General features: G+C 71.4%; 74 protein-coding genes, 1 pseudogene and 1 riboswitch. Of the genes and pseudogenes, 20 read left to right on the forward strand and 55 right to left on the reverse strand.

The features are described from left to right. Positions 1–295 precede the first annotated feature (295 nt). Genes ACWEFL_RS07635 through ACWEFL_RS07650 form a run of 4 tightly spaced genes read right to left on the reverse strand, consistent with a single transcriptional unit; the run spans position 296 to position 3306 of the window. The gene (locus ACWEFL_RS07635; RefSeq protein WP_451708883.1) at positions 296–736 is read right to left on the reverse strand and encodes a MaoC/PaaZ C-terminal domain-containing protein; all 441 of its coding nucleotides are present in this window, start codon (positions 734–736) and stop codon (positions 296–298) included. Beyond that, positions 733–1167, reverse strand: a complete 435-nt coding sequence (locus ACWEFL_RS07640; RefSeq protein ID WP_451708885.1) for an FAS1-like dehydratase domain-containing protein — start codon at positions 1165–1167, stop codon at positions 733–735. Before ACWEFL_RS07640 ends, ACWEFL_RS07635 begins: the two co-directional genes overlap by 4 nt. Beyond that, positions 1164–2066: an SDR family NAD(P)-dependent oxidoreductase gene (locus tag ACWEFL_RS07645; RefSeq protein ID WP_451708887.1), complete on the reverse strand. Its 903-nt coding sequence runs from the start codon at positions 2064–2066 to the stop codon at positions 1164–1166. The genes ACWEFL_RS07640 and ACWEFL_RS07645 overlap by 4 nt, the downstream gene beginning before the upstream one ends. 49 nt (positions 2067–2115) lie before the next feature. Continuing rightward, positions 2116–3306, reverse strand: a complete 1191-nt coding sequence (locus ACWEFL_RS07650) for a lipid-transfer protein (RefSeq protein ID WP_451708890.1) — start codon at positions 3304–3306, stop codon at positions 2116–2118. A 627-nt stretch (positions 3307–3933) separates the two neighbouring features. Here ACWEFL_RS07650 and ACWEFL_RS07655 point away from each other — a divergent pair. Together ACWEFL_RS07655 and ACWEFL_RS07660 are read left to right on the forward strand one after the other, a co-directional pair. Further along, complete coding sequence (locus tag ACWEFL_RS07655) at positions 3934–5394, forward strand: aldehyde dehydrogenase (protein WP_451709484.1); 1461 nt, start codon at positions 3934–3936, stop codon at positions 5392–5394. A gap of 28 nt (positions 5395–5422) precedes the next feature. Further along, positions 5423–6499: a zinc-binding dehydrogenase gene (locus tag ACWEFL_RS07660; RefSeq protein WP_451708893.1), complete on the forward strand. Its 1077-nt coding sequence runs from the start codon at positions 5423–5425 to the stop codon at positions 6497–6499. 188 nt (positions 6500–6687) lie between these two features. Here the strand turns inward: ACWEFL_RS07660 and ACWEFL_RS07665 are convergent, their stop codons facing one another. The 5 genes from ACWEFL_RS07665 to ACWEFL_RS07685 are packed head-to-tail and all read right to left on the reverse strand — an operon-like array spanning position 6688 to position 11282. Then, a complete protein-coding gene (locus ACWEFL_RS07665; protein WP_451708895.1) occupies positions 6688–7458 on the reverse strand; it encodes an SDR family NAD(P)-dependent oxidoreductase in 771 nt (256 codons plus the stop codon). Beyond that, positions 7455–7985, reverse strand: a complete 531-nt coding sequence (locus ACWEFL_RS07670) for an acyl-CoA thioesterase (protein WP_451708897.1) — start codon at positions 7983–7985, stop codon at positions 7455–7457. Before ACWEFL_RS07670 ends, ACWEFL_RS07665 begins: the two co-directional genes overlap by 4 nt. A 17-nt stretch (positions 7986–8002) precedes the next feature. Then, a complete protein-coding gene (locus ACWEFL_RS07675; protein ID WP_451708899.1) occupies positions 8003–9613 on the reverse strand; it encodes a thiamine pyrophosphate-binding protein in 1611 nt (536 codons plus the stop codon). Beyond that, positions 9610–10725, reverse strand: coding sequence for a zinc-binding dehydrogenase (locus ACWEFL_RS07680; RefSeq protein ID WP_451708904.1), 1116 nt, complete (start codon positions 10723–10725; stop codon positions 9610–9612). Before ACWEFL_RS07680 ends, ACWEFL_RS07675 begins: the two co-directional genes overlap by 4 nt. Positions 10726–10727: 2 nt before the next feature. Beyond that, positions 10728–11282 (reverse strand): 2,4'-dihydroxyacetophenone dioxygenase family protein, encoded by a 555-nt coding sequence (locus tag ACWEFL_RS07685; protein WP_451708906.1) that lies wholly within the window; start codon positions 11280–11282, stop codon positions 10728–10730. 112 nt (positions 11283–11394) lie between these two features. Between ACWEFL_RS07685 and ACWEFL_RS07690 the strand changes: the two genes are divergently transcribed. Continuing rightward, the gene (locus tag ACWEFL_RS07690; protein WP_451708909.1) at positions 11395–12399 is read left to right on the forward strand and encodes an AraC family transcriptional regulator; all 1005 of its coding nucleotides are present in this window, start codon (positions 11395–11397) and stop codon (positions 12397–12399) included. A 297-nt stretch (positions 12400–12696) separates the two neighbouring features. Beyond that, a complete protein-coding gene (locus ACWEFL_RS07695) occupies positions 12697–14637 on the forward strand; it encodes an alkyl/aryl-sulfatase (protein WP_451708912.1) in 1941 nt (646 codons plus the stop codon). Between the two features lie 126 nt (positions 14638–14763). Here ACWEFL_RS07695 and ACWEFL_RS07700 read toward each other — a convergent pair whose 3' ends face one another. The 9 genes from ACWEFL_RS07700 to ACWEFL_RS07740 all read right to left on the reverse strand — a co-directional run bounded on the left by ACWEFL_RS07700 (position 14764) and on the right by ACWEFL_RS07740 (position 23800). Next, positions 14764–15438, reverse strand: a complete 675-nt coding sequence (locus tag ACWEFL_RS07700) for an esterase/lipase family protein (RefSeq protein WP_451708915.1) — start codon at positions 15436–15438, stop codon at positions 14764–14766. 355 nt (positions 15439–15793) lie between these two features. Further along, positions 15794–17056: an ABC transporter substrate-binding protein gene (locus ACWEFL_RS07705; protein ID WP_451708917.1), complete on the reverse strand. Its 1263-nt coding sequence runs from the start codon at positions 17054–17056 to the stop codon at positions 15794–15796. Next, positions 17056–18291, reverse strand: a complete 1236-nt coding sequence (locus tag ACWEFL_RS07710; protein ID WP_451708920.1) for a branched-chain amino acid ABC transporter permease — start codon at positions 18289–18291, stop codon at positions 17056–17058. Before ACWEFL_RS07710 ends, ACWEFL_RS07705 begins: the two co-directional genes overlap by 1 nt. After that, positions 18284–19171 carry a branched-chain amino acid ABC transporter permease gene (locus ACWEFL_RS07715; RefSeq protein ID WP_451708922.1) on the reverse strand — a complete coding sequence of 296 codons (888 nt, stop codon included), beginning with the start codon at positions 19169–19171 and terminating at the stop codon, positions 18284–18286. The genes ACWEFL_RS07710 and ACWEFL_RS07715 overlap by 8 nt, the downstream gene beginning before the upstream one ends. Beyond that, positions 19168–20082, reverse strand: a complete 915-nt coding sequence (locus tag ACWEFL_RS07720; protein WP_451708925.1) for an ABC transporter ATP-binding protein — start codon at positions 20080–20082, stop codon at positions 19168–19170. The genes ACWEFL_RS07715 and ACWEFL_RS07720 overlap by 4 nt, the downstream gene beginning before the upstream one ends. Beyond that, positions 20079–20927, reverse strand: a complete 849-nt coding sequence (locus tag ACWEFL_RS07725; protein WP_451708928.1) for an ABC transporter ATP-binding protein — start codon at positions 20925–20927, stop codon at positions 20079–20081. The genes ACWEFL_RS07720 and ACWEFL_RS07725 overlap by 4 nt, the downstream gene beginning before the upstream one ends. Positions 20928–21594: 667 nt before the next feature. Then, complete coding sequence (locus ACWEFL_RS07730; protein ID WP_451708931.1) at positions 21595–22551, reverse strand: acyl-CoA thioesterase; 957 nt, start codon at positions 22549–22551, stop codon at positions 21595–21597. A 660-nt stretch (positions 22552–23211) separates the two neighbouring features. Next, entirely contained in the window at positions 23212–23469 is a 258-nt protein-coding gene (locus ACWEFL_RS07735; RefSeq protein ID WP_451708934.1) for a hypothetical protein, read from the reverse strand. A gap of 49 nt (positions 23470–23518) precedes the next feature. Further along, complete coding sequence (locus ACWEFL_RS07740; RefSeq protein ID WP_451708937.1) at positions 23519–23800, reverse strand: hypothetical protein; 282 nt, start codon at positions 23798–23800, stop codon at positions 23519–23521. Positions 23801–24127: 327 nt separating this feature from the next. On the opposite strand from ACWEFL_RS07740, the gene ACWEFL_RS07745 reads away from it, so the two are divergent. The 3 genes from ACWEFL_RS07745 to ACWEFL_RS07755 all read left to right on the forward strand — a co-directional run bounded on the left by ACWEFL_RS07745 (position 24128) and on the right by ACWEFL_RS07755 (position 30134). Then, entirely contained in the window at positions 24128–26971 is a 2844-nt protein-coding gene (locus ACWEFL_RS07745) for an AfsR/SARP family transcriptional regulator (protein ID WP_451708939.1), read from the forward strand. A gap of 257 nt (positions 26972–27228) precedes the next feature. After that, the gene (locus tag ACWEFL_RS07750; protein WP_451708942.1) at positions 27229–29031 is read left to right on the forward strand and encodes a BTAD domain-containing putative transcriptional regulator; all 1803 of its coding nucleotides are present in this window, start codon (positions 27229–27231) and stop codon (positions 29029–29031) included. A 167-nt stretch (positions 29032–29198) separates the two neighbouring features. Next, entirely contained in the window at positions 29199–30134 is a 936-nt protein-coding gene (locus tag ACWEFL_RS07755) for a helix-turn-helix domain-containing protein (protein WP_451708944.1), read from the forward strand. Positions 30135–30214: 80 nt separating this feature from the next. Here the strand turns inward: ACWEFL_RS07755 and ACWEFL_RS07760 are convergent, their stop codons facing one another. The 4 genes from ACWEFL_RS07760 to ACWEFL_RS07775 form a co-directional block, all read right to left on the reverse strand. Further along, entirely contained in the window at positions 30215–30952 is a 738-nt protein-coding gene (locus ACWEFL_RS07760; protein ID WP_451708946.1) for a YoaK family protein, read from the reverse strand. Beyond that, positions 30933–31457 (reverse strand): DoxX family protein, encoded by a 525-nt coding sequence (locus ACWEFL_RS07765; protein WP_451708949.1) that lies wholly within the window; start codon positions 31455–31457, stop codon positions 30933–30935. Before ACWEFL_RS07765 ends, ACWEFL_RS07760 begins: the two co-directional genes overlap by 20 nt. Before the next feature lie 44 nt (positions 31458–31501). Next, positions 31502–32164 carry a hydrolase gene (locus ACWEFL_RS07770; RefSeq protein ID WP_451708952.1) on the reverse strand — a complete coding sequence of 221 codons (663 nt, stop codon included), beginning with the start codon at positions 32162–32164 and terminating at the stop codon, positions 31502–31504. A gap of 126 nt (positions 32165–32290) precedes the next feature. Next, entirely contained in the window at positions 32291–34165 is a 1875-nt protein-coding gene (locus ACWEFL_RS07775; RefSeq protein ID WP_451708954.1) for an amidohydrolase, read from the reverse strand. Positions 34166–34529: 364 nt separating this feature from the next. On the opposite strand from ACWEFL_RS07775, the gene ACWEFL_RS07780 reads away from it, so the two are divergent. Beyond that, positions 34530–35246: an alpha/beta fold hydrolase gene (locus tag ACWEFL_RS07780; RefSeq protein ID WP_451708957.1), complete on the forward strand. Its 717-nt coding sequence runs from the start codon at positions 34530–34532 to the stop codon at positions 35244–35246. Between the two features lie 89 nt (positions 35247–35335). On the opposite strand, the gene ACWEFL_RS07785 is transcribed toward ACWEFL_RS07780, so the two are convergent. Next, the gene (locus tag ACWEFL_RS07785; protein WP_451708959.1) at positions 35336–36526 is read right to left on the reverse strand and encodes a low temperature requirement protein A; all 1191 of its coding nucleotides are present in this window, start codon (positions 36524–36526) and stop codon (positions 35336–35338) included. A gap of 98 nt (positions 36527–36624) precedes the next feature. Between ACWEFL_RS07785 and ACWEFL_RS07790 the strand changes: the two genes are divergently transcribed. The 3 genes from ACWEFL_RS07790 to ACWEFL_RS07800 all read left to right on the forward strand — a co-directional run bounded on the left by ACWEFL_RS07790 (position 36625) and on the right by ACWEFL_RS07800 (position 37730). Continuing rightward, the gene (locus ACWEFL_RS07790) at positions 36625–36849 is read left to right on the forward strand and encodes a hypothetical protein (RefSeq protein WP_451708962.1); all 225 of its coding nucleotides are present in this window, start codon (positions 36625–36627) and stop codon (positions 36847–36849) included. 117 nt (positions 36850–36966) lie between these two features. Further along, positions 36967–37031, forward strand: a riboswitch (guanidine-III (ykkC-III) riboswitch). 19 nt (positions 37032–37050) lie between these two features. After that, positions 37051–37365 carry a DMT family transporter gene (locus ACWEFL_RS07795; protein ID WP_451708965.1) on the forward strand — a complete coding sequence of 105 codons (315 nt, stop codon included), beginning with the start codon at positions 37051–37053 and terminating at the stop codon, positions 37363–37365. Next, complete coding sequence (locus tag ACWEFL_RS07800; RefSeq protein ID WP_451708967.1) at positions 37365–37730, forward strand: DMT family transporter; 366 nt, start codon at positions 37365–37367, stop codon at positions 37728–37730. Before ACWEFL_RS07795 ends, ACWEFL_RS07800 begins: the two co-directional genes overlap by 1 nt. A 170-nt stretch (positions 37731–37900) precedes the next feature. Here the strand turns inward: ACWEFL_RS07800 and ACWEFL_RS07805 are convergent, their stop codons facing one another. The 5 genes from ACWEFL_RS07805 to ACWEFL_RS07825 form a co-directional block, all read right to left on the reverse strand. Then, positions 37901–39331 (reverse strand): glutamate decarboxylase, encoded by a 1431-nt coding sequence (locus tag ACWEFL_RS07805; protein ID WP_451708970.1) that lies wholly within the window; start codon positions 39329–39331, stop codon positions 37901–37903. Between the two features lie 529 nt (positions 39332–39860). Beyond that, complete coding sequence (locus ACWEFL_RS07810) at positions 39861–40577, reverse strand: SDR family oxidoreductase (protein ID WP_451708972.1); 717 nt, start codon at positions 40575–40577, stop codon at positions 39861–39863. A gap of 40 nt (positions 40578–40617) precedes the next feature. Next, complete coding sequence (locus tag ACWEFL_RS07815; RefSeq protein WP_451708974.1) at positions 40618–41121, reverse strand: DoxX family protein; 504 nt, start codon at positions 41119–41121, stop codon at positions 40618–40620. Positions 41122–41133: 12 nt separating this feature from the next. After that, positions 41134–42063, reverse strand: coding sequence for a VOC family protein (locus ACWEFL_RS07820; RefSeq protein WP_451708977.1), 930 nt, complete (start codon positions 42061–42063; stop codon positions 41134–41136). Positions 42064–42105: 42 nt separating this feature from the next. Further along, positions 42106–42966 carry a fumarylacetoacetate hydrolase family protein gene (locus ACWEFL_RS07825; protein ID WP_451708979.1) on the reverse strand — a complete coding sequence of 287 codons (861 nt, stop codon included), beginning with the start codon at positions 42964–42966 and terminating at the stop codon, positions 42106–42108. Positions 42967–43109: 143 nt separating this feature from the next. Here ACWEFL_RS07825 and ACWEFL_RS07830 point away from each other — a divergent pair, with 143 nt between their 5' ends. From ACWEFL_RS07830 to ACWEFL_RS07840, 3 genes are all read left to right on the forward strand, one after another. Next, the gene (locus tag ACWEFL_RS07830) at positions 43110–43817 is read left to right on the forward strand and encodes a GntR family transcriptional regulator (protein WP_451708982.1); all 708 of its coding nucleotides are present in this window, start codon (positions 43110–43112) and stop codon (positions 43815–43817) included. Positions 43818–43828: 11 nt separating this feature from the next. Further along, positions 43829–44599: a CoA transferase subunit A gene (locus tag ACWEFL_RS07835; protein WP_451709487.1), complete on the forward strand. Its 771-nt coding sequence runs from the start codon at positions 43829–43831 to the stop codon at positions 44597–44599. 189 nt (positions 44600–44788) lie between these two features. Next, entirely contained in the window at positions 44789–45418 is a 630-nt protein-coding gene (locus ACWEFL_RS07840) for a 3-oxoacid CoA-transferase subunit B (RefSeq protein WP_451708984.1), read from the forward strand. A 244-nt stretch (positions 45419–45662) separates the two neighbouring features. Here ACWEFL_RS07840 and ACWEFL_RS07845 read toward each other — a convergent pair whose 3' ends face one another. From ACWEFL_RS07845 to ACWEFL_RS07890, 10 genes are all read right to left on the reverse strand, one after another. Further along, complete coding sequence (locus ACWEFL_RS07845) at positions 45663–46997, reverse strand: amidohydrolase family protein (RefSeq protein ID WP_451708987.1); 1335 nt, start codon at positions 46995–46997, stop codon at positions 45663–45665. Between the two features lie 86 nt (positions 46998–47083). Then, positions 47084–48640 (reverse strand): ABC transporter substrate-binding protein, encoded by a 1557-nt coding sequence (locus ACWEFL_RS07850; protein ID WP_451708990.1) that lies wholly within the window; start codon positions 48638–48640, stop codon positions 47084–47086. 176 nt (positions 48641–48816) lie between these two features. Next, complete coding sequence (locus ACWEFL_RS07855; protein WP_451708992.1) at positions 48817–49887, reverse strand: ABC transporter ATP-binding protein; 1071 nt, start codon at positions 49885–49887, stop codon at positions 48817–48819. Beyond that, positions 49884–51944, reverse strand: coding sequence for a dipeptide/oligopeptide/nickel ABC transporter permease/ATP-binding protein (locus tag ACWEFL_RS07860; protein WP_451708995.1), 2061 nt, complete (start codon positions 51942–51944; stop codon positions 49884–49886). The genes ACWEFL_RS07855 and ACWEFL_RS07860 overlap by 4 nt, the downstream gene beginning before the upstream one ends. After that, positions 51941–52885, reverse strand: coding sequence for an ABC transporter permease (locus ACWEFL_RS07865; protein WP_451708998.1), 945 nt, complete (start codon positions 52883–52885; stop codon positions 51941–51943). The genes ACWEFL_RS07860 and ACWEFL_RS07865 overlap by 4 nt, the downstream gene beginning before the upstream one ends. 699 nt (positions 52886–53584) lie before the next feature. After that, positions 53585–54622 (reverse strand): LuxR C-terminal-related transcriptional regulator, encoded by a 1038-nt coding sequence (locus ACWEFL_RS07870; RefSeq protein ID WP_451709001.1) that lies wholly within the window; start codon positions 54620–54622, stop codon positions 53585–53587. A gap of 369 nt (positions 54623–54991) precedes the next feature. Beyond that, on the reverse strand, positions 54992–55498 hold the full coding sequence (locus ACWEFL_RS07875) for a flavin reductase family protein (RefSeq protein WP_451709004.1): 507 nt from the start codon (positions 55496–55498) through the stop codon (positions 54992–54994). Then, positions 55495–56712: an acyl-CoA dehydrogenase family protein gene (locus ACWEFL_RS07880; protein ID WP_451709007.1), complete on the reverse strand. Its 1218-nt coding sequence runs from the start codon at positions 56710–56712 to the stop codon at positions 55495–55497. The genes ACWEFL_RS07875 and ACWEFL_RS07880 overlap by 4 nt, the downstream gene beginning before the upstream one ends. 124 nt (positions 56713–56836) lie before the next feature. Next, positions 56837–58336: an aldehyde dehydrogenase family protein gene (locus ACWEFL_RS07885; protein WP_451709010.1), complete on the reverse strand. Its 1500-nt coding sequence runs from the start codon at positions 58334–58336 to the stop codon at positions 56837–56839. 1 nt (position 58337) lies between these two features. Then, complete coding sequence (locus ACWEFL_RS07890; protein WP_451709012.1) at positions 58338–58730, reverse strand: YybH family protein; 393 nt, start codon at positions 58728–58730, stop codon at positions 58338–58340. Between the two features lie 236 nt (positions 58731–58966). On the opposite strand from ACWEFL_RS07890, the gene ACWEFL_RS07895 reads away from it, so the two are divergent. From ACWEFL_RS07895 to ACWEFL_RS07905, 3 genes are all read left to right on the forward strand, one after another. Further along, positions 58967–60553 (forward strand): N,N-dimethylformamidase beta subunit family domain-containing protein, encoded by a 1587-nt coding sequence (locus tag ACWEFL_RS07895; protein WP_451709014.1) that lies wholly within the window; start codon positions 58967–58969, stop codon positions 60551–60553. Between the two features lie 136 nt (positions 60554–60689). Continuing rightward, entirely contained in the window at positions 60690–62267 is a 1578-nt protein-coding gene (locus ACWEFL_RS07900; protein WP_451709016.1) for a DUF6056 family protein, read from the forward strand. Between the two features lie 109 nt (positions 62268–62376). Further along, the gene (locus ACWEFL_RS07905; protein ID WP_451709018.1) at positions 62377–63828 is read left to right on the forward strand and encodes a ricin-type beta-trefoil lectin domain protein; all 1452 of its coding nucleotides are present in this window, start codon (positions 62377–62379) and stop codon (positions 63826–63828) included. Between the two features lie 34 nt (positions 63829–63862). On the opposite strand, the gene ACWEFL_RS07910 is transcribed toward ACWEFL_RS07905, so the two are convergent. The 3 genes from ACWEFL_RS07910 to ACWEFL_RS07920 all read right to left on the reverse strand — a co-directional run bounded on the left by ACWEFL_RS07910 (position 63863) and on the right by ACWEFL_RS07920 (position 67321). Further along, on the reverse strand, positions 63863–65440 hold the full coding sequence (locus ACWEFL_RS07910) for a DUF6056 family protein (protein WP_451709021.1): 1578 nt from the start codon (positions 65438–65440) through the stop codon (positions 63863–63865). A gap of 373 nt (positions 65441–65813) precedes the next feature. Further along, positions 65814–66212 carry a RidA family protein gene (locus ACWEFL_RS07915; RefSeq protein ID WP_451709024.1) on the reverse strand — a complete coding sequence of 133 codons (399 nt, stop codon included), beginning with the start codon at positions 66210–66212 and terminating at the stop codon, positions 65814–65816. After that, positions 66209–67321 (reverse strand): acyl-CoA dehydrogenase family protein, encoded by a 1113-nt coding sequence (locus ACWEFL_RS07920; RefSeq protein ID WP_451709027.1) that lies wholly within the window; start codon positions 67319–67321, stop codon positions 66209–66211. The genes ACWEFL_RS07915 and ACWEFL_RS07920 overlap by 4 nt, the downstream gene beginning before the upstream one ends. Positions 67322–67443: 122 nt before the next feature. On the opposite strand from ACWEFL_RS07920, the gene ACWEFL_RS07925 reads away from it, so the two are divergent. Continuing rightward, positions 67444–69078, forward strand: coding sequence for an AMP-binding protein (locus ACWEFL_RS07925; protein ID WP_451709030.1), 1635 nt, complete (start codon positions 67444–67446; stop codon positions 69076–69078). A gap of 39 nt (positions 69079–69117) precedes the next feature. Continuing rightward, on the forward strand, positions 69118–69924 hold the full coding sequence (locus ACWEFL_RS07930) for a PaaX family transcriptional regulator (RefSeq protein ID WP_451709032.1): 807 nt from the start codon (positions 69118–69120) through the stop codon (positions 69922–69924). Between the two features lie 150 nt (positions 69925–70074). Here the strand turns inward: ACWEFL_RS07930 and ACWEFL_RS07935 are convergent, their stop codons facing one another. Together ACWEFL_RS07935 and ACWEFL_RS07940 are read right to left on the reverse strand one after the other, a co-directional pair. Further along, positions 70075–72465 (reverse strand): bifunctional salicylyl-CoA 5-hydroxylase/oxidoreductase, encoded by a 2391-nt coding sequence (locus tag ACWEFL_RS07935; protein WP_451709035.1) that lies wholly within the window; start codon positions 72463–72465, stop codon positions 70075–70077. Between the two features lie 377 nt (positions 72466–72842). Continuing rightward, positions 72843–73670 (reverse strand): enoyl-CoA hydratase family protein, encoded by an 828-nt coding sequence (locus ACWEFL_RS07940; RefSeq protein ID WP_451709038.1) that lies wholly within the window; start codon positions 73668–73670, stop codon positions 72843–72845. A 403-nt stretch (positions 73671–74073) separates the two neighbouring features. Here ACWEFL_RS07940 and ACWEFL_RS07945 point away from each other — a divergent pair, with 403 nt between their 5' ends. Next, positions 74074–74496, forward strand: a complete 423-nt coding sequence (locus ACWEFL_RS07945; RefSeq protein WP_451709040.1) for an ATP-binding protein — start codon at positions 74074–74076, stop codon at positions 74494–74496. A gap of 143 nt (positions 74497–74639) precedes the next feature. On the opposite strand, the gene argF is transcribed toward ACWEFL_RS07945, so the two are convergent. From argF to ACWEFL_RS08005, 12 genes and pseudogenes are all read right to left on the reverse strand, one after another. Continuing rightward, positions 74640–75656 carry an ornithine carbamoyltransferase gene (argF, locus tag ACWEFL_RS07950; protein WP_451709043.1) on the reverse strand — a complete coding sequence of 339 codons (1017 nt, stop codon included), beginning with the start codon at positions 75654–75656 and terminating at the stop codon, positions 74640–74642. A gap of 267 nt (positions 75657–75923) precedes the next feature. Continuing rightward, a complete protein-coding gene (locus ACWEFL_RS07955; RefSeq protein WP_451709046.1) occupies positions 75924–77156 on the reverse strand; it encodes an arginine deiminase in 1233 nt (410 codons plus the stop codon). 256 nt (positions 77157–77412) lie between these two features. Next, positions 77413–80019, reverse strand: a complete 2607-nt coding sequence (locus ACWEFL_RS07960; protein ID WP_451709049.1) for a polynucleotide kinase-phosphatase — start codon at positions 80017–80019, stop codon at positions 77413–77415. Next, positions 80016–81569 (reverse strand): 3' terminal RNA ribose 2'-O-methyltransferase Hen1, encoded by a 1554-nt coding sequence (locus ACWEFL_RS07965; protein WP_451709052.1) that lies wholly within the window; start codon positions 81567–81569, stop codon positions 80016–80018. The genes ACWEFL_RS07960 and ACWEFL_RS07965 overlap by 4 nt, the downstream gene beginning before the upstream one ends. A gap of 253 nt (positions 81570–81822) precedes the next feature. Beyond that, positions 81823–82527 carry a hypothetical protein gene (locus ACWEFL_RS07970; protein WP_451709054.1) on the reverse strand — a complete coding sequence of 235 codons (705 nt, stop codon included), beginning with the start codon at positions 82525–82527 and terminating at the stop codon, positions 81823–81825. A gap of 445 nt (positions 82528–82972) precedes the next feature. Further along, complete coding sequence (mmuM, locus tag ACWEFL_RS07975; RefSeq protein ID WP_451709056.1) at positions 82973–83962, reverse strand: homocysteine S-methyltransferase; 990 nt, start codon at positions 83960–83962, stop codon at positions 82973–82975. A gap of 5 nt (positions 83963–83967) precedes the next feature. Beyond that, positions 83968–84891 carry an LLM class F420-dependent oxidoreductase gene (locus tag ACWEFL_RS07980; RefSeq protein WP_451709059.1) on the reverse strand — a complete coding sequence of 308 codons (924 nt, stop codon included), beginning with the start codon at positions 84889–84891 and terminating at the stop codon, positions 83968–83970. 610 nt (positions 84892–85501) lie between these two features. After that, a pseudogene (locus tag ACWEFL_RS07985) lies at positions 85502–86011 on the reverse strand (DUF6099 family protein); the annotation flags it as partial. A gap of 396 nt (positions 86012–86407) precedes the next feature. Continuing rightward, complete coding sequence (locus ACWEFL_RS07990) at positions 86408–86740, reverse strand: nucleotide pyrophosphohydrolase (protein WP_451709061.1); 333 nt, start codon at positions 86738–86740, stop codon at positions 86408–86410. Continuing rightward, positions 86737–87885, reverse strand: a complete 1149-nt coding sequence (locus ACWEFL_RS07995; protein WP_451709064.1) for an AAA family ATPase — start codon at positions 87883–87885, stop codon at positions 86737–86739. Before ACWEFL_RS07995 ends, ACWEFL_RS07990 begins: the two co-directional genes overlap by 4 nt. A gap of 362 nt (positions 87886–88247) precedes the next feature. Continuing rightward, positions 88248–88667, reverse strand: coding sequence for a cell division protein SepF (locus ACWEFL_RS08000; protein WP_451709067.1), 420 nt, complete (start codon positions 88665–88667; stop codon positions 88248–88250). A 133-nt stretch (positions 88668–88800) separates the two neighbouring features. Beyond that, the gene (locus ACWEFL_RS08005) at positions 88801–91557 is read right to left on the reverse strand and encodes an ATP-binding protein (protein ID WP_451709070.1); all 2757 of its coding nucleotides are present in this window, start codon (positions 91555–91557) and stop codon (positions 88801–88803) included. Positions 91558–91827 lie beyond the last annotated feature (270 nt).

Below are 91827 nucleotides of genomic sequence, written 5' to 3' on the forward strand. Positions count from 1 at the left end.
ATCCCCACCCGGTCCCCCACCCCAAGACCCAGACCCCCGAAGCCACCCGCCAGACGCGCGACCCGGTCAGCCACCTCCCGCGTCGTACGAACCCGATCACCGCACACCGTCAACGGCCGGTCGGGAAACTGCTGAAGCGCCCGATGCAGGGCCTGAGTCAAATACACAACATCCTCCGAGTGCTGCCCGGCGGCATCGGCGGGCCAACGGGCGAGCCCGCCTCGTACAGCGGGTTGGGCTTCCCGGCCGGCAGGGGGTGGACCCGGCCGGCCGGGGAACGGGGGGCGGGGCGCCGTCAGCCCGCGAGGACACCTTCGTCCAGCACGAACTCGGCGGTGCCGAGCAGGGCCGGGCCGCCGGTCTGGCGCAGCGCCTTCAGCTCCAGCTTCACGCGCCTGCCGCCGCCGGGCTCGTCGGTGATCCCGGCGACCGTGGCGGAGCAGGTGAGCTCGTCGCCGGGCCACATCTGGTCGACGAAGCGGACCTTGAACCGGCGGATCCGCTCGACGCCGATCCAGTCGGTGACGTAGGTGGCGAGCATGCCGGCCTGCAGCATGCCGACCGAGAAGACGCTCGGGAAGCCGACCGACCGCGCGTACACCTCGTCGTGGTGCAGCGGGTGGAAGTCACCCGAGGCGCCCTGGTACTTGACGTAGTCGGTGCGGGACATCGGCGGATAAGTCCGCGGCTCGGCCTCCTGGCCGACGGCCAGGGTCAGCGGGGTGACGGTGCTCATGCCTGCTCCTCCTCGGCCTTCGGCGGTCGAGCGGTCTCGACGATGGTGCTGTTCTGCTCGGCGACCAGCGTGCCGTCGTTCCCGTCCCGGAACTCGGTGACCAGCTTGGCGAACTTCATCACGCCGCCGCGCTTGCCCGGCTTCTCGAACCGGTCAGTGATCCGGGTCACGCAGGTGAGCGTCTGCCCGGCGCTCGGCAGCGGGCCGTAGAAGACGTACTCCTCCTCACCGTGCAGGATGCGGCTGCGGTCGAAGCCGGTCAGTTTGGTGATCGTCCGCTCCGGGTCCTCCCAGATGAGCCGCGCGCTGGTGAGCATGGTCGGCGGGATGACCGGCTCGGGGCCGAAGTGCGCTTCGTTCTCGGACTTCACCGCGCGGGCGAACTCGCGGATCTTGCTGTAGTCGAGCGGGAACTCGTACGCGTCGCTCACTGGTCGCCGCCCTGCGGGACGATGCGCTGGCGGGTGATCTCGACCGACTTCGGGAAGTCGTCGGCGCCCATGATCCCGGCGAGTTCGGCGACGCTCCACTGGTGGTCCGCGGAGTTGATCGCGTGGCCGAGCGAGTAGCCGCCGTAGAGGCCGACGTGGCCGCCGTGGACCGAGAACGCCTGGCCGGTGAAGGGGCAGTCCGCGGTGGACAGGTAGGCCACGAGCGGGGAAATGTGCTTGGGGTGGTAGCGGTCGAAGGCGCTCTCGTCCTGCGGGGCGGCGACCGCGGCGCCGATGCCCGGGGTGGCCTTGACCGGCTCGGTGCGGCCGACGGGGGCGATGGAGTTGGCGCGTACTCCGTAACGGCCGAGTTCGCGCGAGGCGTTGACGGCCTGGATGGCGAGTCCCGCCTTGACGGCCGAGTAGTTCCACTGGCCGATGTTGCCGTGCAGGCCCGAGCCGGAGGAGGTCTGGATGAGGGCGCGGTCGGTGGTGGCGCCGTTCTTGGACTGTTCTCGCCAGTAGCGGGCCGCCGCCCGGGTCACCGAGAAGGCGCCCTTGAGGTGGACGGCGACGACGAGGTCGAACTGTTCCTCGGTCATGTTGACCAGCATCGCGTCGCGGATCACGCCGGCGTTGTTCACGACCACGTGCAGGTCGCCGAAGGACTCCACCGCGGCGGTGGTCAGTTGCTCGCCGACGGCCAGGTCCGCGACGCTGCCCTCGACGGCGACGGCCTCGCCGCCGGCCGCGACGATCTCCTCGACGACGTCCTTGGCTCCCGCCACGTCGTTGACGACGACCTTGGCGCCCTCGGCGGCGAAGAGCAGCGCGTGTTCGCGGCCCAGACCTCCGCCCGCGCCCGTGATCACCGCGACGCGGCCATCCAGCTGTCCCATCAGCTACTCACTTTCAGAATGAAGAGGGGTGGTGCTTTCCGACGCCGGGTCAGGAGAGCTTTTCGTAGAGGGTGACGACGCCGACGCCGCCGAGTCCGAGGTTGTGCTGCAAGGCGAGGTTCACGCCGTCGACCTGCCGGGCGTCGGACTTGCCGCGCAACTGCCACACCAGCTCGGTGCACTGGGCGAGACCGGTGGCGCCCAGCGGGTGGCCTTTGGACATCAGGCCGCCGGAGGGGCCGACGACCACCTGGCCGCCGTAGGTGTTCTGCCCGTCCTCGACGAACTTCTGCGCACCGCCCTCTTCGCACAGGCCGAGGGCCTCGTAGGTGAGAGCCTCGTTGACGGTGAAGCAGTCGTGCAGTTCGACGACCCCGATGTCCTTCGGGTCGACGCCCGCGGCCTCGTAGACCTGTCGGGAGGCGCGGCGGGTCATGCCTGCGCCGACCACCTCGATCATGCTCTTGGGCTCGAACGACTCCTCGGTGTCCGAGACGAACGCCTGTGCCTTGATGGCCACTTCGGCGTTCAGGCCGTGCCGCCGGGCGAACTCCTCGGAGCACAGGATCGCCGCGCCGGCGCCGCAGGTGGGCGGGCATGCCTGGAGGCGGGTGACCGGGCCGAAGATGTGCGGTGAATCCAGCACCTCCTGCTCGGTGATGGGGGTGCGGAACACCGAGTACGGGTTGTTCGCCGCGTGGGTACGGGACTTGACGGCGATCTTGGCGAAGAACTTGGGATCGGCGTCGTACTTCTCGACGTACTCGATGCCCGCGCCGCCGAAGAGCTGGGCGGCGCGCGGCAGCGACTCGTCGATGCCGTGCAGTTCGTCCAGGACGGCGTCGAAGCGGGCGGTGGGGCTCGGACGGTCGCCGACCCAGTGCTTGACCAGGGCGCCCGGCCGCATCTGCTCGAAGCCGACGGCGATGGCGCACTCGACGATGCCCGCCTCGACGGCCTGCTTGGCCAGCCAGAGGGCGGTGGAGCCGGTGGCGCAGTTGTTGTTGACGTTGACGACCGGAATGCCGGTGATGCCGACGCTGTAGAGCGCGGCCTGGCCACTGGTCGAGTCGCCGTATACATAGCCGGCGTATGCCTGCTGGACGAGGTCGTAGGAGACCCCGGCGTCCTCGAGCGCGGCACGGATCGCGCGCTCACCCATGACGTTGTACGTGTCGCTCTTGCCCGGCTTGGCGAACGGGATCATCCCGACGCCGGCGACAAGGACTCGACGGCCCATCGCTGTCCTCCAAGGGGAGATTCATGTGAATGGATTTTTAGTTTGTGGACGTTTCTTCCTGCTGTCAAGGTATTGCTTGCTTACAACTACGAGATGCAAGATTGGGCCTCGGCGATCTGGCGCCGCGCATACGAGAGGACGGCAGGACCGTGGGCCGATATGTGCACACCGCTGCTCGGCGATCCACGGGGCCTGGACGTCCGCCATGCCGAGGTCCCGCTGGAGCGGGCGAGCACAACGTCGGCGCCGCCCAGGAGGACGTCATGCGCGCCGAACGGTTACCCGAAGCCTGACCCCGCCCCGGCCGACGCCCGCCCGGACCCTTCCCGGCACGAGCGACCATGACCGCTTCGGCGGCGCGCACGGGCCCACCAGCCGCGCGGGGACGCGCCCGGCGGCGAGAAGCCCCAGCTCACCCTCGGTCTGGAACGCTCCGTGCTCGACCGGATCCCGGTCGGACACCCGCCTTTCGCCGACACGGTCACCGCTACGACGGTCGACCTGGACGGTGACGCCGGCGCGCCGTCCATCTTCCGGGCCCTGCCGGAGCAGCCGAGCTCCGCCTTCCCGATCTCCCTTGCCCGAACCCCGCCCCCGCCCCCGCTACCCGAGGAGTGCAGACCGCACATGGCGCAGATCATCGAGCACGACAGGCTTTTCATCGGTGGCCGGTGGGTCGAGCCCGCCGGCGGTGAGACCATCGAGGTGGTCTCACCGGTGACCGAGCAGATCGTCGGCCGGGTCCCGCACGCCGCCCCGGCGGACGTGGACAAGGCGGTGGCCGCCGCCCGCGAGGCGTTCGACCACGGCCCCTGGCCGCGGCTGACCGTCGCCGAGCGCGCCGAGGTGGTCACCCGGATCAAGGACGCCCTGCTCGCACGCCATCAGGAGATGGCCGAGCTGATCACCCTGCAGAACGGCTCGCCGATCAGCTTCTCCGTGCGCGGGCAGGCCCTCTCCGCCGTCGCCATCTTCGGCGCGGCCCTGGCCGCCGCCGCGCAGCTGACCCTGGAGGAGGAACGCCAGGGACTCACGGGCCCGGTGCTGGTACGGCGTCAGCCCGTCGGCGTGGTCGCCGCCATCACCCCGTGGAACGTCCCCCAGTTCACCATCGCCGGCAAGCTCGCCCCCGCCCTGCTCGCCGGCTGCACCGTCGTACTGAAGCCCTCCCCGGAGACCCCGCTCGACTCCTACCTCCTGGCGGAGATCTGCGAGCAGGCCGGACTGCCCGAAGGCGTGCTCTCCGTACTGCCCGCCGACCGGGAGACCAGCGCCCACCTCGCCGCCCACCCCGGCATCGACAAGATCGCCTTCACCGGCTCGGTCGGCGCGGGCAAGGCCGTCATGGCCGCCGCCGCCCAGAACCTCACCCGCGTCTCCCTGGAACTCGGCGGCAAATCCGCCGCCATCATCCTCGAGGACGCCGACCTCGACGCGGCACTGCCCGGCATCGTCGGCGGCACCTGCGCCGCCAACAGCGGCCAGGCATGCATCGCCCTCACCCGCGTCCTCGCACCCGCTTCCCGGTACGACGAGGTGGCCGCGAAGCTCTCCGCCTCCTTCAGTGCGCTGACCGTGGGCGACCCGTCCGACCCCGCCACCGTCGTCGGACCGATGGTCACCAGGAAGCAGCAGGAGCGGATCCTGGACTACATCCGCGTCGGCCAGGCGGAGGGCGCCAAACTCCTGACCGGCGGCGGAACACCGGCCGACCGGCCGACCGGCTGGTACGTCGAACCGACCCTCTTCGGCGACGTCACCAACGACATGCGCATCGCCCGCGAGGAGATCTTCGGCCCCGTCGTCTGCCTCATCCGGTACGAGAGCGAGGAGGACGCGGTCCGCATCGCCAACGACTCCGACTACGGCCTCTCCGGAGCCGTCTTCACCGCCGACAGCGAGCACGGCAAGCGCCTCGCCCGCCGGATCCGCACCGGCACCTTCACGATCAACGGCTTCCGCCTCGACCCCGCCGCACCCTTCGGCGGCTTCAAGAACTCCGGCATCGGCCGCGAGTTCGGCCCCGAGGGCCTGGTCGGCTACTTCGAGTACCAGACCATCAACCTCCCCGTCCCCGCCGGAGCCTGACCCGTCTCTTCAGACCAAGGAGAAGACTGTGCGAGCAGCAGTACTCAACACCGTCGGCGACACCACCCTCGAAGTGAAGGAGCTGACCCTGGCACCCCTGGGCGCCAGACGCGTCCGCGTCAAGCTGCACAAGGCCGGCCTGTGCCACTCGGACCTGTCCGCCATGGGCGGCGTGCTCGTCCACCCGGCCCCGTTCGTCCCGGGTCACGAGGGTGCCGGCGAGATCGTCGAGGTGGGCGAAGGCGTCACCCACGTCAAGGCGGGCGACCGCGTCATCGTGTGCTGGATGCCGCCGTGCGACGCATGCCCGTCCTGCAAGGCAGGCGACGGCCACCTGTGCCGCAGCGGGTTCGCGGCCTTCGGCAAGCCGGGCTTCACGGACGGCGAGAGCCCGCTGCCCGGCATGATGGGCACCGGAACCTTCGCCGAGGAGGCCGTGATCGAGGCGACCGCCGCGATCCCGATCCCGGACGACCTGCCCTACGACATCGCCGCCCTGATCGGCTGCGGCATCGCCACCGGTGTCGGTGCCGCACTGAACACGGCGAAGGTGAAGCCCGGCTCCTCGGTGGTCGTCATCGGCCTCGGCGGAGTCGGCATGAGCATCGTCCAAGGCGCCAAGGTGGCCGGCGCGGCCCAGATCATCGCGGTCGACCCCACCGCCAACCGCCGCGACTGGGCACTGAAGTTCGGTGCCACCCTCGCCGTCGCCCCGGAGGAACTGGAAGACACCAAGAAGCGCCTTACCGGCGGCTTCGGCTTCGACTACGCCTTCGAGGCGGTGGGCAAGCCCGGCACTCTGCGCGCCGCCTACGACGCGGCCCGCCTCGGCGGCTCCGTCGTCCTGGTCGGCGCAGGCTCCCGCTCCGACGTGTCCGACATCAGCATGGGCGAACTGTTCCTGAACGAGAAGAAGATCCTCCCCTCGTTCTACGGCGGGGACGATGTTCGCCGTACCTTCGCCACGATCATCGACCTGTGGCGGGCGGGCCGCCTCGACCTGGAGTCGATGATCACCCATCACGTGCCGCTGACGGACGTCAACGAAGCCATCCGGCAGATGCGTACCGGTGAGGCACTGCGCACCATCGTCGACATCGTCTGATCCGACCGGTTCCGCTGCCGGGCCCCGCAGCACGCGGGGTCCGGCCGATTTGCCTTCCAGGGCCGCCCGGAGAGCGCACGCCGGTACACCGGGGGCCTCGCCCCGGAGGCCGGGGAGGCGTTCGGGGTGTTCGCGTCACCAGCCGGGTTCTTCACCACCGCGGGTGGTCCCGTGGCGCGGGGCGCGGATCACTGCGCGGCGTACCCGCCGTCGACGAGGTGGTGGCTGCCGTTCACGAAGGAGGCCCGGTCGGACAGCAGGAAGGCGGCCATCTCGGCGACCTCCTCGGCGGTGCCGAGCCGGCCGGCCGGGTGCAGGCCGACGAGGTGCGCGCGCTCCGCGTCGGTGGCGTCGGCCAGCAGCGGGGTCTCGATGAAGCCGGGCACGATCGCGTTGATCCGGACCCCTCGCGCCGCGTACTCAAGCGCCGCGGTCTTGGTCAGACCGATGACGCCGTGCTTGGCCGCCGCGTAACCGGCGACGCCGGCGAAGCCGTTGATGGCGCAACTGGAGCCCATGTTGACGATCGCGCCGCCGCCGGAGGCGAGGATCATGGGCAGCTCGTACCGGAGCGAGTAGAAGACGCCGTCGAGGTTGGTGGCGATGACGCGCCGCCACTCGTCCTGCGGGTAACGGTGCGTCGGTGCGACGGGGCCGCCGACGCCGGCGTTGTTGACCGCCAGGTGCAGGGCGCCGAGCCGGTCCACGGTGGTCTGTACGGCCCGCTCGACCGATGCCGGGTCGGTCACGTCGACGCCGACCGCGATGGCCTCGGAACCGCCCGCCCGCAATTCGTCGGCGACCGCCTGTGCTCCCTTCTCCTTGATGTCCGCGATGGCCAGGGCGGCGCCGCCCGCGGCGAGGCGACGGGCCACGGCGCGACCGATACCGGAGGCGGAGCCCGTGACCAGGGCGATCCGGCCGGCGAACTCGGTGGCGTAGTCGGCGGAGGGGTTCACCGGTCCGTCTCTCCCTGCGGTCGGAGGGCCTGTCCGGCGTTCCCGCCGGTCGGCGCGCCGGCCGCGCCGACCCGTTCGCGGAAGGCGGGTCGCGGTCCGGGATACCGGCCGAAGGCTTCGCGGGTCGCCTCGTCCATCGGCCAGGGACGCCCGGTGTCGCGCGCCACCAGGACCGCGCCGGACTCGGCGACGACGGCGGGCTCGGCATGGCCTTCCTCGTGGACGGCGGCGGCCAGGGCCAGGCTGCTGCGGCCCAGCACCGGTATCCACATCCGGACCTGGACGGACCGGACAGGGTGCCAGACCTCGCGCCGGAACTCGACGAGATGCTGGCCGATCACCAGGCGGGCGCGGTCGCCGAGCACATCGAGGAGGCCGCCCTGGAGCCCGCCCGGCCTCTGCGGATTGACCCCGAGCAGCCGGCTGCGGGCCTCGTCCAGCAGCCGCATGTAGGCGACATTGCTGACATGGCCGCTCGGCCCGAGATCGGAGACCCGGACATCCAGGTCGACGACGAGATCGGACATCGATTCACCCATTCCTCTCACAGCACGACGTTGACGTGCGGGTCCAGCTTGACGTCCACGAGGAACGGCCCGTCGAGGTCACGGGCGACATCCCGGAGGGCGTCGAGGTCCTCCAGCCGGCGCACGGTCATGCCGCGCGCGCCCATCGCCTCCGCCATCGGGACCAGCTCGGGCCAGGCGTTGAGCGAGTGGGCCGGGTCGATGCCGTAGTGGACGAGTTTGTAGTGCTCGGCGCCGTAGGCACCGTCGTTGAGGACGACCACCAGCAGCGGCAGCTTCTCCCGGACGGCGGTGGTGAACTCGGCCATGTTCATCATGAAGCCGCCGTCGCCGACGACGAGAACGGTGAGGTCGCCGGGGCGTCCGACGGCCGCGCCGATGGCACCGGCCAGCCCGAGGCCGATCGATCCGAAGCCGCCCATGCAGGTGAAGTCCCGGGGGTGGGCCACCCGGACGGCGGGCCACACCCCGACCGCGAACCGGCCGATGTCACTGACCAGGACGCGCCGGTCGGGCAGGACCTCGTCGAGACGGATCGCCGCGGTCCGCACATCCACGGTGCCGGCGCCCGTCCTGTCCTGGAAGTCGTCGGCGAGCCGGTGCTCACGGAGGCGCTGCTCGACCTTCTCCAGCCAGCCTCGGGCCGGGGTGTGGCCGGCCGCGCGCAGGGTTTCGCCCATGGCCGCGGCAACGGCCTTCGCGTCGCCGGGTACGGCTTCGTCGACCTGGGTGAACCAGCCGAACGCGCCGGGGTCGGCGTCCACCTGGACGATCTTCTTGCCCCCCAGGAGTTCGCCGTGGAAGCTGGTGGCGGAGTTCAGGCTCGCGCCGAAGGCGATGACGCAGTCGGCCTCGGCGATGGCGGCCGTCGCCGCGCTGTGCGAGAGGTTGCCGAAGATGCCGAGGTCGCCCGGGTGGCCGCGGAACCAGTCCTTCGCGAGCGCGGTGGTGGCCAGCGGGGCGGCGATCAGCCCGGCGAGCGCCACAAGCTCCTCGCGGGCGTCCGCGGCCACCGCGCCCCGCCCGGCGAGGACCACCGGCCGCCTGGCGCCGGCGATCAGCCCGAGCGCGCCGTCCAGCCGCGCCTCGGTGGGCAGGCCCACGGCCCGCGAGAGCGGACGGGCAACGGGCGGCTGCGCACCCGCGTCCTTGCGGACCAGGCCGATCGGCAGGTCGAGCAGGACGGGTCGGTCCTCGGCCACGATGCGCCGCAGGGCCCGGTTGAGGTCGCGCACCAGGGTGGCCGGCTTGTAGACCTTCTCGTACCCCGCACCGGCCATGGCCGCCACCGCGGCCAGGTCCAGCCGCTGGAAGTGGGTCGGCTCCGCCGGGGTGTCCCCGGTGAGGAGAAGCACCCGGCTGCGGCTCCGGACGGCCTCGATCAGCGAGGTGACGGTGTTGGAGACCGCCGGTCCGTGGGTGACCGACGCCACGCCCACCCGCCCGGTCATCCGCGACCAGCTGTCCGCCATGCCCACCGCGCTGCCCTCGTGGACCACGGGCACGAAGCGGCCCGCGCGCTCGATGTAGTCGCAGAGGTACAGCATGTTGGCGTCGCCCATGAGCCCGAACACCGTGTCGACACCGTGTTCGAGCAGTGCGGCGGCGACCTCCTGATAGACCTTCATTTCCCGGTGTCCTTGTTTCCGGAGTGGGCCGGCCCGGCTTGCGGGACGATCAGGACCTTGGCGTCCTGCGGGGAGGCCGACAGGCTCGCGAACACATCCGGCACCTCGTCGAGACCGACGGTGCGGGTGACCAGCGGCGCGACGTCGAAGTCGCCGCCCGCCAGATGGGCGAAGGTCCGGGCGAACTCCTCGGGCGAGTACATCATCGCGAAGCGCAGCTCCAGTTCCTTGAGCACGGCCTGGGCCGGCTCGAAGCTGTCGGTGGTCATGCACAGTCCCGCGACGACGATCCGGGTCCTGGTGGGCGATCCGGTGATGATCTGCTGGACCACGCCCGGGACGCCGACGCATTCGAAGGCCACCGTGGGGCGCGGTTTCCGGCCCGGCGGGATGTCCGGGGCGGGCCTGTGGCGCGGTGTTTCCGCCGCGGCGGCCTGCGCCCAGGACCGGTAGGGGGATTCCCGCGCGGGGTCGACGACCACATCGGCGCCCAGCACCTCGGCCAGGCGGCGGCGCTCCGCGGAGAAGTCGGCCGCCACGATCGGACCCGCGCCGCGCATCCGCAGCACGGCGATGACCGCGAGTCCGATGGGTCCGCAGCCGACGACCAGGGGGACGTCGTCCGGGCCGAGGCCGGCGCGGGTCACCGCGTGGTAGGCGACGGCGAGCGGCTCGGTGAGGGCGGCCTGCTCGGTGGGGAGGTGGTCGGGGACCTCCAGCAGGAGCGCCTCGGAGAGCACCATGCGCTCGGCGTACCCGCCCGGGGTCTCGGGGCCGGTGAAGCCGAGGAAGGTCCGTGCGGGGCGTGCGAGTGCCGGCACGGAGACGACCCGGCTGCCGAGCGGAACGCGGCCGGTAGTGCCGGGGCCGTACGCGACGACGCGCCCGACGAACTCATGGCCCAGCACGATCGGCCGCTCCAGGTCGAACATGCCGACACCGCGGGCGGTCCTGACCGCCTCGTTGAATTCGGCGCCGTGCTGGGCGCAGTGCAGGTCCGAGCCGCAGATTCCGCAGGCCAGGACCTCCACCAGCACCTCGCCGTCGCCGGGGTCCGGGTCCGGCAGCTCGGTGACCCGCAGCTTCCGGTCCCGCATCACGACAGCCCGCACGGCTACTCCGTCTCCACGAAGCCGGCGGCGGTGGCGCCGATGTAGCGCAGCTTGACGCCCTGGTCCTGGGCGAACCCGCCCAGCAGGTACTGGAGGCTGACCGCGTCGATGACCGAGTGGAACCGGCCGTCCTCGGAGAAGTTGACGTTGGCGCCGGTGACCATCACCAGCATCACGGTGTCCTCGGTGTTGTCCGCGGGGACGGTGAGCGTGTGGACCGAGCCGCCGGGCTCGAAGAGATACGAGCCCGCGGTCTGCGGCTGGTCCGGGTACTCCTTGTAGATCCACTTGCCCGCCAGCGTGTACACCTCGGCGGTGCCGGTGTGGTAGTGGATGGGCACCTCGGCGCCCGGGGCCATGGTGACCATGACCACCCAGCGGCCTGCCTCCGGGTCGAGGCGGAGCAACTGCACGCTGGTGCCCGGTCCGAGGGTGCTCTTGACGCTCGGCACCTCGTTGACGTTGAGGGTGAGCAGTTCTCCCTGCGGGAGGCTGAGGATCGGCAGCCGGTTCCCGCTGGTAGTCGTCGCGAAGGCCGGTTTCGGTGCAGCGGGCACGGTGATTCTCCCTTGTCGGCTTCGGAGCAGCGCTCCACGGCGTGCTTCATGGTGCGCCCGGCGCCTCGCCCCGGACTTGACATCAGACGACAGTCTTTTGATCCTGGGCGACATGTCTCTGATCCGCGGCACCTCCCTGCAGGGCTATCCGGAGCTCGTACGCACGCTGGGCACCGACCCGGGACCACTGCTGGACGCCGCCGGTGTGCCGCGCGAGGCGGTGGGCGACCCCGGCGCCTTCATCCGCTACCGGAGCCTGGTCGACGCCGTGGAATCGGCGGCGCGGGCGACCGGGGCCCGCGACTTCGGGCGGCGGCTCGCTCTGCGTCAGGGGCTCGAGATCCTGGGTCCGGTCGGCGTGGCGGCACTGACCGCCCCGAGCGCCGCCCAGGCTTTCCGGGCGGTCGGCCAGTACCTGGCGGTCTACAGTCCGGCGATCAAGGGCACGATCGATCCCTGCCCGAGGTCGCGGTACGCGCGGTACGAGTTCCGGGTGGAGCTCGATCGGCTGCCGCCCCACCAGCAGGTGATCGAGCTGTCGCTGGGTGCGTCGCTGCGGATGTTCCGGCTGATCCTCGGCGCGGGCTTCACCCCGGTCTCGGTCCACCTGCCCCACGACGCCGTCGCGCCCGCCGCGGACTACGTGGCCTACTTCGGCTGCACGGTCCGCTTCGCGGAACCGTTCAGCGGCTTCCGGCTCCGGCGCTCCGAACTCCGGCGGCCGCTGCCCTCGCACGGCGCCGTCCACGACGTCGTACGGGAGTACCTGCGGTCGATCGCCCCGCCGACCGGTGCCACGCTCGCGGAAGCGGCCCTCGCCCTGGCCCGGCGGCTGCTGCCCACCGGCGGCCTCACCCTGGAACTGCTCGCCGGGCAGCTCTCGGTCCATCCGAGGACCCTGCAACGGCACTTGGCCGCGGAGGGGACCTCGTTCGAGGCCATGGTCGACGCGCTCAGGCGGGACGAGGCCGTGCGGTATCTGCGCGACACCGACATGCCGCTCAGCCAGCTCTCGGGCCTCCTCGGCTACAGCGAGCAGAGTGTTCTCACGCGGGCCTGCCACCGGTGGTTCGCCGCCGCCCCCTCGGCCTACCGCCGGGCACTGCGCCGACCCTGACTCATCGGAGCGATGTGCGACCATGCCCGGCATGGCCCATAAATTATGTGAACGAGTTTTCTGTTTACTTAAAGAATTCCCTGCTGTGGAAGCCTTGTTCATTCACAGTCATGCGATGCATCATTGGGCACTCATCCTCGGACGCGAGGCGTTGTCGCGCCCCGGAGAGACAGATCCGATCCCACGAACTCCCGGACGGGCCCTGGGACGGCCGGCTCGCCGGATTGCGACCACGCACGCCTCCGTCGCCCCCGCCCCGCAGCACTCATCCGTGCCTGTACGTCCCGAAGGTGTGCCATGCCCAAGCCTGCTCCCACATCCAGCACCGCCGTCGCACCCAAGCCGGCCACGGAGGCCACGGCGGCGGCCCAACGCGAGATCGCGGCCCGACTTCCCTTCTCCGACCGCCGCGACTTCGAGGACGCGGCGCGCGGATTCATCGGCACGCTCGACCCGCCGGTCATCCGGCGCGCGGACGGCCGCCCGGTGATCGACCTGAGCGCCTACGAGTTCCTCCGGTCCGACGAGGCGCCGGTGACGGTCAACCCCAGCCTGTGGCGCCATGCGAAGCTGTCCGCGTACCACGGCCTGTACCGGGTGATCGACCGCGTCTACCAGGTCCGCGGCTTCGACCAGGCCAACATGACGATCGTCGAGGGCGAGAGCGGCCTGATCGTCATCGACCCGCTGATCTACGCCGAGACCGCCAGGGCCGCCCTCGACCTGTACTTCGAGCACCGCCCGCACCGGCCCGTGGTCGCCGTCATCTACACCCACAGCCACGGAGACCACTTCGGCGGTGTCAAGGGCATCGTCGACGAGGCGGAGGTCAAGGCCGGACGGGTGACGGTGATCGCGCCGGAGGGCTTCCTCAAGGAGGCGGTCTCCGAGAACATCTACGCCGGCAACGCCATGACCCGGCGCGCCGTCTACATGTACGGCACCGTGCTGGGCCGCGGCCCTCGCCACCAGGTCAGCGTCGGGCTGACAGCCACGCCCGCGCGCGGCGGGACCTTTACGCTCATCCCGCCGACCGACACCGTCCACACCACCGGCGAGCGGCGCACGGTCGACGGTGTCGAGATGGTCTTCCAGATGGCCAACGGCACCGAGGCCCCGTCCGAATTCATGATCCACTTCCCGGCGCTGCGGATGTTCTGCTCCGCCGAGGACGCGGTGCACACCATGCACAATCTGTACACCCTGCGCGGGGCGGAGATCCGCGACGCCGCGAGCTGGTGGAAGAAGCTCGACGAGTCCATCGAGCTGTTCGGCGCCGACACCGACGTGATCATCGCGCAGCACCACTGGCCGCGCTGGGGCAACGCCGATGTGGTCGCCTTCCTGGAGCGGCAGCGCGACATGTACAAGTACCTCCACGACCAGTCGCTGCGGCTGGCCAACCACGGCCAGACCATGGTCGAGATCGCCGAGCGGATACAGCTGCCGCCGGCCCTGGAGAACGAGTGGCACTGCCGCGGCTTCTACGGCACGGTCAACCACAACGCCAAGGCGGTCTACCAGCGCTACCTCGGCTGGTACGACAGCCACCCCGCGCACCTGCACCCGCTGCCCGCCCAGCAGTCGGCCCCCCGTTACGTCGAGGCGATGGGCGGCGCCGACGCCCTGCTGGGAAGGGCCCGCACGGCGTTCACGGCGGGCGAGTACCGCTGGGTCGCCGAACTCCTCACCCACCTGGTCTTCGCCGATCCCGGCAACGACGAGGCCCGCCACCTCCAGGCGGACGCGTTCGAGCAGCTCGGCTACCAGGCCGAGAGCGCGGTCTGGCGCAACGAGTACCTCATGGGTGCGCTGGAACTCCGCCAGGGCGTACGCGACCTGGGCGCCGTCAAACTGGCCACCCCCGACATGCTGGGCGCGATGACCCTGGACATGCTGCTCGACTACGCGGGCATCCGCCTCGACGGCCCACGGGCCTGGAGCCGGAGCAGCAGCTTCAACTGGGTCTTCGAACAGGCCGACGGCACCCAGGCACGTTACGCGGTCCGGCTGAGCAACGGCACCCTGCTCTACACCGCCGACAAGACCGTCCCGGCCGCCGACGCCACGGTCACCTGGGACCGCGAGGCGTTCCAGCGGCTCCTCTTCGGCGACTCGGACCTGGAGTCCGAGGTCGCGGCGGGCCGGGTGCGCGTCGACGGCGACAAGACGCTCGTGGCCGACCTGTTCGAGCTGCTGGACGACTTCCCGTTCTGGTTCCCCATCGTCACCCCCTGATCCGGTCCGGCGGTCCGCCCGGTCGAGTTCGTCGACGCACCGCCCGTGCCGGCCGCCGGACAGACCCCGCGGCCGGACCCCGGGTTCCGGGGTCCGGCCGCGGTGGCCGGACGGCTCAGGGGGCTGTCACTGGACGGCCTGCATCGTGCGGACGGACACGGGCTGGTGGAAGATCAGGGCGACGTGTCCGACGCAGCCGGCGTTCCAGTTGACGGCGCCCTCCAGTGTGGCGAAGCTGTCCGGCTGGACCGCCTCGTCGCACCACGACCAGATGGTGGTGTAGTTCACCGGGCCGGGGCTCGGGTCGCCCCCGTTGAGCCGGTCCAGGAAGTCACTGCCCGGCCAGGCGTCGCGGCAGGAGTCGAGGACGCAGGTGAGGGCGCCGTAGGTGCCGTAGTTGACACCGCCGATGGAGACCCAGTCGTCGACGTAGGAGGCGCCGCCGAGGAACTTGACGTACCACCGGGTGTTGAGTGCGCCCAGCGAGTGGCCGACGATGTCGATCTTGGCGGCACCGGTCCGCGCGCGCAGGGCGTCGGCCTCGTCCTTGATCTCCTCGGCGGTCAGGACACTGGACTGAGCGGTGTTGTACGAGATCGCGTGGAGCCGGTCGCGGGACCACCCGGCGGCGACGAAGTCATCGATCATCTCGTCCCAGTTCCAGGACGCCCCGCCGAGACCGTGGACGAACAGCACGGGGTCACGCGTGTCGGCGTGTGCGGCGGGCGAGGCCGGCAGCAGCATCGCGAGGGCTGCCGCGAAGGCCGTACCGACTCTGCCGAGCGTTCTTGCGAATCGCATGAGTGCTCCTTGGTTGGAGTGGGCGCAGGTCCGGTTGCCGCGGTGGGCCGCCTTCAGCGACGCCACCGGCATGACCGGGCGAGGGTTCGAGCGCCACACCGCCGGCGCGCGACCTGCGTTCTGGAGTGTGCGGCCCGTGCCGAGCCCGGTCGAGGCCCTGGACACCATGTGCGGCGTCGGCCCTCGAATCGTGTCGCCGCGCACAGCCGAGGCCCGGCTTCGTTGGAAGCACGCCCAGTGGACGGCCTCGGAACCGGGGCCGGAGTGCTGGGGGCGACCGGCCCGTCGTCTCGCGGGCAGGCCCCGCGTGGACATCGGTCCACGCGGGGCCTGCCCGCGGTGCTCTTCGGGGCGGTCAGCCCTTGGCCGCCGCCTCGTACTCGGCTACCGCCGGGACCTCGGTGGCGTCCTGGACGGTCTTCAGGCCGCCCGGCACGTTCTCGGCCGGCCGCAGGACGTAGCTCTTGCGTTGGGGGGACTTGGCCGGGTCGGAGAAGTCCAGAACGCTGCCCAGGCCCTTGTCGAAGTTCTTGATGGTGTGCAGGCCCTTGGCGATGCCCTCGCGGCTGAGGTCCTTGGCCGCGCAGGCCGCCTTGAGCGCCTCGACGAGCACCGCGCCGTTGGTGGTGCCGACCTGGATGCCGGCGTTGAGCTGCTCCTTCGGGTACTTCTTCTGATAGTCGGCGACCAGCTTCTTCACACCGGGCAGATCGCTGCTCAGGGCGGGCAGCCCGCCCGTGATGTAGAGCATCTGCTGCAGTGCCGGCTTCGCGGGGGTGGAGAGCAACTGCGGGACATAGGCGGCCGCCTGGGCGAGCACCGGCACCTTCAGGCCGCTGGCGGCGGCGACGCCGACCAGCGAGGCGGTCTGTCCGGGGGTGCCGGCGAAGACGACGGCCTTGACCTTCTCCGCCGCGAGGGCGGTCACCTGCGGGGTCATGTCGGTGGCGGTGGGCTTGACGGTCTGCACGACGAGTTCCAGTCCGGCCTTCTCGGCCGCGAAGCGCGCGCCCTCGGCGGCGTTCTCGCCGAACTCGCCGGGCTGGTGGATCAGGCCGACCTTGTCACCTGACTTGAGCCCGTTGGTCTTCGCCAGCCAGTCGACGCCGTTGATCATGTCGAGGTCGTAGGTGGTGTTCATCACCTGGACGTACTCATAGCCGAGGTTGGAGCCGGAGTTGCCGCCGACCAGGGTGAGCAGCTTGTCTCGTTCGATGGAGTCGAGGAGCGCCGCGGTCTGGCCGGAGCCGAGCAACTGGCCGAGCGCGGCGACCTGGGGCTGGACCTCGGCGTACGCGGCGACCGCCTTCTGGACGTCGTAGCCGTGATCGCGGACGAGGAGTTCCACCTTGCGGTCGCACACGCCGCCCGCGGCGTTGACCTCGTCGATGTACATCTGTGCGGCCTGCATGGAGGGCTTGCCGAGGGGAGCCGCCGCGCCGGTGAGGTCGGTGATGACACCGACCTTGATGGCGGTGTCGGTGACGCCCGGGCCGGTCTTGACGCCGCCGCTGTCGCCGGAGCCCGAGGACGAGTCGCCTTTGCTGCTGCAGCCGGTCAGAGCCAGTGCCAGCGAGACGCCGACGGCTGCCGTGACTCGGAGGTGCTTGCGGTTCATCAGGTGTGCTCCTTGAGGGTGTCCTCGCCGGCTGTCGCTGCGGCGGAAGGCTGGGGAACAGTGGTCGCCCGCCGGGCCCAGGGCCAGGTGGGGCGGCGGCGGGTGAGGGAGGCGAGGCCGCCGGGGAGGAAGAGCAGGGTCAGGACGAGGGCCGCGCCGTACAGGTAACGGGCCGCGTCCACCGACCCCAGGCCCTCCTCGGCGGATCCGGGGGCCACCACCAGAGGCAGCTGATCCGCGTAATGGGTGAGCAGTTGCGGGAGTACGGTGACGAAGACCGCTCCGGCGGCGGCGCCGGCGACCGAGCCGAGGCCGCCGATCACGAGCATGGCCAGGAAGTCCATGGACAGGACCAGTCCGAAGGTGTCCGGCACGATGCGCTGGTACGCCAGGGCCAGCAGGGCGCCTCCGGCACCCGCGTACATGGAGGAGACGGTGAAGGCGGCGGCCCGGAAGCGGGTGGCGGGTACCCCCATCACCGCGGCGGCGACCTCGCTGTCGCGCAGTGCGCCCATGGCCATGCCCGGGCGGCCTCGCAGCAGGTTGCGCGCGCCCAGATAGGCGGCCACGACCAGGACCAGACCGAAGTACCACAGCCGTTCCAGTCCGCCGAAGGGGACGCCGAGTACGGTCAGGCCGTCGTCGGCCCCGGAGAAGGAGAATCCGAGGATCTCCATCGGCGGTACCGACCGGCCGTTGAAACCACCGGTGACCGGGGTCGCGTTGACCAGCACGTGCTGCCCGATGAAGACCAGAGCCAGCGTCGCCACGCCCAGGTACATGCTGCGCAGCCGTCCCGAGATGGGGCTGAAGAGCGCTCCCGCGGCGCCCGCGAGCAGCACGGCCGCCAGGAAGGCGAGCAGCGGGGGCAGGGAGAGGCCGGTGAGCGCGTCCGCGCCCTTGTCCTGAGGGGCGTCGGCGAACCAGGTGTAGCCGTACGCGCCGACCGCCAGGAAGAAGGCGTGCCCGAGGGAGAGCTGACCCGCCGTCCCGGTCAGCAGGCTGAGCCCGATGGCCGCGATCACCGCCGCCATCGCGAACAGCCCGGTCTGCAGCCAGAACGCGTTGAGGTAGAACGGCGGGATCAGCAGCAGGAGACCTGCGGCGGCGGTCACCCCTCCGCGGGAGATCCGCGGGAGGGTCGGGCGGGCGCGCGCCTGTGGCGCGGGACCGTCCGCGTGGAGGGCGGTCTCGCGGTCTTTGCTGACCGTGGGGTTCGACGATGTGTCAGACACGGGTGGGCTCCTTGGATCCGAGCAGGCCCTGCGGTCTGGCCATCAGGACCAGGACCATCACCAGGTAGGGGACGACTTCGGCGAGTCCGCCGCCCAGCACGTCGAGGTGCTGCTGGTAGCCGACCGCGGCGGCTTCGGCCATCCCCACCACCAGGCTGCCGAGGAGCGCTCCGCCGACCGAGCCGAGTCCGCCCAGGACGGCCGCGGGGAAGGCCGCGAGCGCGATCTGGCCGGTGGTCCGGTCGAGGCCGGGGGTGGGGAAGGCGGCCAGGAACACGGCGGCGACGGTGGCCATCAGTCCGGCGAGCGCCCAGGCGCTCATCCGCAGCCGGCCGCCGCGTACTCCCATCAGGGCCGCCGCCTCCTCGTCGAGGGACATCGCGCGCATCGCCAGTCCCCACCGCGACCAGCGGAAGGCGGCGAAGAAGGCGCCGACCAGCACCAGGGTCACCAGCAGGCAGGCGATCCGGGTCTGCGGCACGGTGATCCCGGCGAAGGAGACCACCTCCGCGCCCCACGGGTCGCCGGAGCGCAGGACGTCGCCGCCGATCCGGCGGGCCAGTTCGGTGAGCAGCAGGATGTCGACGCCGATGGTGAGGATCGTCGGCGCGGCCGAACCCGACTGACGCAGTCGGCGCAGCACCCGCGCCTCCAGCATCGCCGCCGCCGCGGTACCGGCGGCGGCGACGGCCACCGCGCCGACGAACCCCAGGTCCTCGTGGAGGACCGTGACCAGGTAGCCGCCGAGCAGCAGAAGCGAGCCGTGGGCGAAGTTGACCACATGCGAGGCTTTGTGGACGAGGCTGAATCCGAGGGCGATCAGCGCGTAGACGGAGCCGAGGGCCAGCCCGTTGAAGAGGGTCTGCATCAGGGTGCTCACCGGTTCTCCTCCGCGCCCTGGCCGTCCGACGCGGTGGCACCGGCGGCACCGGCTCCGTCGGTGACACGGGTGTCACCGGCGGCGTCCGCTTCGCCGGTGCTGCCGGTACCCAGGTAGGCCCGGATCACGGCGGGGTCCCGCTGGACCTGTTCCGGAGTGCCGCCGCCGATGCGACGGCCGAAGTCCAGGACGGTCACCTCGTCGGCGAGCCGCATGATCATCCCCATGTCGTGCTCCACGATCAGAATCGAGATGCCGAGGGCGTCCCTGATCGCGGAGATGGTCCGCGCCATGCCGACGCGCTCGGCGGTGTTCATGCCGGCCACCGGCTCGTCCAGCAGCAGCAGTCTGGGCTCCATGCACAGTGCGCGGGCCAGCTCGACCCGCTTGCGGTCGCCGTACGGCAGCAGCGCGACCGGGGTGTCGAGCAGGTGGCCCAGGCCGGTGAACTCACCGACTTCCCGTACCCGTTCACGGTGGCGCCGCTGCTCGCGGACTGCCTCCGGCAGCCGGAGGGCGGTGGCGGCGAAGCCCGCACGGGTGAGGGTGTGCCGGCCCAGCATCAGGTTGTCGGTGACCGTGCCCGCGGTCAGCACGATGTTCTGGAAGGTCCGGGCCACCCCGAGGGCGGCGATCCGATGCGGCGGAAGCGCGGTCAGCTCCGCCTCGCCGAACCGCACGCTGCCCTCGGTCGCGCTGTAGACGCCGGACAGCACATTGAAGGCGGTGGACTTCCCCGCACCGTTGGGGCCGATCAGGGCGTGCACGGACCCGGGCGTCACGGTGAAACCGACCTGGTCCAGCGCGGTCAGTCCGGCGAACCGCACCGTCACCCCCTCGACCGTCAGCGCGGGCACCCCCGGGTCGGCGACGGCCGCACTCGCGGCGGACCGGGACGTCGTACGGCTCATCCCGCCCACCTGCTCAGCACACGCGGCCCCGCCGCGAGCGGCTCGTGCTCCGCCTCGGCGTCCTCGGCCCCGCCTTCCGGCAGCTCACCGAGGTAGAGCCTGCGGACCTCGTCGGAGCGCGACAGTTCCTCGGAGCTGCCGGACAGCCGTACCCGGCCGACCTCCAGGACATAGGCGTCGTCGGCGAGTTCCAGAGCGAGGGCGGCGTTCTGCTCGACCAGCAGCACGCCGGTGCCCTCCCGGTGGATCCGCCGGATGATCCCGGCGATCTGCTCGACCAGCTGCGGGGCCAGCCCCAGCGACGGCTCGTCGAGCAGCATCAGCCGCGGACGGGCCATCAGCGCCCGGCCCAGCGCCAGCATCTGCTGCTCACCGCCGGAGAGCAGTCCGGCCGCCTGACGCCGGCGCTCGGCCAGCACCGGGAAGAGCGAGTAGATCTGTTCCAATGCCTCCCGGACCTCGGCGCGCCGCCGGCCGTGAAGGCCGAGCCGGCCCGCCCGGAGGTTCTCCTCCACCGACAGCGCGCCGAAGACGCGGCGGCCCTCGGGCACCTGGACCACCCCGGCGGCGACGACATCGGCCGGCGGCCGGTTGGTCAACGGCGTGCCGTTGAAGACGACCGAACCGCGCCCGACCGCGCCGGAGTGCAGAGGCAGGGTCCCGGACACCGCACGCAGCAGCGTCGACTTGCCGGCCCCGTTGGGTCCGAGCAGGGCGACGATGGCACCGGCCGGCACCCGCAGTGAGACGCCGTCCAGGGCGCGGACCGACCGCCCGTAGACCACGGTGAGGTCGTCGACGTCGAGCGTGTCAGGAGGCGGGGTTGGTGGCGGTGAGGCGTTCATAAGCTCACACTTTCGACGAGCAGCAGGAACCCGGCACGGCCGCGGACCGCGGCCGTCCCCCTCTGGGGAAGGGCCCGATCTCCCGCGAAGCGTCCGGGGTGAGGGTCACCGCATGGCAGAGCCGGCCCTTGTGGGAACGACGGAGCTGCACCGTGACGCGGCGATCGCGACCCACCCGCCTGAGGTAGGCCGGTGGCTCTGGATTATGGAGATCACGGAGAGGGGGCGTCCATGGGTCGCGAGGGAGTCCGGGGCCCCCGGGAGCGAACGTGTTCGCCTGCACAGTGTTGAGCCGACAGGTCGTTGCCCGGGCACAGATCCGGCGCGCGAACGCGGCCGTTCGGTTACGGCCCGGTATACGGCCGCCGACATGCCGCGCGGCGCGCCCGGGAGACCTGGCTCAAGCCGTGGAGGCCGGCCCTCGCCCACAACGGCGGCCAGGTCGCCGAGGAGGCCGAGCGGACGCCGCGCCCGTGCCGCCCGACGTGCCGCACCGCGACCCGGCACGTCCCGACGGCCACCGACGACGTCGCCTCGGTACGACTTGCCAGGGTCTCCGGCGGCAGGATCAGCGAGACCGCATCGGCCCGCACATCGATGTGCCGCCGGGCCTCCCGTGCCCCGGCCGCCTCCGTCCCGCCGGACAGCCGGGCTCGGGACGCCGGGATCAGGCCGGCTCGCCCGCCGCGGTGGACGGCCGGCGGGGGGCGCGCCGGCGGAGCACCGCCTCCTGGACGACGGAGGCGACCAGGGTGCCGTCGCGGGTCCAGAAGTCGCCCAGGTTGAAGCCCCGGCCGTCCCCGGCGGAGGGGCTGCGCTGGGCGAAGAGCAGCCAGTCGTCGGCGCGGAACGGGCGGTGGAACCACATGGCGTGGTCGAGGGAGGCCATGGCCAGCCGGGAGGGCCCCTCGCGGAGGGGGTAGAGCGCCTCCCGGTCCAGCGCCGAGGTCGGCGCGAGGCTCAGGTCGGAGACGTAGGCGAGAGCGCAGACGTGCAGCAGCGGGTCGTCGGGCAGCGTCTCGACCGCCCGGAACCACACGTACTGCTCGTTCTGGCCGCGGCCGGCCCCGGCGGCCACGCCCGCCGTGTACGGCGGGACCACGCGCATCGACATGACCTGCGCGTAGGCGGCCTCCCGGTATTCGTCGGGGTTGCTCTCGGCCCAGTACCGGTAGGCGTCGGGCAGGTCCTCGGGCCGGGGCACGTCCGGCATGACCAGATGGCGGTCCGGCTCGTCCTCGGGCAGCTTGAACGACGCCGAGAGCGTGAAGATCGCCTTCCCGTCCTGGACGGCGGTGACCCGGCGGGCGGTGTAGCTGCGGCCGTCGCGCAGCCGCTCGACGCCGTAGACGACGGGGCGCCGGGTGTCCCCCGGCCGGAGGAAGTACCCGTGCAGGGAGTGCACCGGCCGTTCGCGCGCCACCGTGCGCCCGGCGGCCGTCAGGGCCTGCGCGGCGACCTGTCCGCCGAAGGCGCGCAGCGGCGCCCCGTCATGGCACCACCCCCGGAACAGGTCGAGTTCCAGGCGCTCCAGGCTCAGGAAGCCGACCAGCCCGGAAGGGGGGATCGCAGGGTGCTCGGCGTCGGCGGTCTCCCCGTCCCCGGACGATGTGGTTCCGTACACGCTCCACAACCCTTCACGCTCCGGGGCAGTGGCAGCCCGGACGCCCAAAGTTAATCCGCGTTAGCACATGATGTCCAACCTGGCGGTCAGTCCGTCAGGCGCTCCCACGGTGCCGTCCTGCGCACCTCGCCCACCGGGCCGAGGGGGAGTTCCGACGGGAAGCGGACCTCGCGGGCGCGCTGGTACGGGGCGGCCCGTTCGTCCATGTGCGCCCGCCGCCGGTGATCTGCGGCCCGCGTACCCGGATCCCGCCGGCCTCGCCCCGCGGCACCGTGCCCGCCCGCCTTCGGTACGGAACGCGGTCCCCGGTGTCGAACATCGACGGCCCGCCGCCACGGGCCGGGGAGGCGAAGGTCGATGTCAGGTCGCCGTCACGCGGCGCGATCCGCTCCGGATGCGCGCGGGCGCCCCGGCGAGCGCGTCGAAGCCCAGCCGGAGGCAGTCGAGCGAGTGCGCCATGCGAGAGATCCGCGGTCCGGTCGCGGCTGAACCCCTTCGCGGAAAAGCGCAAGGGGAAGCAGGCCACACGGCCGGATAAGTGAATCATAGTTAGCCTGATGTGACAGGGATCACGGTGTACGGAGAAGCGCGTCCGCCGCGGGGGCAGGACGAGGCGGGGGCCGCACGGGTCCGGGCCGGCGCGCTTTCCCGGAGCGCCGCTCAGCGGGTGCGGAGGATGGCGGCGCCCAGTTCGCTCAGCCGGTCGGCGAGGTCCGGACGCCGACGGGCACCGGGGGTCCGCACCAGATCGTCGACCACTCCCGTCGTGGAGCGGGCCGGCATCTTCGCCTCGGCCGTCGCCGGCTCGGGGGCAGCGGCCTGAAGCACCCCGACCCAGGTGTTCAGGACGTCGCGGTCGGCCTGGGCGACGGCACGCCGCTCGGGGTCGGGCAGTTGGTCGATGTCACTGAGCAGCACCCCGATGAGGCGGCTGTTCCCGGGGCCGGCCTCTCGCCGGCGTCGTGCGTCAGATGCCGACCGCGGTGAAGGGGAGGCACCGGAACGGCTTGGAGTGTCCGGGGTCGAGCCGGTTGAGGACGATCTGGGCGACGTTCGGGTCGATGGTCAGGCCGAGGTGGCCGGCCGAGTCCAGTACGAAGCACGCCCCCAGGGCGCCGTCGATCTCGCCGCCTGACAACTCCACCGCCCCTGCCCTCCAGGCCCAGCACGCGCCCCTGCCCTCCAGGCCCAGCACGCCCGCGCACCGGCACTCGGCCACTTTGGCCCTGCCGGCCACCGGGCTGCCCATCAGCCACTCGATCCGCCGGGAACGTCCCGCTTCGCGGGACGTTCCCGAAAACAAGGATCAACCCCTACAAGCCGCCCCCACCGGGCTTGACGAAACAGACAGGGGCACCCCCCGACACCTGCCGGGAATCCAGGCCGGCCCGAAAACAGTTACACCCGGCCCGAAAACAGTTGCACGACGGGTCGGACACCGAGGTTCGATTCCCGGCCCCGAAACACCCGGTAACTCGGCAATCAAGGTGGGCGATACTGAACTGCGGCGGGATCGACGTACGGTTCGTGGGTCTTGACGGCGGCGTCCCGGAAGGAGTCTGAGCGGGTGGAACCGATGAGGTTTTCGGTCCTCGGGCCGGTCCGGGCCTGGCGGGAGGGGACCGAGCTGCATCTCGGACGCCCCCAGGAGCGGGCGTTGCTGGCGCTGTTGCTGGTCCGGGCGGGACAGCCCGTCGCAGTGAGCGAGCTGGTGGCCGCGCTCTGGGGCACCGAGCCGCCGCACAGCGCCGTCAACGTGATCCGCCGCCATGTGGGCTCGCTGCGTCGGCTGCTGGAGCCCGGCCTCCCCGTTCGCGCCGCCGGTCGCTGGCTGGTCCGGGCCTCCGGCGGCTACCGGCTGACGACGGACGCGGACTCGCTGGACCTGTTGGAGTTCCGGCAGTTGTGCGAGGAGGCCCGGAAGGCCGTCTCCGAGGAAGCACCCGTCCGGGCGCTGGACCTCTTCACCGAGGCCCTGGGTCTGTGGTGCGGACAGGTCGCCGCCGGGCTCGCGCCCGAGGCCCGGGCGCTTCTGCCGCTCGACGCCCTGGAGTGCGAGCATCTCCTCGCCGTACGCGAAGCCGCGGACGCGGCGGTCGCGGCCGGCCGGCCCGGCGCCGTTCTCCCGGAACTGCGCAAGGCCGCGGCGGACCACCCGCTGGACGAGCCGGTCCATGCCCGGCTGATGCTCGCGCTGGCGGCCAACGGACGGCGTGCGCAGGCACTGAGCATGTACGAGGCGCTCCGCGAGCGGCTGTCCACCGAGCTGGGGATCGACCCCGGACCCGAACTCCTCGACGCGCACCGGACCGTGCTCCTCGACACCTCCCCCACCGCCGCGCCGTCGCGGCCACGCGCGCAGGCGCTGCCGACCCCCGCCCAACTTCCCCACGACCTGCCCGCGTTCACCGGGCGCCGGGCCGAGCTGGACCGAGCGCTCGCCCTGTTCCCCGACGGTCCCGGCACCCCCGGCACGGCGACGATCGCGGCGATCAGCGGCATGGCAGGCGTCGGCAAGAGCACCTTCGCCGTCCATCTGGCCCACCGGTTAGCCGATCGCTTCCCCGACGGGCAGCTCTATGTGAACCTGCGCGGATACGACCCGTCCGGGGCGATCACGCCGTCGGTGGACGCCGTCCGCGGCTTCCTGGACGCACTCGGCGTACCACCGGAACGCATCCCGCGCTGCCCGGACGCACAGGCCGCGCTCTACCGCAGCGTCCTGGCCGGTCGACGTGTCCTCGTCGTGCTGGACAACGCCCACGACACGGAGCACGTACGCCCACTGCTGCCCGGCACCTCCGGCTGCCTCGCGCTCGTCACCAGCCGCAACGAACTGTCCGGGCTCGTGGCCGCGCACGGCGCCCATCTGTTGACCCTGCGCCCCTTCGACGGCGAGGAGGCGCGGGACCTGCTCGCCCATCGCCTCGGCGCCGACCGCGTCATCGCCGAACCCGGCGCGGTGCGCGAGATCATCCGGCGCTGTGCGGGCCTGCCGCTCGCACTGACCTGCCTCGCCGCCCGCGCAGGGGCCCGCCCCCACTTCCCGCTGTCCGCCGTCGCCACCGAACTACGCGAAGCACACGGCAGCCTCGACGCCTTCACCGTGCCCGACGTCTCCGTCGACGTCGGCACCGTCTTCTCGTGGTCCTCCGGTGCCCTGGGTGCCGACGCCGCCCGCCTGTTCAGGCTTCTCGCCCTTCATCCGGGACCGGACTTCACCGCACCCGCGGCAGCCGTTCTCGCCGGTGTCCCGGTGCGGCGGAGCAGACCGCTGCTCGCCGAATCGGTCGGCGCCCATCTGATCACCGAGCATGCGCCCGGCCGCTATGCCTTCCACGACCTGCTGCGCGCCCACGCGGCCGACCTGCTGCGCACCCAGCACCCCGAGACCGAACACGGGGAAGTCGCGGATCGCCTGTACCGGTTCTACACGGCCACGGCGCACGCCGCCTGCTCGCTGCTGGCGCCCGCAGCGGACGCCGTACCCGACCCTCCGTACGCGACGGCCGCCGGGTCGGTGTCCGACGACCGTGGCGCGCTGGCCTGGTTCGCCGCCGAATACGCCGTGCTGCTCGCTGTCGTCTCCGCGGCCGCCGCGGCCGGCCACGACCGGCTGGTGTGCGGGCTGGTCTGGTCCCTTGAGCCCTTCTTCGACCGCCGGGGCCACTGGCACGACGGGCTGGCCGCCCACCGCACCGCGCTCGACTCGGCACTGCGCCTGGACGACCCGCGGACCACCGCCCGCGCCCTGCGCGGACTCGCCCGCGCCGAGGGCCGGATGGGCCTGCACGACCATTCCCGGCCGCGTCTGGCCGCCGCCCTGGACCTGGCCGTCGAGCTGAAGGACGACATCGGCCGTGCCCATACCCACCGCAGCCTCGGCTGGGAGAGCGACCAACAGGGCGACACCGCCGGAGCCCTGCGCCACAACCGGCTGGCGCTCGACCTGTTCACCGCCGCCGGGCACCGGCCGGGTCGGGCGTCCGTACTGAACACCGTCGGCTGGTACCACGCCCAGCTCGGGGAGTACCGCGAGGCGCTCCGCCACTGCTACCGGGCGCTGACCACCCTCCAGGAACTCGGCGACCGCTACGGAGAGGCCGCCGCCTGGGACAGCATCGCCTACGCCCACCACCACCTGGGGCGCCATCCCCAAGCCCTCGTCGGCTACCGGAACGCGCTGCTCCTCTACCGTGAACTCGGTGTGCCGTACCTGGAGGCCGAGATCCTGAACCGGATGGGCGACACCCATCTCGCGACCGGCGGCATCGAGGCGGCCCGCGACTCCTGGGGAGAGGCGCTCACCCTCTTCACCGAATTGAGGCACCCCTTCGCCGAGCGGGTCAGCGCGCGACTCGACGAACAACGGTACGGACGGGCCGACGACAACCTGACAGGCACGGGCAGCACCGTCTGATCCGCCCAGATGGACAACATCTGATCGCGTGACGGTCATGTGCCACGTCCGGCACCCTGTACCGATCCTGCCGAGTCCGCGTGCCACGGACCCTCGTGGCGGTCCTGTTCCGAGGCATGGCAGGGTCGCCGCAGCCCGGGCGTCTTGCCTGCCCGCGTCCAGTTCATGGCCTGTCGGCGCATGGCGCCGCCCGTTCCCTCGACCGCGCCCTAACCTTCGAGCAGGGGCGGGTCGGGCCCGCCCGGACGGGGACGAAGATGGCGGCTGCACTGCGGTTCGAGGTGCTGGGGCCCCTGCGCGTGTGGCGCGGGGAGGGGGAACTCGACCTCGGGTTCCCCCAGCAGCGCGCCCTGCTCGCCCTGCTCCTGGTGAGGGTCGGCCACCCCGTGACGCTCGCGGAGATCGCCGAGGCACTGTGGTCCGGCCGTCCCCCCGCGAGCGCGCCGAACGTCGTACGCCGGTACGCAAGCTCCCTGCGCCGGCTGCTGGAGCCGGAACTGCCGCCGCGCACCCCCGGTCGACGTGTGCTGCGGCGCGGCGGCGGCTACCTGTTGAACGCCGAGTGCGCCGAGTTCGATCTGCTGCGGTTCCGAGACCTGGTCGGACGGGGCACCCGGCTCGCCGCCGCCGGACGGCCCGACTCCGCCGTACGGGAGTTCGCCGACGCGCTCGGCCAGTGGCGCGGGCCGGTCGCCCAGGGCGTGGGCGAAACGGTCCGCGCCCACGCCCGGTTCGCGGGTGTGGAACGCGAAATCGTCCGGGCCATGGCCACCGCGGCCGATCTCGCCCTGCGCCACGGTGGCGCCGCACAGATCCTGCCGAGTCTCAGGAGGGCCGCCGTCCTCGCCCCCTTGGACGAGTCGCTGCACGCCCGTCTGGTCCTGTGCCTCGCGGCGGTCGGTGCGCAGACGGAGGCGCTCGCCGTGTACGAGACCGTGCGCCGCCGACTCGCCGCCGATCTGGGCGTCGTTCCCGGAACGGAGCTGGGCGAGGCCCACACCCGTGTGCTGCGCCGTCAGGTGCGGCGAACGCGTCCCTCTGTGACGTCACACGCCGTTCCCACCCAACTGCCTCCCGATCTCGCCGTGTTCTCCGGCCGCACGGCGGAACTCGCCGCCCTTGCCACGGCTGCCGCCGACGCCGAAGGCGCGGCCGGCGTCGCGGCCACCATCGTCATCGGTGGAATCCCGGGCGTCGGCAAGAGCGCCCTCGCGATCCGCTGGGCTCACGAGGCCGCCGCCCGCTTCCCGGACGGTCGGCTCCATGTCGAACTCGGGGGATTCGCCCCGGCCCGCCACCCGCTCGACCCCGCCGAGGCACTGCGGGGCATGCTCGTGTCGCTGGGCGTTCCCGCTCGCGGGCTGCCGGACGCCGAGGACGAACTGGCCGGTCTCTACCGGAAGTCGATGGCCGGACGCCGCGCACTCGTGGTCCTCGACGACGCGGCGGGCCCCGATCAGGTGCGCCGGCTGCTGCCCGCCACACCGGGCTGCCTCACCCTGGTCACCGGCAGGCACTCCCTGTCGGCCCTGGTGTCCTGCGGTGCTCGCCCGCTGCGGCTGCGCGTACCGACGGCCCGAGAGGCGGTGCACCTGCTGGCGCGGCGGATCGGAACGGCGCGCGTGGCCGCCGAACCCGAGGCGGCCCGCGAGATCGCGGCCCGCTGCGGGTACCTTCCGCTGGCGCTGGCCGCCATCGCCGCCCGCGCCGCGGCCCGCCCCCACTTCCCGCTCTCCGCCCTCGTAGGGGAGCTACGGGCAGACGGTGGGCTCGACGCGTTCCCAGCCGATGTCCGTACCGCGTTCCAGCGCTCCTACCAGGCCCTGCCGCCCGAGCATGCCGGGTTCTTCCGGCTGCTGTCCCGGCACCCCGGCCCCCGGATCACCCCGACATCGGCGGCGGTGCTCACCGGACTGCCCGTCCTCGAAGTCCGCGCCCGTCTGGGCGCGCTCACCGGCGTCCACCTCCTCACCGAGGACGAGCCCGCCCGCTACACCCTCCACCCGCTGCTGCGGTCGTTCGCCGTCGAGTCGGTCGAGGAGCACGGCGCCGACGGGTGACATTCGACGTCACTTTTCTTGCACACCCGCCCGCATACGCTGCGGGCGGAGTGGACGAGGCCCCCTGCGGCGGCGCTCGGCGTGCTCGACCCGACGACGAACCCGCAGGTCACGAGGTGCCCCACTCCAGGACTCCGTTCTACACGCCCCGGAGGCGACGGCAGACGATGCACCCGACCACCACCGCTCCCCGGTCCGACGAGTCGGCCCCGTTCCGGCCGGAGGTGACGCGTCTGGGCCTGCACATGGTCATCTCCGAAGCCGCGCCGGCCGCCCTGCCGCGTACCGCCAGACCCGTCGGGGGCATCACGGCGGCCCCCGCCGGGCGGCTGGTCCGGCTCATCGCCCGTGACAGCGGTGAGTACCTCTTCGTCGGCGTGCACGGCGGCGTCGCGCCGTGCCTGCAGCTCCCCGCGGAGATCGCCCTCGCTCCCGGCGACATCTGCTTCTACGACACCCACCAGCCGACGTCGCTCGATTTCCCCGAGGTGTTCCAGGCCAAGGTGTTCCTGGTGCCGCGTACGTCACTCGGGCTGTCGGAATCGGTCCTGCACGGGCTCAGCCGGTCGCCCGTCAGCCGTGGCTCGCGCCTCGGCGCCCTGCTGTCGCCCTTTCTCTCCTGTCTCGCCGACTCCGCGGCCCACTCCGAGCCCGCCGTCGGCGAGACACTCGTGCGCGACGGGGTGAACCTGCTGGCCGCGGCGGCCGCCGAGCGGCTTCGTGATAGGGAGCCGCATTCCTGCGACGCCGAGCTGTCGCTCCTGTCCCGGATCCTCGACCACATCGAGCTGCACCTGGCTGACACCGGCCTCTCGCCCGAGATGATCGCCGACGCCAACCACATCTCCGTTCGCTATCTGCACAAGCTGTTCCAGGCTCAGGGCCTGACCGTCCGCCGCTGGATCCAGCGCTGCCGTCTGGAGGAGTGCCGCCGCGAACTGCTGCGGCGCGGCGGATCGCAGCGGACGATCGCCGCCGTGGCGGGTCGCTGGGGTTTCATCAGCGCTTCCCACTTCAGCCGGGTCTTCCGGGCCGCGTACGGGATGTCGCCCCGCGAGTGGCGGGAGACCTCCGGCCGGGGCACGCGGGGGGCGTGCGGTTGAACCCCGCGAACGGACATGCGGGCACGCGGGCGGGCGGCCGGACCATCGGTTCCGGCCGCCCGGCCGCACCGGGAGGTCGTTCAGGAGGGCGGACGCGTCCATGCCGGGCCACCGGCCGACAGGCGGTACGCCGCCACCGACGTGACGACGACGAGGAGCAGGACCAGGCCCAGCAGCAGGACGAACAGGTCGTACTCGATGAGGACGGCTCCCACCAAGGCGCCGAGGAACATGGCCGACACGGACATGATCCGGCGCCCGGGACGGGGCCCCTTGCCGCCGGCGGCAGTGGAGTCGGCGGCGAGCCCGGTCAGGGTCAGCGTCAGCACGGTCGTGGTGAGGTCCGGGACGCCGAGGCGCCGGGCGACCGCGTTCTGCGCGCCCATCGCCACCCCGAGGAACACGATCAGGGTGTACCGGACCTCGGTGGTGACCTCGCCGCCCGCGCTCGCGGCGGCGACCACGGTGACGGCGATCAGGACCGCTTGCACCGCGGTGGCGACGGCCAGCAGCCGTCCGCGGTTCCCGGCGAACCGCGTGCCCAGGCGGCCCCCGGCGAGCGCCCCCGTCAGGAACGCCGTCAGGGACACGACCGACGCGAGCGCGGACAGTCCGTCGGCACCGGTGAGGGCGAAGCCGAGGAAGACCACGTTGCCGGTCATGTTGGCCACGAACACCTTCCCCAGGGCCAGATAGCTCACCGCGTCCACCAGCCCGGTGACCAGGGTCAGGGTCAGCAGCAACGGAGGCAGCGGCCCATGGCGGTCCTCCCGCGGCGGGACGAGCGTCCGGTAGGCGTCAGTCAGCAGGGCGCGCATGGCGGACGCCTTCCGTAGCGGTGGACGGGCGGTGCAGCACGGCACGGGTGAGCAGTCCGCTCAGCGGCCCTGTCGTGAGCGCGACGACGGTGATCCACACCGGCCAAGGCGTCGCGCCCAGCACCTGGTCCAGGGACCAGCGGCCCGGCCCGGTCAGGGCCAGCGAGGCCGACACGACGACGAGAACCAGAGGATACTCGTATCCGTCGTGCTGAACCCAGAGGCCCTTGGGCCGTTTGACGGTGCCCGCGACCGTCATCACGCCCATGGCGACCATCGCCGCCAGCGGGGTGAGCAGCCCGGCGGACAGGAACAGCCCGGCCCCGATCTGGCCGCCTCCCGCGGCGACGGCGGTCAGCCGACCGCCCCGGAACCCGTCGCGGCGGAACTCCTCCGTACCTCCGGCCAGACCGTCGCCGCCCAGCAGATGACTCACCTTCTGCACCCCGTGACCGGCGATGAGCAGCCCCACCACCAGACGAAGGAGCAGCAGTCCACCGTCCATCGTTCTTCCGCCGTTCCTGACTCGGAGTTGCCTGAACGGGCGCGTCAGCCGACGGCGTGCTCGCCGATGACGGCCTGGGCGTAGACGATGCCGATGCCGTAGGCCCCGCCGTGCTCCTTGACCAGCTCCGTCACGGCCTTGTACGTCTCCTCTCGCGCCCAGTCGCGCTGGAGTTCCAGCAGCACCTGCACCCAGGTGACCGGCACGGCGCCGGCGGCCAGCATCCGCTGGAGGGCGTGCTCGTGGGCCTCCGGACTGACACCGCCCGAGGCGTCGGCGACCACATAGACCTCGTAGCCCTGGGCCAGGGCCGAGAGGACGGGCCCGACCACGCAGACCTCGGTCCACAGACCGGCGATGACCAGCTTGGTGCGGCCGGTGGCCTTGACCGCCTCGACGAAGGCTTCGTCCTCCCAGGCGTTCATCGTGGTGCGGTCGATGATCTCGTTGCTCGGGTCGACCGAGGCGAGCTGCGGCAGGAGCGGGCCGGAGAAGGACTCGGCGGCCACCGTGCTGAGCACGGTCGGCACACCGAAGACCCGGGCGGCCTTGGCGAGGCCGACCGTCGCGTTGACGATCGCGGTGCGGTCACCGCTGCCCGTGGCGAAGAACATCTGAGGCTGGTGGTCCACCAGGAGCACCGCACAGTTGTCGGGGGTCAGCAGGTCCGGGCTGGGAGCCGCTGTGACCTCGGCGATGTCGACCATGGAAGAACGGCCTTTCCGTGAGTGGGGACGGCGCGGACCGCTGCCCGCGCCGCGGTAACACCGTCCGGCGGACGGAGGCTCGTCGTGGGTGCCCCGGGGAAGCGGTGCCCCGGTCGCCCACCGGGGTCAGAGGGTGAAGCAGGGATCGAAGAACGCCCCCGCCGGGTACTGGGTGAGCCCGCGGGCCGTTCGCCACAGCCGGTGCTCCTCGGACTCCGAGACGGCTTCACCGATCAGTCGCGCCTGCCGTACGCCGGGGACCGGGGCGGGTCTGCCCGATTGGTAGCCGCCGTAGTGCGCGACGGGGCTCCAGTCGGGGCTGACCGCGGGCAACTCCTCGTCCAGGCCCTCGTACTCGGCGGCGGCGTACACGATCCGGCCGCCGGTGACCGTCAGCAGCGACTCGATGTGCGCGATCTCCGGCTCGGCGACCGCGAAGTAGTCCTCCGACAGCACCGCGAGATCCGCGTAACAGCCGGGGCGCAGCACGCCCTTGACGTTCTCCTCGCCGGTGAGCGCGGCGCCCGCGCGCGTGAACATCTCCAGCGCCGTGCTCCGGTCCACGCGGTTCGACGGCGGACGCAGGGCGAGCCCGCCCAGGGTGCGACCGCTGACCAGCCAGTGCAGGGCCACCCACGGGTTGTACGTGGAGACCCGGGTGGCGTCCGTGCCCGCGGCCACGGTCAGTCCGCGGTGGAGCATCTCCCGCAGCGGCGGGGCGTCCGCGGCGGCACCGGCGCCGTAGCGGCGCAGGAACGCCTCGCCCTGGAAGGACAGCCGGTTCTGTACGGAAACCGCGCCGCCGAGGGCGGCGATCCGGTCCAGGCTGTCCGGCGAGACGGTCTCCGCGTGGTCGAACAGCCAGCGGTTGCCGGCCGGGAAGAGTCCGTCGGCGGCGAGTCTCTCGAACACCGCGAGGTCGCGGCTGATGGTCTCGTCATACGTCGCGTGGAGTCTGAAGCCCCAGCCGTGCTCCATGAGGAGTCGTACCGCCTTCTCGAACTCAACCTCGTAATCGGTGAGTTCGGGGCGCGGCTGGGAGAAGTTCTCGAAATCGGCCGCCGCCCAGGTGAGGTTCTCGCCCGCGCCGTTGAGCCGCAGCCAGGCGTCCCCCTCCCCCGGGCCGGTCGTCTCGATCCAGCGCCGCAGATCGTCCAGCTCCTGCCCGGCGGTCTGCGGGAAGAGGTGGTAGGCGATCCGCAGCGACAACCTTCCCTCGGCGGCGAGTTCGACGACGGTGGAGTAGTTCTCGGGGAAGTTCTGGAACCCGCCCGCGGCGTCGATCGCGGAGGTGAGCCCGAACCGATTGAGCTCACGCAGGAAGTGCCGGGTCGAGGTCTTGCGGTCCTCGCCCTGAAGCACGGGCGCCTTGGCGAGCGTCGAATACAGGATGAGCGCGCTGGGCGCGGCCAGCAGCATGCCCGTCGGCTCCCCGTCCCGGCCGCGTACGATCTGGCCGCCTCGGGGGTCGGGCGTGTCCTTGCCGAAACCGGCGGCCTTCAGGGCGGCCCGGTTGAGCACGGCCGACTGGTACAGGTGCAGTACGAACACCGGGGTGTCCGGGGCCGCCGCGTTCAGCTCGGCCACGGTCGGCAGCCGGCGTTCGGCGAACTGCTCGGCCGACCATCCGCCGACCACGCGCACCCACTGCCCCTTCGGCGTCCGCATGGCCTGCTCGCGCAGCATGGCGAGGCCCTGGCGCAATGAGCGCACACCGTCCCAGCGCAGCTCCAGCACATAGTTGAGGCCGCCTCGGATCACATGCAGATGGGCGTCGTTGAGACCGGGGACGATCCGGCGGCCGAGGGCGTCGACGACCTTGGTCCGCGGGCCGATGTGCGAGGCCGCGCCCTTGTCGTCACCGACGGCCGTGATCACACCGTCCCTGACGGCGAGTGCCTCCGCCTGCGGCCGTCGCGGGTCGCCGGTGTGGATGGCCGCGTTGCGGACGACGAGATCGGCGGCGCCGGTGGCTTGTGGGACGAACCCGCCGACGGGCATGGGCGACACCTTGGGCAACCCCTTTCGGGACGTGGGCCGGTGGGGGCCGCAACGCGTGCGTACGGCTCTCGGAACCCATGGGCGGGTGCCGACGGAACCGCGTCCTCCGGCCCGACCGACGTTAGTCCGGGCCGGCTCCGGCGCCTTTGCTGCGCGTGCACCGGGGCCGTCCTCACAGCGCACTGACGGGAGCACCGCGTCCGGGGCGTTCCGTGCGCCGGGGGAGCAGCACGGGTTCGCTGACGGGCAACACGCCCGGCCTCCACGGATTTAGCGTGCGGGCGGTGGCACCGGGCGCTCCGCGCCCTTCGTGCCCGCCCCGCCGGAACGCCCGGCGTGACGTCCGACGCCAGGAGAGTCACCCATGAGCAGCACACCCACGGTCGTCCTCGTGCACGGCGCGTTCGCCGACGCCGCGAGTTGGTCCGGTGTCATCGCCGAACTCCAGCAGCGCGGCATCCCCGTCGCGGCCCCGGCCAACCCGCTGCGCGGACTGGCCTCCGACGCCGCCTACCTCACCTCCTTCGTCGAGCGGATCGACGGTCCCGTCGTCCTGGTCGGCCACTCCTACGGCGGCGCGCTGATCACCGTCGCCGGCGTCGCCGAGAACGTCGTCGCACTCGTCTACATAGCGGCGTACGTCCTGGAGGAGGGCGAGAGCCTCGGCGAACTCCAAGGCCGCTTCCCCACGACGCCGCTGGTCGACCACCTCCAGCAGTCCACCTACCCGGTCGAGGGCGGTGATCCCGCCGTCGAGGTCGCCATCGCGGCCGACGCCTTCCCGCAGGTGTTCGCGGCAGACGTGCCCGAGGCCGTCGCCCGGGTGCTCGCCGTGGCCCAGCGTCCGCTCGCCGCCGGCGCCTTCACCGAGCGGGCCGCCGCCGCGGCGTGGCGCACCAGGCCGTCCTGGGCACTGATCGCCGGCGCGGACCACGGGCTCCACCCCGAAGTGCAGCGCTTCGGCGCCCTGCGTGCCGGAGCGACGGCGGTGGAGTGCGACAACGCTTCGCACGCCGTCGCACTCTCCCAGCCGAAGACGGTGGTCGACCTGATCTCCGAGGCCGTGAGGGCGACCGGCTGAGGCAGCGGAGCCACCTCCCGGCCGCGCGTGTGAGGTCCCGGATCTCGCCCCGCGACCGGGTGCCCGGCCCGGGCGGCCGGAGGGGCACGTCATCGAGCCGCCGGAGCCCCGGCTCCCGCTCGGTCCGTCAGCTCGATCACAACCACGAGCGCCGCCGACAGCAGCCCCGCCGCGAGCGCCGGCTGAGGCAGGAACGCGGCGCCCGGAAGCACCGCGGCCACGACCGGATAGCCCAGTTCGCCCACCGAACCTCGCCGGTGAGGTCGTACGTGCACGACCCACACCGTCATCAGGAAGACGGCGAGCGGCACGGTGACCGCGGCACCGGCGGCCTGAGTGGGCACCTGGCCGTGCGCGGTGAGTTGTTGTGCGTACGCGGCCAACCCGGCCCCCTCGGCCGCCGCCGCGGCGAAGATCAGATAGTGGCCGTACGCCCAGGTGAACCTGCGTCGGTTGACCCGGTGGGTGGTCGCGAGCAGGGTGTGCGCCGGACGCACGAAGTACAGCCACCACATGCCGAAGACCGTCAGCAGCCCACCCGCCGCCAAGGCGTAGAGCGCACCGGTTTTGAACTCGTGGCCGAACGCCTCCCGTAGGGCCGTCGTGGCCGCCGCGATCGATTCACCCAGCACGATGAGCAGGAACAGCCCGTAGCGCTCGGCGATATGGCCGGGATGCCAGGGCGTCACGCCCGCGGCCTGTGCCCACGCCGGCACGGCCGTCTCCGCCACGATCATGACGATCACACTCGCCGACCGGATCCCTTCGGGAAGGAACAGCACTCCCACCCAGCCCGCCTGGCAGACCGTCACACCGACGGCGAAACGCAGCGCGGTCCGCCGGCGCCCCGCGTCCGACCTGGCCACACGCAGCCACAGCACCGTCAGCGTGGTGCGCAACAGCAGGTACCCCAGGGTGATCAGGAGGAGGTCGCCCTCGGCGAAGGCCCGCGAGACACCGGCCGCGAGCACGAGGGACCCCGCGATCTGGAGCAGTACCGCCAGTCGGTACGGCACGTTGTCCGGGTCGTACGCGGAGGCCAGCCAGGTGAAGTTCATCCAGGCCCACCAGATGGTGAAGAACACCACCGCGTAGCGCAGCACTCCCGTGATGTGGTGCCCCTCGGCCACGGCGTCGCCCAGACCGTGGGACGCCTGCGCCACGGCGATGACGAAGCACAGGTCGAAGAGGAGTTCCAGCGAGGTCGCGGCCCGGTGCGCCTCGCCCGGGTCCCGGCCCGTCATGGTCCGGCGCGCGGCGCGCGGCCCCCTCTTCGTCATGGATCTCCTCGTGTCGAAGGGGCGCCCCCCCTGTCCTGCGAACCGGACGGAACGGTGGACGCGCCCGTCTCCACCCTGGGCATGCGCGGAACGAGCTGATGTCCGTACGCGCACGGACAGTTGCCCGGGAACGAACAACGGGAGAACGACGGCTGTGGCACTCGGCCGGTACGACCGTCGCCGACGCCGTCCACCAGGCCGCCCTTGCGGTCCCGGCCCCGGTGGTCGGGCCGTCGGCGGACCGGGTGCTGCCGGTGGTGGTCTCCTGCCGGACGAGCCACACCACGCGGCAGCCCGCGCCCTGCTCCGCGTTCCACCGGTGACGCGGTGTGTCCGACCGCGCACGGTCCGGCGTGGACGTCCTTCGAGCCCCGGACGGAAGTGACTCCGGGAGTGACGGCGGCCACCGACCGCGCTCCGTCGTTGTGCTATACAAGGAGGCGAGGTCCTGGGCAGGGCCTGCGGACGACGGATCAGTACCCGCTCAGCGACAAGACTGGCCATTTCTGGAGGTCAGTTCTGTCATGGCATGGGTCGTACTCATCCTGTCAGGGGTGCTGGAGGCCGTCTGGGCCACGGCGCTGTCAGCGTCCAAGAACTTCAAGCGCCTGGTCCCGTCCGTCGTCTTCGTCGTCTCGCTCACCGCGAGCATGGCGGGTCTGGCGTACGCGATGAACTCCCTTCCCACGGGTACGGCGTACGCCGTGTGGGTGGGCATCGGCGCCGTTCTCACGGCGACGTGGGCCATCGTCACCGGCCAGGAGCGCGCCACCCTCGCACGGGTGCTCCTGCTGCTGGGACTCATCGGATGTGTCGTCGGACTGAAGGCGGTCAGCTGATGCCTTGGGCGATCCTTCTCGTCAGTGCCGTCTTCGAGGCAGTCTGGGCCACCGCCCTGGGTCTCTCCGACGGACTGAGCAAACCCGTCCCCACCACGGTCTTCTTCGTCGGGCTGGCGCTGAGCATGGGCGGTCTGGGCTATGCGATGAACCGGATTCCGATTAGCGTGGCCTACTCGGTCTGGATCGGTATCGGCGCGGCCCTGACCGTCATGTACGCGATGCTCACCGGCGAGGAACCCGCGTCCTTCCTCAAGGGCGTCTTCCTCGGGGGAATCATCCTCTGCGTCGTCGGCCTCAAGTTCGTCAAGTCCAAGCCGGCCGCCGAGGCGGAGAGCCGACCCGCGGAGGCGCGGGCCGGTTAGGCCGCTTCTGATGGATCAGGGGCGCCCGGCCGACGGCCGGGCGCCCCTGATCACGCGGTCCCGGCCCCGGCCGCAAGGGGCCCGCCCATGCTCCTGGCGCTCACCCCGCTCTCACGGACCGCCCGCGAACGAGGAGACACGGTCCCTGTGGCCGGACACGTCCGCCCGTTTCAGTGGTGGAAGGCCGCGGCCGTGTTCCTGTCACGGGTCGTCGGCCGCGACTGGCTACGCAGTTCGGGCAGCAGGGACGTCAGATCGTCCATCAGCAGCTCCGCCAGATCGGAGCTGAAGCCGTTGCGGCACACGATCCGCAGGACGGCCAGGTCCTGCCGGTTGGCCGGGAAGGTGTACGCGGGGACGAGCCAGCCGCGTTCGCGCAGTCTGCGCGAGACGTCGAACACGTCGAAGCCGGTCACGTCCGGCGCGGTGGTGAACGCGAACACCGGCAGTTCGTCTCCGCGGGTCAGCAGACGGAAGTCGCCGAGCTTCTCGATCGCCGCGGACAGGCCCTGGGCCACGTCACTGGTGGCCCGCTGGACCGCCCGGTAGCCCTCGTGTCCCAGCCGCAGGAAGGTGTAGTACTGGGCGGCGACCTGCGCGCCGGGCCGGGAGAAGTTGAGCGCGAAGGTGGGCATGTCGCCGCCGAGATAGTTCACCCGGAAGACCAGTTCCTCGGGCAGGTTCTCGGCACTGCGCCACAGCGCCCAGCCGACGCCCGGATACACGAGCCCGTACTTGTGGCCCGAGGTGTTGATGGAGGCCACCCGCTCCAGGCGGAAGTCCCACTCCAGTTCGGGGGTCAGGAAGGGCGCGACCATGGCGCCGGACGCCCCGTCGACGTGGACGGGAATGTCGAGGCCGGTGGTCTCCTCGAGTGCGTCGAGGGCGGCGCACAGTTCGGCGATCGGCTCGTAGGAGCCGTCGAAGGTGGAGCCGAGGATGCCGACGACGCCGATGGTGTTCTCGTCGCAGAGCGCCGCGGCGGCCTGCGGGTCCAGGTGGAAGCGGTCACCCTCCATGGGCACCTGGCGGGCCTCGATCTCCCAGAAGTTGCAGAACTTCTCCCAGCACACCTGGACGTTGACGCCCATGACGAGGTTCGGCCGCGCTTCGCGGGACGGGTAGCGGTCCGCGTTCCGCTTGGCCCAGCGCCGCTTGAGCGCCATGCCGGCGAGCATGCACGCCTCGCTGGAGCCGGTCGTGGAGCATCCGACGACGTTCTCCGGGTCGGGGGCGTTCCACAGGTGGGCGAGCATGGCGACGCACCGCCGCTCCAGCTCGGCGGTGCGCGGGTACTCGTCCTTGTCGATGATGTTCTTGTCGCGGCACTCCGCCATCAGCACGCCCGCCTGGGGTTCCATCCAGGTGGTGACGAAGGTGGCCAGGTTCAGCCGGGAGCTGCCGTCGAGCATCAGTTCGTCGTGGACCAACTGATAGGCGGTATGGGGCGGGACCGGGCCTTCGGGCAGCCGGTGCCGGGGCGGCGCGGCCGTCATGCCCGCGGCCGGGTCCGCGACACCGACGAACGGATTGACCGCGAGATGGCGGTGCGTCGGGGACTTGTCGCCATGACGGTGGTGCGCACCCTGGTGGAGAGCCATGCTGTGGACCCCTCTCGGCTTCGGCGGCGAGGGTTTGCCGCGCTGATGGCCGCCGTTGCCGCGGCCGCGATCCGGCGTCAGGGCGGCGGTGGTCCGGCAACTGACCTGAAAGCGGCGGGGGTTGTACTCCCCGGAGCGAGGCTGTACTCCCCCGCCGCGCCGGACCGGCACGCAGCACATTTGCCTGTAGCGACCATATAGTCCGTCGTCGCGGTCGGCGCGCCGAGCGGCCGGGATCACCCGTTCGGCCGAGAAGGACTTGAGGGCGCCACCGGTCTTCCGGAGCATGAGCAGAGCGCCCGCCCCCCGGTTCACGGTGGGGCGGGCGCTCTCGTGCACCGGGCCTCTCGAAGGCATGGAGCGCCCCGCCCGGCGTAGGCGCAACACGTGCCGGGGGGACGACCGGTGCCGTCCGCCTCCGGTTCTTCGGAGGGGTCGAGGTGGCACGGGGTAGGGAAACCGCGGTGGGCGGGGCCGCCGCCGTCGGGCGGGTGCCGCCGGGCCCTGCCGCGGCGGTCGGGCGAGGCGGTCAGGCGAGGTGCATCCCCGCGTCCACCACGAGGTTCGCCCCGTTGATGCCCCGGCAGGTCAGCAGGAGCATCGTGGCCGCCACGATGTCGTCGGTGGAGGGCAGCCGCTTGGCGGGGGTCCGCTGCCGCATGGCCTCGTACCACTCGGCGCGGACCGGGTCGGCCTCCTCCACGGCGGCGGTGCCGCCGACCACGCCCGGAGTGAGGGCGTTGACCCTGACCGGGGCGAGTTCCAGGGTCAGCGAGTTGACGAGACCGATGATCGCGGAGTTGGCCATGGAGAGCGTGGTGGATCCGGGGACGGGCCGCCACATGGACAGCCCGCTGAACATGACCACGGAGGCGTCCTCCGAGAACTTGTCGATGGCCTTGTTCACCGCCGTCGCGTACCCGACGGTCTTCATCAGGGACGTCCGGGAGCAGTCGTCCGGGCGGAAGTCCTTGATGGTGTTGTGGTCGCGGTCGAGGGCGGTGAGGACCAGATGGTCCACGACGTCGATGGAGTCGAACAGTGCGCCGATCGACTCCCAGTCGGTCAGCTCGCAGACGGCGCCGGTCACGTTGGGGCCGAGTTCGGCCGCCCGCTCGCGGGCGAATGTCCCGTCGCGGCCGGTGATGGTCACGCGCGCGCCCTGCGCGGCGGCGGCCCTGGCGAGCTCGAAGCCGAGTCCTCGGGTGCCGCCGATGACGACGATATGACTGCCGGGTCGCAGCATGGGGTTCTCCTAGCGGTGATGAGGGGCGGGGCGGCGGGACTCAGGCGGTCACGGTCCGCCGGCTGCGGCGCGCCCGTACGATCATGCCGAGCGAGGCCACGATCGCGGCGGCGACCGCGGCCGACCCCCACGACGCGCCGGACAGCGAGGTGAGACCGAACGCGTGGTCCAGAGACCAGTCGCCGGGCCCGGTGAATCCGAGCGCGGCGGCGATGACCGCGTATGTCATCGGCAGTTCGTAGCCGCCGGTCTGCGCCCAGAGTCCCTTGGCCGCGTTGACCGAACCGGCGACGATCATCGTGCCGCAGGCGATGGTCGCCGCGAGCGGGGTGATGAGCCCCAGGATCAGCAGGACTCCGGCGAAGAGCTCGGAGGCCGCGGCCGTGAACGCCATGGCCTTACCGGGCCGCAGCCCCCAGCTCTCGAAGAGCGCGCCGGTACGGTCGAGGCCCAGGCCGCCGTACCAGCCCAGCATTTTCTGCAGGCCGTGCCCGATGAGCAGACCGCCCACGAGCAGCCGCAGCAGCAGCAGTCCGAATTCCATGGTTGAAGACTCCTACGACTGCTTCGGCTGGTGGGCGCCGGTCATCAGCGCCGCGAGATCTTCGGGGTTGAGGAACGAGGGCGGGGGCTGCGGGCCCCAGTTGAAGAGGCCCTTGGCGCCTTCGAGGACCTCGGGGGTCCACAGTTCGTCCTCGGCGACCGTGTCCATGTCGGAGTAGTACTCCGAGAAGTTCCCGGCCGGGTCCTTGAGGTACCAGAAGAAGTTGGACCCCGCGTGGTGTCTGCCCAGGCCCCACACATGGCGCTCCGGGTTGCCCTCCAGCATGGCGAAGGCGCCTCGCCCGATCTCGTCGATGTCCCGCACCTGCCAGGAGGTGTGGTGCAGATAGTTGACCGGTGCGTCGAGGACCAGGATGTTGTGGTGGTCGGTGGAGCAGCGCAGGAACGCGCCCTTGCCCTTGATGTAGTCGCTGGCCCGGAAGCCGAGTCCCTCGACGAGGAACCGCGTGGTGATCTCGTAGTCGACCGAACCGATGACCGCGTGCCCGAGCTTGCGCGGCCGTACCGGTCCTTCGCGCAGCAGGCCGGGCGCCCGTCCGCCGGTCCGCTCGATGCGGCCGGGACCGTTGTACGGGGTCGGGGGCGTCTCGGGCTGCCGGATGCGGTCGGCGATCTCGACCACGGCGCGGACTCCGGTGACCGGTTCCACGGCCGTCAGGGACTTCTCGCTCACGTCCGCCGTGATGCCCAGGGCCGACAGACTGGCCGCGATCCTGGCCAGGTCGTCCCCGTCGTCCACGCCGATGCCGACCTGGACCAGACGGCGCGTCGGGGCGGCGACGACCTTCAGCTGAGGGCCGCCGTCCACGGTGGTGAGCCATCCGGCCTCGCCGCGGCCCAGCCCGAATTCCTCGTAGTAGGCCACGGTGGCCGCGACGTCCGGGACGCCGATCACCACCGAGGTCAGTGCGTGCAGAGACATGTCCGCCTCCTTGCTTCCGTCGTCACGGAGTCGCGGCGCATGTCAGGCCCCCGCCGCCGCGACCATGCGCTGGCGCATCTCGCCGATGCCGGCGACATAGCTGACGAGCTCGTCGCCGTCCTGGAGATAGCGCTGGGGAGTGCGCCCCATACCCACTCCGGCCGGGGTGCCGGTGAAGATCACATCGCCGGGGAGCAGCGGGGTGATCGCCGACAGCCGGGAGATCAGCGCCGGGACCGAGAACACCAGCTGCGCGGTGGTGCCTTCCTGGACGCGCTCGCCGTTGATGAAGGCGCCGAGTTCGAGGTTGTCCGGGTCGGGCACCTCGTCGGGGCTGACCACGACCGGGCCGAGCGGTCCGAATCCGGGGTAGGACTTGGCGAGGCTGAACTGCGGCACCGGTCCGGAGAGCTGGCCGAGGCGCTCCGAGATGTCCTGGCCCACGGTCAGTCCGGCGACGTGGCTCCAGGCGTCGGCCTCGGAGACGTGCTCGGCGTGCCGGCTCATGACGACGACGAGCTCGACCTCCCAGTCCACGTTGCCGCCCTCGGGCAGCTGCACCTGGCCGTACGGGCCGGTCAGGCTGGTGGGGAACTTGGTGAACACGGTCGGGCTATCGGGCACGGAGAAGTTCGACTCGTCGGCGTGATCGACGTAGTTGAGACCGATCGCGAAGACCTGGCGCGGGCCGGGGACCGGGTTGCCGAGGTCCTCGTCGCGGATCCGCACGGCGTCCGGACGGCCCGCGGTCACGGTGGCGGCGAACTCGGTCAGCTCGTCCCAGCGGTCGTACGCGGACTGCACGTCGGAGCTGAAGCGTCCGGCGCTGGCGCGCTCGACGTCCACAGCCTCTCCGGGTGCGGTCACCAGGCTCAGTCGGCCGGAAAGATTGGCCACTCTCACGTGCCTGCTCCTTTTGATCGTCGTGTTCCTCCGCGATGTGCCGGGTGGCTCACGGAATGACCCTATGTGTACTCCTCGACTTTCGACTGGTCAATATTCTTTCGAAAGTTTATACCGGGTTCGCATTCCGCTACAGTGTTCGCATGGCACGCCAGGGACGCGGGGGGACCACCCGCACAGAGGGCATCTACCAAAAGCTGCGCCACGACATCCTGGGCGGCCGCCTGGTGCCAGGGGAACGCCTGAAGTTCCCCGACCTCTGCGAGCGCTACGAGACCAGCGTGGGCGCCGCCCGCGAGGCCCTGACCAGGCTCAAAGCAGAAGGACTGGTGAGGGCCCAGCCGCACCAGGGGTACATGGTGACCCCCCTCTCCCACGAGGACCTCGCGGACCTCACCCAGGCCAGGGTCGAGATCGAGTCGCTGGTCCTGAAGCTGTCCGTACAGGAAGGGGACATGCGCTGGGAGGCCGACGCGGTCGCCGCGCACCACCTTCTGGAGCGGACCCCGTTCCTCAGCGACGACGGCGGCACCCACACCGGCGAATCCTGGACCAAGGCGCACGCGGCCTTCCATCTCGCCCTGATCGCGGGCTGCCCCAACCGCAGACTCGCCGCCACCGCCCGCGCGCTGCGCGAGGAGGCCGAGCTGTACCGGCAGTGGTCGGTCGGCCAGGAGCCCGACCGCGACCTCGCCGGCGAGCACCGGGCGATCCTCGCCGCGGCCGTCGAGCGGGACGCCGATCTCGCCGCCGCGCTGCTGCGTGACCATATCTCCCACACCACCCGACTGCTGATCAGCTGCGCGGTCGACGAACCGAACGCGGCCGTGGGCAGTCCCGCACGAGAGTGACGCACGCCCCCATGGACAAGGTCTTCACCGACGCGGCGGCAGCCGTCGCGGACATCCCCGACGGCGCGTCACTCGCGGTCGGCGGCTTCGGTCTCTCCGGGATCCCGGGCGAACTGATCAAGGCACTGCTGCGATCGGGCACCGGTGATCTCCGGATCGTCTCCAACAACTGCGGAGTGGACGGCTGGGGGCTCGGGCTCCTGCTGTCCGAGCGCCGGATCAGCCGGGTCACCGCTTCGTACGTCGGGGAGAACAAGGAGTTCGCCCGGCAGTACCTCTCCGGTGAGCTGGAGGTCGAACTCGTACCGCAGGGCACTCTCGCCGAGCGGCTGCGGGCGGGCGGCTGCGGCATCCCCGCCTTCTTCACCCCTGCGGGCTCGGGGACCCAGGTCGCCGACGGCGGGCTGCCCTGGCGCTACACCCCGGACGGGGCGGTCGCCGTCGCGTCACCGCCCAAGGAGAGCCGGGAGTTCGACGGCCGCGACCATGTGCTGGAACGGGCCGTCACCACGGATTTCGGACTGGTCCACGCCGCCGTCGGCGACCGTCACGGCAACCTCGTCTTCGCCGGCTCGTCCGGCAACTTCAACGCCCTGTGCGCCATGGCCGGCAAGATCACCGTCGCCCAGGTCGAACGTCTGGTGGAACCCGGGGAACTCGACCCGGCGCAGATCCATGTGCCCGGCGTCTTCGTCCAGCGCGTGGTCCCGGTCTCCGGGATCGAGAAGCCCATCGAGCGGCGCACGGTCCGCCCGGCGCGGGCCGCGGCACCGCGGGCCTGAGCGGCTGTCCACGGCCCCGGCCGGGCCCGCCTGACCGGCCGGTCCGTACGGCCCCGGCTCCACCGCCCGCCACCGGCCACCGGCCGGGCGGCACCCCTCGCCGTTCCGCGCGGCCGAGCCCATCACCGGCCGCGCGCCGGAGCATCCCCCGGTCATGCGACCGGAACACCCTGTCAGGAGAGAACCGTCATGGCGTTGACCCGTGAACAGATGGCCCGCAGGGCCGCCGCCGAGCTGTCCGACGGCCAGTACGTCAACCTCGGCATAGGACTGCCGACGCTGATTCCCTCCGTACTGCGCGACGACATCACCGTCGTCCTGCACAGCGAGAACGGCATCCTCGGCGTAGGCCCCTACCCCTTCGACGGCGAGGAGGACGCCGACCTCATCAACGCGGGCAAGGAGACCGTCACCACCCGCCCCGGAGCGTCGTTCTTCGACTCGGCGCTCTCGTTCGGCATGATCCGGGGCGGCCATCTCGATGTGGCCGTCCTGGGCGGCATGGAGGTGTCGGCCACGGGCGACCTCGCCAACTGGTCCGTACCCGGAAAGATGATCAAGGGTATGGGCGGGGCGATGGACCTGGTCCACGGTGCCGCGCGCGTGATCGTGCTGATGGAGCACACCACCAGGGACGGCGGCCCCAAGCTCGTCGAACGCTGCGGTCTGCCGCTGACGGGCCGGGGTGTGGTCCACCGGGTCATCACCGACCTGGCCGTCGTCGACGTCACCGCGCAGGGCTTCGTGCTGCGCGAACTGGCCCCCGGAGTAAGCGAGGACGAGGTGCGCCGCGCGACCGGCGCACCCCTGCACACCTGAGCACGGCTCGGGACCGCCCCCGAACCGCCCCAAACCGGCCGAGCACCGGAACGGAACGCACCGGAACGACCCACGGGCTCCCCTGCGCGAGACTGCCAGGGGAGCCCGACCGGCGGAGCAACGGAACCCGGAGAGACACGGAACCCGGCGGAACCGGGCCCAAAGCCTTCAGAACACGAGAGAGAACACGAGAGAACCGGGTGGCCCGCGGGCCACCCGGTTCTCGTCGTACAAGCGCAGAACGTCAGGCGGTCACGCGCGCCTTCAGCTCCGCCAGCGACTCGTTCAGCGCGTCCTCGTCGACGCCGACCAGCCGGCCGTCCTCCTTCCGCACGTCGCCTCCGACGACGACGGTCTCGACATCGGCGGAGGTGCCGAACACCACGGCGTACGCGGCGGGATCGCCGACCAGGCCGCCGAAGCGTCCGGTGTTGAGGATGACGACGTCGGCCAGGCTCCCGGGGGTCAGCGTGCCGAGACGGCCGCCGAGTCCGAGCGCGTGAGCGGCGTTGACCGTGGTCGTGGCCAGCAGCTGTCCGGGCTTCAGGGTCGCCGAGTTCTCGCGGGGCGACAGCGGCAGGCGGCCGCCGTCACGCGCCTGGAGCGCGTCCTGCGCCTGCATGAGGGTGTTGCTGATCCGCAGCTGCGAGAAGAGGTCGAGCGGGACCCGCGCCGGGGTGTCGGTGCCGATGCAGAGCTTGATGCCCTCCTTGACGGCCCGGTTGAGCACGGTGAGCGACCGGCCGACGGAGACCTCCACCTCGGGCGTGACCGAGATCGCGATGTCCGCGTCCGCGACCATCCGCAGTTCCTCGTCCGAGGCGCCGTTGACGTGAACGGGAATCAGGTCGCTGCCGAGCAGACCCTCTTCGTACATGTCCCGGAGCTGGTGCGGCGCGTTCTGGTGCAGCGTCGAGCGCAGGCCGAGACCGCGCGCGAACTCCACCTCGCCGCGGAAGCGCTCCATGCCGACCGCCTCGATCTCGGAGAGGCCGACGCCGAGCTGGACGAGGGCGTCGTCACCGGTCTTCACCATGCGGCTCAGCTCGGTGATGTGCTCGAACTTCTCGGCCTGCTCCCGCTCCGCGTAGCGCTGCCCGTCGAGGGCGTACCCGAGCGTGAGACCGTAACCCATCAGCACACGCTGACCGGTGCGGTGGTGGGCGTTGAAGACGGCCTCGGCGTGCTCACGGGTCAGCAGTCCGTGGGCGAAGTCGATCGCACCGGTGATGCCCCGGTCGATCATCTCGACGCCGCACGCGTAGACGGCGGTCTCGTAGTCCTCGGGGCTGAAGCTCTCGCGGGAGCGCGACACCACGTTCTTGTAGATGTCGTGCGTCCACAGCTCGGAGGCGATGCCCCGAAGCGGCTGCTGCCACATGTGGATGTGCGTGTCGATCATGCCGGGAATGACGATCTTCCCGGTGGCGTCGATGACCTTGTCCGCCGGACCCTCCAGTCCGGCGCCGATCGCCTCGATCCGATTGCCCCGGATGAGGAGGTCCGCCCCCTCGAGGCTTCCGTACTGGGCGTCCATCGTGACGATGGTGGCGTTCTTGATGAGGATGCTCGACGGCATCGGCTTCACTCCCGGATGGTTCTGAAGGTCGTGCTTCGGTGGTTCGTGGGGGGGTGTGGGGGGTGTGGGGGGTGTGGGGGCGGTTGCTACCGCTTGGAGACGAGGTCCCAGTACCGGATGACGGACGGGAGGGTCGGCGTCCCCTGGACGTTGTCCACGGTCTTGGAGTTGTAACCCCAGAAGGACTGCGCCTCGTGGAATCCGCAGTCCAGCGCCTGGTCGTTGATCTGCTGCGTCATGTCCTGCCACGCCTTGTCGGCGGCCTTCGCGTCCGGCGCCTCCAGCGCGCGCTTCACGGCGCTGTCCAGCTCCGGGTACACGTTCTTCTTCGGGTTGCCCGCGCCCGCCGGACCGAACTTGTACAGGTAGTAGTCGTAGACGCTGGCGTCGCCGAAGTCGGCCATGATGGCCGCCGGGTACTTGCCGTTGTTGTAGACCGTGTAGTACTGGCCCCACGTCATCATGTCGAGCTTGACGTTCACGCCGATCTTGGACATCTGGTCGCGGAACAGCTCGGCCACCGTGCGCTGGATGTCGTACGTGGGCAGGGTGAAGCTGACCTTGGGGTTGCCCGCCTCGGCCATCAGCTTCTTCGCCTGGTCGACGTCGTGCGGGTAGCCCTTGACGTTCGGGTTGTAACCCTGCTGGCCCTCGCCCATGCGCTGGTAGCGGACCTTGGACATCCCGTTGAACTGGGCGTCGACGATCTCCTGCGGATCCATCGCGAGACACATGGCCTGACGGACCTTCGGGTCGGCGAAGACGCCGCCGGTGTCGTACGTCAGCAGGTGGAACAGCGACTGCTTGTACGTGAGGAGGGACAAGCCGTTCTGCTTGATCCGGTCGACATAAGGAGCGGTGGTGTACGCGATGTCGAGCTGACCGCCGCGGAGCGCGTTCATCAGCGAGTCGGGGTCGTTGATGAAGTGCACCTCAATGCCGCCGACCTTCAGGTCCTTGGCCTTGCGGTACTTGTCGAACGGCTTGGCCACGACCTTGGAACCGGCGACCGACGCACCCGGGTCGTAGACGAACGCGCCGGTGCCGGAGGGCTTCTTGGCCCAGTCGCCCGCGTCCAGCGCCTTCGGGGAGATGATGTAGCCCTGGCTGCGCGCCAGGTTGGGAATGATGTTGGGCGCGGCCGACTTGAGGGCGATCCTGACCTTGTTGGCGCCCACGGCCTCGATGGCGGTGACCGGCGCCATCACCGGGGCCCACTGGCCCTTGCTGGCCTTCATGCGCTCCAGGTTCTTCACCGCGGCGGCGGCGTCGAACGGCGTCCCGTCCTGGAAGACGACACCCTCGGCGAGATCGAAGGTGATCTCCTTGTCCGACTCCTTCCAGGCCGTCGCCAGACCGGGCTCGATGGTGACGCCGTCCTTGTTGAGCGAGACGAGGCCCTCGTAGACGAGCGCGGTGTAGGTGCTGTTCGCCCGGTCGATGGTCTCCCAGTCGTTGAGCGGGACCGCGACGCCGAAGCGGGCCACGCCCTTGCCGTCCGCGCTCTTCGCGCCGGAGCTGCTGCCCGAACCACAGGCGGTCAGGGCGGCGAGGGCGAAGGCGACGCCGAGCGCGGGGTAGACATGGCGGCCTCTGCGGCGGATCGACCCTCTCGAAGGGGGGTTGGACGGGGTGTTTCTCATGATTTCTCCGTGTGATGAGGGTGTGCGGAGCCGCAGGCGGTCCGCGCAGGCGCGCAGGGTGAAGCAAGCGCGAGGAGTGAAGTGCGGTAAGGGGGAAGGGGGATACAGGGGGGCGGCAGATGACCGGGAACCCTGTGGGAAGGGCCGGGAGGACCGGGGCCGGCGGGCGGCCCCGGTCAGACGGCGGCCTGTGACTGCCTGACCTCGGCGGCGTGGTGACAGGCCACCAGCCGCTCCGACGGCCCCGCCGCGGTCCCGGACGGTGACACGGACAGCGGTACGGACACCGGTTCGGGCGTACTCGTCCGGCACAGGTCCGTGACCCACCGGCAGCGGTTCTGGTACGGGCAGCCGGGCCGGTCGTCGAGCGGGCTCGGCGGCTCCACCCTCCCACCGGTCAGGGCGCGTCGCCGGATCGACCGTTCGGCCTGCTCGTCCGGGTCGGTGACCAGCGAAGAGGCCATCAGCATATGTGTGTAGGGGTGCGCCGGATCGCCGTGCACCGCGTCCGCCGGTCCCGTCTCGGCCATCCGTCCCAGATAGAGGACGGCGATGTCATGGCTGACGTGGCGGACCACGTCGAGGTCGTGGGCGATGAAGAGATAGCTCAGCCCGAACTCGCGCTGAAGGTCCATCAGCAGGTTGATCACCTGGCTCTGGGTGCTCACGTCGAGCGCGCTGACCGGTTCGTCGCACACGATGAGCCGGGGCTGTACGGCGAGGGCGCGGGCGATCGCCACGCGCTGCCGCTGGCCGCCGGAGAGTTCGTTGGGCATCCGCTCCCCGTGGAACGAGGACAGCCCCACATTGTCGAGCGCCCGGGTGATCTCCTTGTCCCGGTCCGGCCGCGACAGCCGGCGGTGCCTGGCGATGGCCTGGCCGATCGTGGCGGCCACCGTCTGCCGGGGGTTCAGCGAGGAGAGCGGGTCCTGGAAGACGACCTGGACGTCCTTGCGGTACGACAGCGGTGTGTGCCGGCCGAAGTCCGAGATGTCCTGGCCGTCGAAGACGACCTTCCCCTCGGAGACCGGCGCGAGCCGCAGGATGGCCCGGCCGATGGTGCTCTTGCCCGAGCCGGACTCCCCGACCAGGCCGAGCGTCTGTCCGCTCCCGATCGCGAAGCTGACCTCGCGGACGGCGGTGAACGAACGCCGGCGGCCCGTCATCCCGCGCCCCATCGCGTAGCTGACGCTCAGGTTGTCGACGGAGAGCAGCGGTGGCGTGTCGTTGTTGTGAGTGTCGGTCATTTTGTACCCACCAGACGGAGTTCACCGGCACGCAGGCACCGGACTTCATCGGCCAGCGGGACGGAGCCCGTGGCACAGGCCGCGGTCGCGTACTCGCAGCGCGGGTGGAAGCGGCAGCCGTCGGGCCAGGCCCACGCCGGGGGCACCCGGCCCGAGATGGTCGCCAGCTCCTCGCCACCGGTCCTGCCCTGCGGCATCGCGCCGAGGAGCGCCTCGGTGTACGGGTGCTTGGGCTTGCCCAGCGCGCCCCGTACGTCGCGGACCTCCACGATCTGACCCGCGTACATCACTCCCACCCGGTCGCAGACGTCGGCGACGACGCCCAGGTCGTGGGTGATGATCAGCAGGGACATGTTCAGCCGCTGCCGGAGTTCGGAGAGCAGTTCCAGGACCTGGGCCTGGATGGTGACGTCCAGCGCGGTGGTGGGCTCGTCGGCGACCAGCAGTTCGGGGTCGCTGGCCAGGGCCGCGGCGATCACCACCCGCTGGGCCATACCGCCGGAGAACTGGTGCGGATAGTCCGACAGTCTCCGCGCCGGGTCGGGCACGCCGACCAGGGAGAGCAGTTCGGCGGCGCGCTCCGTGGCCTGCTTGCGGGTGAGGTCGCCGTGCGCGCGGATGCCGTCGACGAGCTGCTGTCTGATGGTGTGCACGGGCGAGAGCACCGACATGGGGTCCTGGAAGACCATGCCGATCCGGCGTCCGCGGATGCTCCGCCACTCGCGTTCGCCGAGTCCGACCAGCTCGGTGCCGGCCAGGCTCACCGACCCGCCGGAGACCTCGACTCCGCGCGGCAGCAGACCGAGAAGGGTCGAGGCGGTGATGGACTTGCCGGAGCCCGACTCGCCGACGAGGCCGAACGCCTCGCCGCGCCCGACGTCGAACGTGACGCCGGAGATCAGTTCGGCGGGACCGCCGGGGGTCTGGAGCGCGGTGACGCTCAGATTGTCGATGCGCAGGAGCGGCTCCGGGCCGGCCGGCTGCCCGGCCGTGGTGGCGCCCGCCGGTTCCGGCGTCTGCGCGGCCGACACGACTCCTGCCGTACCGGCGGTGGCGGCATCGGCGGTGGCTGTCGCCGCGGCGGCCTCGGCCCTCGCCTCGGCGGCCGCCCTGAGCGCCGCGGTGGCACGCACCGCCGCCTTGCGCTGCTTGCGCTTGACGGTGGTACGCCGGGCGGTCGCGTCCCGCAGGCAGTCGCCGAGCAGGTTGTACATCAGCACGCTGAGCGTGATGGCCAGACCGGGGTAGACCGCCAGCATCGGCTCGTCCATGAAGTGGGCGCGCGACGAGTCCAGCATCCCGCCCCAGCTGACCTGGGTGGTGTCGATGCCGACGCCGAGGAAGCTCAGCATCGCCTCGATGAGCAGGGCGGTGCCCAGCGCGATGGACGCCTGGACGATGACCGGGGCGGCGATGTTGGGCAGGATCTGGCGCAGCATGATCGCGGGCGTCCGCAGTCCGGTGACCCGCGCGGCGTCCACGTACAGCCGCTCGCGCTCGGCGAGGACCACGGCCCTGGTGATCCGCATGAAGCTCACCGCGAAGACGAGACCGACCGCGAACATGGCCTTGACCAGGCCGCTTCCGATGACCGCCACCAGGGCGAGAGCCATCAGCAGGGCCGGGATCGCCTGCATGACATCGGCGATCCGCATACCGATCCGGTCCCACCAGCCGCCGAGGTAGCCCACCAGCAGCCCCAGTCCGACGCCGATCACCACGCCGATGGCCACGCTCTGGAAGGACGCGATCAGGGCGGTACGGGTGCCGTAGATCAGCCGGGAGAGGATGTCCCGGCCGAGGTCGTCCGTCCCGAGGAGATGGTCCGCGCTCGGGCCCTGGAACCGGTTGGCCACCTCGGGCGTGAGCGGGTTGTGCGGTGCGACGAAGCCCGCGGAGAGGGCCACCAGCACCTGGAGAAGGAGGAGTGCGAGGCAGACGACGGCGATCGGCTGCCGCAGGGTCCGGCGGAGTACCCCGGCCTGCTTGCGGTGCGCCTGACCTTCGTCGGAGCCTTCCGCGCCCAGGGGCTTCTCGCCGATGGTTCCGGCGGTCACTGGGGCCTCACCTTCGGGTTGACGATGCCGTAGAGGATGTCCACGGCGAGGTTGACGGCGAGCACGATCAGGGCGACGACCACGATCGATCCCTGGAGGACCGGATAGTCGGCGCGGACCACGCTGTCGATGAGCAGGGTCCCCATACCGGGGATGGCGAAGATGCGCTCGATGACGAAGCTGGCCGCGACCAGTACGGACATCTGCACCGCCAGCACGGCGAGCACCGGCACCATGGCGTTCTTCGTGGCGTACTTCAGTACGATCCGCCGCCCGCTGACGCCTCGGGCGCGCAGCGCCTGGACGTAGGGCGACTCCAGGGCCTCGATGGTGGCGCTGCGGGTCTGCCGGGCGATGACGGAGGCCGTGCTCAGCCCGAGCGCCAGCGCCGGCAGGACCAGGCCCTGCGCCCAGAGGCTCGGGTCCTCGGTCATGGGCGTGTAGCCGACCGCGGGCAGCCACTCCAGCTCCACCGCGAAGACGAGTGCCAGCAGCAGCGCGACCCAGAAGCTCGGCAGGGCGAGCCCCAGCGCGACGAACACGGTGAGCAGCCGGTCGCCGACCGAACCGGGGCGCAGCGCGCCCAGCAGTCCGAGCGGGATACCGGCGAGCAGCGCGACGCTCATGCCGGCGAGCGAGAGCGACAGGGTGATGCCCAGCCGCTGGCCGATCGACTCGGCGACCGGGACACCGGTGTACAGGGAGGTTCCGAAGTCGCCTTGGAGCGCGGCCGAGAGCCAGTCGGTGAACTGCTCCCACAGCGGATTGCGGAGCCCGAGCTGCTGTGACAGTTCGTCACGCTGGTCCTGCCCCGCGCCTTCGCCGAGGATCTGGGCGACCGGGTCGGTTCCCGTCATCCGCACGAGCATGAAGACCAGCAGGGAGACCAGCAGGAGGGTGGGCAGGGCGGAGAGCACCCGCCCCAGCACGAATTTCGTCATCGCCTCGCCCCGTGCGTTCCCGCACCGTCGTACGACCGGGATGCCTGGCCCGGTGCCCCCTCCTGCTCGTCCCGGGCCGGCAGGGCGCCCGGTCCCACGGCTGCGCCGTGGGTCGGATGCCCTCTCAGGCCGAGCACAAGTGCCACTTTCACGATGACCGCTCCCTCTGTTCAGTCCGCTGTTCAGCCCGCGCCGTGCCGGGCTCTTTGCGGAATGACCACATGTGTAACCGTTCGACATTCGAGCCGTCAACGGTCTTTCGAAAGTTTGCCGTCTGTTCGTATCCGACTACAGTGTTCGCACAGGAGGGGGTTGGGGCTCATCCGGACGGCGTACAGGAGTCGAACGGCCCACCCGCAGACTGTGATCGCAGGAAAAGGGCTTCCGGACGTTCCGACCGCGCGTCCCTCAACGGGCCGTACGCGGGGGGCGGAAGTTCACCGACGTTTCTTCCGGTCCGGGCGGGACTGCCGGTCCAAGCGGGACTGCCGGTCCGAGGGCAGGAAGGCCGCCGGATCCGTCCTCGGTGACGGGCCCGCTCCGGACGGATCCCGCGCGAGCGGACCGATCGGGGCGTCGGCTCCCCCCTGGCGGCGCTGCCGTCCGGCGGATCCCGCCGAAGGAGGAGGAGGCGGCGGCCGCGATGACCGCTCCCCCGTCGCCGTATGCCGGTGAGGGCGGTGAGGTGGTCCGTCCGGTTCAGAACAGCAGGCGGTCGAGCAGTTCCGCGCGCGTGTGGACGCCGAGCTTGGTGTAGATCGACTTGAAGTGGTGTTTGACCGTGTGCTGGCTGATGACGAGCGCCGCCGCGATCTCGCTGTCCCGGTGGCCGGCGAGCGCGCAGGTGGCGATCTCGATCTCGCGCGGGGTGAGCAGTGCCAGCCGGGTCGGGCTGATCGTGCGCGAGGATCCGCCCCGCTCGGCGATGACCGACACGATCACGTCGGGCTGGCTCGGCAGTCGCTGTGAGGTGACCGTGAGGTGCAGCGCGGCCCGTGGGCCTTCGTCGGCGCTCCAGAAGGCCGCCGTGGCGGCGTCGTCGCAGTCGAGCAGCCGCTCGACCTCGGGGCGGGCCTCCCCGAGCCGGTCGAACAGGGCGAGCGCGGGCGCGTTGAAGTGGCGTCGGGCCAGCCTCAGATCGGTCAGGACCACCGGGGTGCCGCAGCGGTCCAGCGCCTCGGCCAGCTGGGTGCGCTCGCGTTCGGTCGAGGCGCTCTCCCTGATCGCGGCCACGGCGATGCCCAGCACCGTGGCCGCCACATGCGCCGCTTCACGGTCCGCCTCGGTGAACTCCGGCTCGCCGTCGCGCCTGGCCAGGTTCAGTGTGCCGGCGACTTCGTCGCCGACGACCAAAGGGGCGCAGAGCACGCGCGCCATGGCGTGGGGAGCGAACACCTCGTGTACGACGGGGAGCTTCAGCCACTCCTCCCGTGGCATCAGCGAGTCGCTGTCGTAGACCTTGCGGTCGCGCAGGGCGTTCTGGACGACGGGGTCCTGGGTGCGGCCGAAGCGTTCATAGCAGCGTGTGTAGTAGTTGCCGAGGCCCCGCACTTCCGCGGCGATGGGCCGCCCGGTCGTGTGGTCGTGCAGATAGACGCCGGCGGCGAAGGAGCCGAGGCGGCTCGGCGCGTCGTCGAGAAAGCGGTCCAGCAGCCGCTCGACGGAGCGTGAGGTGACCAGTTCGGCGACGAGCACGGGGGGCAGCGACCGGGCCGGCTCCGTGAGTGCTTTCCCCATGGCGTCCTCCGCTCTGGATCCGCTCGAACGGGTGGATCCGCCCGAGGCGACCGTCCGGATGAGCGCGGATTCAACCTTCCACGAAGGCGGCCTCGGGCGTCAACCATCGGGTCTGCTGAACGGACCCGCCCGGCCGGACGGCCCGAAATGAGCCCGGCACGTGCCCGGCCCGCGCCGGATACATGCCTGGTACATGCCTGGGTAGGCGCCGGGTGGCAGGGTGGAACGTCGATGGCCCGCCGCGTGCTGCGGGCGGGCCATCGACGTGCGTACCGACGGGTGACGTGCGTACCGACGTACGTACCGACGGGCGAATCGGCATGCGGATCAGGGTGCGGATCGGCGTACGGATGGGCGTGCGCGGGATCGTCACCCGGTCATGCGGCCGCGGTGGAAGAGCAGCGACTCACGGCTCGGGTCGGAGGCCAGCGCGACCACCCGCCCGATCAGCATCCAGTGCGAGTTGTTGCGCACCGTCCCGGCGAGCCGGCACTCGAACCGCGCCACGGTCCCGGTGAGCAGCGGCGCTCCGACCGCACCGGCCAGATGGTCCACCTGCGCGAACTTGTCCGGATCCTTCGAGGCGAACAGCCGGGCGGTGGGCGCCTGATCGGCGGCGAGCACGTTCACGGCGAACACCCCGGAGCGTTCGATCGCCGACCAGGTACGGGACGTCGCCGCCAGGCAGACCAGCACCTGGGGCGGCTCCGCGGTGAGCGATGTGAACGCGTTGACGGTGCTGCCGTACAGCTTCCCGTCGGCGGCCGTGGTGACGACCACGACGCCGGTGGGGAACTGCGCGCACGCCGACCGGAAGGTGTCGGAGTCGAGCGGCGGCGACTCCTGGGACGGATCGGACAAGGCGGTGCGGTTCATGACGCCGTGAGCAGGGCCGGCGCCTGGCCCGGATCGAGCCCCATCGAGATCAGCCCCGCCATCTCCGCGCACGCCAGGGAGTTCGGCGGCATGATCGGACCGGTCATGGCATCGCGGAGCATCAGCTCGTAGCCCCGTTCGCGCATCAGCGAGCTGAGGCCGCCGGCGGTCGTGCCGAGCGTGGAGACCGTGTGGATCGCCGTGGCCAGCATCAGCTTCGCCCGCAGGAACGCCGCACAGGTCTGGAGGCTGGGTCCGCTGTTCTCGTCGGCCTCCCACGCCGCGTGGTACATCATCAGCCGCGCCGCCTCGACCTGGGCGACGACGTGCCCCATGGCGCTGCTGATGGTCGGGTGGTACCCCATCGGCTGGGCGAAGCCCTTGGCCATCCGCTTCCCGAGGGCGTCCTGGAGCCACTCGGCCATGGCCTCGGCGACGCCCAGGTAGCAGCCCGTGTACCCGCCCCAGGAGATATGCGCCTGGGCCACGATCCAGTTGCCGAGGAAGTCGTCGAACTCGCACAGGACCAGGTCGTCCGGTACGAACGCGCCGGAGATCCGGACCTGGTTGCTGCGGGTGGAGCGCATGCCCAGCGTGTCCCAGTTGTCGGTGACCGTGACCGCGTCGGCGTTGTCCTGGCGCGTCGGCATCAGGAAGCCGACCACATGGGACGGGTCGTCCGACCATTCCGGATGGGCGAACATGAAGGCGTAGTCGCTCGCCTCCCACAGCGAGGCGAACATCTTGTTGCCGGTGATCTCCAGCCCCCCGTCCACCCGGCGGGCCGAGAGCGTCGGCACATAGGTGGCCGGTAGCAGGCTCGACGCGGACGGCTCGGAGAGCGGCGCGCAGATCAGCGCGCCCTCCTGCACCACCAGGTCGGCGACGCGCTTCTTGGCGTCGTCCGGCACGGCGTCGAGTGTGGAGATGATGCGGGTCGCCACGTAGTGCATGTTGAAGCCCAGCGCCGTCGAGGCGTCGCCCTTGGCGAGCGCTTCGACGGTGGCGAGCCACTGGGTCGTCCTGGCCCCCAGACCACCGAGTTCGCGTGGTATCGCCACGCCGTAGAGCCCGGACTCGCGCAGTTTCGCGAAGTTCTCGGTGGCGGTGCTGCGGTCGCGGTCGTGTTCCTGTGCGCGGGGGGCGAACTCGGCGGCGAGGCGAGCGCCCAGTCCGGCCAGTTCCCGGCTTTCTTCGTCGAGTCCGAAATGCATGGTGTCTTTCTCCCTGGTCGTCCTGGTCGTCCTGGTCGTCGGTCCGCCGGTGTCCTCGGCTCCGGATCGGGGGACGTGTCACATCCGGGTCGGGGGATGTGACACGTCCGGGTCGGGGGATGTGTCAGGTCCACATCGGAGGACGTGTGGTGTCGAGGCTGGTGTGCACGACCTTGGTCGCGGTGTATTCGAGAAGGGTCGCGGCGGCGCCCTCGCGGCCGAAGCCGCTGGCCTTGACGCCGCCCTGCGGTTGACCGAGCGGCGTCGCGAACCAGGTGTTGATCCAGACCATCCCCGAGTCGAGGCGGTCCGCGAGTCGGTACGCCTGAGCGAGATCGGCGCTCCACACCCCGTTGGCGAGGCCGAACGCGACGCTGTTGACCCTTTCGACCACCTCGTCCTCGGAGGTCCACGCCTCGACGGTGAGGACGGGGCCGAAGAACTCCTCGCACGAAGCGCTCGTCGTGCCGTCGGGGGACGCCAGGACGGTGGGGCGGTAGTAGCTGCCGCCGGCCAGTTCGCCGGGCATCTCGGGCACCCGGCCGCCCGCCAGGAGTTCGGCTCCCTCGGCCACGGCGGCCCGGACGCGGGCGGCGACCGCGTCGCGGTGTCGGGCCGTCACCAGCGGACCCAGTTGGGTGGCCGGATCCAGGGCGTCGCCCACCGTGATCGCGTCCGCGCGTGCCGTGATCCGCTCCAGCAGTTCGTCGTAGCGGTCGCGGTGCACCATGAGCCGCGAGGAGGCGAAGCACACCTCCCCGTTGGCGGCGAAGATGCCGGTGAGCACGTCCTCCGTGACGGTGTCCAGATCGGCGTCCGGGCAGACCACCATGGACCCCTTGCCGCCCAGCTCCATGAGGGCCGGGACCAGCCGGGTCGAGACGTCGCCGAGGATGCGGCGCCCGGTCTCGGTGCCCCCGGTGAAGCTCACCTTGGCGACGCCCGGATGCGACACCAGCGCCTGTCCGACGTCGTGGCCGAAGCCGGTGACGACGTTGACGACGCCGGGCGGCAGCAGGTCCTGTACGAGCCGGATGAAGTGGACCGTGCTGACCGAGGCGAGTTCGGAGGGCTTGACCACGACGGTGTTGCCCGCGGCCAGGGCGGGCGCCAGCTTGTGCGCCACCGAGATCAGCGGCGAGTTCCAGGGGACGATCGCGGCGACGACGCCGACCGGGCGCGGCGTGGCGACCACATGGGCGTTCGGGCCGCAGGGCACGGTCCGCCCGTGCAGATCCCGGACGACGCCCGAGAAGAAGCGGAAGATCTCCGCGGCCGTCGGTACGTCGATCAGACCGCCCTCGCGGATGGCCCGGCCGTTCTCGGTGGCGAGCAGGGCCGGCCAGTTCCGCGCGTCCTCGGTCAGGCGTTCGGCGATGGCCCACAGCAGGGCCTGCCGGGTGTCGAGCGAGGTGTCCCGCCAGCTGAGGAACGCGTTCTGAGCAGCCGCGACGGCGCGGTCCACATCGTCCGTCGTGCCCTCGGCGACATGTGCCCAGACGCGGCCGGTGCTGGGATCGACGGCGGGGAACGTCCGCTCTGCCTCGACCTCCCGACCCCCGATCAGCAGGGGCTGCGGCTCCTTCAGCGTGAGCCGCTCGGTCATGGGTGCGGTGGCGGTCATGTCAGAAGCCGACGTGCTGGGAGTGGAACGGGTTGTCGATACGGATCCGCCAGGTGCCGTCGGCCTGGCGGACGAAGACGTTGCTGTCCACGGCGCCCATCTCGATCGGCTGCCCGTCCGGTCCGGACCCGGTCAGATGCCACTTGAGGGCGACCAGGACGATGTCCCCCGCCTCGACCCGGTGCAGCTCCTCCACCGTCAGATGGGGCTTGGTGTCGATGAACTGCTGGAGCGCGGTCCGCAGCGCGGGCAGCCCGTGCACGGGCTCCGTCCCCGGAGCTGTCTGGAAGACGGTGTTCTCGTCCCAGCAGGACAGCGCTAGTTCGAGGTCGCCGGCGTTCATCGCCTCGACGAACAGTTCGTTGAGCTCGGTTACGCTCTGGTGTGAACCCATCGTGACTCCTGGCGGTATGTGGCCTGAATTGCTCACACCGTAGGAAGCGGCCCCGGACGGTCACATCCCCCCGGAACGGGGTTCCGGCGGCATCCCCCAGCCGGGGGATGCGGGGGAGATACCGGGGGAATCCCCGGAACCTGGGTGCCCGGTTCGGCTCCTTCCGGCTCGCGGCCCTGCGTGCGCCGCGTGACGATGGGCCGTGACCGCGCGGCGAGACGGGTTTGGCGGACGCGATGGAACACGGAGAAGGGCAGGACGCCGGGGGTTCCGGCCATCTGGGACGCAGGCGTTTCCTCTCCGCCGCGGTCGGCGGGGCGGTGACCGCCGGTGTCGCCGGGACCGGCTGCCAGTCGTCGGCCCAGCGAGGAACCGGTACGGAGTCCGGCCCGTCCGCCGCCCCCAGCGGGACGGAGGACGAGGAGCGGGCCCGGACCGGCGACGCCGACTGGCGTATCCGCTCGGAGGGACTGCCGGAGGCCGTCCAGGGCTACACCGACAAGGCGAGTGTGCTGCCGGGCGAGGAGTTCGGACTGCACGTCTCCACCACGGCCGCCGGCTTCCGTGTCTCGGCCTTCCGGGTCGGCTGGTACGGCGGGGCACAGGCGCGGCTGGTCTGGCGCTCGGACCGGATCCCCGGCTCCGTACAGTCCGGTCCCCGGCTCTTGGAGCCGACCCGGACGGTACGGGCGGACTGGCGGCGCACGCTCGCCGTACGCACCGGAGGCTGGCCCGAGGGGGCGTATCTGCTGCGGCTGGACGCGGAGAACGGCCACCAGCGCTATGTGCCGCTGATCGTCCGCTCGGCGACCGCGGCGGGCAGGACCGTCCTGATGCACGCGGTGGCGACCTGGCAGGCGTACAACGCCTGGGGCGGCTACAACCTCTACCAGGGCCAGGACGGCGGATACGCGACCCGTTCACTGGCCGTCGGTTTCGACCGGCCGTACGACCGCGACGGCGCGGAGAAGTTCCTGGTCTACGAGCGGGCGGCCGTGGTCCTCGCGGAGCGGCTGGGCATCCCGCTCGCGTACACCACGGGTCCGGACGTCGACCGCGACCCGGACGCGCTGCGGGGCGCGGTCGCCGTCCTCTCGCTCGGCCATGACGAGTACTGGACCCCGCGGCAGCGGGAGCACGTGACCCGAGCGCGTGACGCCGGAACCAATGTGGCCTTCCTCGGGGCCAACACCTGCTATCGGCGGATCAGACTGGAGCCGGGGCCCACCGGCGCCGACCGTACCGTGGTCTGCTACAAGACCGACTACCGCGACGACCCGTACTTCGCGGGGCGCGCGGACCTGCCGACCAACGACTTCCGCCAGCAGCCCCGGCCCGACCCCGAGTCCTCTCTGACCGGCGTCCTCTACGAGGGCTATCCCACGGACGCCCCGTATGTCGTCCACCGGAGCGATCACTGGCTCTTCGAGGGAACCGGTGTGAAGCGGGGGGACTCCTTCGCCCATCTGGTCGGAGTGGAGTACGACCGGGTGACGCCCGGCACGCCCCTGCCGAGGCCGATCGAGATCGTCTCCCACTCCCCGCTGGTCTGCAACGGCAAGCACAGCCACGCGGACTCCGCCTACTACACCGTGCCGAGCGGAGCGGGCGTGTTCGCCTCCGGAACCATGCGCTGGGTCGAGGGGCTGATGGCCGGGACCCGCGAGAACGGACGCAACCACGGCATGGACGCACGCACCGGAGCGTTCGTCACCCGCACCACGGAGAACCTGCTCCGCGCGTTCGCGGAGGGCCCCGGCGGCAGAAAGAGACCGGCGCCCCGCGACAACGTCCGGGAGGTGTATCCGACCACGGCGCGCTGACACCGGCACACAGGCCGACGTCGCCTGCCGTTCGCCGTGTCGCCCGTTCGCCGTGCCGCCCGACCGGTACGGGACTCGGGCGGGCGGCTAACGTCGGTCGTTCGGATCGGGCTGGGGCCAGAAAGGCGGTGCGAGCATGGTCGCTGACAGAGGGAGGATGGGCACCTCGGAGCAGCCGAACGAGTGCTTACGTCCGGGGAACGGGAAAGGCGCGGACGGGAAAGACCGTCCAGCCGGAGAAGGCGGCGCGGAATCCGGGCGGCGGCTGACCGCGTCCTGGCCCGCGGCCCTCGCGCTTCTGCCCCTCGGGCTGCTCGTCGCGGCGGGATGGTCGGCACGCTGGGTCCGCCCCAGCGGGGACGACTGGTGCTTTCTGCCCGTGGTGCGCGACGACGGCGTCTGGGGGATGGTCGGCAAGTTCTACTTCCAGGACAACGGCCGGGTCGCGAACGCCCTGCTGGTCGGCGTGTATTCGGAGTTCGGCGTCGCGGGGCACCAGTGGTTCGCTCCCCTCAGCGGTGTGCTCGTGCTGGGTGTCCTCTGGGCCGTGACCGCTCTGGTGCTGCGCAGGACCGGCCTGGCCGTGCCGCGCGGAGTGCCGCTGCTCACGGCGGCCATGGTGACGGCCCTCTTCCTCTTCGCGACACCCAACACGTACAAGACGTTCTTCTGGCCCGCCGCGTCGATCTCGCACACCCTGGCCCCCGTGCTCGCCTGCGCCGCCGCGATTCCACTGCTACGGGCCCGTTCCCGCGCGGGGCGGAACGCTGCCCTGGCCACCGTGTTCGTGGCGGGTGTCGTGATCGGCACGCTGTCGGAGGAGACTTCGGTCGTCGTGCTCGTGGTGCTCTCGGCCGTCCTTCTCCTCAGCCGCCGGACCATCGCCGACCGTCGGCGACGGACCTACGCGCGGACCTGGTGCCTGGCCGGCGCCGCCGGGACCGTGATCGGCACGCTCGTACTCGCCACCTCTCCCGGCTCACGGACCCGGCGCGCACGGTACGGCGAGGAGCACCCGTCGCTGTTCGCCCTCGAATCGCTGATCGGGTCGCTGGAAGCCTTCGCGCGCATCCTGGGGCATCTCCTGACGACATGGCAGTACCTGGGCGCGGTCGCGGTCGGAGTCCTGGTGGGGCTCCTGGCGACCGGGCCCGGCGTTCGCGCGGTGCGGTCGGTCCGGCGGGCCCCGGCGGCCTGTGCCGGTGTTCTCGTCTTCCTGGTCTCCGGCTATCTCTGCACGGTCGTCGCCTATCCCGCCTTCGGCCCCAGGGTGGTGACCTCGACGCGTCTGTGGAACGACTTCCTCCTCCTGTACATCGTGCTCCTGGTCGGTCTCGGCGTGCTGGTGGGGCAGACGCCGCGCCTGCGCGAGGGGCGTCCGGGCGCGGTCGGAACGGCGCGTGCGGTACGAGCGGCGAGTGCGGTACGAGCGGCGAGTGCGGCCGTGTGCGGAATCGTGTGCGTGGCCCTCGCGTTCTCGCTGGCGGGTCTGGGAGACGCCATGCGCGTACGGGCCGGGGTCTGGGACGAACAGGACCGGTGGCTCCGCGCCCAGGCGGCGAGCGGTGCTCAGGTGCTCCCGTACCGGCCGACGCCGGTCGGCGGAATGACCGAGCCGTTCAACAGGCGCGGCCCCTGGCCGGCGAGTTGCGTCGCCGACTACTACCGTCTGGACCGGGTCACCCATTCCACGACACCGCCCTGGTCACGTTGAGGAGAGCACGGGGCTGACTTCCGAGTGTTGGTTCCTTCGCGCGGGACCGCGGAGGGGCATGGTGGGACTTCCGTCGTGTGGTGGGCAGGAGGTCGATCTCGTGGGTCGCGTGAGTGCCGGCACGAGGGGCTTCTGGGTACGGATGCTGGTTCCCGTCGGCGTTCTGGCCCTCTTCGCGGTCCAGGGGGCGTCCTGTTCTCCGGGGAATCAGCGCCCGGGGGGCCGGGACCCGGACTCCGCGTCCCTTCCGGCGGCGGACGCGGCGGAGAAGGCTCCGAAGTGCCGGCGCACCCTGGTCGGTGTGGCGCACCAGGACGACGATCTGTTCTTCATCGATCCCGAGACGAGGAAGACGCTCCGGGCCGGCTGCCCGGTCATGACGGTGTATCTCACCGCGGGCGACGGCGGGAAGCGTAATCCGGAGGTCGCCCGCGACTATGTGCACAAGCGGGAGAACGGGGTGCGCGCGGCCTACGCCGAGCTGGCCGGAGTACCCGACCGCTGGACCGCGGCCCCTGTGCGGGTGAACGGCCGCAGCGTCAGATCCTTCAGACTCGACGGCGGTCCGGCGCGGTCCGTGCGGCTGACCTTCATGGGATTGCACGACGGGCATCCGAGCGGGCGGAGCCCGGAGAGCATGCTCAGGCTGTTCCTGGGGACACGGGAGAGCATCCGGTTGTTCCAGAGTGAGGAGAGCTACACCGAAGAGCAATTACTGGAAACACTGTCCGGGCTCGCACGGCAGATGAAGGCGGAGCGGATTCTCACTCTGGATTACGACCATGCGTCCTTCGCCTTCGGTCTCCGCGGAAACGTCGACCACAGCGACCACGGAATCGGAGCCCGGTACTTCAGAAAAGCGGGTTACATCAGCGGAATTCCCGTGACGTCCTATCTCGGATACACGATGTCGCGGTTGAAGCCCAATCTCCCTCCCGATCAGGTTGCCGCGAAGGAGTCGAGCGTAAGGCGGTATCTCGCGCAGATCGGCTGCCGTCCCCCCGTCGGATGTCTCGCGGAGAACGTCTACGAGGGAGCCCTCCAGGGCGACGACGTGGACTGGTCCCATCGGCAGTACCAGCAGGTCCACCGGGATCCGCGCCCCGGAGAGATCATGGGGGACATCGGACGGACCACCGTGTTCAGCGGCAGGAATCCGGAACAGTGCCTCGAAGCGGTGAACCCGTCGCCGGCCGCCGGCTCCGTCCGGATCAACGGCTGCGATGGATCCGACGCGCAGAAGTGGGACGTCACCGGCGCCGGAGCGATCAGAACACAGCGTTATGGAGGCTACTGTCTCACCCTGCTGCCCGACACCGCCGGACTGGCCCGCTGCCAGGAGTCGGGCACCGCGCAGAAGTGGACGCTGAAGCCGTGGAAGAGCGCCACGTGGAAGCGTGCGGCCTGGAGGATCGCCGGGGAGGGGGGCATGTGCCTGTACCAGAACGACCGTGAACTCCCCCCGCGATGGGATTCGCGCACGGATCAGCACCCCGTGCTGGGCCTCGCCGACTGCGGCGATCGGACCCAGCCCGAGTTGTACTGGCGCCGGCACGGCTGACGCGGCCGGTCGGCCGTGCCGGTTCGCACCGGGGTCAGGGAAACGCCGTCGAGTGGGTGACCTTGTCCACGTAGTAGTAGTCGGCGACGCAACTGGCGGGCCAGGAGCCGTGCTTGCCGAACGGCTCCCCCATCCGGCTGACGGACAGCGGCTTGTACGGGAGCACCTGGGCGCCGTGCGCCGACTGGAGGCGCATCCACTGGTCCTGGCGGTCCCAGTTCCGGGCCCGTTCCCGCATGTCCTGCCCCAGGTGGCCCAGCGAAACGGTGAGGGCGACGCACACGAGGGCGCACACGGCCGCACTGGCCGCCATCGCCGCTCGCGCCGTGTTCGCCGCTCGTACCGCGTGCGCCGCGCTGGGCGAGTTCACCGGTTTCCGCGCGTCCGGTGCTTCCCGCGCGTCCGGTGCATCCGGTACTTCCGGTGCTCTCCCGGCTTCCACGGGACCGGCACGCCGTGCGCGCTGTCGGAGGGTGTCCCCCAGGAGCGCGCCCGCGGCGGTGAGCAGCACGGTGTACAGCAGGAGGTAGTCGTTCCATGCCCGGCTCGCGGTCGCCACCCCCGGGCCGAACGCGGGAAGCGCGACGACGGTGCAGAGATAGCCGGAGACGAGGAAGACGAGGACTCCGGCGCAGACCAGGAGGGGCCGGTGCGGAAGCGGGGCCGTCGAGCGCCCGGCGGGGCCCCGGACGAGCAGGCCCAGCAGGACTCCGGCCGCGACGGCCCCCAGGTACTGCCATGTCGTCAGAAGGGTTCCCACGATCTGCGCGAACGCCCGCAGGGACTCGATCAGCGCCTCGGGCGCGATGACGGACGTGCCCTGTGCGCCGTAGCGCTCGCGCCGGTTCTGCGAGCCGGGAGAGGTGACGAGTACGAGCGCGCCGATCACGGTCCCGGCGATGCCCGTCAGGCACCAGGTCCGCGCGTAGGCGCGTCGCCGTCGGTCGGTGAGGATCCGGCAGCTGAGGAGAAGGGCGGCCGAGAGCACCACGAGTACGACGACGGTCGTCTCCTCCGACAGCGTGCCCACGAGGAGCCCGGCCACGAACACGGCGGCCAGGGCCGCGTTCCTCCCCGCGCGTGAACGGGCCAGGAGCAGCGGAATCGCACCGGCACAGGCGAACACGGGCGCCAGGGTGTGCGAGACGGACGAAGCGGGCCAGTAGAACGTCTTGTAGGTGTTGGGCGTCGCGAGGAGGAAGACCGTTGTCACCATGGCCGCCGTGAGCAGCGGCACTCCGCGCGGTACCGTCAGGCCGGTCCTGCGCAGCACCAGAGCCGTCACGGCCCAGAGGATGCCCAGCACGGTGACGCCGCTGACGAAGGCGAACCACTGGTGCCCGGCGATGTCGAACTTCGCGTAGAGACCGGTCAGCGCGGCATTCGTGACCCGCCCGTTGTCCTGGAGGTAGAACTTCCGCACCAGACCGGAGATGCCGTCTTCCCGCACCTGGGGCAGAAAGCACCAGTCGTCCGCGCCCGGTCGGACCCAGTGTCCGAACCAGACCGCCGTGGCGAGCAGTCCGAGGGGCAGCAGCGCGAGGGCCGCGGGCCAGGACGCCGTCTGCCGCCGTCCGGATTCCGCGCTGTCCTTCCCGTCCGGCGGAGTCACGCTTCTGTGCTGTTGATCCGGGGTCGCTGTCCCCGATCCGTCAGCGGCCATGTACGGCACTGCCTTTCGCTGTCGTACCGGGCTTCCGGGCACCCGCTTCGGGCATGGCGGTTCGAGCGACGCCGGATTCGTCCGGTCGGGCGGGAATGAGAGAAGAGCAGGAATGGGGCGGTGCGGCGATGAATTCCGCCGCGCGACGGAATTTCTCCATTCCCGGACCGGTCGCGGAATTGTCAGCGGCCCGAACCACACCGGGTCAATCGATGACCGACCCTACTCGTCACCGCCGTCGCCGCTGAATCGCTCGACCGCGCGCGTCCCGCGCCTCACCGAAAAGCCCTCGGACGGACCAGGGAAATGCGACCCGGAAACCTCACGGGAGTACGGCCGTGCCGTCCAGTTCCACCAGCGCCTGCTCGTCCCAGAGGCGTACGACTCCGATCACGGCCATCGCGGGATAGTCGCGGCCCGCCTGCCGCCGCCAGATCCGGCCCAGCTCGGGGGCGTGGGCGCGGTAGTCGGCGACATCGGTGGCGTACACGGTGACGCGGGCGAGGTCCTGCGGGGCTCCGCCGGAGGCGGCGAGGGCCGTGAGGAGATTCGCCAGCGCCGTCTCGAACTGCTCGGGCAGCGTCCTGCCCACCACTTTTCCGGCCGTGTCGAGCGAGGTCTGCCCGGCGAGGAACACCAGCCGGGACCCGGTGGCCGTGACGGCGTGCGAGAAGCCCGCCGGAGGTGACAGCTCGGTCGGGTTGTGGCGGTGCAGACTCATGCGTACAGCTCCTTCGCGATGATCGAGCGCTGAACCTCCGTGGCGCCCTCGTAGATCCGCGGGGCGCGCACCTCCCGGTAGAGGTGTTCCAGCAGATGTCCGCGCTGAAGCGCCCGCGCGCCGTGCAGTTGCACGGCCGCGTCCACCACGTACTGGGCGGTCTCCGTCGCGAAGAGCTTCGCCATCGCCGACCGCTTGGGCACATCGGCCGCGCCCTCGTCGTACGCCTCCGCCGCCGCGTACACGAGCAGCCGCGCCGCCTCCGTGCGGGTGGCCATCTCGGCGACCTGGTGGGAGACGGTCTGGAGGTCCTTGAGCGGGCCGCCGAACGCGGTCCGGGAGGCCGTGTGGGCGATCGTCGCGTCCAGGGCGGCCTGGGACATGCCGACGGCGAAGGCGCCGACGCTGGGCCGGAAGAGATTGAGGGTGTTCATGGCGACCCGGAAGCCCCGGTCGGGCTCGCCCAGCACATCGTCGCCGGTCACGGGTACGGCGTCGAAGTCCAGCGCGCCGATGGGATGCTGTGAGAGCATCCGCAGCGCGGTCCCGGTCAGCCCCGGGCGGTCGGCGGGGACCAGGAACGCGGTCACTCCGCGTGCGCCCGCGCCCCGGGTCGTCCGGGCGAAGACGGTGTAGAAGTCGGCCTCGGGGGCGTTGGAGATCCAGCGTTTCGCGCCGCTCAGCCGCCAGCCCCGGCCGTCCGGCACGGCTTCGAGCGCCAGGGCGGCGGCGTCCGACCCCGCGTCCGGCTCGCTGAGCGCGAAGGCGGCGACGGCCCGGCCCGCGATGACCTCGGGGAGCCAGCGCTCACGCTGTCCGCGTGTGCCCGCCTGGACGAGGGGGAACGTGCCGAGCCCCTGGAGCGCGAGCGCGGTCTCCGCCTCCGTACAGCCGTGGGCGAGGGACTCGCGCAGCAGACAGATCTCCAGCGCGCCGGCCCCGGCGAACAGTCGCTCCAGAAGGCCGAGTCCGCCGAGGGCCTCGAGCAGCGGCCGGTTCACCCGGCCCGCCTCGCCCCGGTCGGCGAGCGGCCGGAGTGTGTCGGCGGCCAGGGCGCGCAGCTCCGCGCACCGGGCGGTCTGTGCGGGATCGAGCGAGAATACGGGCATTCGTGCCCCCACTTCTGCGGTGGATCTCCACCGGAGCGAACCCATCTATCGCGGACCATTGACTGCCGTCACCATCACGATACGCTCCATTCACGACCCCATCATGAGAAGGGGGGCGAACCATGGAGCTGACGCCCTCGGCCCACCTCGACACTTTCGCGCGCGACCATCTCCCTCCGGCCGGGCAGTGGCCCGATCTCCTCTTCGACCTGCCCGAACTGCGCTATCCGGACCGCCTCAACTGCGGGCACGAGCTGCTGGACCGCACGATCGAGCGCTTCGGCGCGGACCGGCCCGTCTTCAGGACCGCGGTCCCCGGCGACGTGTGGACGTACGGAGAACTGCGCGACCGCGTCGACCGGATCGCCCACACCCTCACCGCGCGCCTCGGGGTCGTCCCCGGCCACCGTGTCCTGCTGCGCGGCCCCACGACGCCGTGGCTCGCGGCCTGCTGGCTGGCGGTGATGAAGGCCGGCGCGGTGGCCGTCACCGTACTGGCCCAGCAGCGGGCGAGGGAACTGGCCACGGTGTGCGAGATCGCCGCCGTCGGCCACGCCCTGTGCGATGCGCGCTCGCTCGACGATCTGGAGAAGGCGAAGGCGGACGTTCCGGGCCTGCGGATCACCGTGTACGGCGGTGACGCGCCCGACGATCTGCTGCGGCTGGCGGCCGACGGGCCGGCCGAGCCGTACACCGCCGTGGCGACGGCCGCCGACGACGTCGCGCTGATCGCCTTCACCTCGGGCACCACCGGCCGCCCCAAGGGCTGTATGCACTTCCACCGCGATGTGCTGGCCGTCGCCGACACCTTCTCCGCGCGGGTGCTGCGGCCGGAGCCGGACGACGTCTTCGCGGGGAGCCCGCCGCTGGGCTTCACCTTCGGACTCGGCGCGCTGGTGATCTTCCCCCTGCGGGCGGGCGCGTCGGCGCTGCTGCTGGAACAGGCGGGTCCGCTACAGCTCCTGGACGCGATACCCGAGCACGGGGTGTCGGTGCTGCTGACCGCACCGACGGCGTACCGCGTGATGCTCGGCGACCCCCGTTCGCACCGGCTGGGCTCCCTCCGGCGCTGTGTGTCGGCCGGGGAGAATCTGCCCGCCGCGACCTGGCACGACTGGCTGGAGCGGACCGGGCTGCGCGTCATCAACGGCATCGGGGCGACCGAGCTGCTGCACATCTTCGTCTCGGCCGCCGACGACGCGATCCGGCCGGGCACCACGGGCGTTCCGGTACCGGGCTGGCAGGCGCGCGTGGTGGACCGCGCCGGGCTCCCCGTCCCGGACGGGGAGCCGGGGCTCCTCGCCGTGCGCGGCCCGGTCGGCTGCCGCTATCTGGACGATCCACGCCAGCGGGAGTACGTACGCGACGGCTGGAACCTCACCGGGGACACCTACGTGCGCGAGCCCGACGGCTGGTTCCGCTATGTGGCCCGCGCCGACGACATGATCATCTCGGCGGGTTACAACATAGCCGGGCCCGAGGTGGAAGAGGCGCTGCTGCGCCTTCCCGAGGTCGCGGAAGCCGCGGTGATCGGGCGCGAGGACGAACTGCGCGGGCAGATCGCCGTCGCGTACGTCGTGCTCCGGGACGGCGTCCCGTCCGAGGACGCCGCCGCAGCCACCGCCGCGGCGCTCGCGGAAGCGGTGAAGGCCCGGCTGACCCCGTACAAGTGCCCGCGCCGGATCGTCTTCCTGGACGCCCTCCCCCGCACCCCGACGGGCAAGCTCCAGCGCTTCCGGCTGCGCGAACTCGCGTGAGCCCTGCAAGATCCACCAGAAGCGACCTAGAGTGACCGTGTGGCCGACCAGCACACCCCCCGTTCCCTGATCGTCTCCCTCTACGGCGCGTACGGACGCGAACGTCAGGGGCCGTTCCCCGTGGCCGAACTCATCCGGCTGCTGGGCGCGCTCGGCGTGGACGCGCCGTCCGTGCGATCGTCGGTGTCCCGGCTCAAACGACGCGGTCTGCTGGTCGCCGCCCGCACCCCGGACGACGCGGCCGGCTACACCCTGTCCACCGACGCCCGCCAACTGCTCGACGACGGCGACCGGCGCATCTACGACCGCCAGACCCCGCTGCTCTCCGACGGCTGGGTTCTCGCGGTCTTCTCGGTGCCCGAGGCCGAACGCTCCAAGCGCCATCTGCTGCGCTCCCGGCTCGGCCGCCTCGGCTTCGGCTCGGCGGCGCCGGGGGTGTGGGTCGCCCCGGCGCGGCTGTACGAGGAGACCCGTCACACCCTGCGCCGCCTCCAGCTCGACCCGTACGTCGAACTCTTCCGGGGCGAACACCTGGGCTTCGCGGCGACGTCGGAGGCGGTGGCGGCCTGGTGGGACCTGGGGGCGATCGCCAAACTGCACGACGAGTTCCTCGAAGCGCAGGAGCCGGTGCTCGGGGCCTGGTCCTCGGGGGACGGCGGATCCCCCGAGGACGCCTACCGCGACTACCTCTTCGCGCTCGACTCCTGGCGGCGGCTGCCCTATGCCGACCCCGGCCTCCCGGTCGAGCTGCTTCCGGAGGGCTGGCCGGGCGGTCGTTCGGCGGAGGTCTTCGCGGCGCTGCACGAAACGCTGCGGGAGAAGGGTGTGGCGTTCGTGCGGCCGTGAGCCGCGGCATGGCTTTCGCGGGCGCCTTCTGTGGGGGTCTTCTATGGGGGCCTTTTTGTGGGGGCTCGTTGTAGGGGTTCCGCCGCCGCCCCGCGCGTCGCGCGCTGACGGGCCGGAAGCCGCGGAGCGGAGGCAGCGGGCCACCGGATGTCAGCCCGTCCGCCGCCTGGGGGCGGAGGGCGCGTCCACACGGCCCGTCGGCGGCCTGCGGCTGCCCGCCTGATAGGGCAGCGGCCACGGCGCCGCCGGCCCCGCGTACTCCTGTTCGGCCGCCGCGTGCAGCGTCCAGTGCGGGTCGTACAGATGCGGCCTCGCCAGTGCGCACAGATCCGCGCGGCCCGCCAGCAGCAAGGAGTTGACGTCGTCCCACGACGAGATCGCGCCGACCGCGATGACCGGGACGCCCACCGTGTTCCGTATCCGGTCGGCGTAGGGCGTCTGGTACGAGCGGCCGTACTCGGGCCGTTCGTCCGCGACGACCTGCCCGGTGGAGACGTCGAGGGCGTCGGCCCCATGTGCGGCGAAGGCGCGGGCGATCCCGGCGGCGTCCTCCTCGGTGGTGCCTCCCGCCGCCCAGTCGGTGGCCGAGATACGGACCGTCATGGGCCGCTCGTCGGGCCAGACCTCGCGTACCGCGTCGAAGACTTCGAGGGGGAAGCGGAGCCGGTCGGCGAGAGAGCCGCCGTACGCGTCGGTCCGGCGGTTGGTGAGGGGGGAGAGGAAGCCGGAGAGGAGGTAGCCGTGGGCGCAGTGGAGTTCGAGGAGATCGAATCCGCAGTCGGCCGCGCGCCGGGCGGCAGCGACGAACTCCTCGCGGACGGCGGCGAGCCCGGCCCGGTCCAGCGACTGCGGCACCTGGCTGACGCCCGCCCGGTACGGGAGGGGCGAGGCGGCGGTCAGGGGCCAGTTGCCCTCGGGGAGGGGTTCGTCCATGCCCTCCCACATCAGCCGGGTGGAGCCCTTGCGGCCCGAGTGACCGAGCTGGACGCCGATGGCCGTGCCGGGCGACACGGAGTGCGCGACCTCGGTGATACGCCGCCAGGCCCCGGCCTGCTCGGCGGTGTAGAGACCGGTGCAGCCGGGGGTGATGCGTCCCGGCGCGCTCACACAGACCATCTCGGTCATCACGAGCCCGGCTCCGCCGAGTGCCCGTGCGCCCAGATGGACGAGGTGGAGGTCGCTCGGGACGCCGTCCACGGCCGAGTACATGTCCATGGGGGAGACGACGATCCGGTTCCGCAGGGTGAGCCCGCCCAGCCGGAAGGGGGTGAACATCGGGGGTGTGACGGGCGGGCAGCCGAACTCCTGCTCGACGGAGTCCGTGAACCCGGGGTCGCGCAGCCGCAGATTGCCGTGGGTCACCCGGCGGCTGCGGGTCAGCAGGTTGAAGGCGAACTGCCGTGGCGGCTGGTCGAGGCAGCCCGCCACCTCCTCGAACCAGCGCAGACTGGCCGCCGCCGCGCGCTGCGTCGACGCCACGACCGGGCGGCGCTCGTCCTCGTACGCGATGAGCGCCTCGTCCAGCGAGCGCCGCTCGCCGATGCGGGCGGCGAGCGCGAGGGCGTCCTCGACGGCCAGTTTGGTGCCGGATCCGATGGAGAAGTGCGCGGTGTGGGCCGCGTCGCCGATGAGCACCGTACGGCCGTGGGACCAGCGGTCGTTGACGACCGTCCGGAACACGGTCCAGGCCGAGTCCTTCCCACGGAGCGGCCGGCCGCCGAGCGCGTCGGCGAAGATCTCGGCGCAGCGGTCGATGGACCACCGCGCGCTGCCGCCGCCCTCGGCACCGCGGCCATCGAGGTGGAATCCGGCCGCCCGCCAGACCTCTTCCCGCATCTCGACGATGACGGTGGAGGTGTCGGGGCCGTACGGATAGCCGTGGAGTTGCATCACCCCGTGCTCGGTCTCCGCGAACTCGAACCGGAACGCCTCGAAGGCGAGGTCCGCGGCGAGCCAGATGTAGCGGCAGCGGTGGGTGGTGATCCGCGGCCCGTAGGCGTCGGCGTCCGCCTGCCGGGTGAGGCTGTTGACCCCGTCGGCGGCGATGACGAGGTCATGGGTGGCGGCGAGTTCGGCGGCGGGCGGGGCGGGGGCCCGGAAGCGAAGCCGTACGCCGAGGTCCGTGCAGCGGCTGTGCAGGATCTCCAGCAGCCTGCGCCGGCCGAGCGCGGCGAATCCATGGCCGCCGGAGGTGAGGGTACGGCCCCGGTGGACGATGTCGATGTCGTCCCAGCGCACGAACTCGCGCTCCAGGGCCCGGTAGACGACGGGGTCGGCGTACTCGATGCCCCCGAGCGTCTCGTCGGAGAGGACGACACCGAATCCGAAGGTGTCGTCGGGCGCGTTGCGCTCCCATACGGTGATCTCGCGGCGCGGATCGAGCCGTTTCAGCAGCGCGGCGGCGTACAGCCCTCCGGGGCCGCCCCCGATGACGGCGATACGGAGGGGGGCGGGGGCGCGGGTCGCGGACTCGGCCGCTGCGACCGGGTCCCGAGCCGCGACCGGGACCGGGCCGGGGGCCGGGCCCAAGTCCGGGCCCAAGTCCGGGCCCGAGACCGCAACCGGGTGCGGGTGCGGGCGCGGGTGCGAGACCGCGGCCGGGCGCGGGTGCGAGACTGCGGCCGGGTGCGGGCTGGAGCCCGCGTCCGAGTCCGGGGCCGAGATCCGAGCCGGGTGCGGGTGGCGGGCCGAACCTCGATCCGGAGCCGTGCGCCGGGTCGAGTCCGAGGCCAAGCCGGGGGCCGTGTCCGAGTGGTGGGCTGGATGCGCGTCCGGAGCCGGGTCCGGATGGCGGGCCGAGTCCGAGACCGCGGCCGGGTGGGGGCCGGAGCCCTCGTGCGGAGCCCGGTGCGGGCCGGAGCCCTGCGGGGTCAGGGCCGGGCCCGGCCCCCTCGCGGTGGTCGGGGACCGCGGGCGGGTCATCGGCCCCGCCACTTCGGAGGCCGTTTCTCCGTGAACGCCGCATGGAACTCCGCGTAGTCCTCACCGTTCATCAGCAGGGCCTGCGTCGCCGCGTCCAGCTCCACCGAGGCCGCCAGCGGCATGTCCAGCTCGGCCGTGAGCAGGGCCTTGGTCTGGGCGTAGGCGAGGGCGGGGCCCGACGCGAGGTGGCGGGCGAGTTCGGCGGCGCGGGCGTCGGCGTCGCCCTCCTCCGTCAGTTCGCTGATCAGGCCGATGCGCTCGGCCTCGGGCGCGCGGACCGGTTCGCCGAGCATCAGCAGCCGGGTGGCGTGGCCGAGCCCGACGACCCTGGGCAGCAGATACGCCGCGCCCATGTCACCGCCCGAGAGCCCGACCTTGGTGAAGAGGAAGGCGAACCGCGCGGACGGATCCGCGATCCGGAAGTCCGAGGCCAGCGCGAGCACCGCGCCCGCGCCCGCCGCGACGCCGTGGACCGCCGCGATCACGGGGAAGGGACACTCGCGGATCGCCCGTACCACCTGCCCGGTCATGCGGTTGAAGTCCAGCAGCCGGGCCGTGTCCATGGAGAGCGTCGCGCCGATGATCTCGTCGACGTCGCCGCCGGAGCAGAAGCCTCGTCCCTCACCGCCGAGCACGAGCGCCCGTACGGACCTCTCCCGTGACAGCTCGGCGAGCAGATCACGCAGATCCGCATAGGCCCCGAAGGTGAGGGCGTTGAGCTTCTCGGGGCGGGCCAGCGTCACGGTCGCGACCCCGTCCCGCACGGTCAGCCGGAGATGACGCCATTCCTCGGTGCGCGGCGCGGAGCCGGTGAAGGGGCTCATGGAGTGCGGCCTCCTACAGCGGGGGTCTGCTGTCTGACTCTCCCCTCGAAAATATCACTCAAATGTGACTGCCGTCACGCTCGCGCGATACAGTGGCTCTTCGACGGGACGGTCACTCCGCGACGGCACGGAGCGGCGGCCGCGCACCGAGGGGGCGGTGCACCGAGGCGCGGACGCGCGAAGGGCGGCCGGCGACCGGGACTCCCGGCGGATGTGACACGGCAATGGTCCCGTCGCGGTTATGGCACAGGTCCTGACCAGGCGGGCAGGGGGCCTCTGTTTCCACCCCACCGGCTCCCTAGGCTGGACAGGGAGAGATACCGCTCACAGAACCCCCTTGCGATCGAACGGAACCGACCCGCTCCACGTATCCATGTCTACACGCGTTGAATGGACTCCGCCCATGTGGGAATCATCCGGCTCCGCCACGACATGGCGCATCGATCTGCCGCACGCCACGGCGGCCGTGCCCATGGCCCGTGCCCTGATACGTACAGCGCTGGCGGATCCCGAGGGCGGGGCGGACAGGGATACGGCCGAGCTGCTGACGGCGGAACTGGTCGCCAACGCGGTGGAGCACACCAACGGCGACTCGCCGATAGTGCTGGTGGTGGAGCTGATGCCGACAGGCTGCCGGGTGGAGGTCCACGACGGCGATCCGGTGCTGCCGGGGCAGCTGATCTACCCGGCGAACGGCGCCGCGCCCGACCCCTGGCAGGAACACGGGCGCGGTCTGCTGCTGATCCGGTCGCTGAGTTCCGACTGCGGGCACCGCCCCACCGCCGCAGGCAAGGCGGTCTGGTTCAGACTCCCGTTACGGGACTGACGGCCCCCCGGGCCGACCGCGGAAGTCCCACGCGCGCACCCCTCGCTCCCCCGCCGACCGCGCTGCTCGCCCACCGGGCGCGTTCACGCTCCTGTCAGGGGTCAGGCGCGGCCGGCAGCGGGTTTCGCGACCCGGCGGGCCCGTCAGAGGGCGGCTTCCGGCTTCGCGAGGGTCGCGACCATCACCGCCTTGATGGTGTGCATACGGTTCTCCGCCTCGTCGAAGACCACCGAGTGCTCCGACTCGAACACCTCGTCGCTGACCTCCAGCTCGGTCAGGCCGTGGCTCTCATGGATCTTGCGCGCGACCGTGGTCCCGAGGTCGTGGAACGCGGGAAGGCAGTGGAGGAACTTCACGCCCGGATTGCCGGTCGCCCTCAGCACGTCCATGGTCACGGAGTACGGGCCGAGCGCCTTGATCCGCTCGTCCCAGACCTCCTTGGGCTCGCCCATCGACACCCAGACGTCGGTGGCGACGAAGTCCGCGCCCCGCACTCCTTCGGCGATGTCCTCGGTGACGGTGATCCGGGCGCCGCTGGTCTCGGCGAGCGCACGGCCGCGGGCCAGGATCTCCGGCGCCGGCCAGTACGCCTCGGGCGCGACGATCCGTACGTCCATGCCGAGGAGAGCGCCGGTGACCACGTAGGAGTTGCCGATGTTGAAGCGGGCGTCGCCGAGATAGGCGTAGGAGATCTCCTGGAGCGGCTTGGCGGTGTGCTCGGTCATGGTGAGCACATCGGCGAGCATCTGGGTGGGGTGCCAGTCGGCGGTGAGGCCGTTGTAGACCGGGACCCCGGCGAACTCCGCCAGCTCCTCGACCGTGGTCTGCGCATCACCGCGGAACTCGATCGCGTCGAACATCCGGCCGAGCACCCGCGCGGTGTCCTTGGCGGACTCCTTGCTGCCGATATGCGAACCGGCCGGGTCGATGTAGGTCGTCGAAGCGCCCTGGTCCGCGGCCCCGACCTCGAACGCGCAGCGGGTACGGGTCGACGGCTTCTCGAAGATCAGCGCGATGTTCTTCCCGGCGAGCCGCCGCACCTCGACACCGGCCCGCTTGGCGGCCTTGAGCTCCGCGGCCAGATCGATCAGACCGCGGAACTCCTCGGCGGTGAAGTCCAGCTCCTTGAGGAAGTGGCGGCCTTCGAGATGTATCGCCATGGTGGCTGCTCCTGGGGCACGAAAAACGGGGTCGCGGACGCGGTATCGATGGAAGTCTATACGAAAGTACGCATTGATATACAGAACTCTGGGGTGAACACGGGTGAACACCCTCTATCGGCGCATCCCCCTCGGCCCTCGCCTCCCCGGGCGAGGCCCGCGAACCGGCTCACTCGGACCGTCTCCCCCAGACCGTGTTCCGCGGACCGTGTTCCGCGGACCGTGTTCCGCGGAACGCGTTTTGCCGTGTTCTCCGGACCGTGCTCTTCAGACCGCGTCCCTCTCGATCGGACAGCTCATACAGCGGGGCCCTCCCCTCCCCCGCCCCAGCTCGCTCCCGGGGATCTCGATCACTTCGATGCCCTGTTTGCGCAGATGGGTGTTGGTGGTGACATTGCGCTCGTACGCGACGACCACCCCCGGTTCGACGGCGAGCACATTGCAGCCGTCGTCCCACTGCTCCCTCTCCGCCGCGTGCACGTCCTGGGTCGCCGTGAGCACCCGGATCTCCTTCATCCCCAGCGCGGCGGCGATGGCGCTGTGCATCTGCTCCGGCGGATGGTCGCTCACCTTCAGCGCCTGAGACCCCTCGGCGGGTTCGATGGTGTACGAGCGGAGCATGCCCAGGCCCGCGTACTGCGTGAACGTGTCCCGGTCGACCATCGTCATCACCGTGTCGAGATGCATCAACGCCCGGCGCTTCGGCATGTCCAGCGCCACGATCGTGCGCGCCGAACCGGCCGCGAACAGCCCTCGGGCCAGCATCTCCACGGCCTGCGGGGTGGTGCGCTCGCTCATGCCGATCAGGACCGCGCCGTTGCCGATGACCAGGACGTCGCCGCCCTCGATGGTGGAGGGGTAGTCGTCCTGCCCCTCCGACCAGTGGTGGAACGTTCCGGCGTGCGGGCCGGTGAAGAGCGGGTGGTACTTGTAGATCGCCTCGAAGTGCACGGTCTCCCGCTGCCGGGCCGGCCAGCGCATGGCGTTGATGGAGACGCCGTCGTAGATCCAGGCGGACGTGTCGCGGGTGAAGAGGTGGTTGGGCAGGGGGTGCAGGAGGAAGTCGTCGAGGTCCATCACATGGAACCGGACGGAGGTCGGCTCGGGGTGGCCCGCGAGGAACTCCCGCTTGGTCATACCGCCGACCAGCGCCTCGACCAGGTCGGCGGTCGCCATCTCGTCGAAGACGGCACGGAGATGGTCCGTGGCGAGCGGCCCGTACTCCTTCTCGTCGAAGACCCGGTCCAGGACGAGCTTTCTGGCCTCGGGGATCTCCAGCGACTCACGCAGCAGATCGCCGAAGAGATGCACCTCCACCCCTCGGTCGCGCAGAACGTCCGCGAACCCGTCGTGTTCATGACGGGCGCGGCGCACCCAGAGCACATCGTCGAAGAGCAGCGCGTCCTTGTTGCTCGGCGTGAGGCGCTTCAGCTCCAGATCGGGCCGGTGCAGTATGACCCGGCGCAGCCGCCCGGTCTCGGAGTCGACGTGGAATCCCATGTCCCCATCCTCACCGGGCGGAGCGCCCTTCACTCGGCGAACGCCGAGAGCTTCTGCCTCTCGCATGCCGTGCCGCACCGCTACGTACCCGGTGACGGCGGTCGCGAACCAGGTCCGGGCCCCACCGGACCGGCGACGGGCCCCACCCCCGGCCCGAGCGAACCGACACCGGGCCCGACCGGACCGGCGACGGGCCCGAGCCCCGGCCCGCGCGAACCGACACCGGGCTCCGGCCGACCGGCGGCCGGACCGGGCGTCAGAGCCGGGGGTCGACCGGCTCCGACTCCAGCGCGAGTACGGCGAAGACCGCCTCGTGGACCCGCCAGAGCGGCTCTCCGTCGCCCAGCCGGTCGAGCGCCTCGAGCCCCAGGGCGTACTCCCTCAGAGCCAGCGAGCGCTTGTGCCCGAGGAACCGGTCGCGCAGCCGCTCCAGATTCTTCGGACGGGTGTACTCCGGGCCGTAGACGATCCGGAGGTACTCACGGCCCCGGACCTTGACACCTGGCTGGACCAGCGCGCCCTTCGCGGTGCGGGTGAGCGCCTGGAGCGGTTTGACCACCATGCCCTCACCGCCCTCGCCGGTCATGGTCAGCCACCAGTCCACCCCGGCCCGGACCGATGCCTCGTCGCCGGTGTCGACCACCAGCCGACGGGTGGTCGACAGAAGGCCGGTGGGGTCGTTCTCGACCAGCCGGTCCAGCCATGCCAGCTGCTCGTCATGGGGCACGGCCGCGAGCGAGCGCCCCTGGGCGGCGAGGATCTGGAACGGCGCGAGCCGTACTCCCTCCAGCCCGTCCGTCGTCCAGCAGTAGCGCCGGTACGCCTGGGTGAACGCGGTCGCGTCCGCCGCCCGCTCGCGCTGCACCGAGAGCAGCCCGCCGACGTCGACGCCTCGGGCGGCCGCCGCTTCGAGAGCCGCGGTGGCCCCCGGGAAGACGGCTGCCGAGGCCGCCCCGACCGCCGCGTACTGCGAGCGCAGCAGTCCGGACGCCTTCAGCGACCAGGGCATCAGCTCGGCGTCCAGCAGCAGCCAGTCGGTGCCGAGTTCGTCCCAGAGCCCAGCCCCGGTGACGGCGGTGCGCAGCCGTCCGAGTATCTCCTCGGTGACGGCGGGGTCGTCGAAGAAGGGCCGCCCGGTACGGGTGTAGAGCGCGCCGGTGCACTCCGCGCCGGCGACACCGCCCGCGTCGGAGGCGGCTCCTACGCCGAACCGCTCGCGCGCGGTCGCGGCGTCCCGGCAGACCAGCACCACGGCGCGCGAGCCCATGTGCTTCTCCTCGCACACGACCCGGTCGACGCCGTCGGCCCGGTACTGCTCGAACGCCTCCGCCGGGTGTTCCAGATAGCCCTCCTTCGACGAGGTCGCGGTCGGCGACATCGTCGGCGGCAGATAGACCAGAAGCCGGGGGTCGACGGCGAAGCGGCTCATCACCTCCAGCGCCGCCGCCGCGTTCTCCTCACGGACGCCGACGCGTGCCAGGTGACGGGTCTCGACGACCCGCCGCCCGTGCACATCGGCGAGGTCCAGCGGCCGTCCCTCGCGCGCGCCCGGCGCCTCGGTGAGCAGCGGCTTGACCGGCTCGTACCAGACCTTCTCGGCGGGGACGTCGACGAGTTCGCGCTCGGGCCAGCGCAGCGCGGTCATCCGGCCGCCGAAGACCGCGCCGGTGTCCAGGCAGATGGTGTTGTTGATCCATGAGGTGCTGGGCACGGGCGTGTGCCCGTAGACGACGGCCGCCCGGCCTCGGTAGTCCTCCGCCCACGGGTAGCGCACGGGCAGCCCGAACTCGTCGGTCTCGCCGGTGGTGTCCCCGTACAGCGCGTGGGAGCGGACCCGGCCGGAGGTGCGGCCGTGGTACTTCTCGGGCAGGCCGGCGTGGCAGACGACCAGGTCGCCTCCGTCCAGGACGTAGTGGCTGACGAGTCCGTCGATGAACTCCCGCACCTGCTCGCGGAAGGCGGGGTCCCTGGCGTCCTCCTTCTCCAACTGCTCGATGGTCTCCGCCAGCCCATGGGTCCGCTGGACGTTCCGCCCCTTGAGGTAGCGGCCGAGCTTGTTCTCGTGGTTGCCCGGAACGCACAGCGCGTTCCCCGAGGCGACCATGGACATCACGCGCCGCAGCACGCCGGGGCTGTCGGGCCCCCGGTCGACGAGGTCGCCGACGAAGACGGCGGTGCGGCCGTCGGGGTGGACGCCGTCCGCGTAACCGAGCTTGGCGAGCAGGGTCTCCAGTTCGGAGCTGCATCCGTGGATGTCGCCGATGATGTCGAAAGGCCCGGTCAGATGGCGCAGATCGTTGAAACGGCGCTCGCGGACGACCTCGGCGGCGTCGACCTCCTCGACGCTGCGCAGGATGTGGACCTTGCGGAAGCCCTCGCGTTCGAGTCCGCGCAGGGAGCGGCGGAGTTCGCGGCGGTGGCGCTGGATGACGTGTCGGGGCATTCCGGCCCGGTCGGGGCGTACGGCATTGCGCTCGGCGCAGACCGCTTCCGGCAGGTCGAGGACGATCGCGATGGGCAGGACGTCGTACTGGCGCGCCAGCCGGACCAGCTCTCTGCGGCTCTCGGTCTGCACGCTGGTGGCGTCGACGACGGTCAGCCGCCCGGCCGCGAGCCGCTTGCCCGCGATGTAGTGCAGGACGTCGAAGGCGTCGGCGCTGGCGCTCTGGTCGTTCTCGTCGTCGGCGACGAGCCCCCGGCAGAAGTCGGACGAGATGACCTCGGTGGGCGCGAAGTGCCTCCGGGCGAAGGTGGACTTCCCGGAGCCGGTCGCGCCGATGAGGACGACAAGGGACAGGTCGGTCACCGGGAGCAGGCGCTTCGCGGGCGCGGCGGCGGTCCTGGTTTCGTTCTCGGCGCTCATGCGGCCTTCGCCTCCTTCTCGGTGGTGACGGCTGTGTCGGTGGTTCCTGCGGCGGTGGTTCCTGTGGCGGGGTCGGTCTTCTTGGGATCGGTCTTTGCGGGGTCGGTGGTGTCGGTACGGGTGAACACGGCCATCTGGGTGGGCGGACCGACCTCGGGGTCGTCGGGGCCGACGGGCACGAACTCGACGCGGTAGCCATTCCGTTCGGCGACCTGCCGTGCCCAGGCGCGGAACTCCGCCCGTGTCCACTCGAACCGGTGGTCGGCATGGCGCACATGTCCGGCGGGCAGGGTCTCCCAGCGGACGTTGTACTCGACGTTCGGCGTGGTCACGATCACGGTCGTGGGCCGGGCGGCGCTGAACACCGCGTACTCCAGAGCGGGCAGGCGCGGCGGATCCACATGCTCGATGACCTCGCTGAGCACGGCCGCGTCATAGCCGGTCAGCCGCTTGTCGGTGTACGTGAGCGCGCCCTGGAGCAGCGTGAGGCGCGCGGCCTGGCGCTCCCCCAGCCGGTCCAGCTTCAGCCGCCGTCCGGCGATGGTGAGCGCACGCATGGAGACGTCGACGCCGACGATCTCGGTGAAGCGCACGTCCTTGAGGAGTGCCTGCACCAACTGCCCCTGTCCGCAGCCCAGGTCGAGCACGCGCTTCGCCCCGGCCGTCCGCAGGACCTCCAGAATCGCCTGCCGACGCTGCTCGGCGAGCGGCACGGGCTTCTCCTCGGTGTCCTGGGTCTCGTCCACCGCGTTGTCGACGTCCTCGACCCGCAGGTCGTCCGTCTCGGCCAGCCGGACCAGTTCGAGGCGTTCCATCGCCTGACGGGTCAGCCCCCAGCGACGGGAGAGATAGCGGCTGGTGATCAGCTTCTGCTCGGGGTGGTCGGCCAGCCAGCCCTCACCGGCGCGGAGCAGTTTGTCGACCTCGTCGGGCGCGACCCAGTAGTGCTTGGAGTCGTCGAGGACCGGCAGCAGGACGTAGAGCTGCCGCAGGGCGTCGGCGAGCCTCAGCTCGCCCTCCAGCCGCAGCTGGACATAGCGGGACGCGCCCCACTCGGGAAAGCGTTCGTCCAGCGCCACCGGCCGGGCCTCGACGGTGGTCCAGCCCAGTGGCCCGAACAGCTTCCGCACCAGTTCCTCACCGCCGCGCGCGGGCATGGCGGGCACCTCGACACGCAGTGCCATCGGGGTCTCGGCCCGCTCGGGCAGCGCCGCGCAGACACCTCGCAGGGCGCTCCTGAAGACGGTGCTCAACGCGACGGCGAGCAGCGAGGAAGCGGCATACGGGCGGTCGTTGACGTACTGCGCGAGAGCCGAGTCGGGCTGTCCGCCGCGGCCCTTGCCCTTGCCGCGCCGCACGAGCGCCACCGGATCCACCTCCAGCAGCAAGGCGGCTGTGCAGCGCTCGGCGGACGCCTCGGGGTAGAAGACATGCGCCGTGCCGTGCGAGGTGGAGAACGCCTGCGACTTGTCGGGATGCTTGTGCAGCAGGAATCCCAGGTCGGTGGCGGGGCGTTTCGGGGTGCCGGTGGTACTGATCGTCAGGAACACACCCCGAGTATCCGGGGCGTCGGGTTCCCGCGGTAGCCGATTTCCCCGGTCCCGGCGGGATCGCCGCCTCCAACGCCCGGCGAGGCCCCGGCCGATCGGCGGGGTCGGGCGCACGACGATCGGCCGGGGCCTCAGCCGCTTCTGATGGATCTTGCTGGGCTCGCGTGGCCCGACCCTTCGGAAACGACCCAGGGCCGGAGCCCGGCCGACCGTCGGTGCGGCCCGGTTCGAGCGTCCGGCCCCGGCGGCGGAGTCACCCGCCGCTGGCGACCTTGGCGCGGTAGTACGTCTCCGAGGCGTCGGCGAACTTCTGGATGAAGTAGGCGTTCACCCCCGCGCCCGCCAGGGCTCCGAGGACGGGGACCGCCCCGGTGACCGCCTTGGAGCCGAGGATCGCCGAGAACTTGACCGCCGCCTTCTGCGCGATCTTCTGGAGGAACGGCTTGCTCAGCTTGGCCAGCGCCTTCCCGCCCTTCTTGCCGGCGATCTTCGCGCTGACGGTGGACACGCCCGCGCCCGCACCCATGGCGAGCGCCTTGGCCATGACGGCGGTGCCGTAGGTCGGGTACGTGGCGTTGAAGGCGATCCAGCCCGCGGCGGCCCCGGTGCCGACGGAGGTCACGCTCAGCGCGTCGGGCTCCAGAGCCCCAGCCCATAAACCCAGGATGACTGCCAGATCGTCCTCACCGTCCACCGTGGCACCGAGCTTGAAACCGATCCCCCACGCGCAGATCGACATCTTGTGAAGCAGAAAGCCCACATCAGCGGTGAGCGCGACGAGATGCGCGCCGGGCACCGCCATCGCGGCGGCCCCCGCCGCGGCGACCTGCGCGGTCTGCGAGGCTCGCCATCCGGAGAGCGTCGTGTAACCGGCGGCGCCCCGCCGGGCCAGATCGGTGTCCCAACCCAGCGAGTTGAACGCGTTCACGAATATGTTCGCGGTGACGTCCGCTCCCATACCCCCACCCCTCCGCAGTTCCGGTCCCCTCAGCGAGGGCGTCCCCCGCCACCCGCCCGTCCTCAGACGCATTCGTACGATGTCCGTATCATGCCGCAACAAAACACCGCACCAGCACCTTTCGCCTCCAACCATCCCTGAACAGCATGGAGTTGGAGATTTTGGCAGGTGCATGCCCTCAATCGACGGCCGAACGCGGCGCGCGCGTTCGGGGCACGGTCTCCAGGCACAGGTTCGGGGAGCAGATCTCCAGGCGCTGCTTCGGGACGAGGTTCTATGGACGCACGGCTGGCGGGTTGCCGGGCCGCCAGGCCGCCGGCAGCCTGTCGGCCGCGCGGCCCGACCCCGCCCCGGCCCGGCCGGCGATTCGCTCGGCGCGACGGCGATCGGAGCGGCTCCGGGTCGGAGGGGTCGGCCGGACGGGCCCGGCGGAGGGCACGTTCCATCAGCCCGGTCGGCCAGGGCGTTGAGGGTGGTCCAGCCGGTCCGGGCCTTGAGGTTGGTCGGGGCGAGCCGGCAGGGTCCCGCCGTCGGTGGGAGCGGTGAGAGCGGTGAGTTCCGCGATCAGACCGGGCCCGACCCGACAGCATCCGCCGATCAGCCGGGCGCCCGCTGCCCGCCACTCCCGGACCCGGCGGGGATCATAGGTGACCTCGCCTCGCCAGGCCCGCGCGTCCGCGTCCCACCGCTCCCCGCTGTTCGGATAGACGACCACGGGCTTTCCCGCGCCGTCGGCCGCCAAGGCCACCGCGCGGTCCGCGTCACGCGGCTCGCAGCAGTTCACCCCCACGGCGATCACCTGGTCCACACCCGAGGCCATCCGGAAGGCCGCCGCCGAGTCCTGCCCCGCACGGGTGCGCTCGCCGCCGACGCTGTAGGAGAGCCACACCGGCACCCCGCAGCCGTCGACCGCTCTGAGCAGCGCCTCCGCCTCGTCCATGTCCGGCACCGTCTCCAGGGCGAGCACATCGGGAGCGGCCGCGGCCAGGGCCTCGATCCGGGGCCGGTGGAAGCGCTCCAACTCTCGCACCGACAGCCCGTACCGCCCGCGGTACTCGCTGCCGTCCGCGAGCATCGCGCCATACGGCCCGACCGAGGCCGCCACCCACACCTCCTCTCCGGTCGCCTCTCCCGCGTTCCGCGCCAGTTCGACACCGCGGGCCAGCAGCCGCGCGGTCTCCTGCCGCCCGATGCCCCTGCGGGCGAACCCCTCGAACGTGGCCTGATATCCGGCGGTGATGAGCACCCGCGCACCCGCCCGCACATATGCCGTGTGCGCCACCTCGATCTGCCGAGGGCCGTCGGCCAGGAGCCGTGCCGACCAGAGGTCGTCGGACAGATCGCACCCCTGGGCCTCCAGTTGGTTGGAGAGGCCGCCGTCGAGGACGACGGGTCCCTGTGCGAGAGCCGCGGCGAGTGTGCGGACGGGGCGCATGGGGCTCAGCCCAGCTGGGACTGGACCTGCGCGGAGATCAGCTCCAGGTGGTCCAGATCGTGCAGATCGAGGATCTGGAGGTAGATCCGGGACGCGCCCGTCGTCCCGTACCGGCCGATCTTGTCGACCACCTCGGCGGGCGAGCCCGCCAGCCCGTTCGCCTTCAGCTCGTCCACCTCCCGTCCGATGGCGGCGGCCCGGCGGGCCACCTCGGCGTCGTCCTTGCCCACGCAGGCGACCAAGGCGTTCGAGTACACCAGGTCGCCGGGCCGGCGTCCGGCGGCCTCGGCAGCGTCCCGGACCCGGCCGAACTGCCGTTCACTGTCTTCGATCGAGGCGAAGGGGATGTTGAACTCATCCGCGTACCGCGCGGCCAGCCTCGGGGTGCGGACGGCCCCGTGGCCGCCGATCAGTACCGGCACACGGCCCTTCACGGGCTTCGGCAGGGCGGGCGAGTCGGTCAGCTGGTAGTACCTGCCGTCGTACGCGAACGTCTTGCCGACGTCCGTGGCCCACAGCCCCGTGACGATCGCCAGCTGCTCCTCCAGTCTGTCGAACTTCTCCTTGGGAAACGGGATGCCGTACGCCTTGTGCTCCTCCTCGAACCATCCCGCGCCCAGCCCCAGCTCGATCCGGCCGCCCGACATCTGGTCGACCTGGGCGACCTGGATCGCCAGCACGCCCGGCAGCCGGAAGGTGCCCGCCGTCATCAGGGTGCCGAGGCGGATCCGCCGGGTCTCGCGGGCCAGTCCGGCCAGCGTGATCCAGGCATCGGTGGGGCCGGGCAACCCGTCGGCGCTCCCCATGGCCACGTAGTGGTCGGAGCGGAAGAAGGCGTCAAAACCCAGGTCCTCGGTGGCTTTGGCAACGGTCAGCAAGGTGTCGTAGCTCGCCCCTTGCTGGGGCTCGGTGAAAATTCGAAGGTCCATACGTCCATCCTGCACCGTCGAACGCCGGTCGCCCCGGCCTCGATCCCCCGACGCCCACCCGCCCGGTCGGGTGAGACGGTCGCCGCGGCGGACCGCGCACTTCCCGCCCGCCGGCCGGCCGGAGACACGGGTCGTCGGCTCCGGCGGGCCGGGACCGCGCCCATGACCACGCGAGGCGGGATGATCGCACCGACCCGGTCGCCGTTCACGATGTACCCGCCGCCGAGTCCACCGCGTCCGAAAGCCGGGACGACTCCTCCACCGCGGACGAACCGCCGGAAGCGGGCGCGACGCCGGGCCGCAGAGGCGGCCGGGGCACATGGGTCGACCCGGACGCACCGGCCCGCTCCGAGGCGGAAGCCCCGGCCGGACCTGCCCAGCCGGCAGGCTCGACAAGACCGTCGGAACCGGCAGGACCGGCAGGACCGCCCCCTTCCCGCGCCGGACAGGCGTCCTCCTCGCCTCGGCCGACGCCCTCCGGAACCCGTCCTCCCCTCTCCCCGCCGGAGCCGGTCAGCTCCCGCACGGGCGACGCGCGCACAGGCGGTTCGGACACGGCCGGCTCAGGTACCGACGGTTCGGGTACGGGCGGTTCAGGTACGGGCGGTTCAGACGCCTCCCGCACGGGCCCCGCCCTCTCTCTGACGGTGCCCGGCGATCGCCATACTTCCCGCGCCTCGAGATCCTTCGCCGCGAGTCTGCGCAGCATCGCCCGCACCCGGTCGTTCGACTCGTCCGCCGCGTCCATCGCCTCGATGCACTGCCAGTACATCCCCTCCTCGTCCGTGGCACACGCCACGCCGACAAGGGCGATTCCCACGTCGCCCAGCAGCGCGCCCAGCGCGGTGAGCGTCTCGCGCGGATTCACCACGCCTGACAGCAGCGAGGCCCTGATCCCGCCGTGCCCGCCCGGAAGGTCCGGCGTCCCCGCGCTCCGCCCGCCGATCTCGCTGAGCCCTCGCGCCTCCCCTCTCAGCTCCGGTGGCCCGTACACCACCAGGCGTCCGCCGATCGCCTGCGCGAGTGTCTGGGCCTGCCACGCCTCCACCACGATCTCCGATACCGCCTGGCTCTGCGCCAAGGCGTGCCGACTCAACCGGATGAGCCGCTCCGCGTCCATGTACGCCCCCGTTCGCACGACTGACTGCCCACTAGTTCATTACCCAGCGTGAAGGTCGTTGAGCCTGAACGCCATAGGAATTCGGAAATCTGTGGACAGCAAGCCGGTTGTGGATAAGTTGATGACTCCGGAGAGTGACATCATCTTGATCATCGGGGCCTCCGGGGAGCCGGGACCCCCTGTCGTGGAACCGGAGGACGTCACCGTGCCGACGGCCTCCCAAAACCTTGAGGGTCTCAGACCCCCCGGCGTTCCCAGGGCGTCCAGCGGACCTCAGAAGTCCCGTGGACCCCCTGGGGGCTTCCGACGCGCCTCAGAGCGCCCCACGCGCCCCCAGGGCCCCGACGCACTCCAGTACCTCATGGCCTCCCCCTCCCTCGGTGCCCCCGGAGAACGTCACGGCGCCGGGAAGCGGATCTCATTCCGGTCGATCTTGTCGGAGAGCGCCGCCAGCGCGTCCACCCCGAGCACTTCGCAGAACTGGAGGAGATACGCCAGCACATCCGCGACCTCGTCCCGTACCCGGTGCGCCGACTCCTCCTCGTCCATCACCCGTGCCGACTGCTCCGGTGTCAGCCACTGGAAGATCTCCACCAGTTCGGCCGCCTCGACGCTCAGCGCCACGGCCAGATTCTTGGGGGTGTGGTACGGCCCCCAGGCACGCGCCTCGGCGAACGCGGCCAGTCTGCCCTGCAGACCCGCGATGTCCAACCCGTCATCTCTCGTCACGGCATCAGGTCTACCACCGTCACACCGTCCACCCCGCGAGCGAAGGAGGCGTCGGAGACGGCTCCCACCAGCCGCACATGCCCGCGTGCGGCCATCTCCGCGGCCAGCGAGACCAGGCCGCGCGCCTGCTTCGGGTCGAGACAGCGGTCGAAGCCGTCCGCGAGGACGGTGAGCGACTGGTACGCGGCCGGAATCTCCGCCGCCGGATCCATGGCGAGCACACCCGGCCCGGTGAGCAGTACCAGCGCGAGCGCCAGGAACCTCAACTCGCCCTCGCCGAGCCGTTCCACGGGGGTCCTGCGATGGCCGCCCCGGCCCACCGACGCCCGTAAGGTGCCGTCGGCCAGTTCCTGCACCGTCAGATCCGCGACCTCGCCCGCGCACCCCGCGCGCGCCGCCGCGGTCAGCCGGGCGTGCCGCTTGGCGCACTGGCCGCCCGTACGGTGCAGCACCTCGGCGAGGTTCTCGCAGCTCCACCGGAGTCTCCCGTCGCCCGCGGCGGCCGGCCTCCGCATCCCGCCTGGCTGGGGATCGCAGCGGAAGACCGAGCGCAGGGCCACCACCACTTGTTCCGCCGCCGCGAGCACGAGTAACTGGCCCTCCGTCCTGCCCGCCACCCGCAGCGGCAGGAGCGCCGTGCCGAGCCGGTCGTCGGGCAGGGGCGCGCGGGTCACCGGCACCGTTCCCGCCGTGAGCCAGGCCGCCTGCACCGAGGGGCGTCCTGGGTCGCGCAGTGCTGTGGTGAGCAGGGTGCGGCCGCCGCGGGTGAGCCGCTCGCCGACGATCCGGAGGCTTGGTTCCGCCTGGACGGCGAGATCGAGGCGTACGGGACCGGCCGGACCGTCGACCGTACAGCCGAGGTGGAATCCCCGTCGCCCCTGCCCATCGGCTCCCGCCTGCTCCGGTACGCAGGCCGCCGGATCGGGGAAGACCTCCGGGAGCCCCTCGCCCGCGGCCAGTCGCGCCAGGGCCTCGTACGCCTGGAGAACGCTCGACTTGCCGCTGCCGCTGGTCCCCGCGAACAGTGTGAGCGGGGTGAGGCGGAAGGCCGCTCCCCGGTGGGCCCTGAAGGCGGAGAGCCGCAGTTCGGTGACTGCGGGGCGGGGGGCGTGCGCGTCGTCGTCCGGCGGAGTGTTCGCGTCCATGAACGGACGGTACGCAGCGCGAAGTACGCCGAACCGTTCCGCCTCGGAGACCTTCCTACGAATGGGCGACCCCGGCCCCGAGCGCCGGGTCCGCGCGACCGGCCTCGAGCGCCGGGCCCGGACGGCAGGTCGGGAGCGGATTCGGCGGGGCCGCGCCGGGCTCCCGCGGCGCACGGCGGCGCACTGAGCCCGTGGATCGATCGGCCGCCCGCCCGAGTCGGCGACCACGGGTCACAGGCTCGGGCGGGCCTCCGGCTTCCACGAGTCCGAACCCCCGCCGGATCCGAACCCCCGCCGGATCCGGACTCCTGCCGGATCCGGACTCCTGCCGGGGTCGCGGTTCGTGGGAGCCCGGCACGGCGTTACTGGCCGCGGGGGGCGGGGCGGGGGAAGGTGCCGGTGGCCTCCGCGATTCCCTCGACCTCCGTTCCGGCCGGTGCCAGGAGGAACACATTCCGGTCGACGCGGTGCATAGCGCTGCCGAGACCGAAGACGACACCGCTGCTGAAGTCCAGGATGCGCTTGGCCACATCGGTGTCGGCACCGGTGAGGTCGAGCAGCACCGGGATCCGCGCGATGAGGTGGTCGGCGACCTCACGCGCGTCCGCGAAGACCTGCACCCGCAGGACGATGAAGCGGCGTTGCTCGGCCGCCGGGTAGTCCTGTGGGACGGTGCGGTGGTCGACTCTCGACGGCCACTCGTCGCGGCCGCGCAACGGGACGACCTGCGCGAGGCCCTCCCACTGCTCGTCGGTGACGTCGTACCTCTCGTACCTACTCATGTGTCCATCCTTCCGCGCCTCACCCGTTCGGCCCAACTCCGACACGGATGGGCCGCCCATGTATCGGAATGGCGAGGTCGGGTGATCCGGGAGTCGTGGGCGCGCAGCGGCGAGAACACCCTTCCCTCACACCTCATGCCTCACACGGAAGTGACAGTTCGACGTATCCGCCGGCCTGGTGAAGGCCCTCCATCGGCCGTCCGAAGGGAGAGTGGAGTGGCCGGAATCCGGTGTCGGAGTAGATGTCCTCGGCGAGACGTCCGGCCCGCTCGGCCGCCTCGGTGTCACCGCGGGCGGCCTGTGCCAGGGCGATGAGCGCATGGGCCTGGCCCTCCTGGAGCCGGAGTTGGGACTCCTGGGCCAGAGCCAGCGCGTCCGCCGCGTAACACAGTCCCTCCAGCGGCCTGCGTACGCGTACGGCGCAGACGCCGAGGCCGAGCAGGGCAACGGTACGTCCCTTCAGATAGCCGATCTCCGCGGCGATCCCGCGGGCGATGCGGAAGTGCTCGAAGGCCCGCTCGTACTGGCAGAGTTGATAACGGGCGTGCCCCATGGCGATCATGGCGTCGAGTCGGAGGCGTGGGCGGCCCGCCCGTCTGCTGAGCCTGCACGCCATCAGGCCGGCGCGCAGCGCGCCGGGTCCATCGCCGGCTTCCGCGCCGATCGTGGCGATGACGCTGAGGATCTCAGCCTCGCCGGCGAGGTTGCCGATGGCCTGGAAGCCCTGCCGGGCCGTGGTGGCGAGTTCCTGGGCCGACACCAGTTCGCCGAGGTCGAGCGAGATGGTGGCCAGGGTGGAGCTGACACGGGAGATACTGTCGGGCGCGGAGAGCCGGCGGGAGAGGACGAGCGCGCGTCGGCACAGGCGTTCCGCTTCCCGGAGGCGGCCCAATCCGTGCAGCACCTCGCCCAGCCCCAGCAGCGGCTGGGACGGTGTGCGGCGCAGTGTGCGGTCGAGCGTGATGGCCCGGTCGTAGTAGTCCGCCGCCTGGCTCAGCAGTCCGAGATCGGCGGAGACGCCGCCCAGATTGGAGAGGGCGACCGACTCGCAGGCTCCCCATCCCGCGCGCCGGGCCAGTTCGATGGACTGCTCGAAGTGGCTTCGGCTCAGCTCCGGTTCGCCCATGGTGAAGCTGACGAGCCCCAGGCTCTGGTGGGCGGCGGCCTGACCCCGGTAATCACGCGCGTGATAAGCGGCCCGGAGTGCGACGGAGGCCACCGTCGTCCAGGTCTCGGTGTCGTGGCGGAGCCAGAAGAAGCCGCGCAGGGTGTCGGCGAGCACCCATACGGTCGGATTCGGCGCCCTCCCCGACCTCGCATCCGAAGCACCCGAAGCACCCGAAGCACCCGAAGCACCTGAAGCACCTGAAGCACCCAGAGTGCCCGAAATGCCCACAGCTCCTGGCATCGCCGGAACTCCCGGAACCCCGAGAACTCCTGTCGCCCCCGGCGCTTCACCCGCCTTCGCGCCGCGGTCGCGCGCGCTCTCGGCGCTCTGTGCCGCCGTCGCTCCGGCCGTGACGCCACGCCTTGCTCCGGTGGCCTCCGCCCCGGCCACCGCCACCGCCTCCGCCCCGACCGCGGGATCCGGCTCGGCCTCGGCCTCGGCTTCCATCACGATCAACCGCACCATATGGGTGTGTTCGGCGTCGAACCAGTCCGCGGCGAGCTGGGGATCGTCGAACACGGCGGGCCTCGTCCCCGCGTCCACCGGCTCGGCCTCCATCCGCAGGATCTGCGGATAGAGGCAACGGGCCGCGTCGTCCGCCGAGGCCGCGTACCAGCGCAGCAGCCTGCGGCGGGCTTCCCGGTGCACGGAGGCGGGCTCCCCGGCGTCCGCCAGCAGCCGCGCGTACCACCAGATGAGATCGTGCAGCCGCAGCCGGTCCTGGCCGAGGCGCTCCATGAGGTGTTCGGCGAAGAGCCGGTCGAGGACATGGACGGCGGCGGCGAACGAGCGACCCAGGAGCGCCGCGACGGCCGCCACGGTCGTCGCGGGTCCCGGCAGCAGGCCCAGCAGGCGGAAGGCGTCCCTCGCCTCCGGGTCGAGCCGCCGGTACGACAGCTCGAAGGCCCTGCGTACGGCGGAGTCGGGGTCCCCCGCCACGGTGAGGCTCTCCAGCGGGTTGCCCGACCGCAACTCCCTGACGTGGTCGGCGATCCGGCTGTCCGGGTGCAGCGCGAGGTTGGCCGCCGCGATCCGCAGCGCGAGCGGGCCGCTGCCGCAGATGGCGATGAGGTCGGCCAGGGCGTCGGGCTCGGCGAGCGCCCGGCGCGCTCCGATGACGCTGCGGACGAGTTCCTCGGCGTCGTCCGGGGCCAGCGGGCGCAGCGGCAGCATCGAAGCGCCATGGCTCACGATCAGCGAACCGAGCCGGTTCCGGCTGGTGACCAGAGCGAGGCACCCGGAGTCGTACGGCAGTAACTGGCGTACCTGATCGGCCGATTCGGCGTTGTCGAGGACGATGAGCACGCGCCGGTCGGCCAGGGTGCGCTGATACAGCTCGGCCATGTCCGCGGAGTCGTGCGGAATGTTCGGATACGGGATGCCGAGCGCCCGCAGCAGCCCGGAGAGCGCTTCCTTGGGCTTCATCGGGCTGTCGTCGCTGTGCCCTCGCAGATCGAGGAAGAGCTGGCCGTCGGGGAAGGCCGTCTCGGCGCGCCGACACCACTGGAGGGCCAGGGCGGTCTTTCCGCTGCCGGCGGGCCCGACGATCATCATCACGCCTGAGCCGCCGCGCGCGTCCGAGACGAGGCCGCTGAGCGCGTCCAGCTCCTGGGTCCGTCCGATGAACGCGCCTGTTCTGGACTGGCGTCGTACGGATTCGGCCTCGGGGCGCATGGATCCGCCGCCGGGCCGCGGCGACCCGGCGGAGGGTCGCTCGTCCACGGGGCCGGACTCCGAGGATCCGGTGAAGGGCGCTTCGGCTCCCATGGCGGAGGGCTCGAATCCGGTGGAGAGCGTCTCAGGTCCATCGAATCCGTCAAGACCGCCAAACCGGTCACGTCCGTCGCGTCGGTCTGGTCCGTGGCGTCCGTCAGGACCGTCGCGTCGGTCGGGACCGTGGCGTCCGTCAGGACCGTCGCGTCGGTCGGGACCGTGGCGTCCGTCAGGACCGTCGCGTCGGTCGGGACCGTGGCGTCCGTCAGGACCGTCGCG

It is taken from the genome of Streptomyces sp. NPDC004838, assembly GCF_053600955.1.

Excerpts from the sequence above, each read along its gene's own strand:
- ACWEFL_RS07800 (WP_451708967.1), top strand. The coding sequence starts at position 37,365 with ATGCCTTGGGCGATCCTTCTCGTCAGTGCCGTCTTCGAGGCAGTCTGG.
- ACWEFL_RS07970 (WP_451709054.1), bottom strand. The coding sequence starts at position 82,527 with ATGGGAGCGGACGTCACCGCGAACATATTCGTGAACGCGTTCAACTCG.
- ACWEFL_RS07955 (WP_451709046.1), bottom strand. The coding sequence starts at position 77,156 with ATGGGATTCCACGTCGACTCCGAGACCGGGCGGCTGCGCCGGGTCATA.
- ACWEFL_RS07810 (WP_451708972.1), bottom strand. The coding sequence starts at position 40,577 with ATGCTGCGACCCGGCAGTCATATCGTCGTCATCGGCGGCACCCGAGGA.
- ACWEFL_RS07870 (WP_451709001.1), bottom strand. The coding sequence starts at position 54,622 with ATGGGGAAAGCACTCACGGAGCCGGCCCGGTCGCTGCCCCCCGTGCTC.
- ACWEFL_RS07915 (WP_451709024.1), bottom strand. The coding sequence starts at position 66,212 with ATGAGTCTGCACCGCCACAACCCGACCGAGCTGTCACCTCCGGCGGGC.
- ACWEFL_RS08000 (WP_451709067.1), bottom strand. The coding sequence starts at position 88,667 with ATGAGTAGGTACGAGAGGTACGACGTCACCGACGAGCAGTGGGAGGGC.
- ACWEFL_RS07675 (WP_451708899.1), bottom strand. The coding sequence starts at position 9,613 with ATGAAGGTCTATCAGGAGGTCGCCGCCGCACTGCTCGAACACGGTGTC.
- ACWEFL_RS07820 (WP_451708977.1), bottom strand. The coding sequence starts at position 42,063 with ATGTCTCTGCACGCACTGACCTCGGTGGTGATCGGCGTCCCGGACGTC.
- ACWEFL_RS07945 (WP_451709040.1), top strand. The coding sequence starts at position 74,074 with ATGTGGGAATCATCCGGCTCCGCCACGACATGGCGCATCGATCTGCCG.
- ACWEFL_RS07830 (WP_451708982.1), top strand. The coding sequence starts at position 43,110 with ATGGCACGCCAGGGACGCGGGGGGACCACCCGCACAGAGGGCATCTAC.
- ACWEFL_RS07635 (WP_451708883.1), bottom strand. The coding sequence starts at position 736 with ATGAGCACCGTCACCCCGCTGACCCTGGCCGTCGGCCAGGAGGCCGAG.
- ACWEFL_RS07780 (WP_451708957.1), top strand. The coding sequence starts at position 34,530 with ATGAGCAGCACACCCACGGTCGTCCTCGTGCACGGCGCGTTCGCCGAC.
- ACWEFL_RS07785 (WP_451708959.1), bottom strand. The coding sequence starts at position 36,526 with ATGACGAAGAGGGGGCCGCGCGCCGCGCGCCGGACCATGACGGGCCGG.
- ACWEFL_RS07650 (WP_451708890.1), bottom strand. The coding sequence starts at position 3,306 with ATGGGCCGTCGAGTCCTTGTCGCCGGCGTCGGGATGATCCCGTTCGCC.
- ACWEFL_RS07755 (WP_451708944.1), top strand. The coding sequence starts at position 29,199 with ATGCACCCGACCACCACCGCTCCCCGGTCCGACGAGTCGGCCCCGTTC.
- ACWEFL_RS07855 (WP_451708992.1), bottom strand. The coding sequence starts at position 49,887 with ATGACCGACACTCACAACAACGACACGCCACCGCTGCTCTCCGTCGAC.
- ACWEFL_RS07960 (WP_451709049.1), bottom strand. The coding sequence starts at position 80,019 with ATGAGCGCCGAGAACGAAACCAGGACCGCCGCCGCGCCCGCGAAGCGC.
- ACWEFL_RS07815 (WP_451708974.1), bottom strand. The coding sequence starts at position 41,121 with ATGGAATTCGGACTGCTGCTGCTGCGGCTGCTCGTGGGCGGTCTGCTC.
- ACWEFL_RS07740 (WP_451708937.1), bottom strand. The coding sequence starts at position 23,800 with ATGGGCAGCCCGGTGGCCGGCAGGGCCAAAGTGGCCGAGTGCCGGTGC.
- ACWEFL_RS07705 (WP_451708917.1), bottom strand. The coding sequence starts at position 17,056 with ATGAACCGCAAGCACCTCCGAGTCACGGCAGCCGTCGGCGTCTCGCTG.
- ACWEFL_RS07840 (WP_451708984.1), top strand. The coding sequence starts at position 44,789 with ATGGCGTTGACCCGTGAACAGATGGCCCGCAGGGCCGCCGCCGAGCTG.
- ACWEFL_RS07865 (WP_451708998.1), bottom strand. The coding sequence starts at position 52,885 with ATGACGAAATTCGTGCTGGGGCGGGTGCTCTCCGCCCTGCCCACCCTC.
- ACWEFL_RS07980 (WP_451709059.1), bottom strand. The coding sequence starts at position 84,891 with ATGGACCTTCGAATTTTCACCGAGCCCCAGCAAGGGGCGAGCTACGAC.
- ACWEFL_RS07880 (WP_451709007.1), bottom strand. The coding sequence starts at position 56,712 with ATGCATTTCGGACTCGACGAAGAAAGCCGGGAACTGGCCGGACTGGGC.
- ACWEFL_RS07805 (WP_451708970.1), bottom strand. The coding sequence starts at position 39,331 with ATGGCTCTCCACCAGGGTGCGCACCACCGTCATGGCGACAAGTCCCCG.
- ACWEFL_RS07885 (WP_451709010.1), bottom strand. The coding sequence starts at position 58,336 with ATGACCGCCACCGCACCCATGACCGAGCGGCTCACGCTGAAGGAGCCG.
- ACWEFL_RS07700 (WP_451708915.1), bottom strand. The coding sequence starts at position 15,438 with ATGCGATTCGCAAGAACGCTCGGCAGAGTCGGTACGGCCTTCGCGGCA.
- ACWEFL_RS07920 (WP_451709027.1), bottom strand. The coding sequence starts at position 67,321 with ATGCCCGTATTCTCGCTCGATCCCGCACAGACCGCCCGGTGCGCGGAG.
- ACWEFL_RS07940 (WP_451709038.1), bottom strand. The coding sequence starts at position 73,670 with ATGAGCCCCTTCACCGGCTCCGCGCCGCGCACCGAGGAATGGCGTCAT.
- ACWEFL_RS07795 (WP_451708965.1), top strand. The coding sequence starts at position 37,051 with ATGGCATGGGTCGTACTCATCCTGTCAGGGGTGCTGGAGGCCGTCTGG.
- ACWEFL_RS07790 (WP_451708962.1), top strand. The coding sequence starts at position 36,625 with ATGTCCGTACGCGCACGGACAGTTGCCCGGGAACGAACAACGGGAGAA.
- ACWEFL_RS07925 (WP_451709030.1), top strand. The coding sequence starts at position 67,444 with ATGGAGCTGACGCCCTCGGCCCACCTCGACACTTTCGCGCGCGACCAT.
- ACWEFL_RS07765 (WP_451708949.1), bottom strand. The coding sequence starts at position 31,457 with ATGGACGGTGGACTGCTGCTCCTTCGTCTGGTGGTGGGGCTGCTCATC.
- ACWEFL_RS07895 (WP_451709014.1), top strand. The coding sequence starts at position 58,967 with ATGGAACACGGAGAAGGGCAGGACGCCGGGGGTTCCGGCCATCTGGGA.
- ACWEFL_RS07760 (WP_451708946.1), bottom strand. The coding sequence starts at position 30,952 with ATGCGCGCCCTGCTGACTGACGCCTACCGGACGCTCGTCCCGCCGCGG.
- ACWEFL_RS07845 (WP_451708987.1), bottom strand. The coding sequence starts at position 46,997 with ATGCCGTCGAGCATCCTCATCAAGAACGCCACCATCGTCACGATGGAC.
- ACWEFL_RS07875 (WP_451709004.1), bottom strand. The coding sequence starts at position 55,498 with ATGAACCGCACCGCCTTGTCCGATCCGTCCCAGGAGTCGCCGCCGCTC.
- ACWEFL_RS07720 (WP_451708925.1), bottom strand. The coding sequence starts at position 20,082 with ATGAGCCGTACGACGTCCCGGTCCGCCGCGAGTGCGGCCGTCGCCGAC.
- ACWEFL_RS07745 (WP_451708939.1), top strand. The coding sequence starts at position 24,128 with ATGAGGTTTTCGGTCCTCGGGCCGGTCCGGGCCTGGCGGGAGGGGACC.
- ACWEFL_RS07890 (WP_451709012.1), bottom strand. The coding sequence starts at position 58,730 with ATGGGTTCACACCAGAGCGTAACCGAGCTCAACGAACTGTTCGTCGAG.
- argF (WP_451709043.1), bottom strand. The coding sequence starts at position 75,656 with ATGGCGATACATCTCGAAGGCCGCCACTTCCTCAAGGAGCTGGACTTC.
- ACWEFL_RS07995 (WP_451709064.1), bottom strand. The coding sequence starts at position 87,885 with ATGGACGCGAACACTCCGCCGGACGACGACGCGCACGCCCCCCGCCCC.
- mmuM (WP_451709056.1), bottom strand. The coding sequence starts at position 83,962 with ATGCGCCCCGTCCGCACACTCGCCGCGGCTCTCGCACAGGGACCCGTC.
- ACWEFL_RS07770 (WP_451708952.1), bottom strand. The coding sequence starts at position 32,164 with ATGGTCGACATCGCCGAGGTCACAGCGGCTCCCAGCCCGGACCTGCTG.
- ACWEFL_RS07850 (WP_451708990.1), bottom strand. The coding sequence starts at position 48,640 with ATGAGAAACACCCCGTCCAACCCCCCTTCGAGAGGGTCGATCCGCCGC.
- ACWEFL_RS07695 (WP_451708912.1), top strand. The coding sequence starts at position 12,697 with ATGCCCAAGCCTGCTCCCACATCCAGCACCGCCGTCGCACCCAAGCCG.
- ACWEFL_RS07690 (WP_451708909.1), top strand. The coding sequence starts at position 11,395 with ATGTCTCTGATCCGCGGCACCTCCCTGCAGGGCTATCCGGAGCTCGTA.
- ACWEFL_RS07775 (WP_451708954.1), bottom strand. The coding sequence starts at position 34,165 with ATGCCCGTCGGCGGGTTCGTCCCACAAGCCACCGGCGCCGCCGATCTC.
- ACWEFL_RS07725 (WP_451708928.1), bottom strand. The coding sequence starts at position 20,927 with ATGAACGCCTCACCGCCACCAACCCCGCCTCCTGACACGCTCGACGTC.
- ACWEFL_RS07835 (WP_451709487.1), top strand. The coding sequence starts at position 43,829 with ATGGACAAGGTCTTCACCGACGCGGCGGCAGCCGTCGCGGACATCCCC.
- ACWEFL_RS07750 (WP_451708942.1), top strand. The coding sequence starts at position 27,229 with ATGGCGGCTGCACTGCGGTTCGAGGTGCTGGGGCCCCTGCGCGTGTGG.
- ACWEFL_RS07670 (WP_451708897.1), bottom strand. The coding sequence starts at position 7,985 with ATGTCCGATCTCGTCGTCGACCTGGATGTCCGGGTCTCCGATCTCGGG.
- ACWEFL_RS07645 (WP_451708887.1), bottom strand. The coding sequence starts at position 2,066 with ATGGGACAGCTGGATGGCCGCGTCGCGGTGATCACGGGCGCGGGCGGA.
- ACWEFL_RS07655 (WP_451709484.1), top strand. The coding sequence starts at position 3,934 with ATGGCGCAGATCATCGAGCACGACAGGCTTTTCATCGGTGGCCGGTGG.
- ACWEFL_RS07900 (WP_451709016.1), top strand. The coding sequence starts at position 60,690 with ATGGTCGCTGACAGAGGGAGGATGGGCACCTCGGAGCAGCCGAACGAG.